General features: G+C 38.9%; 84 protein-coding genes and 5 tRNA genes (1 of these 89 cut by a window edge). 59 read left to right on the plus strand and 30 right to left on the minus strand.

The window, feature by feature from the left end:
- Window positions 1–2: 2 nt before the first annotated feature.
- Window positions 3–75, minus strand: a tRNA-Met gene (locus FNW07_RS10860).
- 119 nt (window positions 76–194) lie between these two features.
- On the opposite strand from FNW07_RS10860, the gene era reads away from it, so the two are divergent.
- The 3 genes from era (at window position 195) to FNW07_RS10875 (ending at window position 5,493) form a co-directional block, all read left to right on the plus strand.
- Window positions 195–1,076 (plus strand): GTPase Era, encoded by an 882-nt coding sequence (era, locus tag FNW07_RS10865; RefSeq protein ID WP_126744405.1) that lies wholly within the window; start codon window positions 195–197, stop codon window positions 1,074–1,076.
- A gap of 202 nt (window positions 1,077–1,278) precedes the next feature.
- Window positions 1,279–2,589, plus strand: a complete 1,311-nt coding sequence (gene der / locus FNW07_RS10870) for a ribosome biogenesis GTPase Der (protein ID WP_126744406.1) — start codon at window positions 1,279–1,281, stop codon at window positions 2,587–2,589.
- A 96-nt stretch (window positions 2,590–2,685) separates the two neighbouring features.
- A complete protein-coding gene (locus FNW07_RS10875) occupies window positions 2,686–5,493 on the plus strand; it encodes an outer membrane beta-barrel protein (RefSeq protein WP_126744407.1) in 2,808 nt (935 codons plus the stop codon).
- A gap of 62 nt (window positions 5,494–5,555) precedes the next feature.
- Here FNW07_RS10875 and FNW07_RS10880 read toward each other — a convergent pair whose 3' ends face one another.
- The 5 genes from FNW07_RS10880 to FNW07_RS10900 are packed head-to-tail and all read right to left on the minus strand — an operon-like array spanning window position 5,556 to window position 8,729.
- Window positions 5,556–6,347 (minus strand): YgcG family protein, encoded by a 792-nt coding sequence (locus tag FNW07_RS10880; RefSeq protein ID WP_126744408.1) that lies wholly within the window; start codon window positions 6,345–6,347, stop codon window positions 5,556–5,558.
- Complete coding sequence (locus tag FNW07_RS10885) at window positions 6,347–6,784, minus strand: TPM domain-containing protein (RefSeq protein ID WP_126744409.1); 438 nt, start codon at window positions 6,782–6,784, stop codon at window positions 6,347–6,349. Before FNW07_RS10885 ends, FNW07_RS10880 begins: the two co-directional genes overlap by 1 nt.
- Window positions 6,785–6,823: 39 nt before the next feature.
- On the minus strand, window positions 6,824–7,411 hold the full coding sequence (locus tag FNW07_RS10890) for a LemA family protein (protein ID WP_126744410.1): 588 nt from the start codon (window positions 7,409–7,411) through the stop codon (window positions 6,824–6,826).
- A gap of 11 nt (window positions 7,412–7,422) precedes the next feature.
- Complete coding sequence (locus tag FNW07_RS10895) at window positions 7,423–7,752, minus strand: MerR family transcriptional regulator (RefSeq protein WP_126744411.1); 330 nt, start codon at window positions 7,750–7,752, stop codon at window positions 7,423–7,425.
- Window positions 7,752–8,729 (minus strand): M23 family metallopeptidase, encoded by a 978-nt coding sequence (locus FNW07_RS10900; protein ID WP_126744412.1) that lies wholly within the window; start codon window positions 8,727–8,729, stop codon window positions 7,752–7,754. Before FNW07_RS10900 ends, FNW07_RS10895 begins: the two co-directional genes overlap by 1 nt.
- Window positions 8,730–9,017: 288 nt before the next feature.
- On the opposite strand from FNW07_RS10900, the gene alaS reads away from it, so the two are divergent.
- The 5 genes from alaS to FNW07_RS10925 all read left to right on the plus strand — a co-directional run bounded on the left by alaS (window position 9,018) and on the right by FNW07_RS10925 (window position 15,235).
- Window positions 9,018–11,645, plus strand: a complete 2,628-nt coding sequence (alaS, locus tag FNW07_RS10905) for an alanine--tRNA ligase (RefSeq protein ID WP_126744413.1) — start codon at window positions 9,018–9,020, stop codon at window positions 11,643–11,645.
- 261 nt (window positions 11,646–11,906) lie between these two features.
- Complete coding sequence (locus FNW07_RS10910; RefSeq protein ID WP_126744414.1) at window positions 11,907–12,713, plus strand: hypothetical protein; 807 nt, start codon at window positions 11,907–11,909, stop codon at window positions 12,711–12,713.
- A 121-nt stretch (window positions 12,714–12,834) separates the two neighbouring features.
- Window positions 12,835–13,560, plus strand: coding sequence for a hypothetical protein (locus FNW07_RS10915; protein WP_126744415.1), 726 nt, complete (start codon window positions 12,835–12,837; stop codon window positions 13,558–13,560).
- Between the two features lie 101 nt (window positions 13,561–13,661).
- Window positions 13,662–14,612, plus strand: a complete 951-nt coding sequence (locus tag FNW07_RS10920) for a GSCFA domain-containing protein (protein ID WP_126744416.1) — start codon at window positions 13,662–13,664, stop codon at window positions 14,610–14,612.
- Window positions 14,613–14,614: 2 nt separating this feature from the next.
- Complete coding sequence (locus FNW07_RS10925; RefSeq protein WP_126744417.1) at window positions 14,615–15,235, plus strand: DUF4230 domain-containing protein; 621 nt, start codon at window positions 14,615–14,617, stop codon at window positions 15,233–15,235.
- Window positions 15,236–15,281: 46 nt separating this feature from the next.
- On the opposite strand, the gene FNW07_RS10930 is transcribed toward FNW07_RS10925, so the two are convergent.
- The 5 genes from FNW07_RS10930 to FNW07_RS10950 form a co-directional block, all read right to left on the minus strand.
- Window positions 15,282–17,039 (minus strand): aromatic amino acid hydroxylase, encoded by a 1,758-nt coding sequence (locus FNW07_RS10930; protein ID WP_126744418.1) that lies wholly within the window; start codon window positions 17,037–17,039, stop codon window positions 15,282–15,284.
- A 209-nt stretch (window positions 17,040–17,248) separates the two neighbouring features.
- Window positions 17,249–17,644, minus strand: a complete 396-nt coding sequence (locus tag FNW07_RS10935) for a group III truncated hemoglobin (RefSeq protein WP_126744419.1) — start codon at window positions 17,642–17,644, stop codon at window positions 17,249–17,251.
- Between the two features lie 59 nt (window positions 17,645–17,703).
- The gene (locus FNW07_RS10940; RefSeq protein ID WP_126744420.1) at window positions 17,704–18,237 is read right to left on the minus strand and encodes a DUF4136 domain-containing protein; all 534 of its coding nucleotides are present in this window, start codon (window positions 18,235–18,237) and stop codon (window positions 17,704–17,706) included.
- Between the two features lie 67 nt (window positions 18,238–18,304).
- A complete protein-coding gene (locus FNW07_RS10945) occupies window positions 18,305–20,287 on the minus strand; it encodes a urocanate hydratase (RefSeq protein WP_126744421.1) in 1,983 nt (660 codons plus the stop codon).
- Between the two features lie 46 nt (window positions 20,288–20,333).
- Window positions 20,334–20,513, minus strand: coding sequence for a DUF5522 domain-containing protein (locus FNW07_RS10950; protein ID WP_126744422.1), 180 nt, complete (start codon window positions 20,511–20,513; stop codon window positions 20,334–20,336).
- 126 nt (window positions 20,514–20,639) lie between these two features.
- On the opposite strand from FNW07_RS10950, the gene FNW07_RS10955 reads away from it, so the two are divergent.
- Window positions 20,640–20,966 carry a hypothetical protein gene (locus tag FNW07_RS10955; protein ID WP_126744423.1) on the plus strand — a complete coding sequence of 109 codons (327 nt, stop codon included), beginning with the start codon at window positions 20,640–20,642 and terminating at the stop codon, window positions 20,964–20,966.
- Between the two features lie 2 nt (window positions 20,967–20,968).
- Here FNW07_RS10955 and FNW07_RS10960 read toward each other — a convergent pair whose 3' ends face one another.
- From FNW07_RS10960 to FNW07_RS10985, 6 genes are all read right to left on the minus strand, one after another.
- Window positions 20,969–22,252 (minus strand): hypothetical protein, encoded by a 1,284-nt coding sequence (locus FNW07_RS10960; RefSeq protein WP_126744424.1) that lies wholly within the window; start codon window positions 22,250–22,252, stop codon window positions 20,969–20,971.
- A gap of 21 nt (window positions 22,253–22,273) precedes the next feature.
- Window positions 22,274–23,545, minus strand: a complete 1,272-nt coding sequence (locus FNW07_RS10965; protein ID WP_126744425.1) for a hypothetical protein — start codon at window positions 23,543–23,545, stop codon at window positions 22,274–22,276.
- Window positions 23,546–23,578: 33 nt separating this feature from the next.
- Window positions 23,579–24,877 (minus strand): hypothetical protein, encoded by a 1,299-nt coding sequence (locus FNW07_RS10970; RefSeq protein ID WP_126744426.1) that lies wholly within the window; start codon window positions 24,875–24,877, stop codon window positions 23,579–23,581.
- A gap of 259 nt (window positions 24,878–25,136) precedes the next feature.
- Window positions 25,137–27,059: a hypothetical protein gene (locus tag FNW07_RS10975; protein WP_126744427.1), complete on the minus strand. Its 1,923-nt coding sequence runs from the start codon at window positions 27,057–27,059 to the stop codon at window positions 25,137–25,139.
- A 163-nt stretch (window positions 27,060–27,222) separates the two neighbouring features.
- On the minus strand, window positions 27,223–33,543 hold the full coding sequence (locus FNW07_RS10980) for a GEVED domain-containing protein (protein WP_126744428.1): 6,321 nt from the start codon (window positions 33,541–33,543) through the stop codon (window positions 27,223–27,225).
- Between the two features lie 307 nt (window positions 33,544–33,850).
- Window positions 33,851–40,687 carry a GEVED domain-containing protein gene (locus FNW07_RS10985; RefSeq protein ID WP_126744429.1) on the minus strand — a complete coding sequence of 2,279 codons (6,837 nt, stop codon included), beginning with the start codon at window positions 40,685–40,687 and terminating at the stop codon, window positions 33,851–33,853.
- Between the two features lie 631 nt (window positions 40,688–41,318).
- Between FNW07_RS10985 and FNW07_RS10990 the strand changes: the two genes are divergently transcribed.
- The 4 genes from FNW07_RS10990 (at window position 41,319) to hemL (ending at window position 46,383) form a co-directional block, all read left to right on the plus strand.
- Window positions 41,319–43,151: a T9SS type A sorting domain-containing protein gene (locus FNW07_RS10990; RefSeq protein ID WP_126744430.1), complete on the plus strand. Its 1,833-nt coding sequence runs from the start codon at window positions 41,319–41,321 to the stop codon at window positions 43,149–43,151.
- A 138-nt stretch (window positions 43,152–43,289) separates the two neighbouring features.
- Window positions 43,290–44,192, plus strand: a complete 903-nt coding sequence (locus FNW07_RS10995; protein ID WP_255512756.1) for a 1-aminocyclopropane-1-carboxylate deaminase/D-cysteine desulfhydrase — start codon at window positions 43,290–43,292, stop codon at window positions 44,190–44,192.
- Entirely contained in the window at window positions 44,189–45,067 is an 879-nt protein-coding gene (locus tag FNW07_RS11000) for a glucosaminidase domain-containing protein (RefSeq protein ID WP_126744432.1), read from the plus strand. Before FNW07_RS10995 ends, FNW07_RS11000 begins: the two co-directional genes overlap by 4 nt.
- A 29-nt stretch (window positions 45,068–45,096) precedes the next feature.
- On the plus strand, window positions 45,097–46,383 hold the full coding sequence (gene hemL, locus FNW07_RS11005) for a glutamate-1-semialdehyde 2,1-aminomutase (RefSeq protein ID WP_126744433.1): 1,287 nt from the start codon (window positions 45,097–45,099) through the stop codon (window positions 46,381–46,383).
- Between the two features lie 58 nt (window positions 46,384–46,441).
- Here the strand turns inward: hemL and FNW07_RS11010 are convergent, their stop codons facing one another.
- The 3 genes from FNW07_RS11010 to lysS form a co-directional block, all read right to left on the minus strand.
- Window positions 46,442–46,819, minus strand: coding sequence for a hypothetical protein (locus FNW07_RS11010; protein ID WP_126744434.1), 378 nt, complete (start codon window positions 46,817–46,819; stop codon window positions 46,442–46,444).
- A gap of 68 nt (window positions 46,820–46,887) precedes the next feature.
- On the minus strand, window positions 46,888–47,340 hold the full coding sequence (locus tag FNW07_RS11015; protein ID WP_126744435.1) for a hypothetical protein: 453 nt from the start codon (window positions 47,338–47,340) through the stop codon (window positions 46,888–46,890).
- A gap of 328 nt (window positions 47,341–47,668) precedes the next feature.
- Window positions 47,669–49,378 (minus strand): lysine--tRNA ligase, encoded by a 1,710-nt coding sequence (lysS, locus tag FNW07_RS11020; protein WP_126744436.1) that lies wholly within the window; start codon window positions 49,376–49,378, stop codon window positions 47,669–47,671.
- A 439-nt stretch (window positions 49,379–49,817) separates the two neighbouring features.
- On the opposite strand from lysS, the gene FNW07_RS11025 reads away from it, so the two are divergent.
- Window positions 49,818–50,987 (plus strand): glutathione-independent formaldehyde dehydrogenase, encoded by a 1,170-nt coding sequence (locus FNW07_RS11025; protein WP_126744437.1) that lies wholly within the window; start codon window positions 49,818–49,820, stop codon window positions 50,985–50,987.
- Between the two features lie 150 nt (window positions 50,988–51,137).
- On the plus strand, window positions 51,138–51,836 hold the full coding sequence (gene lipB, locus FNW07_RS11030) for a lipoyl(octanoyl) transferase LipB (RefSeq protein WP_126744438.1): 699 nt from the start codon (window positions 51,138–51,140) through the stop codon (window positions 51,834–51,836).
- Here lipB and FNW07_RS11035 read toward each other — a convergent pair.
- Window positions 51,833–52,432, minus strand: coding sequence for a ribonuclease HII (locus FNW07_RS11035; protein ID WP_126744439.1), 600 nt, complete (start codon window positions 52,430–52,432; stop codon window positions 51,833–51,835). The two genes, lipB and FNW07_RS11035, sit on opposite strands and share 4 nt — an antisense overlap.
- A gap of 198 nt (window positions 52,433–52,630) precedes the next feature.
- Between FNW07_RS11035 and FNW07_RS11040 the strand changes: the two genes are divergently transcribed.
- The 29 genes from FNW07_RS11040 to FNW07_RS11180 all read left to right on the plus strand — a co-directional run bounded on the left by FNW07_RS11040 (window position 52,631) and on the right by FNW07_RS11180 (window position 87,648).
- On the plus strand, window positions 52,631–55,714 hold the full coding sequence (locus tag FNW07_RS11040; protein ID WP_126744440.1) for a SusC/RagA family TonB-linked outer membrane protein: 3,084 nt from the start codon (window positions 52,631–52,633) through the stop codon (window positions 55,712–55,714).
- A gap of 11 nt (window positions 55,715–55,725) precedes the next feature.
- Window positions 55,726–57,189, plus strand: a complete 1,464-nt coding sequence (locus tag FNW07_RS11045) for a SusD/RagB family nutrient-binding outer membrane lipoprotein (RefSeq protein WP_126744441.1) — start codon at window positions 55,726–55,728, stop codon at window positions 57,187–57,189.
- Window positions 57,190–57,201: 12 nt separating this feature from the next.
- Window positions 57,202–58,131, plus strand: coding sequence for a hypothetical protein (locus FNW07_RS11050; protein ID WP_144265626.1), 930 nt, complete (start codon window positions 57,202–57,204; stop codon window positions 58,129–58,131).
- 79 nt (window positions 58,132–58,210) lie between these two features.
- On the plus strand, window positions 58,211–59,191 hold the full coding sequence (locus FNW07_RS11055; RefSeq protein WP_144265627.1) for a hypothetical protein: 981 nt from the start codon (window positions 58,211–58,213) through the stop codon (window positions 59,189–59,191).
- 135 nt (window positions 59,192–59,326) lie between these two features.
- Window positions 59,327–61,276 carry a putative porin gene (locus FNW07_RS11060; RefSeq protein ID WP_126744444.1) on the plus strand — a complete coding sequence of 650 codons (1,950 nt, stop codon included), beginning with the start codon at window positions 59,327–59,329 and terminating at the stop codon, window positions 61,274–61,276.
- 191 nt (window positions 61,277–61,467) lie between these two features.
- Window positions 61,468–62,829 carry a pyridoxal-phosphate dependent enzyme gene (locus FNW07_RS11065; protein WP_126744445.1) on the plus strand — a complete coding sequence of 454 codons (1,362 nt, stop codon included), beginning with the start codon at window positions 61,468–61,470 and terminating at the stop codon, window positions 62,827–62,829.
- Between the two features lie 79 nt (window positions 62,830–62,908).
- Window positions 62,909–63,391, plus strand: coding sequence for a 3'-5' exonuclease (locus FNW07_RS11070; RefSeq protein WP_126744446.1), 483 nt, complete (start codon window positions 62,909–62,911; stop codon window positions 63,389–63,391).
- 84 nt (window positions 63,392–63,475) lie between these two features.
- Window positions 63,476–64,747, plus strand: a complete 1,272-nt coding sequence (locus FNW07_RS11075; RefSeq protein WP_126744447.1) for a DUF2851 family protein — start codon at window positions 63,476–63,478, stop codon at window positions 64,745–64,747.
- Window positions 64,748–64,789: 42 nt separating this feature from the next.
- On the plus strand, window positions 64,790–65,017 hold the full coding sequence (locus FNW07_RS11080; RefSeq protein WP_126744448.1) for a PspC domain-containing protein: 228 nt from the start codon (window positions 64,790–64,792) through the stop codon (window positions 65,015–65,017).
- A gap of 7 nt (window positions 65,018–65,024) precedes the next feature.
- A complete protein-coding gene (locus FNW07_RS11085) occupies window positions 65,025–65,903 on the plus strand; it encodes a helix-hairpin-helix domain-containing protein (RefSeq protein ID WP_126744449.1) in 879 nt (292 codons plus the stop codon).
- Window positions 65,904–65,925: 22 nt separating this feature from the next.
- A complete protein-coding gene (locus FNW07_RS11090; protein WP_126744450.1) occupies window positions 65,926–67,098 on the plus strand; it encodes an acyl-CoA dehydrogenase family protein in 1,173 nt (390 codons plus the stop codon).
- Window positions 67,099–67,241: 143 nt separating this feature from the next.
- On the plus strand, window positions 67,242–67,436 hold the full coding sequence (gene rpsU, locus FNW07_RS11095) for a 30S ribosomal protein S21 (RefSeq protein WP_126744451.1): 195 nt from the start codon (window positions 67,242–67,244) through the stop codon (window positions 67,434–67,436).
- Window positions 67,437–67,505: 69 nt separating this feature from the next.
- On the plus strand, window positions 67,506–68,402 hold the full coding sequence (locus FNW07_RS11100; RefSeq protein ID WP_126744452.1) for a tyrosine-type recombinase/integrase: 897 nt from the start codon (window positions 67,506–67,508) through the stop codon (window positions 68,400–68,402).
- Window positions 68,403–68,435: 33 nt separating this feature from the next.
- Complete coding sequence (gene hpf, locus FNW07_RS11105) at window positions 68,436–68,738, plus strand: ribosome hibernation-promoting factor, HPF/YfiA family (protein WP_126744453.1); 303 nt, start codon at window positions 68,436–68,438, stop codon at window positions 68,736–68,738.
- Between the two features lie 91 nt (window positions 68,739–68,829).
- Window positions 68,830–68,903, plus strand: a tRNA-Thr gene (locus tag FNW07_RS11110).
- 33 nt (window positions 68,904–68,936) lie between these two features.
- A tRNA-Tyr gene (locus tag FNW07_RS11115) sits at window positions 68,937–69,018 on the plus strand.
- Between the two features lie 75 nt (window positions 69,019–69,093).
- Window positions 69,094–69,165, plus strand: a tRNA-Thr gene (locus FNW07_RS11120).
- Window positions 69,166–69,221: 56 nt separating this feature from the next.
- Window positions 69,222–70,409, plus strand: a complete 1,188-nt coding sequence (tuf, locus tag FNW07_RS11125) for an elongation factor Tu (RefSeq protein WP_144265628.1) — start codon at window positions 69,222–69,224, stop codon at window positions 70,407–70,409.
- A gap of 59 nt (window positions 70,410–70,468) precedes the next feature.
- Window positions 70,469–70,539: transfer RNA gene (locus tag FNW07_RS11130), tRNA-Trp, on the plus strand.
- Window positions 70,540–70,556: 17 nt separating this feature from the next.
- Window positions 70,557–70,754 carry a preprotein translocase subunit SecE gene (secE, locus tag FNW07_RS11135; protein WP_144265629.1) on the plus strand — a complete coding sequence of 66 codons (198 nt, stop codon included), beginning with the start codon at window positions 70,557–70,559 and terminating at the stop codon, window positions 70,752–70,754.
- A gap of 10 nt (window positions 70,755–70,764) precedes the next feature.
- Entirely contained in the window at window positions 70,765–71,316 is a 552-nt protein-coding gene (gene nusG, locus FNW07_RS11140; RefSeq protein ID WP_144265630.1) for a transcription termination/antitermination protein NusG, read from the plus strand.
- A gap of 63 nt (window positions 71,317–71,379) precedes the next feature.
- On the plus strand, window positions 71,380–71,817 hold the full coding sequence (rplK, locus tag FNW07_RS11145) for a 50S ribosomal protein L11 (RefSeq protein WP_144265631.1): 438 nt from the start codon (window positions 71,380–71,382) through the stop codon (window positions 71,815–71,817).
- 11 nt (window positions 71,818–71,828) lie between these two features.
- The gene (gene rplA, locus FNW07_RS11150; RefSeq protein WP_126744796.1) at window positions 71,829–72,518 is read left to right on the plus strand and encodes a 50S ribosomal protein L1; all 690 of its coding nucleotides are present in this window, start codon (window positions 71,829–71,831) and stop codon (window positions 72,516–72,518) included.
- A 22-nt stretch (window positions 72,519–72,540) separates the two neighbouring features.
- The gene (gene rplJ / locus FNW07_RS11155; protein ID WP_126744797.1) at window positions 72,541–73,035 is read left to right on the plus strand and encodes a 50S ribosomal protein L10; all 495 of its coding nucleotides are present in this window, start codon (window positions 72,541–72,543) and stop codon (window positions 73,033–73,035) included.
- A 90-nt stretch (window positions 73,036–73,125) separates the two neighbouring features.
- Entirely contained in the window at window positions 73,126–73,494 is a 369-nt protein-coding gene (gene rplL / locus FNW07_RS11160; protein WP_126744798.1) for a 50S ribosomal protein L7/L12, read from the plus strand.
- Window positions 73,495–73,762: 268 nt separating this feature from the next.
- On the plus strand, window positions 73,763–77,575 hold the full coding sequence (rpoB, locus tag FNW07_RS11165) for a DNA-directed RNA polymerase subunit beta (protein ID WP_126744799.1): 3,813 nt from the start codon (window positions 73,763–73,765) through the stop codon (window positions 77,573–77,575).
- A gap of 307 nt (window positions 77,576–77,882) precedes the next feature.
- A complete protein-coding gene (rpoC, locus tag FNW07_RS11170) occupies window positions 77,883–82,193 on the plus strand; it encodes a DNA-directed RNA polymerase subunit beta' (RefSeq protein ID WP_126744800.1) in 4,311 nt (1,436 codons plus the stop codon).
- A gap of 3 nt (window positions 82,194–82,196) precedes the next feature.
- Window positions 82,197–82,508: a DUF3467 domain-containing protein gene (locus FNW07_RS11175; RefSeq protein WP_126744801.1), complete on the plus strand. Its 312-nt coding sequence runs from the start codon at window positions 82,197–82,199 to the stop codon at window positions 82,506–82,508.
- 184 nt (window positions 82,509–82,692) lie between these two features.
- Window positions 82,693–87,648, plus strand: a complete 4,956-nt coding sequence (locus tag FNW07_RS11180; protein WP_126744802.1) for an S-layer family protein — start codon at window positions 82,693–82,695, stop codon at window positions 87,646–87,648.
- 122 nt (window positions 87,649–87,770) lie between these two features.
- On the opposite strand, the gene FNW07_RS11185 is transcribed toward FNW07_RS11180, so the two are convergent.
- The gene (locus FNW07_RS11185) at window positions 87,771–89,360 is read right to left on the minus strand and encodes a peptide chain release factor 3 (protein WP_126744803.1); all 1,590 of its coding nucleotides are present in this window, start codon (window positions 89,358–89,360) and stop codon (window positions 87,771–87,773) included.
- 220 nt (window positions 89,361–89,580) lie between these two features.
- Here FNW07_RS11185 and FNW07_RS11190 point away from each other — a divergent pair, with 220 nt between their 5' ends.
- From FNW07_RS11190 to FNW07_RS11205, 4 genes are all read left to right on the plus strand, one after another.
- Complete coding sequence (locus tag FNW07_RS11190) at window positions 89,581–91,560, plus strand: peptidylprolyl isomerase (RefSeq protein WP_126744804.1); 1,980 nt, start codon at window positions 89,581–89,583, stop codon at window positions 91,558–91,560.
- Between the two features lie 68 nt (window positions 91,561–91,628).
- A complete protein-coding gene (locus FNW07_RS11195) occupies window positions 91,629–93,035 on the plus strand; it encodes a peptidylprolyl isomerase (RefSeq protein WP_126744805.1) in 1,407 nt (468 codons plus the stop codon).
- A gap of 77 nt (window positions 93,036–93,112) precedes the next feature.
- A complete protein-coding gene (locus FNW07_RS11200; RefSeq protein ID WP_126744806.1) occupies window positions 93,113–94,066 on the plus strand; it encodes a MoxR family ATPase in 954 nt (317 codons plus the stop codon).
- A 6-nt stretch (window positions 94,067–94,072) separates the two neighbouring features.
- The gene (locus FNW07_RS11205) at window positions 94,073–94,591 is read left to right on the plus strand and encodes a GNAT family N-acetyltransferase (protein WP_126744807.1); all 519 of its coding nucleotides are present in this window, start codon (window positions 94,073–94,075) and stop codon (window positions 94,589–94,591) included.
- 20 nt (window positions 94,592–94,611) lie between these two features.
- Here the strand turns inward: FNW07_RS11205 and FNW07_RS11210 are convergent, their stop codons facing one another.
- Window positions 94,612–95,751, minus strand: coding sequence for a hypothetical protein (locus tag FNW07_RS11210; RefSeq protein WP_158626871.1), 1,140 nt, complete (start codon window positions 95,749–95,751; stop codon window positions 94,612–94,614).
- Between the two features lie 31 nt (window positions 95,752–95,782).
- On the opposite strand from FNW07_RS11210, the gene FNW07_RS11215 reads away from it, so the two are divergent.
- The 3 genes from FNW07_RS11215 to FNW07_RS11225 all read left to right on the plus strand — a co-directional run bounded on the left by FNW07_RS11215 (window position 95,783) and on the right by FNW07_RS11225 (window position 100,882).
- Complete coding sequence (locus FNW07_RS11215; protein WP_158626872.1) at window positions 95,783–96,898, plus strand: acyltransferase; 1,116 nt, start codon at window positions 95,783–95,785, stop codon at window positions 96,896–96,898.
- A 250-nt stretch (window positions 96,899–97,148) separates the two neighbouring features.
- Window positions 97,149–99,416 (plus strand): aconitate hydratase, encoded by a 2,268-nt coding sequence (locus FNW07_RS11220; RefSeq protein WP_126744810.1) that lies wholly within the window; start codon window positions 97,149–97,151, stop codon window positions 99,414–99,416.
- 305 nt (window positions 99,417–99,721) lie between these two features.
- Window positions 99,722–100,882, plus strand: a complete 1,161-nt coding sequence (locus FNW07_RS11225) for a C40 family peptidase (protein ID WP_126744834.1) — start codon at window positions 99,722–99,724, stop codon at window positions 100,880–100,882.
- Between the two features lie 64 nt (window positions 100,883–100,946).
- On the opposite strand, the gene FNW07_RS11230 is transcribed toward FNW07_RS11225, so the two are convergent.
- The gene (locus FNW07_RS11230; RefSeq protein ID WP_126744811.1) at window positions 100,947–101,420 is read right to left on the minus strand and encodes a PepSY-like domain-containing protein; all 474 of its coding nucleotides are present in this window, start codon (window positions 101,418–101,420) and stop codon (window positions 100,947–100,949) included.
- A 222-nt stretch (window positions 101,421–101,642) separates the two neighbouring features.
- Here FNW07_RS11230 and FNW07_RS11235 point away from each other — a divergent pair, with 222 nt between their 5' ends.
- Both FNW07_RS11235 and FNW07_RS11240 read left to right on the plus strand, forming a co-directional pair.
- Entirely contained in the window at window positions 101,643–103,052 is a 1,410-nt protein-coding gene (locus FNW07_RS11235) for an APC family permease (RefSeq protein WP_126744812.1), read from the plus strand.
- 67 nt (window positions 103,053–103,119) lie between these two features.
- Window positions 103,120–104,010: an alpha/beta hydrolase gene (locus FNW07_RS11240; protein WP_126744813.1), complete on the plus strand. Its 891-nt coding sequence runs from the start codon at window positions 103,120–103,122 to the stop codon at window positions 104,008–104,010.
- Window positions 104,011–104,309: 299 nt separating this feature from the next.
- Here FNW07_RS11240 and FNW07_RS11245 read toward each other — a convergent pair whose 3' ends face one another.
- Window positions 104,310–105,755, minus strand: coding sequence for a glyceraldehyde-3-phosphate dehydrogenase (locus FNW07_RS11245; RefSeq protein ID WP_126744814.1), 1,446 nt, complete (start codon window positions 105,753–105,755; stop codon window positions 104,310–104,312).
- Window positions 105,756–105,909: 154 nt separating this feature from the next.
- Window positions 105,910–107,307 carry a trypsin-like peptidase domain-containing protein gene (locus FNW07_RS11250; RefSeq protein WP_126744815.1) on the minus strand — a complete coding sequence of 466 codons (1,398 nt, stop codon included), beginning with the start codon at window positions 107,305–107,307 and terminating at the stop codon, window positions 105,910–105,912.
- Between the two features lie 135 nt (window positions 107,308–107,442).
- Here FNW07_RS11250 and dapF point away from each other — a divergent pair, with 135 nt between their 5' ends.
- The 5 genes from dapF to FNW07_RS11275 all read left to right on the plus strand — a co-directional run bounded on the left by dapF (window position 107,443) and on the right by FNW07_RS11275 (window position 111,685).
- The gene (gene dapF / locus FNW07_RS11255) at window positions 107,443–108,231 is read left to right on the plus strand and encodes a diaminopimelate epimerase (RefSeq protein ID WP_126744816.1); all 789 of its coding nucleotides are present in this window, start codon (window positions 107,443–107,445) and stop codon (window positions 108,229–108,231) included.
- 40 nt (window positions 108,232–108,271) lie between these two features.
- A complete protein-coding gene (locus tag FNW07_RS11260) occupies window positions 108,272–108,805 on the plus strand; it encodes a GNAT family N-acetyltransferase (RefSeq protein WP_126744817.1) in 534 nt (177 codons plus the stop codon).
- Window positions 108,806–108,860: 55 nt separating this feature from the next.
- On the plus strand, window positions 108,861–109,916 hold the full coding sequence (gene mltG, locus FNW07_RS11265; RefSeq protein ID WP_126744818.1) for an endolytic transglycosylase MltG: 1,056 nt from the start codon (window positions 108,861–108,863) through the stop codon (window positions 109,914–109,916).
- Between the two features lie 2 nt (window positions 109,917–109,918).
- The gene (locus FNW07_RS11270; RefSeq protein WP_255512757.1) at window positions 109,919–110,839 is read left to right on the plus strand and encodes a DUF2279 domain-containing protein; all 921 of its coding nucleotides are present in this window, start codon (window positions 109,919–109,921) and stop codon (window positions 110,837–110,839) included.
- Between the two features lie 210 nt (window positions 110,840–111,049).
- Window positions 111,050–111,685, plus strand: a complete 636-nt coding sequence (locus tag FNW07_RS11275) for a peptidoglycan-binding protein LysM (protein WP_126744819.1) — start codon at window positions 111,050–111,052, stop codon at window positions 111,683–111,685.
- 51 nt (window positions 111,686–111,736) lie between these two features.
- On the opposite strand, the gene FNW07_RS11280 is transcribed toward FNW07_RS11275, so the two are convergent.
- The 3 genes from FNW07_RS11280 to dnaA all read right to left on the minus strand — a co-directional run bounded on the left by FNW07_RS11280 (window position 111,737) and on the right by dnaA (window position 114,458).
- Complete coding sequence (locus FNW07_RS11280) at window positions 111,737–112,459, minus strand: SAM-dependent methyltransferase (protein WP_126744820.1); 723 nt, start codon at window positions 112,457–112,459, stop codon at window positions 111,737–111,739.
- A 103-nt stretch (window positions 112,460–112,562) separates the two neighbouring features.
- On the minus strand, window positions 112,563–113,030 hold the full coding sequence (locus FNW07_RS11285) for a low molecular weight protein-tyrosine-phosphatase (protein ID WP_126744821.1): 468 nt from the start codon (window positions 113,028–113,030) through the stop codon (window positions 112,563–112,565).
- Complete coding sequence (dnaA, locus tag FNW07_RS11290) at window positions 113,031–114,458, minus strand: chromosomal replication initiator protein DnaA (protein ID WP_126744822.1); 1,428 nt, start codon at window positions 114,456–114,458, stop codon at window positions 113,031–113,033. It abuts the gene before it with no gap.
- 188 nt (window positions 114,459–114,646) lie between these two features.
- On the opposite strand from dnaA, the gene FNW07_RS11295 reads away from it, so the two are divergent.
- Window positions 114,647–115,054, plus strand: a complete 408-nt coding sequence (locus tag FNW07_RS11295; RefSeq protein ID WP_126744823.1) for a thioesterase family protein — start codon at window positions 114,647–114,649, stop codon at window positions 115,052–115,054.
- A gap of 6 nt (window positions 115,055–115,060) precedes the next feature.
- On the opposite strand, the gene FNW07_RS11300 is transcribed toward FNW07_RS11295, so the two are convergent.
- A protein-coding gene (locus FNW07_RS11300) for a YigZ family protein (RefSeq protein ID WP_126744824.1) crosses the window boundary here: on the minus strand, window positions 115,061–115,343 show its 3' end. 329 nt of this gene lie beyond the right edge of the window; only the last 283 of its 612 coding nucleotides appear in the window; its start codon lies off the right edge, out of view; it ends in the stop codon at window positions 115,061–115,063.

Here is a 115,343-nt window from a genome sequence, read left to right on the forward strand (position 1 = left end):
AGTAGCGGGAACAGGACTCGAACCTGTGACCTTCGGGTTATGAGCCCGACGAGCTGCCTACTGCTCTATCCCGCGATGTATCGAGTGCAAAGGTACAACGAAATTCCATTCCGGCAACAAAAACTATTTAAAAAATGTTTTATTTTATCTATTGACTTGATATGACTACCTTTGCAGCATAAATTATATTAAAAATGTCACATAAAGCAGGTTTTGTAAACATCATCGGAAATCCAAACGTTGGGAAATCAACGCTAATGAACGCTTTCGTCGGGGAAAGATTATCCATTATTACCTCTAAAGCACAAACAACACGTCACCGTATTCTGGGGATCGTCAATGGTGAAGATTTTCAGATGATCCTATCCGATACGCCTGGAATTATCAAACCCGCATACGAAATGCAGGAATCGATGATGAATTTCGTTAAATCCGCTTTTGAAGATGCTGACGTTTTAATTTATATGGTCGAAATTGGAGAGCAGGATCTGAAGGATGAGGCTTTTTTCAATAAAATCATCCATGCCAAAATTCCGGTTTTATTATTGTTGAATAAAATCGATACTTCCAATCAGGAAAAATTAGAAGAGCAAGTCGCTTTTTGGGCTGCCAAGGTTCCGAATGCGGAGATTTTTCCTATTTCAGCTCTACAGAACTTTAATGTGCCAGAAGTTTTTGGAAGAATCATCCAATTATTACCTGAATCACCAGCGTATTATCCAAAAGACCAACTGACCGATAAGCCAGAGCGTTTCTTCGTAAACGAAACCATTCGTGAAAAAATCCTGTTGAATTACAGCAAGGAAATTCCATATGCGGTAGAAATCGTTACTGAAGAGTTTTTTGAAGATGAGAACATCATCCGAATCCGTTCGTTGATTATGGTCGAACGCGAAACCCAAAAAGGAATCATCATCGGACATAAAGGAGCCGCTTTAAAGAAAGTAGGAGTGGATGCCCGTGCTGATTTAGAGAAGTTTTTCGGAAAACAAATCCACATCGAACTGGTTGTTAAAGTCAATAAAAACTGGAGAAGCAACGCCAACATGCTGAAGCGTTTTGGTTATAACCAATAAGAAGTAGTTTGTCGATTTGATAGTGTCTAGCCCTGATAGTAGCGGTATCCTTTTGCTGCTTTTTTAAGCAGGAAAAGATATAGTGAATAGCAGGAATAGCTCCTGAAAACTTTAAACCTGATACGTTAAACAAAAAACGTACCTTTGCAGCCCGAAACTGAAAAGCGGTAGGACTGACGAAGTTAATATTTGAAAAAGCATTATGAACAACATTGTTGCCATTGTAGGAAGACCAAACGTAGGTAAATCGACCCTTTTTAATCGATTGATACAAAGAAGAGAAGCGATTGTCGATTCAGTTTCAGGGGTAACCCGTGACCGGAATTATGGGAAAAGCGAATGGAATGGAAAGGAATTTTCGGTAATTGATACCGGAGGATACATAAAAGGTTCTGACGACGTTTTTGAAGGTGAGATCCGCAAACAAGTGGAACTGGCCATCGATGAGGCAGATGTTATCATATTTGTGGTTGATGTCGAAGAAGGTATTACCCCAATGGATGATGTTGTTGCCCGTTTGTTGCGTAAAGTGACCAAGCCGGTTTTGCTTGCTGTTAATAAGGTGGATAATTCCATGCGTGAAAAAGACGCTCTGGAGTTTTATAACCTTGGGTTAGGAGAATATTACACTTTTGCGAGTATTTCAGGAAGCGGAACTGGAGATTTATTGGATGCATTGATTGATGCGTTCCCGGTAAAACCAGAACCGGTTCAGGAAGAAGTTGTTTTACCTCGTTTTGCAGTTGTAGGAAGACCTAATGCCGGAAAATCCAGTTTTATCAATGCTTTGATTGGTAAAGAACGGTTTATGGTGACCGATATCGCCGGAACAACCCGTGATGCGATCGATACGAAATTTGACCGTTTTGGATTCGAATTCAACTTGGTGGATACCGCCGGAATCCGTCGTAAAGCAAAAGTAAAAGAAGATTTAGAATTTTATTCGGTGATGCGTTCCGTGCGTGCCATCGAACATGCAGATATATGTATCCTGATTATTGATGCCACACGTGGATTTGAAGGACAGGATCAAAGTATTTTTTGGCTTGCCGAAAAAAACAGAAAAGGAGTTATCATCCTGGTAAACAAATGGGACTTAGTCGAAAAAGATACTATGTCTACCCGTGATTATGAAGAAAAAATACGCAAGGAGTTAATGCCATTTACCGATGTGCCGATTCTTTTCGTTTCCGCTTTGACCAAACAGCGTTTATTGAAAGCATTGGAGGCGACGGTTCAGGTTTATGAAAACAGACAACAGCGAATCCCGACTTCGAAATTTAACGACTATATGTTGAAAGTAATCGAAGGATATCCGCCACCGGCTTTGAAAGGGAAATATGTGAAAATAAAATATTGCATGCAGTTGCCAACACCAACGCCGCAGTTTGTGTTTTTTGCCAATTTACCGCAGTATGTAAAAGAAGCTTACAAACGTTTCCTTGAAAATAAAATTCGTGAAAATTGGGATTTCTCGGGAGTTCCTATCGATATTTACATTAGAGAAAAATAATTTTGTTAAAATTTCTGTAAGAAATTATTCCTAACGATACTAAATGACTTATTTCGCTGTTTATATACCCAAATATATCAACAGCGAAATTTTTTTATGCCTAAAATCTACACCATCGTTTTCTTCTTATTCGTAAGTTTTTCTTCTTTTGCGCAAAGCAACATTACTCTTAAAGGTAAAATCCACGACAAAAACACACAGGTTCCAATTGAGGCCGCTACCGTTTATTTAACAGCTGTAAAGGATTCCTCTGTTATCGATTATACAATTTCGGATAAAAATGGGATATTCAAAATCGATACCCGAAAAATTACCAAGCCTTTCTTCTTGAAAATATCGTTTCAGGGATATGCAACCTTTAGACAGGAAATCACTACCCTTACAGAAAATAAGGATTTTGGGATATTGCATTTGGAGGAAATAGTAAATACGCTAAATGAGGTGGTGATAAAAAGTGAAGCACCACCGATCAGGATAAAGAAAGACACTCTGGAATTCAATGCATCCTCTTTTAAAGTACGCCCGGATTCAAATGTCGAAACCTTACTCAAGCAATTGCCCGGAGTAGAAGTGGGTACAGATGGGAAAATCACGGTAAATGGCAAGGAAGTCAATCAGATTTTGGTTAACGGAAAACCTTTTTTTGACAAAGACGGAAAAATTGCGTTGCAAAGCCTTCCTTCCGACATTATCAATAAAGTACAGATATCGGATACTAAAACCAAAAAAGAAGAATTGGCGGGACAGGTTTCAAGTTCCAATAATGCCAGTATTAACCTGACCATCGATGAGGATAAAAATAAGGGTTTTTTCGGAAAATTCATGGGCGGCTACGGAACAGATGAGCGGTATGAAAGCAGCGCATTGATTAATTATTTCAAGAATAAAAGAAAGATAAGTGTTCTGGCTTCCTCCAACAATATCAATTCTACCGGATTTTCGATGGACGAAGTCTTTGATAATATGGGAGGTGGACGTAATGTATCGTATTCCAGCTATAGTGACGGGACTTATGGGATTGGTAACATGCGTTTTGGTGGCGGAAAAGGGATAACGCAGTCGGATATGGTGGGACTGAATTATGGTGATGAATGGGGTAAAAAGGTGGAAACCAACGGAAGTTATTTTTTCACGAATTCCAATTCAGAAAATCTAAACAGAACGAAACAAGTTGCTTTTGTGGGTTCAGGAGATCTTACAACGGAATCCAATGCGAAAACATATGAAGAACGCTTAGGCCATAATTTCAGTTTTGAATTGGAATATAAAATTGATTCGACAACAACTTTTGTAGTTGCTCCAAAATTTGCTAAATCAATCAATAGCTATGATAGTAACTCTTTCGAATCCCAAAAAGATGAAAACAATCAGCTATTATATGAGAGTTTGTCGGAAAGTTTTGATACAAGTGAAAACAATGTTTTTTCCAATTCAATTAATTTTAATAAATCCTTTAAAAGAAAAGGGAGGTTCTTAAGCCTGTCCTTTGAGAACGAAAATGGGAAAGAGGAGGTTAACACATTGAATAAATCGAATACAATTGATTATACCGACATTGATCCGGATGAGATACGAGACCAAATCAAAAGAAACAGGAATGTAAAAGATTCGTATTTCACAGAAATAGAATACGCCGAGCCTTTAAAGGATTCTTTGAAAGTTAATTTAGCAGTAGAGTATAAATGGAAAAAAGTGTCTGAAGACAGAATAGCGTACGATTTTGATGAAGTGGCTCAATCATATTCAGTCGAGAATGATAAACTGACCAGTTATTATACATCTACAAGCAGAACAATAACTCCAAAGTCTGGTTTTAGCATTAATAAGAAAAAATTTAATTTCAATTTAGAAGCCGGAACTTCCATTACTAAATTCGACAATCATTCCCTATATCGAAACGATGTTGCAGATGTGAATAAAACCTACATGCTGCCGTATGCGAATGCTTATATAAATTTAAAATTTGGTAAATCAAAATCCGTATGGGCAAATTACTATTACCTGGCCGATTTTCCTACCGCGAGCCAAATTCTGGAGGTACCAAACGAATCCAATCCGCTTAATACTTCTATTGGGAATTCAAATCTAAATCCTAATAAATACCATACAGCTTATCTTAGTTTAAGGGATTTTAACACGGCTACCAAATCGGGCTACAGTATTTACATGGGTGGAAACTTTTATGAAAATCAAGTGGTTTCCTCTACGATTTATCATACCAATGGAAAACGGACGACTTCTTATGTAAATGCTTCCGGTACATATACATCCTGGTTTGGTGGAAATTGGAATAAAACCATAAAAAGAGAAGCGCACACTTTTAAATTTGGGTTGGGAGGCAGCGCGAATTTCGGGATGGCAAAAGGTGTTATTGGGAGAGAGATGACAGGTGCTCCGTTGGTCATGGAAGGATTTGAAGCAAAATCATTACGACTGACACCGCGTGCTAGTTTTACCTATGAATACGGAGAATTATTGACTATAAATCCAACGTATAATTTTACCTACAGCGATACAAAATACACCAATTATTCGGTGAATTCGGCTACCAATATGTTGCATCGATTTAATATCCAGACCACCAATTACTGGCCTAAGAATTGGGTTTTCGGAAATGACTTCGGGTATACGTATAATTCGAATATTGCTGATGGCTTCAAAAAAGATTTCTATTTATGGAACACCAGTTTGTCTTATAATTTTCTGAATAAAAAGATGACGGCTAAAGTAAAGGTTTATGATATGCTGAACCAGAATCAAAGTGCCACAAGGACCATAACTCCATCTGCAATTCGGGATGAAGAAAATATTGTTTTAAAACGTTATGCGATGTTCTCACTGACTTACAAAATTGAAAAATTTGCGGGTAAGGAAAAACCAGCCCGAAATAGGATGATGTTTTAAATCAGGATTAAAAAAATAAAAAAAGCTGCAATCCGCAGCTTTTTTTATATCTAAATCTTTCTTTACCAGCTTCCGCTACTTCCGCCACCGGAAAATCCTCCGCCACCGAAACCACCGCCGAAACCGCCGCCGCCGCCGCCAAATCCACCACCGGATGAACCTCCGCCAAAACTACCGCGTCCTAAACTGCTTAGGATGATAGCGTCGAATAAGCTTGGTCCACGGCCTGAACTTCCGCCGCCGCCTCTTTTGTTTCTCGAGATGATTGACAAAATGATGATGATGATAATGATGATGGGCATTATCGGAAAGTTTTTTTCTTTTTTGACTTTTCGTTCTCCTTTGTATTTTCCTTTCAGGACATCAAAAATCGCATCTGCGCCTTTATCCAGACCATTGTAATAACTACCGGCTTTGAATTCAGGTACAATAACATTTCTAATAATTTCTCCGCAAATTCCTGCAACCAATCGGTCTTCGACTCCGTAACCAGGCCTGATAGATAATTTTCTATCATTTTTAGAGACTAAAATCATAACCCCATTGTCTTTTTTTGCATCTCCAAATCCCCATTTTTGGGCCCAATTGGTTGATAATACATTGATGTCTTCATTTTTAAGATCATCAATGGTTATTACCACAATTTGAGTAGATGTCGAATCCGAATACTTGATCAGTTTTTCTTCTAAACTGGTTTTCTCAGAAGCGCTTAGTAGATTCGCATAATCGTAAACACTGGTCTGGAAATCCGGTTTTTCTGGAATCTTAAACTGAGCCCAGCTCACTTGCGAGCAGCACAGTACAAAAAGAAGCAGGGCCCCGAAAATTGATTTGTTTGTTTTAAGTAAAGCCATTAGCCTTTTGATATTTCATTAGATAATTCATCGGAATCGGCATCATCCCATGGGAAATGCTTCTGTAGTTGTGAGCCTGCTCTGCGGATGCCATCAATCAGTCCCTGCTTAAAATCCCCTTTCTTGAAATGAGCCTGCATAATGTCTTTGGTACAGTCCCAGAAATCGCGACCTACGATATCGTTGATACCTTTGTCACCACAAATGAAAAACGAATGGTCATCTACAGCCAGGTAAATCAGGACTCCGTTTTGCAGTTTGGTATTGTCCATTTTCAATAAATGAAAAACTTCCAGAGCGCGCGCATACGTGTCTCCGGAAGTTGTTTTCTCTATATGAACTCTTATCTCGCCAGAAGTTTCCCTTTCAGCCATACGAATAGCCTCAACAATTTCCTGTTCTTCTTCTGTGGTTAAAAACTTTTCTACTTCTGACATTTTTTTGTTTTTTAATTTCCCTCTTGGAGTTAGGGGGCTTTAGAATTTTACTTCAACAGGTTTTTCAGCACCTTCCACAGCATTGAAATAGGCTTTTTCCTTAAATCCGAACAATCCGGCAAACATCGAGTTCGGGAATGTTTTGATATGGCTGTTATAAGGTTTTACCGCTTCGTTAAAACGCGTTCTGGCTGTCAGGATCTGATTTTCGGTGCTGGCCAATTCATCTTGCAGTTTTAGGAAATTCTGATTGGCTTTCAATTCCGGATATGCTTCAACAGTTACCAATAATCTTGATAACGCAGAAGACACACCGCTTTGCGCTTTGTTAAATTCCGCTAATTGAGCCGGAGTGATATTCGTCGGGTCCACAGTAACGGAAGTTGCTTTAGCACGCGCTTCGATAACAGCAGTCAAGGTTCCTTTTTCGAAATCGGCAGCTCCTTTTACAGTATTGACTAAGTTTCCGATAAGGTCATTTCTTCTTTGGTAGGATGTTTGAACATCTCCCCAAGCCTGTTCAACATTCTGGTTTAAGGTTACGGCTGTATTGTTGATTCCTTTAATCCAGCTGTAAATTAAAAAAAGTACTACTATTCCGATAATCCAAGGCAAAAATCTTCTCATGTGTTTTGTTTTTAAAGTTGGTTTTTAATATTTGTTAATTGTGTTCTGATGGTTTCTAATTTACGAATTATTTCGAATTTATCTAAGGTTTTCTTTTGCCCTTCTTTCAGATGGGTTTTGGCACCTTCTAGCGTAAATCCTCTTTCTTTAACCAGATGGTAAATCAATTGTAAATTCTTGATGTCCTCCGGAGTAAACATGCGGTTCCCTTTCGCATTTTTTTTAGGTTTCAGGATATCAAATTCCTTATCCCAAAAACGGATCAGCGACGCATTCACGTCAAATGCTTTGGCGATTTCCCCAATGCCGTAATATCTTTTCTCAGGTAATTCTATGTGCATTAGTCGAGTGATTGATTTTCTTGATTAGCAATTTTTGATATGGCAATGTATTCGGCGGCGGAAATATTTCCATAATAGAAATTAATCGGATTGACCGGCTCGCCATTTTTATGCACTTCATAATGTAAGTGTGGCGCTTCCGAGCGACCCGTACTGCCTACGTATCCAATGATGTCACCTCTTTTTACGTGCTGCCCCGGGCGTGCTTTGTACTTGCTCAAATGCCCGTAAAGCGTTTCATACCCATACCCGTGTCGGATTACAATGTGGTTTCCGAATCCTGTAGCCGTATTGTCCGCCCTTTGTATTACCCCGTCGCCAGTAGCAAAAATCGGTGTTCCTGTTTTCGCGGTAAAATCCATTCCTTCGTGAAATTTCCGAACTTTCGTAAAAGGGTCGCTTCGGTATCCAAACCCCGAAGCCATATGTTTTAGATTTTCATTCCGAACTGGTTGTATCGCCGGGATGGCCTCCAGTAACTTGGCTTTTGCTTTCGCTAATTTCAAAATCTCGTCCAGCGATTTGGACTGGATCACCAATTGTTTACTCAGTATGTCCACTCTTTTGGTGGTATTCATTACCAGCTGCGAATTATCATATCCTTCCAGTTCTTTGTATCGGTTGGAATCCCGAAATCCGGATTTTCTCTCTTCATCCGGGATAGGCGACGTATTAAAATAAACACGGTACAAATTATTATCGCGCTCCTCAATATTGGCCATTACTTCATCAATCTGGTCGATTTTTTTATTCAGAATCGCATATCGAAGTTTTAGGTTTTCAATCTCACGGGCCTGCAATCGGTCTTTTGGGGTTTCAAAATAAGGAGTATTCAGTAAAATCAGGAAACTTAAGGCGCCAAATAGTCCGGAAGACACTAAGAACAGAACGACATAACCAAATTTCTTGCTCTTTTTAGTTTTGATTTTGCGATATGCCAGATTTTCAGAATCGTAATAATATTTTACCTTCGACATGTTTTAAAATATGCTATTTTTGCACCTTGAAAAGTTAATTGGAAACCAATTGTAAGGATAGACGAACAAATTTAATAAATGTTTCCTTAAAATAGTTTTTTAGAGCAAAACATTTGGCATTTTTATCAATACTGTTCCTGCTGTCCGCTGTATCCACGCAAAAAGTGCGCGGGATGCCGCTTCCATCAGGGCTAGACGAGAGAACTTTTCAACTTTTCAAATGAAGCAAATAAAAAATGAAGCAGTTTTAGGCTCACTGGACTTAAGACTTTTAACCAAAATAAAGCAATGAAATCACAAGACGTCAGAAAACAGTTTCTGGATTTTTTCCAAAGTAAAGGACATGTAATCGTTCCATCAGCACCTATAGTATTAAAGGATGATCCGACCCTGATGTTCAACAACTCCGGAATGGCTCAGTTCAAAGAATATTTTCTGGGCAACGGTACCCCAAAAAGCAAACGAATTGCCGATACCCAAAAATGCCTTCGTGTTTCCGGGAAGCATAACGATTTGGAGGAAGTCGGTATCGATACCTACCACCACACCATGTTTGAGATGTTGGGGAACTGGAGTTTTGGGGATTATTTCAAAAAAGAAGCCATCAACTGGGCCTGGGAATTACTGACCGAAGTATATAAAATAGACAAAGACATTCTTTATGTGACTGTTTTTGAAGGCAGCGAAGAAGAAAACGTGCCATTCGATCAGGAAGCATACGATATCTGGAAGACCTTAATTTCAGAAGACCGCATCCTGCTAGGAAACAAAAAAGACAATTTCTGGGAAATGGGCGATCAGGGACCTTGCGGACCTTGTTCCGAAATTCACGTGGATATTCGTTCGGCCGAAGAAAAAGCACAAGTTTCCGGTAAGGATTTAGTGAATAACGACCATCCTCATGTCGTGGAAATCTGGAACAACGTGTTTATGGAATTCAACCGTAAAGCCGATGGTTCTTTAGAGAAGTTGCCGGCGCAGCACGTAGACACCGGAATGGGATTTGAACGTCTTTGCATGGTTTTGCAAAATGTACAATCCAATTATGATACCGATGTCTTCACACCGCTGATCAATAAAATTGAAAGCATTACCGGAGCAAAATATACAATCAAAGCAAAAGACGAAGACGAGGAAAAAATCAACATCGCCATCCGCGTTATTGCCGATCACGTTCGTGCGGTGGCCTTTGCCATCGCCGATGGACAATTGCCTTCGAATACAGGAGCGGGTTATGTAATCCGTAGGATTCTGCGTCGTGCCATCCGCTACGGATTCACCTTCTTAAATACCAAGGAAGCATTCATTTATAAATTGGTGGAGACGCTGAGCAATCAGATGGGCGATTCTTTCCCGGAAATCGTTTCCCAGAAAAACCTGGTGATGAATGTAATTAAAGAGGAAGAAAGCTCCTTTTTAAGAACACTGGACCAAGGATTACAATTGCTTGAAAATGTCATTAAAGCAACGGAAGGAAAAATTGTTTCCGGCCAGAAAGCATTTGAACTGTATGATACGTTTGGTTTTCCAATCGATTTAACCGCATTGATATTAAGAGAAAGAGGGCTTGATTTGGATGAAGCCGGGTTTGAAAGAGCGATGTTCGAACAAAAAACCCGTTCCCGAGCTGCTTCCGAAGTGTCTACCGAAGACTGGATTGTTTTAATTCCCGGGAATGTGGAAACTTTTGTCGGCTATGACAAAAATGAAAACGACGTAAAAATTACCCGTTACAGAAAAATTGACAGTAAAAAGGAAGGTGTCTTATACCAAATCGTTTTAGATAATACTCCTTTCTATCCGGAAGGTGGCGGACAGGTAGGTGACAAAGGGATATTGATTTCAGCCAATGAAAGTGTTGCTATTATTGATACCAAAAAAGAAAACAACCTGATTCTGCATTTTGCCAAAAACCTACCGGAGAATGTGAGCGGAACCTTTACGGCTAAAGTCGATACAAAATTAAGAACCGATTCTTCCAGAAACCACTCGGCTACGCATTTGATGCATCAGGCGCTACGAACTCTTTTAGGAACCCATGTGGAACAAAAAGGATCCTTGGTGAGTCCTGATTATCTGCGTTTTGACTTTTCACATTTTTCAAAAGTGACGGATGCCGAATTACGTCAGGTGGAAGATTTCGTTAACGCACGCATCCAGGAACAGTTGCCATTGATAGAACGCAGGGATATTCCGTTTGCTCAGGCAGTTGAAGAAGGGGCCATGGCTTTATTCGGCGAAAAATACGGAGACCATGTCCGCGCCATCAAATTTGGAGACAGCATGGAATTGTGCGGAGGAATCCACGTGAAGAACACCGCCGATATCTGGCATTTCAAAATCACCAGTGAAAGTGCTGTTGCAGCAGGAATCCGTCGTATCGAGGCTATCACTAGTGATGCGGTAAAAGAACATTTTGCTTCTCATGAACACTTGCTTCATGAGATTAAAGCCGCTTTAAAGAATCCACAGGATACTTTGAAGGCTGTGGTTTCCTTACAGGAAGAAAATACCAAGCTAACCAAACAGATTGAAGGTCTGATGAAAGACAAGGTTAAAAACATGAAAGCGGCGTTGGTTTCCGAAATACAGGAAGTAAACGGAATCCAATTTTTGGCAAAACAAGTCGACCTGAATCCGGAAGGAGCAAAAGACCTGGCATATGAGTTAGGGAATTTGGGAACGAATGTCTTTCTGGTTTTGGCTACAGCCGAAGAAGGAAAACCAATGCTGACCTGTTATGTATCCAAGGAACTGGTGGCGGAAAGAAGTCTGAACGCCGGGAATGTAGTCCGTGAATTGGGTAAATACATTCAGGGAGGCGGAGGTGGACAACCGTTTTTTGCAACAGCAGGAGGGAAGAATATTGATGGAATTGCCGAAGCTTTGCAAAAAGCAATTGATTTTATACAATAGACTAATAGTCAGTGAGTTATATTTAAGTGGAAAACCTGGTTTTCCGCTTTTTTTTGTGAAAAAAACCAAAAACGATAAAATTTTATAATTACCCTTTGGAACCCCTTGTTTTATTGAGATTATAAGGTAGAATGTATTTATTTTAATCGATAAAGTGCTCATTTTTAACGATGTACGGTATTAAACTAATGTTAAAATTAATTTTCAAAGTAGCTTTATTTACTTTCTTTACAAAAAATTTTAAACAACAAACTACAAATTATGAAAAAATTTAGCTGCATTTTAGGCCTTATTACGGCTGTGCTTATTAGTTCATGTTCAAATGATGAATTTGACACCACCACCCCAGAGAACACGACAGATGCTAAAATAGCAAATACTAACGGTACCTTATTAAAGAAAACTGTTGCTATCATCGATGGCGGTACTACCGTTACGACAGGTGAGTATACGTATAACGGAAATAAATTGTCCAGAGTAACCACTGAAGACAAATATGTAACCTATACTTATACCGGTGATCTTATCGCATCAAGAGAATTCTATTCGAATAACCTTTTAGCCACAAAAGAAATATTTGAATACAACGCCAACAAACAATTGGTTGCCTTTAAAAGAGTAAAACCGAATAATGCTGTTATCTATAACGCAGTATATGTGTACAACGCTGACCAGAGTATTTCAGTTACCGGATACAAAGGTGCTTTAAAAGATGCCGCTTCCGAAATCAGAAGCAGAAAAGTGTTCCTGACTAACGGTCAGATCAGTAAGGTTGAAACCTATAACAAGGTTAATGGCGCGACTGTAACAGAAACAGCAATGTATACTTTTGACGGGAAACATTCTCCATTTGCAAGCATTACCGGCTTTGATAAATTAACGTATTATGATGCGGCTTTAAGCTCTGCCTCAAATAATATTATGTCATCTGTATATACATCGTCCGCTACTGCAAAAACGGATAACGATCAGTATCAGTACACCTATAATTCATTTGATTATCCAACGACTGCTACAGAACTTACATCTGTTGGAAAACCAACAGTTTACCAATACTTCTATCAATAAGATCAGAAGTTAGAATATAACCAAATTCAAAACCCAAATACTCAGTATTTGGGTTTTTTTATTTTAAAAATAAATTGGCACTAGGAATTTTTGTCGTTTTTTTGTAAAAAAAATTAGAGAAATGCAAAAACTTATGTATGCCTTTGGTGCTTTAATGTTAGTACTTACTTCTTGTACTAATGATAGTGCCTCAAATTCAAATGCCATATTATTAAAAAGATCTATTAGCAATTCTGTTACCCTTGAGTATAATTATAATGGAAATAAATTGGTAAGTATATACGCAGGAGGGTCTTTATATCTTAGTTATACCTATGTGGGGGATTTGATTACGGGATACCAACACTTCAATAATAATGCAGAAATGGTTGTTGAGGTGATATATGAATATGACAGTAATCAACGAGTCGCAAGTAAAAAATACTTGAATTACGAGGATTTATCTGCTGGCAAAGTTTTCTATACCTATAATTCAGACGGTACAGTATCTTTTGAAGCATACAGTGGAGATTTTGCCAGCCAAAATAACGCCACAGGTTGGACCGGAATTTATTATTTAAATGCCAATGGAGAAGCCATTAGAATTGATGAATATAACCAAGGTATTCTTGATACTAGAATAGAATTTACATATGACACCAAAAATAGTATTCTGAAAAATATTACTGGATACAATAAATTATTTATGATTTATGGTGAGGGTAAAATAAATAATATACTGACTGGAAAACTATATAATTCTGATAACGTTTTAGAGTCTAGTTATTCACATCAGTATGACTATAACAGCGATAATTGCCCTGTCTTTTCTTACGGCGGGGAAACAATTCATTTCTTCTACGAATAAATTCATAAGATTTTAAAAACGGATTCGTTTAGAAAAACCCAAATACTCATGGATGTATTTGGGTTTCTTTTTTTATTCCTATTTTTGAATAAAAATAAAAAATGCAGTTCAGAACCCAAATACCCATTCCTAAAAGTAATTCTCCAATAGATTATACTTCCAGGATCGTGTCTTTGGGTTCCTGCTTTGCGGTAAATATGGCGGAGCAATTCACTTATTTCAAATTTCAAAATACATCCAACCCGTTTGGAATTTTATTCCATTCGCAGGCTATTGAAAAGTTGATTGATTTTGCTGTGTCCGAAAAGCAATTCACCTCCGAAGATATATTCTTTCATAACGAACGCTGGCATTCCTTTGATGCGCATTCCGATTTGAGCTGTACAGATGCTTCTGAATTATTGCATAACATGAATGCTAAAGTCAAATCGCTGCAACAAGAATTACTCCAGTCAACCCATATCATCGTCACCTTAGGAACGGCGTGGGTGTACCGAAACAAAGAAAGCAATACTATTGTTGCCAATTGCCATAAAGTGCCGCAAAAGCAGTTTGATAAAGAATTGTTGTCTGTTGCCGTCATTACCAAAAGTTTGGAAAATATAATTGCATCAATCGCTTCTGTAAACACAAACACTAAAATCATTTTCACGGTGTCACCAGTGCGCCATATCAAGGATGGTTTTGTCGAAAACCAAATCAGCAAATCCCATTTGATAACCGCAATTCATCAGGTTCTGAAATCGAAATCCGCAAACCTAAGTTATTTTCCGTCCTACGAAATCATGATGGACGAATTGCGTGACTATCGTTTTTATGCCGAAGACATGATTCATCCAAACCAAATCGCAATTGATTATATCTGGGAGCGCTTTGCAGCAACATGGATTTCGGAAGCAGCTTATAAAACGATGGAGGAAGTTAATGTTATCCAAAAAGGAATGGCACATCGCCCTTTTAATCCCCAATCAGAAAGCCATCGCAAATTTGAAGCCCAATTAACCGAAAAAAAGGGTAAATTAGTATCTCAATATCCATTTATGAAATTTTAATCATGGTAAAGCGTATACTAGTAGGAGTCGGAGCAGTTGTAATAATCTTTTTGTTATTCCGGTTTTGCGGATTCAAAAACAACGACGGAACCACCCAGGAATACAATACCAATCTGATTCAGCAGCAAATTGTGAATGTCGGAAAACTGGTCGTAACTGAGGGGCATTTTTCGCAAATCATGACCTACAAAGACCAGGATAAGTATTTCATGGATATGCTTTCTTTTGAAAAAAAGGCGCTCATTATCATCAACGCTGATGTTACGGTGGCTTATGACCTGCGTCAGATGAAATACGATATCGACGAAAAGAACAAGATGATTACGATTTTACGTATTCCCAAAGAAGAAATCAAAATCAGCCCTGATATCCAGTTTTATAATGTGGAGCAGAGTAAACTCAACCCTTTTACCGGTGATGATTACAATAAAATCAACAAAAAGGTTAAAGCGGATCTAGCACTTAAAATCGGAAAATCAAGTTTGAAATCCAATGCGCAAAACCGATTGATAAGTGAGCTCTCCAAAATTTTAATCCTGACTAATTCCATGGGATGGAAATTACAATATGAAGACCAGGTAATCACTACCGAAAATGATTTCAACCAAAAAATAAAAGCATAAAAAATCCCAAGCATAACTTGGGATTTTTTGTTTTTATAAATAAGTTTTACACTTTTTCGTTCTCTAAAATCAATTCCAGTCCGCCGCTAATCAGATGAGCTACTTTCGGACGTTCCTGTTTTACTTTTTCCAAATGCGATAATACTTCCGGCATTAGGTCCTGATTGCTGTTCTTTTGCAGAAGCTCCGCGATTTCAATCGATAACAACCAATCATTAGGATAGTTTTCTTTTAATGTAGCAAACGTCTTTTCCAGAGAGACATCAGTAGGTTTTCCTTCGCGGATGTTTCTCACATTCTGATACAATCCTTCCAATTCCTCACGTTCGGGAGATGTTTTTGCTTTGATGGTTTTGCTGGATGGGACATGTGTAATCATGTCAAAACTTTTCACATCGGCTGGACCGGAAAAAGCAGAAATGACGTTTTTACCCACTACCATGTCGAAGTTCCCCCATTCCGGTTGGAACAAAATGGTGTCATTATGTTTCACGGTGCAGTTTTTAAAGCTGATCGCAATGATTTTCCCCAATAGATTTCTGGAACCCGTAATGATTTCGCCGGTAACGATAATGTCGCCTTCGAATTCCAATGTGATTTTTTTGCCTTCATAAATGTCATATGCAGTCAAATCCCTTGGGCTCATGTCTTCAATGGCCAGGTTGATCCCTTTCAGTCCTCCGATTGGTGACCCAAATCCTTCGGCATGATATTCCGTTCCATGACCGACCAATTCTTTTTCTCTGTAGGACAAAGCGGTTTTTCCTGTGGTCTGGATGTAAACCGGTTTTCCGTCATCTTCAATGACATTGGTAAATACACCCGAAATCTGGATTCCGGTACTGAGTTCGATTGTTCCTAATGCTTTAGAATTAATCAATTTTCGGATTCCGGATAAACCGCCGGTACGCAATGCCATTTTATTGGCAAATTCTTCCAAGACTTGGCTCAAATGAGCAAAATCAGGAGTAACATAGAGTTGGGGTTGTAATTTAGTGATGTCAAAATTTTGGTTGGCAGCCGAAATGTCATATGGGATTTTCTTCACGTTATCGGTCATACACCAAGCACTTTCACCAATGGAAGAAAGCAATCCGGCACCGTATATTTTCGGGTTTTCAACAGTTCCGATCAGACCATATTCGACAGTCCACCAGTGCAGGTTCCTGATTTGGGCCATTTCCGACAATTCGCCCATATTGTTCTGCAGATAATCCACTTGGTTTTCTGCCGCTTCAATGTCAGCCTGAGGTGTGCCTTCAGCTTCTTTCAGGATCGAAAGCAATCGAACCGCTTCATACATTTCATAATCATGGGAAGACGAAATCGCCTTGCAACCGATTTCCCCAAAACGACGCAGGTATTCCGCATATTCCGGATTGGCGATAATAGGGGCATGACCGGCGCCTTCATGGATAATATCCGGTGCGGGTGTATATTCGATATGGTCCAGCTGACGGATATCCGACGCGATCACCAAAACATTATAGGCCTGGAATTCCATAAAGGCATTTGGCGGAATAAAACCATCCACCGCAACAGCAGCCCAGCCGATTTCTTTCAAAATTCGGTTCATGCCATACATATTCGGGATACTTTCAATAGAAATTCCTGTCTGACGCAACCCATCCAAATAAGAGCTGTGCGCTACTTTTCCTAAGTAATCTACGTTTTTTCGCATCACATAACGCCAAACTGCCTGATTGATAGGGGTGTATTCGCTGTAATCTTGTGGTTTGATAAACTGTTTCAGGTGCTTGGGCAGGCGTTCTATTAACGGATTGGTCTCAATTGCTGTGTTCATGGTAGGTTGTTGTGTGTATTTGGTGTAAAATTACGAAATTTTTGAAGCCATTTCCAGCTTTTCATTACAAGTTTTTGCAAACCCGGTTGTTTTTTCATTGATTTTAAAAGAGCTTCCTTCGGTCGCTTTTTAAAATCAAAAAAAACTAAAACGGCTATTAGCAAAAAGCTTTTCACTTCAATCTGGGCTAAGGGTCTGGAAATCTTATTTTAAAGAAGGGGCTTCTTTCCGGTGTTTCTGAAGTATTCAATCTTATAATGAAACATTTCGGCCATTTTTTCGGCTCTCATTTTGGCATCCTCCGCTAACGGGCCTTCAAAAAGCCTATTGACTGTGATTATAAATATTTCCATCCAGCGGCTGAAATGTTCTTTTCCGATAGGCAAATGGGCGTGAGGCGGAAAAGGGCTGCCCGAGTAGGTATGTTCTTCCAGTAATATGGTTTGCCAAAAGCGGTACATTCTTCCTAAATGTTCCGGCCATTGATTTCCGATTTTCTCATTAAAAATAGAGCCAATAAGATTGTCTTTCCGGACTTCGGAATAAAAAGTATCGACCAACAATTTAATGTCGTCAAGATTCGAAATGTCTTTTGGGGTATTCATAGTGGTGTTAAAAAAGCCTACGCAAAGGTAGGCTAATGGATTCAAAAGTATATCGTAAATTATTTGGTTTGCGGTGGATATTGCGCCATAATTTTAGCAACAAACTCATTAATGCGTTCGTCTTTTTTCGCCTGTACCTGAGTCAAATCTCCGCTTCCCATGCCCTGCCATATCAATTCTTTTTTCTTGGCATCAACTAGATCGATATAAAGCGTTCCCTCTGTTGAACTTGAAACATAAGTTCGGCCTCCCCATAAATAAGGATTCCAGCCATATCCCCATCCATAACCCCAACCGGCATTATATTGGGTAACATCAACCTGTTCTCTTTCTTTTGTGAAAAAGGTAACCAGTACATCGGGATTCTCGCTTTTGGTCATTCCTTTTTTGCCAAGTTCCGTCTCGATGGCACGGAGGATTCTTTTTTTATCCAAATCAGAAATCTCTACTTTGTCAATACCATTTTTATGGAAGGCGTACGTTTTATACTGACTAAAATTTACATTCTTGTCAAAATCAGAATTTACTCTAACGGAACTGCAGGAGCCCAATACGAAGAGTATAATGAGGGGGAGGATTTTAAGTGCTTTCATTTCTTTTTGTTTTAGGTTTAAAGTCTCAAGCAAAAAGTTTTCACGGACACTTTAAACCTGAAACAAATTAATTGTTCAATAACGAATCATCTACTAAATTAGGGATGGTAACTTTTAATAAAGGTTGCGTCGCCATGGCTCTTTTTATTGCAAAAATTGCCCCTTCGTTACGGGCCCAGCTTCTTCTGGATATTCCGTTGTTAACATCCCAGAAAAGCATTGATTCTAAGCGCCTTGACGCTTCCTTAGTTCCATCAAGAACCATACCAAATCCACCATTTATAACTTCTCCCCAGCCTACACCACCGCCATTATGAATGGATACCCAAGTAGCGCCGCGGAAGCTGTCACCAATGACATTTTGTATCGCCATATCGGCAGTAAATCGGGATCCGTCATAAATATTGGACGTTTCTCTGTAAGGGGAATCTGTTCCGGAAACATCATGGTGGTCACGACCTAACACAACTGTTTCAATTTCGCCTTTGGCAATTGCCTCATTAAAAGCGCCTGCAATTTTGACACGTCCTTCAGCATCGGCATATAAGATTCGCGCTTGGGAACCCACAACGAGTCTGTTTTCCTGCGCGCCCTTTATCCATTTGATATTGTCGGCCATTTGCTGCTGGATTTCAACAGGGGAATTTTTCATCATTTCTTCCAACACATCGCAGGCAATTTTATCGGTTTTGACTAAATCTTCTGGTTTTCCGGAAGCACATACCCATCGGAAAGGTCCAAATCCATAGTCAAAACACATCGGTCCCATAATATCCTGCACGTAGCTTGGGTACCGGAAATCCAAATGATTTTCGGCCATAATATCAGCACCAGCTCTGGAGGCTTCCAGAAGGAATGCATTTCCATAATCAAAGAAATAAGTTCCTTTTGCGGTATGCTTGTTAATTGCGGCAGTATGTCTTCGCAATGTTTCCTGTACTTTTTCTTTGAAAAGTTCCGGATTGTCTGCCATCATCTGATTGGCTTCTTCAAAAGAAAGGTCGGCAGGATAATACCCGCCGGCCCATGGATTATGAAGCGATGTCTGGTCGGATCCTAAATCAATGTGGATGTTTTCGTCATGGAATTTTTCCCATACGTCCACCACATTTCCGAGATAGCCTATCGAAACGACTTCATTATTGGCTTTTGCCAAAGCGACTCTTTTTACCAGTTCATTAATATCTTCAATAACTTCGTTTATCCATCCTTGACTGTGGCGAATGTGAGTTATTTTTGCATTCACTTCGGCGCATACGGTAATGCATCCGGCGATATTTCCGGCTTTTGGCTGTGCTCCGCTCATTCCGCCTAATCCGGAGGTAACGAATAATCCTCCTTCGGGATTGCGTTTTATTTTGCGAAAACCATTCAGTACCGTTATAGTAGTTCCGTGAACGATGCCTTGCGGACCAATATACATGTAACTCCCCGCGGTCATTTGTCCGTATTGTGATACTCCTAACGCATTCATTTTTTCCCAATCATCCGGCTTTGAATAGTTAGGGATGACCATTCCATTGGTGACTACTACTCTCGGAGCTTCTTTATGTGAAGGAAATAATCCCATTGGATGTCCGGAATACATCGTGAGCGTTTGTTCATCAGTCATTTCAGATAAATACTGCATTGTCAAAAGATACTGGGCCCAATTCTGGAATACGGCCCCGTTTCCTCCATAGGTAATCAATTCATGGGGATGTTGTGCCACTGCATAGTCCAGATTGTTCATAATCATCAGCATGATAGCTTTGGCTTGTTCACTTTTTCCGGGATATTCCGAAATTGGCCGGGCATACATTTTATAATCCGGACGCAAACGGTACATATAGATACGGCCGTAGGTCTCCAGTTCTTCTGCAAATTCTTTTATTAATTCAGCGTGATGTTGCGGTTCGAAATAGCGTAATGCATTACGAAGCGCTAATTTTTTTTCTTCTGCTGATAATATTTCCTTGCGCTTTGGTGCGTGGTTAATATTGGCTTCAAATGGTTTTGGTTGGGGTAATATGTTAGGAATTCCTGCCTGGATTTGTTCTTGAAAGGTCATTGAGTTGCTATTGGGTTATTTGGAAGATGTATATTTGAATTGGAATTTATTTCTTTCTGATATCACTTGTTTTTTTGTCAAATCCATAAGGACAGTGACGACAGCCACTTTTGCAGCAGTAGCCGCGCTTCAGATGGTATTTTTCAGTAAAGCATTTGTAGCCTTCCGGCGTATAATAAAAATCTTCGCCTTCAATTAATTTATTTTCATTACTTTGCTTATTCATAGCTACAAACCGACATAAAAACAGTTATTTCTAATTTTCTTCAAAAATAAATATTTTTATCCAAGGTTACTTCTTTCCTTTGGCTAAATAAAATTTAAAAGAAGAAATTTATAAACTTTAAAACGGATGATTCTAATCGTTTCCAAATTTTTACTTCCAAAAGGTTACAGTGGACTTACTATCTTCCCATTTGTAATCATTAAGAATAAAAAAAAGAAGGATTTGCATGTATTGATTAATCATGAGGCCATTCATATCCGCCAACAAATGGAAATGTTGGTTTTACCTTTTTTTATTTGGTACGGAATAGAATTTTTAATTCGCTGGATTCAATTGAAAGATAAAAAGGAAGCGTACATGAATATCAGTTTTGAAAGGGAAGCTTATTCCCATGAAAAAGACCTCCAATATTTACAACAAAGGCCTTTCTATAAATTTCTAAGTCATCTTTGACCTTATCTGTACCAAATCGTTCCGTCAGACCAAAATTGAATATTTAAACCAGCTCCAGCTGCAGAATGTAAAGCTATTGTAGTGGTTTCAGTTACGGTGCCACTCAGATTTTGAATGTTTACAGAGCCCGTTGGGTCCAAAGTAATTACTCCCGTAGAGCCAGTATCACGCGCAAAACTTAATAATCGTCCTGTGCAAGTAGTCGGGTCGGGTAGGGTGATGGTGATATCTGTTGCGCCATTGGAGACAATTACTTTACATGCACTATCTGATAGTACTGAAGTTGCACTTACAGTAACGGGTTTTACAGCGAAAGAGCCCCTAACCTGTAAAGTTGAGGTGGGCTGAACGGTTGGGTCTGTACTGGTCTGATTTGTTTTTATTCCGACTCTCCCGTCTACGGCAATTACCATTCTTTCGGTAAATAATTCCGAGCCGGTTGCGGTGCTGAACACGATAGGCCTGTTTCCTGCGGCTAATTGATAGGCTCCTTTTCCTCCAAATGAGGATGCTCCGCCAGTATTTACATAGCCAAAGTGACCTCGATAACTGGCTGCCTGATAAAAATATACTCCGGAAAACCCACCTGAAATACCATTGTCAAGTTTTAAAACTCCTTCGCTATCAGCATTATTGGTTATATGCAAACGATGTCCTGGTAACGTGTTGCCGATGGCCACATCTCCGTCCGATTCAATGCGCATTCTTTCCGTTCCTGCGGTGGAAGCTGCTAAAAAATCGGCTGCGGGACTAAAAATACCTGTATCCTGATCTGTCTGAAAAGAATAGATTGGTAATGCGACTGTACCCAAGGAATAGGATTGTAGCTGCCCGGTATTGGTGTTGGAAATATTCCATCTATCGGTACTATTGGTTTTGATTCTGAAATCGATTGCACTTGAGGTTCCCACAAAATCGGTTCCCGCAACAGTTCCTGCATTTCCTATAGTACTCCAATCATTGTTGGTTCCGGTTCTTTCCCTGATCCACTGTACTCCGTCCCAAAAATAATAACCTGGAGTCACTGCTGTTGCGCCTGCTCCCGCTGTCGCAGTATTGTAGACTAAAGTCCCTGTTACTGGCGCGCCGGCTGTTTGTGGATTTACAACCGGGGCAGATACAGCTGTGGACGTGAGCGCTACTTGGGGCAGTACCAGTCCATTTGTTGAAGAGCTTACTTCAAGGGCGCCTCGGGGAGTTTCCGTTCCAAAACCTATCTGGGCGGAGATTTCCGAAAACGTAAAAAAAGTCAGAGTCGTAAATAATATGAATGAAATCTTTTTCATTACTAGTAGGTTATTTGTTTGTTATCTATACCAGTTTACGCCATTGGACCAAAATTGTACATTTACACCTCCACCAGATGCAGAGTGTATAGGAATTGTTGTTGTCTCAGTGATCGTGCCATCTAAATTCTGAATGTTGTTGCTGCCAGCTGGGTTTATTGTTACCGTACCGGTAGAGGAGGCATCTCGGGCAAAACTTATCATTCGTCCCTCGCATGTGGTCGGGTCATGTAAGGTAATTGTTATATTTGTAGCTCCGTTTGTCAGGATCACTTTCGCTTCATCACCGTCTAACGTATACGTTGTGCCAATGCTCCAGATTCCTATTGCAAAAGAACCGTTTACTTGTAAAGTTGAGGTGGGTTGAACTGGTGTAGACAGATTTGTAGGGTTAGTATTGATTCCGACTCTTCCGTCGGTTGCAATAATCATTTTTTCCGAATATAGATCTGTGGCGTCGGTACTAAAAGTGATGGGACGGTTTCCGGCCGATAACTGATAGGCTCCTTTACCTCCATAAGAAGAAGTTCCTCCTGTGAGCATGTAGCCAAAATGACCCCGATAACTGGCTCCCTGATAGAAATCGATGCCTGAGAAACCACCCGCTGTACTGTTGTCCACTCTTAATACTCCCTGACCATCCGCATTATTTACAACATGTAACCGATTAGAAGGGGCGGTTGTAGCAATTCCTACGCTTCCTGTGGAAGTAATTCGCATTCTTTCCGTTCCTGCTGTTGTTGCTGATAATGCATCTGCCGAAGGGCTGAAAACACCTGTGTTAGTATCTGTCTGAAACGAGTATACCGGTAGAAGGGCAGTCCCTAGTGAATAAGCCTGGAGCTGTCCGCTATTGGCATTAGAAATGTTCCAACGATCTGTACTGTTGGTTTTAATTCTCAAATCCGTAGCATCTGTTGTGCCTATAAAACTAGTCCCCGATACAGTGCCAGCATTTCCGGTAATACTCCAATCAGGGCTGGGCTCGGCGGATTTTGGCAGCCAAATGGTGCCGTCCCAATAATAGAAGCCTGGTGTTACAGCAGTTCCACCTGCACCTGCCGTTGCTGTATTATAAATCATTGTGCCGGCTATTGGAGCGCCTGCGGTTTGAGGATTTACAACTGGTGCCGATACATTGTTTGCTGTTAGTGCTACTTGAGGAATGACGACGCCGCTATTGTTGGAAAAAACTTCCATAGCGCCACGGGGAGTAATTGTTCCAATCCCTATTTGTGCAGCCATGTTCGCAAGGCTTAGAAGAGTTAAGATTAAAAATATTCTGGTTTTCATAATAAAAGTTTATTAACATTGCTGTAAATCAAACTACCTGTACCAAATGGTTCCGTTGCTCCAGAACTGAACATTGACACCTGCGCCGCCCGCAGAATGTAATGGAATTGTAGTGGTACTGGTGACGGTACCCGCCAGATTTTGAATATTGTTAGTGCCTGCTGTGTCGATTGTAACGGTACCGGTAGAGGCGGCATTGCGGCTAAAACTCAGCATGCGTCCCGCACATGTGCTGGGTGTTGGTAATACAACGGTAATGTTAGCAGCGCCGTTACTTAAGATAACTTTACAGGTGGTTTCTGTTAAGGTGGTGTTAGCACTCACGGATACAACACCTATGGCAAACGAACCCGCCACTTGTAAATTTGAAGTGGGCTGAACTGTTGGGGCTATATTAGTTGGGTTTGTATTGATTCCGACTCTGCCATCGCCCGCAATTACCATTCTTTCCTGAAAAGATTCGGTGGAAGCATGGGTGCTGAAAACCAAAGGACGATCACCCGATGCAAGTTGGTAAGCACCTTTGCCTCCAAAACCCGAAGTCCCGAGCGTATTTACATAACCCATATGACCACGGTAATTAGCGCCTTCAAATAAATACATTCCTGCGAAACCGCCCGCTGTCGCATTATCAACTCGCATAACACCTTGCCCATCCGCGTCGTTAACTACATGTAGACGATGAGTAGGAGACGAAGTTCCGATACCAACTTTTCCATTGGAATCAATCTGCATCCTTTCGATACCTGCGGTAGTCGCTCCTAACTTATCGGGGCCAGGACTAAAAATGCCTGTGTTTGGATCGGTCTGAAAAGAATAAGCCGGTAATAGTGCTGTTCCTAACGAATACGATTGGAGCTGACCATTATTGGTATTTGAAATATTCCACCGGTCTATATTGTTGGTTCTGATTCTTAATCCTATTGCATCTGTAGTCCCTATAAAATTGGTTCCTGCTACTGTTCCTGAATTTCCTGCTTTACTCCAATCAACTCCCGTTGCTTCGCGTAGCCATTGTGTGCCGCCCCAATAATAGTGTCCAGGTGCAACACTAGTGCCGGCAGTTCCTGCGGTAGCGGTGTTGAAAATTATGGTTCCGTTTATGGGTGTACTGCCCGTTTGGGGATTTATAACAGGTGCTGATGTAATATTGTCGGTGAGGGCAATTTGCGGAAATAGAAAGCCATTTGTAGTCGAATTGACATCGAGGGCACCTCTTGGGGTGATAGTTCCGACGCCTATCTGGGCAGGCATGACAGAGTAGTTCAATAAAGCGGATAGCATTATTGAAAAAAGTAGGATTTTTTTCATCATAAAAATTATTATCGTCATTTGTTTGAATTTGGGGAAATCAACAAATAATTGAAGACAAATATACATTTTTTTTTGAATTTTAAATATTTGAATATCAATTAGTTGTAATTTTTCATTTGCATCTTTAAAAACAAATATTTATTGGTACTATTTCTTACGAAAATTGAGAAAGATTTACATAAATTTTTAAGTTTTGACTAAGGAGCATATGCGAGTCAATAAGACAGAACAATTTAAAGCAGAAATTCTTTTGCAATTTCTTAACTTTCCATTGATTTTATCTGTACCATACGGAGCCGTCCGACCAAAACTGAACATTTACACCTGCACCACCCGCAGAATGCAAAGGAATTGTTGTTGTGTTTGTTACAGTTCCGCTTAAATTTTGAATGTTATTGGTACCTGTTGGGTCTAGTGTAACGGTACCGGTAGAGGAATCATTGCGGCTAAAACTAATCAAACGTCCGGAGCAGGTATTTGGGTTTGGCAACGTAATTGTTATGTTTGATGCGCCGTTTGACAATATAACTTTACTTATATCTTCTGCTAATGTTGAGGTTGAACCTACTGAGGCAGCTTTTATTGCTAATGAACCATTAACTTGCAAAGTTGATGTCGGTTGGACTGTTACAGATGCGTTTGTGGGATTTGTATTTATTCCAACCCTGCCATCTTGGGCGAAAATCACCCTTTCTACATATAGTTCAGAACCCGAACTGGTACTGAAAATTATCGGGCGATCCCCAGCGGCTAATTGGTAGGCTCCTTTTCCTCCAAATCCTGAAGCTCCGCCTGTGTTTACATAGCCAATATGACCCCGATAACTTGCTCCTTGATAGAAATACATTCCTACAAATCCACCAGCGGTACCATTGTCAAGTCTTAATACACCCTGACCATCAGCATCATTAACAATATGCAAACGATTGGAAGGTGAGGTCGTGCCAATGCCTAAGCTTCCTGCGTTGGTTAACCTCATTCTTTCGTTAAAAAAAGGAGTTGCGGCTTTACCGGTTGAAAATATAATAGATTTAGTATTGTTTGCATTGGCAATATACATATCCTGTCCGCTGGCAATATAGCTGACATCATTCGCAACACCTATATTATAGGCCGTTGGAAAGTTAAATGTAGAATTGTTAATACCTAACCATACAAAGCCAGTAGTGGCTGTTCCGTTATCAGCAGTGGCATTATAGCCACTTTGAGCTTGTATTCCGGTGCTTGTGTTTTGAATGTTGAATTGTAAATAATCATTAATGCTTCCAGTCGCATTCACGATATTGGTATTTGTGGTTGCCGCTGCTGCAATATCAAGTTTTGCGGCTGGAGTTGACGTGCCAATGCCAAAGTCACCTGCATTGGTTAACCTCATTCTTTCGTTAAAAAAAGGAGTTGCGGCTTTGCCGGTTGAAAATATTATCGATTTGGTGTTGTTGGCATTGGCAATATACATATCTTGTCCGCTGCCAAGATAGCTGACATCATTTGCAAGACCTATATTATAAGAGGTTGGAAAGTTAAATGTAGAACTGTTAATACCTAACCATACAAAGCCAGTAGTGGCTGTTCCGTTGTCAGCAGTGGCATTATAGCCACTTTGAGCTTGTATTCCGTTGCTTGTGTTTTGAATGTTGAATTGTAAATAATCATTAATGCTTCCAGTCGCATTTACTATATTGGTATTTGTGGTTGCCGCAGCTGCAATATCAAGTTTTGAGGCTGGAGTTGACGTGCCAATGCCAACTTCGCCACTGGATTTAATGCGCATACGTTCAAGATTGTTTGTTCTTGCAACAAAATCTATCGCATCGGTAGTTCCTATGAAATTTGTTGCCGCTACTGTTCCTGCATTTCCTAGTACAGCCCAATCGGAATTAGTTCCCGTAGCTAATCGCAGCCATAGTGAGCCATCCCAATAATAATATCCTGGTGTGACGGCGGTTGCACCGGCTCCTGCTGTTGCGGTATTGTAAACTACGGTTCCGGCTATGGGAGCACCTGCAGTTTGAGGGTTTACAACTGGGGCAGAGGTGTTGGCCGCCGTAAGAGCTACTTGAGGGGTTACAAGTCCATTTGTGGTTGAATTGATTTCAAGAGCGCCTCTGGGAGTGATGGTTCCAATGCCTATTTGCGCATGTGCCAAGGGAATGTTTACACTCAGCAAAAGTAAAAGTATAATATTAACAAGATTTTTCATAATAAAATCAAATTAATTGCCTAATTTAAGAAAAATAGTATGATATGTATAAAGATAATACATTTTATATAAAAATCAAATTTCTATTGTCGTATTTTGAATCTACATAAAAAAAGCCTCCAGTTTTTAATTGGAAGCTTTTCTATATAAAACTGCAATGGTTTTAGTAAATAATTTTTTGCGTAACAGTGATTCCGTTATTGAGTGTTATTTTAAGAATTAATGCATTCGTAGTAGGATCGAGGTTTCTCAGTAGAAACTGATTCTCTGCAACGTTCTTATATTCGTCAATCTTACGACCCAACACATCATACACAAGAATATTTTTGATTTCCTGCTGAGAGGAATAGACGGTAACTTTTTGACCAGTTATGACATTCACTGTATTGTCCAAAGAAAATTGATCGTTCCCTAAAGCACTGTCTTTGTATTTCATGACAAAACGATTGTCAAAAATTCCGCCTTGAGTTGTGAAAACATAAGGTGCTTGTTTCAAATTATGGGTTATACCAATTAGTTTATCTTCAATAAATATTTCCTGATCTTCAAATAATCCATCAAAATGATCTATTTTAATAGAGAATGTTCCGGCATCATGTGAATTATAGCCTAAAGATACCTGGTCTTCCTCGTGAAATGGCAGTGAACGTGCTTGGATGGCCAATGATTCATTAGGAATAATCGAGTAAAAAGTGAGGTTATTTCCACTGAATCTGGTTCCGTCAAAACCTCTGTCCCAACCTTGAGTTGCCCCTTGGACGTATCCAACTAAAATCTGACTGAAGGCTCCGCTGTTATTAGTAAAGTTTAACCAGATTCTATGTCTCTCAATTTGAGTTTCGGAGTTGTCCAGATTGCTAGCAGTGGCATCCGCCTGTCTAAAAAACTGACTGTTAATATAAGTCGAGCTACGCATTCCGTTGTTGAAAACAGCACTACCGGCTACTGCAAGACTTCTTACAAAGAACGATTGTCCGGCTGAAATGAATCCATTAGGGGCAGGGCCGCCCGTAGATGCGATAGTTCCAACTCCACCCGTTTTATTCCAAGAAGCATAATCTGTAGCGGTATAATTAATACTAAAATCACCGTAAAATGGATCCGGAAAAGCGGCCGCTGGTGGGGTATTATGGGTCCAGAAATAAATGGTCCCATCCAATAATGTACTGTTAGTAGCATTGTTTAAAAATGTAACTGCATTTACCGAAGACGGGTATGGATTTCCCAATAAATTCCATTTATCGTCTGTTGCAACTGGGCCCATACTTCCAAAAGTTATAGGGGTAGTAATGTCTCCGTTATTTGGAACTCCTATAAAATTAGCAGTATATGAAGTTTTAATGGCTGGATTATTTGAGTACGTGTCTGGTGCTCTGACGATATAGCCTTTTCCTGCGGTCATTGCCGTGGCAGCACCAGCCAAAATCCAATTGCCGCTTACACCACCCACTGAAGGTATCCAGATATATTTATAACTAGAGGCGGGAGACAATGCACCTAATGTGAAAGTTGATACAGGAGATCCCCAATAGGTATAATCATAAAGATACATAGGCTGCGTATTACGCTTCATTGTAATATTACCGACATTAGTTACATTGTCAATCTGAATCAGGCTGGCGTTGTTTTCAATTATAAATTGAGCCCCTGAATTTACTGTTACTAAATTGGTAATAGTAAGAGTATTGGAAGGATTAAGGGTTAGCATAGCGCCGTTTAATACAGTTAGGGTGCGTCCATAAGCGGCTACTGCACTATTGGAGACAATTGGATTGTTCGCGGTGATTGGAACTACCACGCAATCCAGATTGGTTGGCACTCCAACAGGTGTCCAGTTCGCGCCCACATTCCAATCAGTACTTACAGAACCGTTCCAAATTTTACTTTTACTAACCGTTACTGTAGTTTGTTCGGTTTCTTTTAATGTTGTGCCATTACACAATGTGTAGGTTACCTCTGCGGTGTATGTTGTTGTTGTTGCAGGGCATACATTAATAGAGTCTGTCGTGCCTACTACCGGACCAGTTGTACCTGCGCCTTCATACCATTTTAAAGATGTGATCGAAGCTCCTGCAGGAACGAATCGCCAAGCTTCGTTTGTAACATTCCAATTGGTATCTAAACCATTTCTTCCTGGGGCTACGACGGCTTGAGTTCCGGCGGCGTTTTGTACCCCTACAATAGCATTACCACCATTCCATGGAGAAATATCGTTATTAGCAATGCTCTTATTTTTAATGAATACTTCAATAATGTTGGTGTTTTCATATAAAACCATCATTCCTGTATATAAAACAGAATTATCATTATACATAGGGACATCCTTCCAAGCAGATACCAATGCTCTACAGCCTGTATTTAATGTAATTAATTCCCAGCCGACTTCACCACCTTTGCTTGGGTCAATATCATGATAAACGCCGTAAATCGTGTTGGCAAATAATGCGCCGGTCGTACTTGGTAAGCTGTTGCTGAATGAGTATCCAGTTCCGCCCCCTGCGCTTGCTGTATTAAAAGAAAGTATTCCGTTAGATCCAATTAAACATGAATTATATGTATTTCCATAAAAACAAAAATTAAATGGTAAATTAATCACAGGAGACCATACGTCATCTTTATTCACGCTGACAGGGTTTTGAAGACATCCAAATTGATAAGGAGGACTGTAAGGTATGGATGACACAGTGTAATCTGTAGTCTCTCCAATCTGTAAATAGGTTGCTTCGATGTCTACACAACTTGAGCCGGAAGAGCAGTCAATAGCGGCAGGGTCAGCACCTAATAATCCCAAGCCGCCAGAAATAACCGCTGGGCATGCTAAACTAGTTGTTCCAATACTTGATCCGACGGTACAGTTAGGCATGTAAAATGTTACGGGTCCCACCCAAGCTCCTTGTCCTAATCCCCCGCCACAATTGGAACGTACCCATATATAGTATGTGGTTGCAGATGTTAAGCCTGTTAAATTCAACGTAGTTACCCCAGCAGCAGTGCTTCCCGTTGGTGTAGTGGATGATATTGGAGCTGTAAGTGATGTTGCATAATAATATTGGTAACCATTAGCAGGAACAGGACTTGCAGCGGTCCAGTTTACGGTAGCGGTGGTTTGTGATGTAACATTGACCGTCAGAGCCGTTGGATTACCCGCGCATGGCAATGGTCCTAAGCAGATGATTTTGTAATCTTCTGTTTCCCCGTACGCCTGATCTCCACAAGCAGGAGCAGGGTTGTTGAGATAGGCATTTCGAACTCTCATACGATAATTTCCTGCAGGTGTTCCTGCTGGTATCGTTACTGTTCCTACTGATGCAGGGGAACTTAAATAGTTTGTGGTGATTACACTTTCTCCCACATCATTAAAGTCGTTGTCGTTGTTCCAGTCTGCCCATACGCTATACCCATAAGTACTTGAGGGATGCGTAGCCGTAATGCTGAACCCTAACCCGGCATTTTGGGAAACTGAATAAGTTGCACTGTAATTTATATATCCGCCAGCAGAAAAACCAGTTCCTGTATTGGTAAAATTTGCAGACCCGCCAGTAGTTGTCACTCCGGATATATAATAGGTCGTATTCGTAGAATTATTGGCTACACAATACCCGGTAACAAAAATTACCTGGGTGGTCCATGGGCTGTAATTTCCCGCACCACAATTATTTCTAACATAGATATAGTAAGTTGTATCGGCAGTTAATCCTGTTAAGTTAACTGTAGTTACGCCAGCACCAGTGCTCCCTGTTGCAATTGTTCCTGATGTAGGTACTGTAGCAGAAGTTGTTAAAAAATATTGATAGCCACTAGCAGGAGCTGGAGCCGAAGCTGCCCAACTGACAGTTGCTGTAGTGTTCGTTACCGCAGACATAACAACGGCAGTCGGAATTCCTGAACATGCAGAAGCAAGTACGGTAAAAGTGTAATCTTCTGTTTCTCCACTGGTAATTGACCCACAAGCAGATGGGTCGGTAGCAGAGAAATTTATTCTGACTCTCATTCTGTGATTTCCAACCGCTGCAGTACCAGGGACAGTAACCGTTCCTGTAGCAGCACTCAGGTATGAAGCTGAAGCATATACTTTCTCTCCGGCATCATTAAAATCTAAGTCATCGTTCCAGTCAACCCAAATATTACAACCGAAAGTTCCTCCTGTAAATGCTGATGAGAAGTTTATACTACCATATTGTTGTTGGCTTACTGCGCTTGCTGTAAAGTTTCCGTATCCCGTTGCTGAGAATCCAGATGCATTGTTAGTGATATTAGCAGGTCCTCCTGTAGTAGAAAAATTATTGATATAATACGTTGTTCCTGTAGAAGTAGCAGGACAATATCCAGTTAAAAAAACCACTTGCCCAGTCCATGAACTGTAGTTCCCACCGCCACAATCGTTTCTCACGTAAACATAATACGTTGAATTAGCTGTTAATCCTGTAAGGTTTGCCGTTGTAACTCCTGAACCAGTTGTTCCGGTTGGCGTAGTTCCAGTTGTTGGCAGTGTTGTGGACGTCGTCACATAGTATTGGTATCCAACAGCAGGGAGTGGAGATGATGCGGTCCAACCTACTGTTGCTGTTGTTAAGGTTATTGCTGAAATAGTAACTGCTGTTGGGATTCCGGCACAACTCGCTGCGGTTACATTAAGTGTATAATCCTCAAATGAGGCAAAGCTGCCTGTGTAACAAGAAGAAGATGGGCCCGCATCATTGTCGGTTGCTCCAATGCGAAGACGGTGATTTCCGATAGCTGCTGTACTTGGAATCGAAAAGTTTCCCGAAAGAGTCGTGGGATTAGTACTGGTCGAAAGCCCCGTGTAGGCAGTCTCACCTGCGTCAATAAAGTCCCCATCATCATTCCAATCTACCCAAATAATAGTTCCATAAGTAAAACCTGTAGACAGGGTGATGCTAAAGTTCATGGTTTGTAATTGGGTGCCGGTAGTTGTTTGTGCGGTATAATTCCCATAATTCCCGGCTTCAGAACCGGTGGTGTTGTTAATAGTTCCCATCGTGAAATTGGTAATTCCGGTCCCATCTACACTAGAAGGGGCAGGGGTACAGTAAAAAAATGGAGTGGTCGCATTATTTGTCAGAGGAGATGTAGTATAATACAAAGGACCTCCAGAGCAACTGCCGCTGTTAAATGAGAATACAAAGAAATAATAAGTCGTTGTGCTACTTAAACCTGTCACCGAAAAAGAGGTGGTTCCATCAATGTCTGCAACCGTATTTCCTGCGCCAACGGTTCCCCCTATGGAATAGGATGTTCCATTAGCCGGTGCCGGTACTGTATTTGTTGTATTATAGATAACAAGATAATTCGATGGGACAGGACTTGCTGCTGTAAAAGTACCACTGATGGTGCCATTTACAGGTTGTGTCAAAATCAAGCTGGTCGCCTGTGTCGTAGGTGAGGTACAAGCGGGTACAGTTGTAACACATATATTGAAAGTACCTTGACCCGTACCACTTGAATAGCTGTAAACTCTCACATAATATGTAGTGCCGATAGTTAGGCTATTTAAAGTCATGCTTTCCATGCTGCTACCGCTTCCGCCATCATGGCAAAGAATGCTGCTACCCGCGCATGAGCCACTATAAACCTGAAAAACAATATCGCTTAAGGTTGTTGGTACAACGGTCACAATATGGCTGGTGCTTGTTGCGACAAATTTATACCATACATCATCATCTGCGGTACCTACACATCCTGCGACTGATTGCGTAGCGCTAACAGTTGTGCCATTAGTACTGGTTGTACAAGTCAGTGCTGGGTTTACTGTTAAAGCAATGGCGCTTGCGCAATCATTGTTTGCCGGAGCGGGTTGAGTGTAAGTAATGGTTATCTGCCCCCGGGCACCGTAACCTCCAGCGTAACTAATAGATGACGCGGCATCATATTCGCCTCCGCTACCTCCGCCGCCAATTATAGTACCTGCAAGGCCAGGGCCATTTGCTGCTCCACCTGTTCCTCCTGCGCCACCATTTGCTCCTGCTCCTCCTGCTCCTCCTGCAACACCTCCAACAGTACCAGCTGTACCAGTTGTGTTAGTGGTTCCGCCAGAGGCAGTTCCTCCTGTACCCACAGTCCCTTTGTCTTTTGCACCTCCGGTTCCCCCATTCGCTGCTAAAGTCAATATTGTGGTATTACCACCGTTGCCACCGTTGGCTCCAACGACTGCTATGCCTCCTCCTCCAACAGTAAAAGGGATTACTTGTCCTGCGGTTACTGCAATAATAGCTGTCGTATACCCGCCGCCGCCGCCGCCGGAACCGCCATTTTTATTTACTGTAGATCCTCCTCCGGCGCCACCACCCCCCCATGCTCCCACGGTCAATGAGGTAACACCGGTTGGAACGGTCCACGAGCCGGAAGCGGTGTAGGTGTCCGTTATCTGTGCAGTACTATTCCACTGATTAAATAGTAAAAAAACAAGAAAACATAAAGACGTAGTTAATCTTTGTGTGATTTTTTTTGAGTAGGAGTGTGTCATGAATTTGGGAGTAAAGTTGTAATCTATAAGTTTTAGTAGTTAAAATGTCAGGTTTTCACAAATATAAAGTAATTATTAAATTTTGCAAATCAATGTTAATATATTTTAAATATATGTGTTAGGGGCATTGATTACAGGGTTTTTTTCTATTAAAAGATAGATATTATTGTTGATAACTATTTTTTTTAGCTAAAAGGTCAATTGGTTTTTTATCAAAACAGTCTAAGTTCTTCAACGTGAAATTTTTTATATAAAAAAAGGTCCCAATCAAAAATTGGGACCTGAAATATTTATGTCTGAATTTTATTTAATAACTTATTTTCTGTGTTACAATCACATCATTATCCAGAGTGATTTTTAAGATCAGGACATTCATTGTTTTATATAAATGGTTCAATGTAAATTGAGTACTGTCGATATTTTTATAACTGTCAATTTTTCTGCCCAATAGATCAAATACCACAATATTTTTGATAGGTTGATTCGAGGAATGAACGGTTACTTTTTCAGTAACAGTCACCTTAACAGTGGTGTCGAAATCAACAACATCTGTACCTAAAGTATTGTCCGTGTAACGAAGTACGAAACGATTGTTAAAATTCCCGGCTTCCGTTGAAAAAACATAAGGAGCCGATTTCATATCATGAATCACATTAAGCAATTTGTCTTCCAAATAGATATTTTGAGTATCAAACAGACCGTCGATATGGTCGATCCGAACAGAGTAAGATCCTGAAGCTGCCGCATTGAAACCTAAAGTCACCTGATCCATATCATTAAATGGCAACGGACGTCCTTGGATTCCTAAATTGGCTTCCGTTAGGATAGAGTAGAAGGTAACCGCATTTCCGCCGAAACGGGTTCCGTCAAAGTCTCTGTCCATCCCTGTTGTGGCTCCTTGCGCATACCCAACTAATATCTGACTGAATGCGCCTGAATTATTGGTTAGATTCAACCAGATTCTATGTTTCTCAATATCATTATTTCCTTCGCTGTCAGCGGTCGTTGTTGGATTGGCCGCTCTGAAGAATTGACTATTGTTGTTTGTTACCCGCATGGTATTATTAAAGGTTGCATTTCCGGCAACTCCTAAGCTTTTCACAAAGAAAGCCTCTCCGGCAGCAATATAACCGCTTGGTGTAGGTCCAAAAGTGATAGCTTGTGTTCCAGTTCCACCTAGTTTATTCCATGACGCATAATCTGTAGCGGTATAGTTAATGGCAAAGTCACCGTAGAATGGGTCAGGGTAAGCAGCAGATGGAGCAGAATTATGAGTCCAGAAATAGATGGTTCCATCAATAAGAGGAACATTGCTTGCCAAGCCTAAGAAAGTAGTTGCATTAACCGCGCATGGATATGGATTTGATATCAAATTCCATTTATCATCGGTAGCCCCGGCGCCCATTGTTCCATAAGTAATTGGTGTGGCGACATCCCCATTGTTTGGTGTGCCTATAAAATTAGCAGTAAAGTTAACTTTGGTGGCCGGATTACTTGAATACGTATCAGGTGCCCTAACGATAAAACCTTTACCGGCATTCATGGCTGTTCCTGCAGTGAGGTATGTCCAGTTACCACTTACACCGCCAACTGACGGAATCCACGTGTATCTATACGAAGAGCCGGAGGATAAATTCCCTAATGTATATCCGGAAGCAGTAGTATGAGGTGACCCCCAATATGTATAATCATACATATACATAGGTTGGGAAATGCGTTCCATATTTACTATTCCGTTGTTGGCTACACTATTTATCTGTACCAGACTGGCATTGTTTTTTATATTAAAAGTACCTCCTGCATCTACTGTTACCCAATCCGTAACGGTTAGGTTATTATTCGGTTGTAAGTTTAAAATACCTGTAGGTTTCACTGTCACGTTTTTGGCGTAAGCATCATATCCGCTTCCCGAAATAATAGTATTATTTGGAATAATCACACAATTACTTGATGTTGGTACCCCGGCCGGTTTCCAGTTAGAAGCAGTATTCCAATCTGTCGACGCTGTGGTTTGCCAAACTTTAGAATTATTAGTTACTGTAATAGGCTGAGATGCAGAACATCCATTAGCTAAAGTAGCAATAGCGGTAAAGTTCCATGAACCTGTTTCCAATTGCGCCAAGGTAGGTTTGATGTACACTGTCGGAATGGCGGTTGAATAGGGTATGGTGCAAGCAAAATCTGCGAAAGCGTTAACTGGAGTATCGCTGGTCCATGAGAAAGCGGTGTTCAAAGGAACATAACCATATAATTTCACATCATCAATAGCGATACCATCAACCCAATCCCCGTAATAACGAATACGTACTTTTAAGTTTGGCTGATTGATATAAGCATTGAGGTTGAAAGATAACTCCTGAAAACGGGTACCGATTCCGATATCCGCAGTATAGCGTGCCAATTCAGTCCATGCTCCGCCACCATTAGTCGAAACGTCAACGGTCATGTAATCTAAGGTCAGTGCTGTTTCGTCAATATAATAACGAGAATAAAACGCTTTAAATGACAGTGTTAAATCCAAATAGTTAGTTGAATTTACAGTTGGTGAAATAATCGCGTTATGTGTGATATAAGGACCTACGTCTGAAGTACTCATCACGAATTTATTTGTTCCGAAGCCGGAAGAAATAGCCGGAAACCATACTTGCTGTGCAGGAACAAAAGTACTTGTTCGAGATTGCCAAATGGTTAAAGGGTCAACTGCACCTCCGTTTGATATATAATTAGTATTTGAGAAAACGCCCAAACCACCAGTTTCAAAATTCTCATTGATCAGATACGTTTGTTGTTTGTCTCCTGAGGCATTCAATGTAATTACTGCATTCTCTCCGCAAATGGTCGGGCTAGTTGGAGAGAAATTCAATGTTGGCACCGGGTTTACATTTGCTACAACAGCCGTTCTTACCAATGATTCACAACCATTGATAGCTGTAACATAGTAGGTGGTTGTACTGCTTAGCGATGGAGTTGTCCAGGTACCTGATGCTGTGGTTCCTATAAGGGTACCGCCCGTAAGAGCCGAATACCATTTGTATGAACTCACTCCAGCCGATCCGGTTACAGTTAAATTAACCGTGCCAGGCCCGCAGGTGACACCGTCAGTAACACTTGTTATTAAGGAAGCACAACTTGCCACTACAGTGAATAAATAATCCTCTGTTTCTCCACCATAATTTATATTGCCGCATGGCGTGAAGGTTGAAGTAGAATTGGCATCATATGGCGAAGTTGTATCTTTGCTGTTAGTTCTGATGCGTACACGGTAATCACCCACAGCTGTAGCGCCAGGGATAATAAAACCAAAAGTAGTGGAATAAGTTGCAACAGTTCCGGTGGTATATACTCGCTCTCCCGGATCAGCAAAAGTACCGTCCTTGTTCCAATCTACCCATGCTTTCATGAATGAAGTGTTTTTTGCCTGAACAAAAATATTTACTCCTTCACCTTGTGCTTGTGTCGATTTTGTTGGTAAACCTGTGTAATCCTGATATCCTAATGGAGTAGCAGTGTATGTGGAGTTATTGGATGTATCATTTAACGTACCTACAAAACTTACATTGCTGATGTAACTCCAGCTTTCCCAACCAGCAGTAACACTTGGAGTACAATATAAACTCGGTGCCAGAGTTGCACTGGTTCCGTTTAGTGGAGCTGTTGTATAATATAAAGGCCCGCCTGTACATAATGAATTGTACGAGAATACATAGATATAATAAGTCGTTGAGGAGCTTAAACCGGATGCAAGGAATGTATTGTTCCCATCAATATCTACAACTGTGTTTCCTGCTCCTACCGTTCCGCCAACAGCGTAAGTGGTTCCATTTACCGGAACTGGTACCGCGTTGGTAGTGTTGATAATTACCAGGTAATTGTTGGCTGTCGGACTTGCATAAGTAAATGATCCACCGATTGAGGTCGATGTAGGAGTCAAAACTAAAACGGTCGGTTGTGCAGTTGGTGTAACACACGGCGCTGCATTGGCTAATGTGATAGTATAATCTTCAGTTTCTCCATAAGTGCCTGCAGTAGTACAGCTCATTGTAGAGGAAACGGAGGTGTTATAGGCAAATCGAACACGCATTTTTGTAGCCCCGGCTATAGCTCCAATCGGAATTGGAATGGATATCGTTGTAGTTGAATTTGCAGCAATAGTATTACTCACAAGGAAAAACTCTCCGACATCGGTAAAAACACCGTTTTGGTTAAAATCAATCCATACTCCGGCGCCATGGGTACCGGTACCGGCACCAACGCTTAAGCTAAAATTATAACTTGTTCCTTTGGTTACAGTTGTGGTTTGTGTACCTGTAGCAGCATATATGGTATAGCCGCCTGCACCACAAGTAGAAGAATTGTTCAATGTGTTTAAAGTTACATTACTGATGTAGTCATTCACCGTACAATTTAATGTTCCTGTGGGAGTACAATAAGAGGCGCCTAATGTTGCTGCGCTTCCATTCAAAGGGGTAGTAGTATAGTACAAAGGGCCACCCGTACACAAAGAATTGTATGAAAAAATAAATACATAATAGGTTGTTAATTGTATAAGTCCTGATGCGGTAAATGCAGTATTACCGTCAATGTCCACCACCGTGCTACTTCCTATAGTGTTTCCTACGGCATAAGTTGTTCCATTTACTAACGTAGGAGCAGAATTGACCGTGCTGATTACAACTAAATAATTATTTGGCACCGGACTTGCTGCTGTAAAAGTTCCTGCAATCGAATTACCACTTGGGGTTAAAACTAATGCTGTTGGTTGAGCAGTAGGAGTGGTACATGGTGAAGCAGCGGCTACTGTGATAGTATAACCTTCTGTTTCTCCATAAGCAGCGGTAGTTTGACAAGCGAGACCAGCTGTAGCTGTATCTGCATCTCTGTGGAGGGAGACCCTCATTCGGGTATTTCCTGAAAGCGCGCCTGCTGGAACGGTAATCGTACCGCTCACGGGACAGTTAGCAGAACCAGCCCCACAGCCACTCATTGTATATCTTTCTCCGGCAGGGTATTCGGCGTTGTTAAAGGCTCCATCTTTATTCCAGTCTAACCAAACGTAAACAGTAGCTGCATTTGAGCCTGTGTTTATCGTTCCGTTGAACGTGTAGGAACTACCTGCAACCATATTTCCTATAATGGCAGTATAATCCGCAAACATGGGCAATCCTTCCGCATTTGTGGAGCTGTTATTGATTCCCGCAGTAGTTACGTTTCCAATATAATAGGACGTTCCTGTAGTATAGTTAGAGGTGCAATACGTTGGTGCCAATGTATTAGTACTTCCATTTAATGGAGAAGTGGTATAGTATAATGGGCCGCCCGTGCATGCAGAATTATATGAAAAGACATAAATATAATACATTGTATAACTGGAAAGACCAGTTGCTGTAAAAGTATTATTTCCATCAGCATCCACAACAGTACTGCTTCCTATAACATTCCCCGCAGAATAAGTTGTTCCATTGACAGGTGCAGGAGCTACTCCAGTAGTATTGATTAGAACTAAATAATTATCGGCAGCAGGACTTGCTAATGTAAATGAACCCGCGATAGTCGTACTTGCTGGTGTTAAGACCAAAACTGTAGGTTGTGCTGTCGGAGTGGCGCAAGCTGCAGGAGCTATAACATTTACTTTATAATCCTGGACATCAGTTAAGCTAAAAATATTACAAGGTGCTGCAGCGCCTTCCGTATTGAACGCCAATTCCACTCTTAAGCGGGTCAGGTTAACAACCGCACCTGCAGGTACGCTAAAAGTATTTGTTAAGGTTACGCTCTGTGCTGAAGCAACTGTAGAGGTAGTAGATAATACGGTTTCGGTAGCAATATCGAACACGCCGTTGTTATTCCAGTCAATCCAGGCTGAGATATTTTTTTGAGAAGTAGTGCCGTTATATACGGTTACGCTGATTAAGTAAGAAGTTGTTGCCATGACGTTTGTGGAAACGGTAGGGTAATAATCTCTATATCCGCCCCAAGCAACATTATTTTGATTTATTGTGTTTAGTGTAACGTTAGAAATATAAGTACTTGCCGCACTGGCTCCCCCCGCTGTGCAATAGGTGTAACATCCGGGCCCGGCTGTCGCAGTGATGATTACGTCACTTATAGTTGAACCACAACTTCCATTCGAGATTGTCCATCTTAAAGTAGCTGTTGTACCCGGCACTAATCCCGTTACGCCTGAAGTAGGTGAGGTAGGACTTGTAATAGTTGCGGTCCCTGACTGGACGGTCCATAATCCTGAACCATAAGGGGGTGTGTTTCCTGCTAAAGTAGTTGTCGTAGCGCAGGCAGCTAAAGTTTGGTTTGGTCCGGCAGCTGCAACAGATGATGGACAAGTATAGGTTAAGACAACATACCCGCCGGCACCTGGTGCTCCCGTAAAACTTTTTGTAGAGCCAGCGCCGCCGCCGCCATATATTAATCCTGAAGAGCCTCCTGCAGAATTGGCAGTTGTGCCTGCCCCTCCATTACCAGCTATAGTACCTCCAGTGCCCTTTAATCCGGCTGTAGGCACTGCTCCGTTACCTCCGTTGGAGGTGGTTCCCGCTGCGCCTCCGCCGCCGCCGCTTCCGCTTCCGGCTGTGCCAGTTCCACCAGTTCCACCAGCAAAAGTTCCTCCAGATCCTCCCGCGCCCCCAGTTCTGCCATTGGTGTAACTTAATCCTCCAAATCCGCCATTTGCCGTTACCGTAGTTGCGCCAAAAGTGGCTGTTGTTGCGGTTGCGTTCCCACCGTTTGCTGGATTTCCTCCTGCTCCAGGTGTTCCTAAAGTGATAGTGTACGTGGTGCCCGGAATAACTGTAACTGAGGTATTTTTTGTATAAGCACCGCCTCCGCCTCCGCCTCCGCCGTATCCGTTAGTGCTTCCGCCAGCTCCTCCGCCACCGCCTGGGCCGTAGGCTTCTACTTGTATAGCCGTTACTCCGGCTGGACATACCCATGTGCCAGAGGAAGTGTATGTGCTGGTTTGCGCAGAACTATAATTGCCAAACAAAAATGCCATTAAAAGTGCTGGCAACATCCACATCTTTGATATGTTATTGCTGTTTTTTCTTCCTTTAAAGGTGAGGAAAATAGATTTGTAAGAATTTTTAGTAAAATACTTACAATCAAAGGCGCTCGAAAAGTAATTCTGTTTCATAAGATATGACAATAATAATATTACATTTTCTTAGTAATATTAAGTTCAATAATTTATTAATTCCGGGTCTGTCTTTTTATTGTTTTCTGCGTAGAAAAAACATAAATTTCGGTCACAAAGGAAATTGATCCTGGTAAATTATACTTTTATCGTTAATGTGTTTAAAAAACTCGATAAAAAACACGACTATTCGACAAAATGTACGATTTAATCGACGAAATACATCTTTTGATTAAATTTATTGGGGTTTATTACGGAGAAACAGTAAGTCATGTTAATTTTGAAAAATAGAAAATATGTAATTTTTTAGGCTATAAAGTGCAGTAAATGAAAGTTTTAAAAATTTTGATTTTGAGTTTTTGAAATTTTATAAAAATAACAAAATAGAATCCAATATGTGATTTTTGTAACAAAAGAGCGGTCAGAGGTCAGTCGAAATTGATACGAAGTAGGTAGTTTTTTTGGTGAGTGAAATGGTGATTGTGGGAAATCGATTTGTTGTCTGTTTTGCGTTTTATTACTAGCAAAGGGAATGACTGTCAATAAATTAAATACAAAAAAATGCAGTTTCATTTGTTTAATACCAAAAAACGATTATATTTGTTAAAATTAAACTTTATACCTGTATTCTATGAAGTCAAAACTACTTAAAGGTTCGCTTTTACTTGCTGCTGGATTTCTATTCCAAAATCAGGCAAGTGCTCAATTGTATGTTAGCCCCAACAGTTACGTTTTTGCAAATAACGAAGTAGTTTTTGTAAAACAGGACATGGAACTAAATGCAGCCACCAGTAATTTCTATCTTCGTAATGATGCCCAGTTATTGCAGGGAACTGCAGCGGCAGGGGCCAATAAAGGTCTAGGAAATCTATCTGTGTTTCAGGAAGGGACGGTAAATAATTATCAATACAATTATTGGTGCTCTCCGGTTGGAAACACCGCTTCGGCTACAGCCGTCAACAATCCATTTGGAATTACTCAGCTTAAAGATGTTACAGGTTTAACGACGAGTAATAATCCAACCGTATCAGCTTGGAATAACTATGATGGTACTGCGTCTCCTTTGACAATAGCGCAGTATTGGATATGGAAGTTTGTAACTTCCAATGCCTATTCACAATGGGTACAAGTAGGAGCCGCCACAACTGTTAATGCTGGAGAAGGATTTACCATGAAAGGTTCGTCCGGCACCAACGCCACTACAGTAAATGGGGTTCAGAATAATTCCGGAAGCAAACAACGTTATGATTTCAGGGGTAAACCAAATGATGGTAGCATCAGTGTGGCTGTATCCTTGAATAATTTTACTTTAGTTGGAAATCCATACCCTAGTGCAATTGATATTAACTTATTTTTACTTGACCCTTCCAATGCTGCTGTGATTACCGGAACGGCTTATTTTTGGGAACAAGTTGTTGTAAATTCGCACTATATTAATGCTTATCAGGGAGGATATGGGACTTACACACCAGGTGCTGGTTATACAGTAGCAGCTTTTAATAGCTATAACGGCTCGGGAGGTATAATTGCTCCGACAGGTAGTTCAGGTTCTGCAATCGAAAGAAGATTTTCTCCGATTGGACAAGGATTTATGGTTAAAGGTTCCGCTGCAGGTTCAGTAACAATGAAAAATACATTTAGAACATTTGTTAAAGAGGGCGTGCCTACTTTTTCCCAATTTGCAAGAGTTGCTGGTACAAATGATAACCCAGATTCTGAATATTTCCCAGAAATTCCAAATGTTGCCAACATTGATTATACCCAAATTAAAAAGGGTTACGCGCCACAGCTTAAAATTAATGCTATGTTCGATAACGTTGGCGTAAGACCTACGACTTTAGCGTTTGATAATAGTGCTACTGATGGATTTGACTACGGATGGGATGGAAGGTCTCCTTCTACTGAAAATGCGGAATTTTATTATGTAGTAGATAATGACGAGTATGTAGCCAGCGTGGTAAAATTCGATAAGGACAAAAGAATACCTTTAGGATTCAGATGTTTGCAACCTACTAACTTTAAAGTTAAACTCGTAGATGTATTGTATGGATTTGATGCTAATCAAAATGTGTATATCCACGATAAGGAAACAGATATGTATCATGATATAAAAAATGGTATGTTTGATTTGACGTTGCCTGCAGAAGATAATAGAACCCGTTTCGAATTAACTTTCAAAGATGCTGCAGCTCCTTTAGGAACTGAGGAAGCGGTTAATCAAAGTTTTGTGGTGTATCAAAATAACAATACCAAGAATGTAACGGTAAGCAATCCAATGCAGGTTGAATTGGCATCCTGTGGTTTATATGATGTGGCCGGAAAAATGATCTTTAGTAAAAAAGCTTTGGGGTCCAATACTTCTTATGAATTTTCAACTGCTAATTTGAGTGATGGAATTTATATAGTGAAACTGATTACTAAAGACAATTCAGAAATCAGCAAAAAAATCATTATCAAAAATTAATATTTCCTTTCTTTGTAAAGGATAAAATTTAAAAATCCCGATTGTTTTTACAATCGGGATTTTTTTGTGATGGGTCTTAGGTGCTGATATCGCCTGCGCAATCAATTTGTATCGTATCTTTGTATTATATTCAATGTTTTGGAAAAAATACTTACTCAGAAAATTAAACTTAATACTGATGATGTCTCTTTATATATAAGAAGGGAAGATTTGATTCATCCTTTTGTTTCCGGAAATAAATTCCGAAAATTAAAATATAATCTGATTCAGGCTAAAGAAGAAGGACTGAAAACATTACTGACTTTCGGAGGGGCATTTTCCAATCACATTGCGGCTACGGCCGCGGCTGGTAAGGAGCACGGTTTTAAAACCATGGGTGTCATTCGAGGGGAAGAACTCGCCGATAAGGTCCATGGCAATCCAACACTTCTGTTTGCGAGGCAAAGTGGCATGGAGTTGGTGTTTGTTTCAAGGGAAGAATATAAATTAAAAAGTCAAAACGATTTACTAAATCATTTAGAGCAACGATTCGGGCCGTTTTATCTTTTGCCGGAAGGCGGCTCGAATGCACTGGCTGTTAAAGGCTGTGAGGAAATTTTAACACCGGAAGATAGTGATTTTGATTATATTTGCGTTTCAGTTGGAACCGGCGGCACGATTTCTGGTATAATGAACAGTGCCATGCCGAGTCAGAAAATATTGGGTTTCCCTGCTTTGAAAGGAGATTTTCTGAAGAATGAAATCCGTCAATTTTCCACAAAGGAAAACATGAATTTAATTACGGATTATCATTTTGAAGGGTATGGGAAAATCAATGCAGATTTAATTGAATTTATAAATACATTTTACAAACAAAATAATATTCCGTTGGATCCCGTTTATACAGGGAAAATGATGTACGGAATATTCGATTTAATAGCGAAGGATTATTTTCCGAAAGGGACAAAAATTTTAGCCATTCATACTGGAGGAATTCAGGGAATTGAAGGAATGAATCAAAAATTGAAAAGCAAAAAATTACCATTAATATATTGGCAATGATAAAAAGAATTCTATTTCTCGCCAGCCTTTTGCTTGTCGTGAGTTGCAATACGGCCAAGCCAGTTGTACAAACTACCAAACCAAAGCCCAAAACTAATGAGACGGCTAATAAGCCTAAAGTTATTAGAAAACCTCATATTAGAGTTGAGCCTGAAAACCCTCCGGTAATGGCGCAGAAACAAGAGCCAATTATTGTTAAGCAAGAAGTTTTGGAAGCAACCACCCGTGTTAAAGTGACTAAAGAAATTGTACTGGCTTATATCAATAAATTTAAGGAAGTTGCCAAAAGCAATATGACACAATATGGAATTCCGTCCAGTATTATTCTGGCGCAGGGTATATTAGAATCTGGTGCAGGGACGGGGCCTTTGAGTATTGAAGGGAATAATCACTTTGGTATTAAATGCCACAAGGAATGGAACGGTAAAACCATCAAACATGATGATGATTCCGCCCAGGAATGTTTCCGAAAATATGATCAGCCAATGGAATCCTATAAAGATCATGCGTTGTTCTTAACCAGTAGACCATGGTATGCGGGACTATTCAAATTAAACAAGGATGATTATAAAGGATGGGCCAAGGGACTGCGGAGTGCCGGTTATGCCACCGATCCCAAATATCCCGAAAAGTTAATTGGGATAATCGAGCGCTATCAATTGGGTCAATATGATGCGGAAGTGTTAGGACATAATTATACATCGATGGCAAGTATTAACCTGGTGGCTTCTAATGCTGCCGAATATCAGGTGGCTCAAGGCGATACATTGTATTCCATTTCAAAAAAATTCAATCTGACGATAGAGGAATTAAAGCGTAAAAACAATATGTCTGACAATGCGATTTCGATTGGTCAGAATCTTAGAGTGCAATAATTTTTCACGTCACAAATCCCCTATTATACATGTTGTATCAACGTAGCAGTCAGCTGTTTGCTGAAGCTGAAAAAGTAATTCCCGGTGGAGTAAATTCTCCCGTTCGTGCGTTTAAAGCCGTTGGCGGAACGCCTATATTTGTTAAAAGTGCTCAGGGTGCTTATTTGTATGATGAGGACGGCAACCGTTTAATAGATTATATCAACTCCTGGGGGCCAATGATTTTAGGGCACGCTTATCCGCCTGTTGTGAATGCGGTAATTGAAAAAGCTAAATTAGGGACGTCATTCGGAATGCCAACTGCTCTCGAAACGGAAATAGCAGCATTGGCAGTGAAAATGGTGCCCAATATCGATAAAATACGTTTTGTGAATTCAGGGACTGAAGCCTGTATGAGCGCAATTCGTTTGGCTCGCGGTTATACCAAAAAAGATAAAATCATTAAGTTTGCGGGTTGTTATCACGGTCATTCGGACTCATTTCTGATTCAGGCCGGAAGCGGCGCTGTTACATTCGGAACGCCAAACAGCCCAGGTGTAACTGCAGGAACAGCGAAAGATACTTTATTGGCGCGTTACAATGATCTCAAAAACATCAGTGATCTGATAGAAGGGAATCAGAATGAGATTGCAGCGATAATTATAGAACCCGTCGCGGGAAATATGGGTTGTATTCCTCCAAATAAGGGCTATTTAGAAGGATTAAGAAAACTGTGTACCGACAATGATATACTTCTGATCTTTGATGAAGTTATGACAGGTTTCCGTTTAGCAAAGGGAGGTGTGCAGGAATTGTTTAATATTAAGGCCGATATTGTTACTTTTGGGAAAGTTATTGGTGGAGGTTTGCCTGTTGGGGCTTTCGCCGCCAGAGCAGAAATAATGAATTATTTGGCACCACTTGGGCCAGTTTACCAAGCCGGAACTTTATCTGGAAATCCATTAGCGATGGCGGCAGGTTTGGCTATGTTAAAAGCATTGAATGAGGATGAGTCTATTTTTAAAAGACTCGAAGAAAAAACGGCATATCTGGAAACGGGAATACGAAAAGTTCTTACGGCTAATAATGTGCTATTTACCATTAATAGGGTAGGATCAATGATTTCGGTGCACTTTGATGCCACACCAGTGACTGATTTTCAAAGCGCGGCTAGGGGAGATAATGAAAAATTCAAAAAGTTCTTCCATGGCTTATTGCAGGAAGGAATATATATTGCACCATCTGCGTATGAAACTTGGTTTCTGACCGATGCGCTGACTTATGAGGATCTCGATTTTACTATTGACGCCATTGATAAGGTTTCCAGTACATTATAAAATAAAAAAAGCTTTCGTGTCACGAAAGCTTTTTTTTTATGTTTAAATGAAGATAAGTCTAATTATTCGCGCCTATTAATTGATTGTAAAGAGCAGTATTTGCTTTAAGTTTAGCCAATTGAGTTCCGTCTATTGAAGCTTCTATTTTCAAACCCACATTTCTTGACATTTCTTTTTTGCGTTCTATAGATAAATCCTTATTCTGCATTGTTTCGTGCTTCATTTCAAAAAGTCTTGCGAAATCTTCTCTTTGAGTATCATTTAATCCTAAAAAATCCGATAGAGCATTTGCATCTTTCTGACCTGCAGCTGTTGGAGACAGGATAACTACTTCTTGGGAATTTGACTTTTTTGTTTGAGCATCATTGTTGCTTTGAGCATTTGCAGAAATTGTGAAAGCTAATAAAAGAGTAATTACTGTAACTATTTTTTTCATGGGACTGGTTTTAAAATCATTCCAAATCTAATTCAATTTAGTGAAATTGCAAATTAATTTTTGTTAAACTATTCAGGCTTGGGTGCTTTCATTTTATTACGCATCATTCTTTTGCGCATAGAACCTGCTTTATGCTCTTTCATTTCCTCCCATTTTTTCATCTGCTCCGGAGTCAGGATTTTTCTCACTCTTTCTTTCATCGCTATCTGCTCGTCCAGCATTCTGTTTTTTCGCGCAAAGCGCTCATCGGATGTCATTTTTTTAGAGGCATCTTTAGTTGCTTTTCTTTCTGCCATTGCAGCTTCTCTTTTAGCACTTTGCTCGGCGAGGAGTTTGCTCATCTCTTTCTGTTGGGAGGCATTCAGATCCAAATCTAAAGTCAATTTTTTCAAATGCAGTTGGCTTCGTTGTTCCGGAGTCATTTGCTCAATTCCAGCTTTGTCTGAATGCATTTTTCTTTTCTCTTGTGCAAAACCTGTCATTCCGACAATTAGTAGTGCGGCCACAATTATTTTTTTCATTATCTTAATTTTTAAGGTTATGTTGATAAGACTTTTGAAAATCTAAAAGGTTTAATGTTAACAAAATTTTGGGCAACGTCGTTTTTTGCATTAAATAAGAAAAGGGAACCCAATGAGTTCCCTTACTTATAATATAGTAGTGTATTACCCATTAAAAAGGGCTTTCAAATCCATATTCATTTTCTCATACTAATCAACAAACGGTTTGTTCGTAGTAACCTAAATTTTTAAAGGCGAATAACATATCTGTTTTTTTAATGCGGAGCAAAAACAAAAATCTGCCCTATAGAGAATAGACTTTATATTAAGACTCAGGAAAACAGTACGTTTAGCCTATGTATTCTACTGTTTTATATTCGCCCTCTACTGCAATTTTTACCAACGAATGTTTTGCTAGTCCTTTCATAGCAGCGTCCCATTTTTTTCCGCTCAATTCAGATTTAGTTTTTAACGCGACCAGATCCATTTTGTTGGCATTTATTTTCAAAAGATCCACAATTAATTTTTCCTCATCCAACAATTCAATCTGAGTTTGTTTTTTCTCCGGACGCATTTGCGGGAACAGCAATACTTCCTGGATAGAAGCATTATTGGTCAGGTACATGATTAAACGGTCCATCCCGATACCTAAACCGGAAGTTGGAGGCATGCCATATTCCAATGCTCTTAAGAAATCCTCATCAATAAATTCTGTAGCCTCATCGTCACCTTTTTGAGATAATAATAATTGGTGCTCAAAACGTTCTCTTTGATCGATTGGATCGTTTAGCTCCGAATACGCGTTTGCGACTTCTTTTCCGCAAACCATCAACTCAAAACGCTCCGTCAATTCCGGATTGTCACGGTGTTGTTTGCATAAAGGCGACATTTCTTTTGGATAATCGGTAATGAAGGTTGGCTGGATATAATTCCCTTCGCATTTAGCGCCAAAAATTTCGTCAATCAATTTTCCTTTACCCATTGTGGCATCCACATCAATTCCCATGGATTTCGCTGCTTCAAACAGTTCCGCTTCACTTTTTCCGGAGATATCAAAACCGGTAAAGTGTTTGATTGAATCAGTCATTGTTATCCGGGCATACGGCGCTTTGAAGTTTACCTGGTGTTCCCCAAAAGTCGCTTCAGTAGTTCCGTTTACTGCCAAAGCACAATGCTCTAAAAGACTTTCGGTAAATTTCATCATCCAGTTGTAGTCTTTATAGGCTACATATATTTCCATGGCAGTAAATTCAGGATTGTGCGTTCTGTCCATCCCTTCATTTCTGAAGTTTTTTGAGAATTCGTACACTCCGTCAAAACCGCCTACAATCAGTCTTTTTAAATACAACTCATTGGCAATACGCATATACAAAGGCATATCCAAAGAATTATGGTGCGTGATAAAAGGCCGTGCTGCCGCGCCACCCGGTATCGGTTGTAAAACCGGAGTCTCTACTTCTAAATAACCTTTGTCATTAAAGAAACTACGCATTGCATTGAACAATTTGGTTCTTTTGATGAAGGTTTCTTTGACATGATCGTTAACTGTCAAATCAACATAACGACGGCGGTATCTTTGCTCCGGATCTGAAAAAGCATCGTGGATTTTCCCGTCGGCATCCGTTTTTACAATTGGAAGTGGTTTCAGGGCTTTGGCCAAAACAGTCAATCCATAAATATGGACGGAAATTTCGCCAACCTGCGTTTTGAAAACAGTCCCGCGCACGCCTATAAAATCCCCAATGTCCAATAGTTTTTTGAAAACGACATTGTACATCGTTTTTTCCTCATCATCCGAAATGTCATCTCTGGAAACATACACCTGAATCCGCCCTTCAGCATCTTTCAATTCCGCAAAAGATGCCTTGCCCATCACACGACGGGACATCATTCTTCCGGCAAGAACTACTTCCTTACCATCGAATTTTTCAAAGTCCGCCAGGATTTCACTGGTATAAGCAGTGGTTACAAATTCTTGTGCCGGATATGGTTCGATTCCTAAGTTACGTAATTCCTGAAGTGCTTCTCTACGAAGTATTTCCTGTTCGGATAATGCCATTTTAGTCTGATTTTAAGAGCGCAAAGATACTATATAAGTTTCAAAGTCACAAAGACACAAACTCGAAGTTTTGGCATTAAAAATTTTTGATAAAAATAATTTTTTCAGGAGTCAAAACTTCGGGATTTGTCAAGTGAATTTTTTTCCTTCAATTCCCATTTTTTAAAAGAAATCTGCTAAATAAGACAAAAGATTTACTGCTCTGGTACTCGCGACCATTTGTATATTAATTTTTTTGTGTGAATTTCAGGACCTTATTGCAATATGGCTTGAGTGGGCCAAAACTGTAACAGTTTATTAACTGTCTGAAAATTAATTAATTAAAAAAATAGATATAACTTTAAACTTTTATTAAAATTTATTTGCAATACCAAGGTTTGCTCCAAATTTAACCGAAGAGTATCTAAAACAATAAATTAACTATATAAATAATGGTATTATGAAAGCACTTGTTTATTTCGGCCCTCGGGACGTACGGGTCACAGAAATGCCGGATGCCAAAATTGAGCAATCGACGGATGTATTGGTTAAAATAACAACTACTAATATTTGCGGATCTGACCTTCACATGTATGAAGGGAGAACTGATATGGAGTCAGGTAGGATATTTGGACATGAAAATTTGGGCAGGGTAATTGAAATTGGGAAAGCCGTAACTCAGATTAAAGTAGGGGATATGGTTTGTCTTCCCTTTAACATTGGATGTGGTCACTGTCAAAATTGTGAAAGCGGCTTAACTGGTTTTTGTCTCACTATGAATCCGGGAGTGGCAGGTGCTGCTTATGGTTTTGCTGGTATGGGACCGTACAGTGGGGGACAAGCCGAATACCTGCGGGTGCCTCATGGCGATTTTAATTGCCTTAAATTACCGGAAGACGCCATTGAAAAGGAAAATGATTATGTGATGTTGTCCGATATTTTCCCTACGGGGTATCACGCAACGGAATTGGCAGGTGTAAAGCCGGGTGATTCAGTGGTTATTTACGGTGCAGGTCCAGTTGGACTAATGGCAGCACATTCCGCAAGTATTAAAGGCGCCAGCAAGATTATGGTTGTCGATAATCATCCGGACCGGTTGAAGCTTGCTGAAAAATTGGGAGCCATTGCTATTGATTTCTCAAAAGGATCAGCTGTAGAACAGGTATTGGAACTTACAAAAGGCATGGGTGCCGATAAAGGCTGTGAATGTGTAGGTTACCAATGTTGTGATAAACATGGTACAGAGCATTCTAATATAACAATGAACGAACTCGTACAAGCTGTAAAAGCAACAGGTTCTATAGGGGTTGTCGGGGTTTTTGTTCCCAAAGACCCGAAATCAAAAGAAGCTTTACAGAAAAAAGGACACATGGATTTTGACTTTGGTCAATTTTGGATGAAAGGACAGCGAATAGCAACGGGACAGGCAAATGTAAAAGCTTATAACCGCCAGCTTTCTACATTGATTTCTGTTGGTAAAGCGAGTCCTTCATTGATTATTTCACACGAACTTTCATTGGACGAGGCCCCTGATGCCTACAAGCATTTTGATGCCCGCGACAAAGGATGGACAAAAGTGATACTGAAACCAGAGATGGTTGCGAGTAAAAAATCAAAAATTATTAAATGATTTGTTGTTCTAACACATCATCGGATCTTCTTTAAGACTATTATGACTCTCTATTTAATTTTAAAAATTCCCATATACAAAATCCGTTATTCAATAATTATTTTAAACCTTTGTACCTTTGTGCCTCAAAACCTTTGCTACTTCTAAAAAATGAACAAAAAAGTCCAACTCCAAGATTTAGGATTAAAAGATTATAAAGAAACGTGGGAATACCAGGAAGGGTTATTTAAAGAAATCGTTGATTTGAAAATCAGGAATAGGAGAGAAAACCTCACTTTAGAAACCCCGAATTATTTTTTATTTGTCGAACACCCGCATGTCTATACTTTAGGCAAAAGCGGTGATTTGGAAAATCTCCTTTTATCAGAAAAACAACTGGAAGCAAAAGGAGCCACTTTTTATAAAATTAACCGGGGAGGAGATATTACGTATCATGGACCCGGACAAATTGTAGGGTATCCGATTTTAGATCTCGAGAACTTTTTTACAGATATTCATAAATATCTGCGTTTTCTGGAGGAAGCCATTATTTTGACTTTGGCAGAATATGGATTGAGTTGCTCCAGAAGTGAAGGAGAAACGGGGGTATGGTTGGGAATTGGCACTCCATTTGCAAGAAAAATCTGTGCTTTAGGAGTGCGGGCTTCGCGTTGGGTAACTATGCATGGTTTCGCATTGAACGTAAACGCCGACCTGGGTTATTTCGACAATATTATTCCGTGTGGCATTAAGGGGAAAGCAGTAACTTCCTTAAATGTGGAGTTAGGAGTAGTTTCAGTGGATATTGAAGAAGTCAAACAAAAAATTCAAAAACACTTTTTAGGCCTGTTTGAAGCGGAATTTATTTAAATATCCAATTCTAACTGTTCCGGTAATAACCGAAAACTCATTCGGTGGTATTTTGTGGTGCCATATTTCCGGATGGCTTCGCGATGTTCCTTGGTTGGGTAGCCTTTATTTTGTTTCCAGTTATACATCGGAAATTCTTCATGGATAATATCCATATACGCATCGCGATAAGTTTTTGCTAACACGGAAGCGGCGGCAATGTTCATGAATTTGGTGTCCCCTTTCACAATGCAGCTGTATGGAATGCCATTAGTGGGTTTGAAGCGATTGCCGTCCACTATTATATATATAGGTGTAGGGGTCAGTTTCAACACCGATTCCTGCATGGCTTTTATCGATGCATTGAGGATATTTATCTTATCAATTTCCAAAGGCCCCAAATGAGTAACCGAATAGGAGACCGCCTGCTCTTCGATTATACATTTTAACATATCTCTAACCTTTTGTGATAATTGCTTGCTATCATTTAACGTTTCGTTAATAAAGCCACGAGGCAATATGACAGCGGCGGCGGTTACCGGACCGGCAAGACAGCCGCGGCCGGCTTCATCGGTTCCGGCTTCAATAGCGTGTGTAGAGTATTGATTCTGAAGCATGAAATAAATTTTTGCAAAAATATAAATTTTAACGCAACCTTTTGAATTCTTTTACATCTAAGAGGTAACAAACTGTTATTAATGTTTCTACTGCGCGTTATTTTTAACATAAATAAATAGTATTATTCCGGAGTAATATTTGTTTATTTAAGAAATTATTAAGAAGTTTGCGGAATAACTAACTCAAATAAATTTAATATGAGATCAAAGTTCAAATGGATTTTTACGCTATTATTGGCGTTATCAATGCAGTTTTCGTTTGCGCAAGAGAAAACTGTTACAGGTGTGGTTTCCGATGCTACGGGACCATTACCAGGTGCAAATGTTGTTGTTAAAGGTACAACTAGAGGAGTACAAACTGATGTTGATGGAAAGTATTCTATCAAAGCAAATGCGGGTGATGTTTTAGTTTTCTCTTTTGTAGGGATGACAGAAACTACCGCTAAAGTTGGTGCTTCTAACACCGTGAATGTTAAAATGCAGGATGGTGTAAGTTTGACCGAGGTTGTTGTAACGAGTTTTGGTATTAAAAGAAAAACCAAAGAACTTGCCTACGCAACCAAAAATGTTGAAGCAAAAGAATTAGTTCAGGCAGCTCCGATTAACGCGGTAAGTGCTTTGGCTGGTAAAGTTTCTGGTTTGAACATTATTACCAGAAATAATGGTGTAAATCCTTCAACGGCTATTATCCTTAGAGGTTACAAAAACATGACGGGTTCTAATGCTGCGTTAATTGTTATTGATGGTGTTGTTCAGCCGGCTACGGCTTTGGATAACCTGAATCCAAATGATATCGTTTCTGCTAACGTTTTGAAAGGAGCTTCGTCTACGGCGCTTTATGGTTCAGAAGGAGCTAACGGTGCGATCATTGTTACGACTAAACAAGGAAAAATTGGAACAGGTTTAGAAGTAGGAATGAATACAAGTTATACAGTGGAAAGAATTAAATATTTCCCTGAATTGCAGACTACATTTGGTTCTGGTGTCGACAACCTGTACGATCCATATGAAAACACGAGCTGGGGTCCAAGATTTGATGGTCTTCCAAGAAGATTAGGTCCTATTTTGGCTGATGGTTCTTACCAGACAGTTAATTATTCTGCAATCAAAAACAACAAAAGAGATTTCTTTGTTGATGGTATTACAACTATTAACGGACTTTCTATGAGTGGTGGAGATGAGAAATCAACTTTCTTTTTCTCTGCACAACGTGCTGATATCTCAGGTATTACTCCTAAAGATAAGTATACGAAAGACAACTTCAGATTGAATGCTTCCAGAAAAGGAGAAAAAATGAAGATCTCAACAGTTGTATCTTTTTTCCAGGATAAGAGTAACATCGCTGGAGGTGGAGGTTACCAGGACAGACCTTTGTTCTGGAGTATTTTGAATACACCAGCTCAAGTGCCGTTGACTAGTTATAAAGACTGGCAAAACAATCCTTTTGCTCAGCCAGAAGGATACTACAATGAGTACTATCAGAATCCTTACATGTTAATCGATATTGCTAGAGATACAAAAAGAGTAAGCAGATTGAATACAAATGTTAAGTTTGAGTATGATTTTAACAGCTGGATTTCAGCAACTTACAGTTTGGCTGGAACTTTCTTGAACCAATATGCTAAAGATACAAGAGCCGCTATTACCTATAATCCGGCTTTAGCTCCTACAAGAGTTGATGCGAATACGTCAGCTTCTGTTGATGAAACGATGGTTATGAATAAGAGGTTTAACTCGGATTTGATTTTTAAATTCGACAGAAAACTGACGGACTCTTTTAAAGCAACATTGCTTTTAGGGAATGCGGTTCAGACTGAAAGACAAAATGTTATAACTATCGGTGGAGATAATTTATTTGTACCAAACTTGTACAATCCAAGTGTAAGAACAGGTGAGTTATCAGGTGGTACTTCTGTTGTTGAGAGAAAACAAGTGGGTTATTTTGCTGATTTAACTTTAGGAATTAATGATTTCTTGTTTTTGAATGGTGCATACCGTTGGGATATATCTTCAGCATTACCACTTACTAACAATGGATTTGAATTCTTCACGTATGGTGCGTCTTTAAGTATGACAGATGCTATTGATAGCATGAAAGGTGATGTGCTTAACTTCTGGAAATTCAATGGTAGTTATGCAAGTACTGGGGGTACTCCTGATCCAGGATATATCAACGAATTGTATCCTACACCGGGCGGTTTCCCATTTGGTGATACTGTTGGTTTGGCAGTTCCTACAACAGCTGCAAGTCTTAACTTCAGACCTTCATCTAACAAAAGCTGGGAAGTTGGTACAGAGTTAGGGATGTTTAACAGCCGTTTGAATATTGGAGTGAACTATTTCCACATGATTTCATCTGACAACTTTTTGACTGGAGGAGCTTCTGCGGCTTCTGGTATTAACTTCTTGAAGCAAAATGCTGGAGAAATGGAGAATAAAGGTTTTGAAGTTGATGTTAACGGTTCTGTAGTGAAATCGAAAGATTTCGAATGGAAGTTAGGTGTGAACTTTTCTAAAATTGAGAATGAGGTTCTTTCATTAGGTGGAGAAGACAGACTTCAAGTTGGTTTAGCTACCACTGAAGTTGGTATTTTTGCGGCAGTTGGTTCTGCTTACCCATCTTTATTTGGAACAGCTTATACCAGAGACGATGAAGGAAGAGTGGTTATTGACGCTAATACTGGTAACCCAATCCTTAGTTCTGAATTGAAAAATTTAGGGTCTACAACACCAGATTTAGTTATGGGTTTCAATTCTTCTATCAGATTCAAACAATTGACGTTGACTGCTGTGGCGGATTACAAAACCGGACATGTTTATTACAACGACATGGTGGATGCTTTAGAGTTTACAGGTTCTACTTTACATAGTGCAACTTCTGGAAGACAACCTTTCGTATTCCCTAATTCATCTTATGAAACAGCTCCGGGTTCAGGTATTTATACTGAAAACACGAATATCACTACTTCTGATGGTGGTTATAACTTCTGGAGTGCTACTTACAACGGAATTAAAGAGAACTACGTAGTAGATGCTACAACATTCAAATTGCGTGAAGTTGCTTTGAATTATGAATTCCCTTCTGACTATTTGAAAAATACTTTTATTAAAAGCGTTTCTTTTGGTTTAGTGGCGAGAAACATCTGGATGTTGAGATCAGCTCAAAATAAATATACGGATCCTGAATTTACCAATGAAGGTCAGCAAGTAACAGGTTTTGGAACGCAAGGTCAATTGCCTCCAACTGCTTCTTATGGTTTCAAGATGGATGTTAAATTTTAATTTTATTAGATATGAAAATTTTAAATAGATTATGTATTGCTCTTTTTGCTGTTTTTTCGATGGCATCTTGTAGCGACGACTTCTTCGATGTGAATGCAAGTCAAAATAATGCAACGTCAGCTACACCGCCATTATCTTTACCAGTTGCTCAAAAGTATACTGTTGATATATTGTCAGGTGATTATAACTCATACAATACCTTAGGTAATCTATGGTCTTATGTATGGGCTGCCGGAGGTGATTACTCGTATTTTGTTGACGAAACGCAATATTTGATCAGTAGTGGTTTCAGACCAGGGTCTTTTAATAACGCATATTTGCGTTCTTTGAATAATTATGATGCTATTGAGAAGAATACTGAAGCTAAATATGCTAATTACAGAGCTATCGCTAAAATCATGAAAGCATTCCACTTTCAGTATTTAGTGGATATCTATGGTGATGTACCTTATTTTGAAGCTTTTCAAAGAGCGGCAAATACAACGCCAGCTTATGATGAAGGTCAGGTTATCTATGCTGATTTGATCGTTCAATTAACTGCTGCTCAAGATATGATCGCTGCTTCAGCTGCTGATGCTACCGTTCTTACTCCTGGAGCTGACGATGTGATGTTGCAGGGAAACATGACGTCATGGTCTAAATTTGCAAACACACTTAAATTAAGAATATTATTGCGTCAGTCTGAGATTGGAGTGACTGATTATTCTAGTGTAAACAACGGTATTGGTTTCTTAACAGAAACTGTTTATTGTAACCCGGGGTATACTAATGATACCAACAAGCAAAATCCACTTTATGCTGCTTTCGGAAAAACTGTAGCTGGAGATCCAGCGCCTAACTTTGGTGCAACTAGAGCTACAGATTATGCTGCTCTTAAATTGAACCAATCTAACGATGGAAGAAAACTAAGAATTTTTGCTAAAGTTGGAGCAACAGGTACTACTGTTGTTGGAATTGCTCAAAATGACCAATTCGGACCGTTCTCAAACACGCTATCTGCTGTAGGACCGGGTATCTTAAAAAGTTCTTCACAAAGCGGAATCATTATGCAGAAAGCTGAAAGCTTGTTGTTGCAAGCTGAAGCTGTTGCCAGAGGTTTTATTGCTGGTGATGCTGAAGGATTGTACAATGCTGCTGTTCAGGCTTCATTTGACGAATTGGGTGCTGGTTCAGCTGCCTCCTATTTAGCAAATGATAAAGCATATCCGGCTGGGGGTACTTTACCTCAAAAAATTGAAGCTATTATTTATCAAAAATGGGTTGCGTTAATGGGTACGAATGGTATTGAAAACTGGATCGAATTCAGAAGAACTGGGTATCCGGATATTCCTGTAGCTGCAAATGCTTCAAGTGCTGTTGCGCCGGTACGTTTACTTTACCCTTCTAGTGAATATGCTACTAATCCTGCTAATGTTCCTGCTCAAACTTCAAGTGATGCATTTACGTCTTTAGTTTTCTGGGATACTAATAATTAATAATTTAAAATTATGAAAAATACATTTAAAAAATTGTTTGTTTTTCTTTTGCTTGCCACTGCTGCTGCATCTTGCGATTCAGTAGGGGATGATAAGGAATTGAACTACGGAAACGGAGCGTATGTGGCGCAGTTCCCATTCGCTGAAAGCACAGGATACTTCTTGAAAGATGATGCTGTAATCTACGATTATAATGTACCTGTTCAATTAGTTGGTGGTAATGGTTTGGCTCTTACTAATGACGTAGTAGTTAGTTTTGAGCAGGTGACCTATGTTCCAGGAGTTGGGGATAACAAAGTCTCTGCTGTTGAAGGTGTTGATTTTGAATTCGTAAATACTGCGAACTCTTTCACAATTCCTGCTGGTAGTGCATTTGCTTCACTTCCAATTAGAGTTTTATCTGGTAATCTGAATGACCAAGCTCCTTCAGTTTTAGTTTTGAAGTTAACGGAAGTTGATGGATCAGGTACACCAGTTGTTGCTTCAGGAAATAAAGGTACAATTAGCCTTATATTGCAAGGTACTTGTACTTCTGACTTAGCTGGAAACTATAAAAATGTAACAACTAGACTCTCTACGGGAGCGCAGTATAAATTTGATTTAGATGTTTTCGATGAACTTGACCTGGGTATTTACAACACTTCTTATGTTGGGCCTTACTACGGTTTAGGTCAGACTGCTGGATCTTCTGGTAATACTGTTCTTCTTGGTGGAACCGCTGATGCTGGTTATACGTTCAAAGAAGTTTGTGGTAGAGTAAAAGTTGAAACTCAGAACCTGGGTGGTGCATATTCTAACGAAGTTCGTCAGAGTGCTGCACAATATGCTGCTAGTTCAGTAAATCCTGACACTGGGGTGATTACAATTGAATATTCTATTTGGTTTACTGGTAATACTGTAGAAAGAAAATTCAGAAGTATTTACACAAAATTAATACCGTAAATCAATTAATTAATTTTAATTTAAAAATAAAATGAAAAATAAATTTTCAAAAATTATAGGGTTATTTGCTTTCGCAGCGATGGTATCATCATGTGATCAAGGCGAAGATATTGCCCCAATTGTTGACTTGAATAAGCCGACAATGACGATTACTGCTGATGCAGCAGTTACAGTGGATGAGGGTGCAATCATCCCTGTAACATTCACCTTGAGCGCTCCTGTTGGAGAAGAATTCAGGGTGTATATTATGCTAGAGCAATCGAGTACTGCGAATGGACTTGACAGTGATGTTAAAGAGGCTTACCAAAATAATGCTTTTCAAAAAACCATTAAGATTCCTCCTTTCGTAACTACTTTCACAACTTTTATTGAAATTAAAGAAGATGTTGATGCTGAAGCATTGGAGCATTTGATTGTTACTATTGGAGATACAAGAACTACTGCGGTTATTTTTGAACCTAAAACTATCGATGTTAGTATTAACAATGTTGTAGCAAATGCATTGGTATTGGATTTCCATTTTGATAAAACTTTTGGTGTAAACGGTTATTCTAATACATTATGTAATATCGTTAGTGATCCAAATGTAACCGGTACGGCAGATAAATATGATATCGATTTCATCGTTTATGACGAAAACGGTGTTGCTGTTAATAACCCGGGAGCTACGGGTGCTCAAACTGGTGCTTGTACAGAATCATTGACTTTCAAGTTAGCTGATTATGCAGACGGTAGATATGATATCTATGAGTACTTGTATGGAAATGCTAGTTTGGATTTAGCTGGATTAACTTTTCCTTTATTGGGATTAGCGCAATTCGATATTCCAATTACTGTAGATTATTCAAGATCTGGTTCTATCAATGGTGTTTACACTCAGGAATCTGCTAACTTCTTTAATTCAAATACTCCGGTAGATACTGAAAACTATGTGATGTCGGTGGTTATTGCTACAGATGCTAACGGTGTTCGTACATTTACTATCCAGAATGGTGCAGGAATTGTTTCTGCTACTGGAAAACAGGTAAAAAAATCTGGTCACATCAACAGAAGAAAATAATCTTTTCTTAATTGATAAATCTAAAACGCCTTGCTTATGCAAGGCGTTTTTATTTTTAGTAATATTCAAGTTTTATAGTTTATATAAACCCATTATTAAATCCATTTCTATATTTTTGTACATTACTTTTTAATTATGAAAATATTCTTTTCTTTCTTTATATTTCTGTTGACTTTTTCCGCCATCGCTCAGGAGGAAGAATTGTCCAAAAAAATTAAGGAAAATAACAATCAGGTTGTGCTCGATAAAACAAAGGCCACAATCGATCAATACAGGATTATCTCGCTGGAACGAGATACGACCTATGTTGATACTTCATTAACCATTCAGGATGAATATGAATATAATTATCTTCGAAAGGACAATTTCGGACTGTTGCCATTTGCTAACGAGGGACAGACCTACAATACCCTTCAATACAGTCTGACACAATTCTCCCCATACCCGGAATTCGGCTTCAAAGCCAAACATTTCAATTTTTTGGAAGCCAGTCAGGTTAAATACTATTCGGTAGCGACTCCGTTAACCGAATTGTACTTCAAGACCGTAATGGAACAGGGACAGAACCTGGATGCATTTATTACTTTGAATACTTCGGCCCGTTTTAATTTTTCGATTGCCTATAAAGGACTTCGCTCCTTAGGGAAGTATATCAATCAATTGTCCAGTACGGGAAATTTTAGATTTACCACCAGTTACAACACCTTAAATAAGAGATATTTTGTAAATGCCCATTTCACCGCGCAGGATATACTCAATGGGGAAAATGGCGGAATCACTACAACCGAAGATTTTGAGAGTGGGGATGGCACTTATAAAAACCGCGCTCGATTGAATGTCTATTTCAAAGATGCCAAATCTTTCCTGCGTGGAAACCGGACTTTTATTGATCACAGTTTCCAAATCAATGGTAAGAAAGGCAGTAACAACCTATACCTGACCCACCAGTTCAATTACGAACATAAATTTTTTGAATTCAACCAACCAACCATAGCCACGACCATTATTTCTTCGAGCGTTTCGGAACCAACTATTGTATTTAACAGATTCGGGAAAACCTACGTTGGCAGCAATATCAATGATCAGACCCGCTATGATAAAATGTACAACCGAATTGGTGTGGCTTATGAAAATAGGACTCTCGGCAAATTTCTCTTTTTTGTAGACGACTTCATGTATGACTACTATTACAACTCAACGCTTTATCTATCTGCTGCCCCAACTATTCCGAATCGATTAAATGACAGGATTAACAGCGTTGGTGGCCAGTACGAATACATTAAAAACAAATGGAATGGGAAATTCCTGTATTCTAAATCGATTTCTGATCAGGATTTGTCCAATCTTGACGCCCGGTTGAATTACAAGTTTAACGACAAAAACAGTCTGAGTTTCCAATATCAGAACATCAATAAACTGCCGGATCATATTTATAATTTGCATCAAAGCAGTTATATCAGCTACAACTGGTATCACGATTTTAAAAACGAAAAAGTAAACAACATCAAGGCCGAAGTCCTGACGCAATATGCAAGCGCATCGGTTCAGCTTACGACATTAAACGATCATCTGTATTTCAGTAACGATGGCATTGGGAAAGAGCAGTTGGTCTCGCCAAAGCAATATGACAAGACCATTAATTATCTTTCATTGAAGGTCAGCAAGGAATTCAAATTCCGGAAATTTGCACTTGACAATACCATCCTGTATCAAAAAACCGATCAGCCGGACAACATCCTGAATGTGCCGCAAATCGTTACCCGAAATACGTTGTACTATTCAGATCACGTGTTCAAAAGAGCGATGTATTTACAGACCGGAATTATATTGAATTATTTCACTAAATATTATGCCAACGATTACAATCCGATAATAGGAGAATTTTTTATCCAGCAGCAAAAGAAAATCGGTGCATTCCCAACCGTGGATTTCTTTATCAACGCCCGTGTCCGTCAAACCCGCATTTACCTCAAGGCTGAGCATTTTAATTCTGCCTGGACTGGAAATGATTTTTATTCAGCGCCCAATTATCCTTACCGGGATTTTATGGTCCGTTTCGGCCTGATATGGAATTTCTTTCAATAATCATTTTTAAGATAAAAGCATAGTCATTGCGAAGATGTGAATCTGGGCGTTTTAACGCGCTCTCCGCTATATCTTTACTTGCTTAAAGAAAGCAAGCAAAGGATGCCGCTGCCATCACGAACGCAATCCCGGACATAAGGCTATTTTGAATAAAACAATTATATTTGCATTTTTAAACATAGAAACTCAAAATGAAATACGCAGAAAATATATTAGAAACTATCGGTAACACACCTTTAGTGAAGTTAAATAAAGTCACCAAAGAAGTGGATGCCCTGGTTTTGGCCAAAGTGGAAACTTTTAATCCCGGAAACTCCGTTAAGGACCGTATGGCTGTAAAGATGATTGAAGATGCGGAAGCCAACGGATTATTAAAACCAGGCGGAACAATCATCGAGGGAACTTCCGGAAATACTGGTATGGGCCTGGCCTTAGTAGCGATTGTCAAAGGATACAAGTTAATCTGTGTGATTTCAGATAAACAGTCCAAAGAAAAAACAGATATCCTTCGTGCCGTAGGCGCTAAAGTAATTGTATGCCCTACAGACGTTGAACCAACCGATCCCCGCTCATACTATTCAGTATCCAAAAAATTAGGGGAAGAAACGCCTAATTCATGGTATGTGAACCAATATGACAATCCATCGAATTCCATTGCCCATTACGAGCAGACCGGTCCTGAAATCTGGGAACAGACCGACGGAAAGATTACTCATTTCGTAGTTGGGGTAGGAACCGGAGGAACTATTTCCGGAGTTGGAAAATATCTAAAAGAAAAAAACCCAAACATTAAGATTTGGGGTGTGGATACATATGGATCTGTTTTCAAAAAATACCATGAAACCGGAATCTTTGATGAAAATGAAATCTACTCTTACAGTACCGAAGGAATCGGGGAAGACATTCTTCCTAAAAACGTTGATTTCTCCTTGATTGACGGCTTTACTAAAGTTACAGATAAGGACGCCGCAGTATATACCCGTAAAATTGCTTTGGAAGAAGGGATTTTTGTAGGGAATTCAGCCGGTTCTGCTATCAAAGGATTATTGCAGCTGAAGGAACACTTCAAACCGGAAGATGTCGTAGTGGTGTTATTTCATGATAGCGGAAGCCGTTACGTGGGTAAAATGTTTAACGACGACTGGATGCGTGAAAGAGGCTTCCTGGACGAAGATATTACTAAAGCCGAAGATGTTATTAAAGATCATATCGATAAGCCGTTAGTAATCGTTCGTACTGAAGAATTGGTGTCCCACGCCATTGAACGCATGCGCAAATTTAAAATCTCGCAAATTCCGGTAGTGGATATCAATGGGTTTGTAGGCTCGATAGACGAGACCAATTTGTTTCAGAGTTATGTAACCGACAAAAGTATTGCTGATAAGCCTATTCGGGAAATTATGGGCAAACCATATCCAATTGTAATGGCTACTGCTGCAATCGAAGATGTTTCCAAATTGTTTTCTAAAGACAATCAGGCCGTTTTGGTGGATTTAGGAAATCATAAATTCCATATTATCACTAAATATGATATGATTGGTTCTATAAAGTAGGACTAATAAGCATAACTTCATAATTTGCCGCTACACCGGTCCTCTGGTGAAAGCGGCATTTTTAACTTAAATCAGCACAATGACTTTTACCGCTATAGATTTTGAAACCGCAACAGCCTTTCATCCGTGTTCCGTTGGAATTGTAACAGTGGAGAATGGCGTGATCGTGGATGAATTTGTAAGCCTGATAAAACCGCCCAATAATGTGTATTCCCCATTTACCATTCAGGTTCACGGGATATATCCAAGGGATACGGTCAATGCCAAATCCTTTGCGCAGGTATTTCCCGAAATTCAAAAACGTCTTCAGAACCGGATTGTCGTTGCCCATAATGAAAGCTTCGACCGGAATGTCCTTACCAAGTCCATGGCACTTCATAATTTGGAATATGCTGATTTAAATATTGCTCATCGTTGGGAATGCACGGTAAAAATCTACAAAGCCAAGGGACTCAAACCAACCAAACTCAGTGATTGCTGCAGGGCGATGCAGATTACACTGAACCATCATGAGGCCTTGTCCGATGCACGTGCCTGTGCAAAACTCTACCTGATGAAATAATTTTGTAAGAAAATAGTTACTTTTTAAACTTTTTGTATTACCTTAGTAATTCGTAAACGCCAGAGTAATTATTTTTAAGCCAAAATGAAAGAAGATTTCCTCCACTATCTGTGGAAATATAAGAAGTTTGATACCGCAAATTTGCGCACTGCTCAGGGGGAAGATATTTTACTCATTGATGGTGGTCAATATCTTCAATTGGCAGGACCGGATTTTTTCAATGCCCAACTTATTATTGGGAACCAAAAGTGGGCAGGTAATGTAGAAATCCATATCAAATCATCGGATTGGTATTTGCACCATCACGAAACAGATGCTGCTTACGAAAATGTTATTCTACATGTGGTCTGGGAACATGATGCGGAAATTTTCAGAATTAATAACACTGAAATACCGGTTTTGGAACTTAAGAATCATGTCCCAAAAGATACTTTAAGCAATTATCATTCATTACTTACTCCAAAATCCTGGATTTTCTGCGAAAAACAAATCGCCACTATTGATGCTTTTCATTTCACCAATTGGCAGGAACGATTGTTTTTTGAAAGATTGGAACGAAAATCAAAACCGATACAGGACTTATTGGAAAGCACCAAACAGGATTGGGAAGCGGTGTTGTTTTGTCTTTTGGCGAAAAACTTCGGATTGAATACCAATGGGGAAGCGTTCCTTAACAGCGCGCAGTCAGTTCCCTTTTCAATTATCAGAAAGGAAAGTTTTGAAGTTGAAAATTTAGAAAGCCTTCTTTTGGGCACTACAGGTTTACTTGCAGCCGAGAAAGAGGATGCGTATTATAAAGATCTGCAATTCCGGTATTCGTATCTGCAGCATGTGTACCAGATTGAAAAATGGCATATTACACCAGTGCAGTTTTTCAAGCACCGCCCTGATAATTTCCCGACGATCCGGTTATCCCAATTAGCCAACCTATACCATCAGCAGCGACAATTATTTTCAAAAATGATAGCAGCGCATTCAATAAAAGACATGTATAAGCTGTTCACTGTTTCTGCTTCCCCTTATTGGGAGACGCATTATCAGTTCGACCGGAACAGTCCGAAAAAAATTAAAATACTTTCAAAATCATTTATTGATCTCCTTATTATTAACACCATTATACCGATTCAATTCGCTTATGCACAAAGCCAAGGGAAAGAGATTGCAGAACATCTGATTGAACTATTGCAACAGGTAGCTCCTGAGCAAAATGCAGTCATCGAAAAGTTTGATTCTTTTGGGATTATTTCAAAACACGCTTTTGACTCGCAATCCTTATTACAGCTCAAAAATGAATATTGTAATAAGAGCAGATGCTTGGAATGTGGTATTGGAATGACATTATTGAAATCAATCTGAAACTTTTGTAACTTTGAAATTCATAAATCTGAAACATATAAAATGTCATTTGTAATCCGACTTAAATATTTTTTCGAAACACACGGCTTTAATGCGGCTTCCCGTTTAGCAGACCGATTAGGAATGCGCGCCAGCAGCGTCCGCCTGTTTTTTATTTATATATCCTTTGTGACGGCAGGGTTATGGTTTGGGGTTTATTTGACACTGGCTTTTTTAATCAGACTGAAAGATTTAATTCGGGCAAAGCGCACATCGGTATTTGACTTATAAATCATTTATGACATTAAAATCCTTTTTCCAATTTTCCAATGAGCAGCGAAGTGGTATTTTCATGTTGTTCACCATCAGTATCGCGCTACAGTTGAGTTATTTTTTTATTGATTTTACAACCGCTGAAAAGGATTCCAAAGAAAAATTGCAATGGCTCGCGTTCCAAACGGAAGTGGATTCCTTAAAGCAGGTTCAGTATGACTACGTGCCGAAAATTTATCCGTTCAATCCAAATTTCATCACGGATTTCAAAGGATATAAACTGGGAATGTCAGTTTCGGAAATCGACCGGCTTTTGGCATATAGAAAATTAAACAAATACGTCAATTCTGCTGTCGAATTCCAACAGGTAACAAAAGTTTCCGATTCACTCCTGAACGCTATTTCTCCCTATTTTAAATTTCCGGATTGGGTTACCAATAAAAGCAATACTAATTCCTATGCCCAAAAATCGTTTTCTAAATTTAATAAAAAAGAAAAGATTGTCATATTGGATATCAATCTGGCAACGCAAGAGGATTTGGTCAAAGTCTATGGTATCGGGGCAGGCCTGTCCGAAAGAATCTTAAAGCAAAAGGAAATTCTGGGTGGTTTTGTCAGTATGGAACAAATGAAAGATGTCTGGGGTTTGTCGCCCGAAGTAATAGAAAGCCTGAATAAATCCTTTAAGGTTTCGGTACAGCCAAAATTAAAAAAGGTCAATGTAAATAATGCTTCCGTAAAAGATTTGTCCCAATTCCCATATTTCAGATATGCGCTGGCAAAAACAATTGTGACCTACAGAAGTATGAACGGAGACATAAAAACAAAGGAAGATTTACTAAAAATTAGGAATTTTCCAGTTGATAAAGTTGATATAATTGCCTTATATTTGGACTTTAATTAATTATATCAACTATTTCAACCCTATGGATTCAATATATTTTACTGAAGAGCACCAATTATTTAGAAAGAGTTTGCAAGATTTTTTGCAGAAAGAAGTTGTTCCACATATTGAAAAATGGGAAAAGACAGGTGCTATAGAACGATTTATATGGAAAAAGTTCGGCGACATGGGTTTCTTTGGTTTACGATACCCTGAAGCTTATGGTGGATTGAATTTGGATTTATTTTATACAGTTATCTTCTTAGAAGAGCTTCAGAAAATAAAATCTTCCGGCTTTGCAGCAGCGATGTGGGCACATGCCTATTTAGCAATGACGCATTTAAATGCTGAAGGAAGTGAGCGAATTAAAAAAGATTATTTAGCCCCGAGTATTTCAGGTGATAAAATAGGCGCTTTATGCATCACGGAACCTTTCGGTGGTAGTGACGTGGCAGGAATGCGCACTACGGCTGTAAAAAACGGTGACAAGTATATTATTAATGGTTCAAAAACATTCATTACAAATGGTGTTTATGGCGATTATTATGTAGTTGCTGCCAAAACAAATCCAGACCTTGGCAATAAAGGAATAAGTATGTTTTTGGTTGATAGTAATCTGAAAGGTATATCGGCGACAAAACTGGATAAATTAGGATGGAGGGCTTCTGATACAGCGGAAATTGCATTTGATAATGTGGAGATTCCTGTAGAGAATTTAATGGGTGAAGAAGGAAAAGGATTTCCATATATCATGCAGCATTTTGCTTTTGAGCGTTTAATCATGGCTATCAATGGTCATGCCAGAGCAGAATATGCAATTGATTATACTATAGGATACATGTCAGAGCGCGAGGCATTTGGAACCACGATAAATAAGTTTCAGGCATTAAGACATACGCTTGTTGAGCATGCCACAGATGTCGAGCATTGTAAGGTGTTTAATTATGCAGCTGCAGCGCGATTGGATAAAGGAGAATATGTAGTAAAAGAAGCTACTATGGCGAAACTGAAATCAACAAAAGTAGCCGATGAAACTATTTATAGCTGTTTGCAGATGTTGGGAGGTTACGGTTATATGGAAGAATATCCTTTAGCGCGCCTGTTTAGAGACAGTCGTTTAGGGCCAATAGGAGGAGGAACATCGGAAATATTGAAAGAGATCTTGTCGAAAATGATTATCGATAAGCAAAATTATCAGCCAGCAGTTAAACAATAATAGAAAAAACAGAATACAAATAAAGCCAGGAAGCAAGAAATTGTAACTTGGCTTTTTTTGTATAAAATAATTAATCATATTATACTTCATTATCCAAAATAAAAATATACTTTTGCAACCTAACGAAAGGGGGTGTCAATATTATGTTAATTATACCAATTAAAGACGGAGAAAATATCGATAGAGCATTAAAGCGCTATAAAAGAAAATTTGATAAAACAGGAACTGTTCGTCAGTTAAGAGCACGTACTGCTTTTATTAAACCTTCTGTTACAAACAGAATGAAAATCCAGAAAGCGGCTTACATTCAGAACATGAAAGATGGTTTAGAAAGTTAATAAATAACTTTTCGAAAATATAACCGTTAGTAATTAAAGTTTTTTAACTTTGATGCTAACGGTTTTTTTATGGAAAATAGTAAGACAGCGTTTCGGGAGTATCTGCAGTTGGAGAAAAACTATTCTCCCCATACCGTCCATGCGTATCTGAACGATGTGGGATTCTTTGAAACGTTTGTTATTACAAACTTTTACCAGGAGAGTCTTTTGGAAGTTAATTACAATCTGATTCGGAGCTGGATTGTTTCCTTGGTTGATGCCGATGTTTCGAATGTTTCGGTTAACAGGAAAATCTCATCTTTAAAATCGTATTACAAGTTCCTGCTGAAGACCAAACAAATAGAGGTAAGCCCTTTGTTAAAGCATAAGTCATTAAAAACGGCTAAAAGTCTTCAGATTCCTTTCTCGGAAAAAGAACTCAATCGGGTGCTGACAGAAATAAAGTATCCGGATGGTTTCGAAGGGATTCGCGACAAGCTGATGATCGACTTGTTTTATACCACGGGAATACGAAGAACTGAATTAATTCATCTCAAAATGGAAAATATCGATCTTTCGAATTCGACGTTGAAGGTTTTGGGAAAGAGAAATAAGGAACGGATTCTTCCGTTATTGCCTATAATTAGAGACCAATTTAGTTTGTATTTATCAGAAAGGTCCCGATTAAAAACTGTTAAGGATGAAGTGTTTTTTTTTCTAACGTTAAAGGGCGTTAAACTGAATGATTCTCTTGTGTATCGATTAATAAATGACTACTTTAGTAACGTTTCCGAGAAGGTCAAAAAGAGTCCTCATATTTTGAGGCATACTTTTGCAACGCATTTGCTCAATAATGGGGCAGACCTGAATTCGGTAAAAGAATTGTTAGGACATTCCAGTTTGGCGTCGACACAAGTATACACACATAGCAGTTTGGCGGAATTGAAAAAAGTGTATGGGGCGGCACATCCGAGAAGTCAAAAATAATTCCATTTTGTATAACCTATAAATAATTTGATTATGAATGTAAATGTTCACGCAGTTAATTTTACTGTTGACGGAAAACTATTAGATTTCGTTCAGGAAAGAATGGATAAATTAGAAAAATATTATGATAAGGTAGTGTCGGCTGAAATTTATTTAAAAGTTGAAAAGACAAGTGATAAAGAAAATAAAATTGCAGAGGTGAAAATTCATGTTCCTGGTGATGATTTCATGGTAAAAAAACAATGTAAAACTTTTGAAGAAGCGGTAGAACAATCAGCAGAATCCTTAGCGCGATTATTGCAGAAAAGAAAAGAAAAAGTAAGAACTCATATATAATCCAAAATTTTTCATCAAAAAGTTTTGATTAAAAAACAAAAAGATATACATTTGCAGTCCGTTAGAAATAGCGGGCTTTTTTTATTGATTCGCCAGCGTAGCTCAGTTGGCTAGAGCAGCTGATTTGTAATCAGCAGGTCGTGGGTTCGAGTCCCTCCGCCGGCTCAAAACCGTAAAGGTTTGATAATGAGAAAAGTAGGGGAGATACTCAAGCGGCCAACGAGGGCAGACTGTAAATCTGCTGACTACGTCTTCGCAGGTTCGAATCCTGCTCTCCCCACATATTGAATTGCTGATTTAGGGTTTTGAAATTTATTTTAAATCTTTATATCAAAAGTCCTAATTCAAGGATTCTGCCGGTGTAGCTCAGGGGTAGAGTGCTTCCTTGGTAAGGAAGAGGTCTCGGGTTCAATTCCCGACATTGGCTCAATTGTGTAATAAATAAGAACACTAATATATAACTAAGATTAAAAATTAAGTAAAATGGCAAAAGAAACCTTTAACCGTAACAAGCCCCACTTAAACATAGGAACAATTGGGCACGTGGATCACGGAAAAACTACATTAACTGCAGCAATAACAAAAGTGTTATCTGATGCGGGTTACTGTCAAGCAAAATCATTTGATCAAATTGATAATGCTCCAGAAGAAAAAGAAAGAGGTATTACAATTAATACATCTCACGTTGAGTACGAAACTGCTAACCGTCACTACGCACACGTTGACTGTCCAGGTCACGCGGATTACGTAAAAAACATGGTTACCGGTGCTGCTCAAATGGATGGTGCTATCTTGGTAGTTGCTGCTACAGATGGTCCAATGCCACAAACTCGTGAGCACATCCTTTTAGGACGTCAGGTTGGTATTCCTAGAATGGTAGTATTCATGAACAAAGTGGATATGGTTGATGATGCTGAGCTTTTAGAGCTAGTTGAAATGGAAATCAGAGATTTATTATCTTTCTACGAATATGATGGTGACAACTGTCCGGTTATTCAAGGTTCTGCTTTAGGTGGATTGAATAGCGATCCGGCTTGGGTACCTAAAATTATTGAATTAATGGCTGCTGTTGATGCTTGGATCGAAGAACCAGTGCGTGATATTGCAAAACCATTCTTGATGCCAGTTGAGGATTCATTTACAATTACTGGTCGTGGAACTGTTGCTACAGGTCGTATCGAAACAGGTATTGCTAATACAGGAGATCCAGTTGAAATCATTGGTATGGGAGCTGAAAAATTAACTTCTACTATTACAGGAGTTGAGATGTTCCGTAAAATCCTTGATAGAGGTGAAGCTGGTGACAACGTTGGTTTGTTGTTAAGAGGTATTGATAAAGCTGATATCAAAAGAGGTATGGTTATTATTAAGCCAGGTTCAGTTAAACCACACGCAACTTTCAAAGCTGAGGTGTATATCTTGAAAAAAGAAGAAGGTGGACGTCATACTCCATTCCATAACAACTACCGTCCACAGTTCTACGTACGTACAACTGACGTAACAGGAGTTATTACTTTGCCAGAAGGTGTAGAGATGGTGATGCCAGGAGACAACTTAACTATCAACGTTACTTTGTTAAGTCCTATCGCTATGAGCATTGGTCTACGTTTCGCTATCCGTGAAGGTGGTAGAACAGTAGGTGCTGGTCAGGTTACTGAAATTACAGAATAATTATTCTAAATTATAAAAGGCCAGTGAAATTCTAATTGAATTTTCGCTGGCTTTTAATTACGGGCGTAGTTCAAGGGTAGAATAGCGGTCTCCAAAACCGTTGATGGGGGTTCGAATCCCTCCGCCCGTGCAAAAAACAAAATTATAATGACAAAAGTTGTTAATTACATCAGTGAAGCGTTTGAGGAATTAAAGTCAAACGTAACTTGGCCAGAATGGGCTGAAGTGCAACGTCTAACGATTATAGTGGCTGTTTTCTCAGTACTATTCGCCTTGGCAACTTGGGGAGTAGACGAAGTTTTCGCGAAAGCATTAGCTGGATTTTTTACTTGGATAAAAGCTTAATTTTTTTGTGATGACGGACAATAATGTGAAAAAGTGGTATGTTGTTAGAGCGGTAAGCGGACAAGAGAATAAAGTTAAGGCTTATATCGAAACCGAAATCAACCGATTGGGAATGGGGGATTATATTTCTCAAGTATTAGTGCCTACTGAAAAAGTGGTTACTGTGAAAGAAGGAAAAAAAATCACCAAAGACAAAGTCTACTTTCCCGGATATGTAATGATTGAAGCAAATCTTGCTGGTGAAATACCTCATATTATTAAGTCTATAACTAGTGTTATTGGTTTTTTAGGTGAAGTAAAAGGAGGAGATCCTGTGCCGTTAAGACTTTCTGAAGTAAACAGAATGTTGGGTAAAGTGGATGAATTGTCTGTGAAAACCGACACTCATGCAATACCTTTCAATATAGGTGAAACAATTAAGGTGGTTGATGGTCCTTTCAACGGTTTCAATGGAACGGTTGAGAAAATCAATGAAGAAAAGCGTAAACTGGAGGTAATGGTGAAAATTTTCGGAAGAAAAACACCTTTAGAGCTGAGTTTTATGCAAGTTGAAAAAGTATAATATCGTTACACATAATAAACCACATACATCGCTTCCAATGATGGTGTGTTAAATTTTTTAAAAATGGCTAAAGAAATTAGTAAAGTAGTTAAACTACAAGTTAAGGGAGGTGCTGCGAATCCATCGCCACCGGTTGGACCTGCTTTAGGTGCTGCTGGTGTTAATATCATGGAGTTCTGCAAGCAATTTAATGCAAGAACACAAGATAAAGCCGGCAAAGTTTGCCCAGTGCAAATTACAGTGTACAAAGACAAATCTTTCGAGTTTGTTGTAAAAACACCACCTGCTGCTATCCAGTTAATGGATGCTGCAAAGCTAAAGTCTGGTTCTGGTGAACCTAATCGTAAAAAAGTAGCAAATGTTACTTGGGACACAATTAGAGTAATCGCAGAGGACAAAATGGTTGATTTAAATGCATTCACTATCGAGTCTGCTATGAGCATGATCGCTGGGACAGCTAGATCTATGGGTATAACTGTAACGGGAGACGCTCCTTTTTAATTAAGAAAGACATGGCAAAATTGACAAAAAAGCAAAAAGAGGCTGCTTCAAAAATTGAAAAGAACAAATTATACTCTTTAAAAGATGCTGCGGCATTGTTAAAAGTAGTTGCTTCTGCAAAATTTGATGAGTCTGTTGATATCGCAGTTCGTTTGGGTGTAGATCCAAGAAAAGCGAATCAAATGGTTAGAGGTGTAGTAACATTGCCTCACGGAACTGGTAAAGACGTTAAAGTATTAGCATTGGTTACTCCGGACAAAGAAGCGGAAGCTTTGGCAGCAGGAGCAGACTATGTAGGTCTTGACGATTACTTACAAAAAATCAAAGACGGTTGGACAGATGTGGATGTAATCATCACTATGCCGGCAGTTATGGGTAAATTAGGTCCATTAGGTCGTATTTTAGGACCACGTGGTTTAATGCCAAACCCTAAGACTGGTACGGTAACTATGGATGTTGCAAAAGCAGTTCAGGAAGTTAAAGCTGGTAAAATCGATTTCAAAGTTGATAAAACCGGTATCGTTCATGCAGGAATCGGAAAAGTTTCTTTTGGAGCTGATCAGATCTATGACAATGCACACGAAATTATTCAAACATTAATCAAACTTAAACCAACTGCTGCTAAAGGTACCTACATTAAAGGTATTCACCTTACAAGCACTATGAGTCCTGCAATTGCATTGGACCCTAAAGCAGTATAATTGGTAGTTAAAAATTTTTAGTATGACTAGAGAAGAAAAATCAATCGCGATTGAAGATTTAACTGCACAGTTAGCTGGTTCAAATATTGTTTATCTAGCAGATATTTCCGGTCTAAATGCAGAGACAACTTCAAACTTAAGAAGAGCTTGCTATAAAGCAGGTATTAAATTAGAGGTTGTTAAGAATACTTTGCTTGCAAAAGCAATGGAAGCTTCTGAAAACAATTATGGTGAATTGCCTGCTACATTAACAGGTAATACATGTATCTTTCTTGCAGATGTAGCAAATGCTCCTGCAAAAATCATGAAAGATTTCCGTAAGAAATCAGATAAGCCTGTATTAAAAGGAGCTTTCATCAATTCTGAAATTTACCTTGGAGACAATCTCTTAGATTCATTAGCATCGCTAAAATCGAAAGAGGAAGTTATTGGAGAAATCATTGGATTACTTCAGTCTCCTGCACAAAGAGTTATATCAGCTCTTATGAACCAATTCAAAGACGAAGAGGTAGCTTAATTAAAACTAGCAATAGTTGGAATTAAGCGCATTGAAAACGCGCACATTAATAAATTATATTTTACAAATCATTTTAAAACGATAGAAAAAATGGCAGATTTGAAACAATTCGCAGAACAATTAGTTAACCTAACTGTAAAAGAAGTTAACGATTTAGCAACAATATTAAAAGACGAGTACGGAATCGAACCAGCTGCTGCAGCTGTAGTAGTTTCAGGTGGTGGAGACGCTGCTGTTGAAGAAGCTCAAACTGAATTTACAGTTATGTTAAAAGAAGCTGGTGCTTCTAAATTAGCAGTTGTAAAATTAGTAAAAGAACTTACAGGTTTAGGTCTTAAAGAAGCTAAAGATGTAGTTGATAGTGCTCCTAGCGCTGTTAAAGAAGGAGTTTCTAAAGAAGAGGCTGAAGGTCTTAAGAAAGCTTTAGAAGAAGCTGGAGCTGTTGTTGAGTTAAAATAACAACACACCGGTTTTAGAACTAGGTTTAGGCCTTGGACAAACGTCCAAGGGCCTAAACCATTTTTCGTATAATAAAATTACAACACGTTTTATTATAATAAAAGTTTAAAATACGAAAAAATTTTTAATCAATACGAGGAAAGAAAATTATCAAAAGAGTACTGTTGAATAATTTTTAAAGATGTATCGGTTATAAAAAGAAAGTATAAATTAAACAGTGTTTTTACACAAAAAAATTACTTTTTTTTAATCAAAATTTTGTCCATTGATGATAACAAATCAGACTGAAAGATTGAATTTTGCCTCTACTAAAAATATTCCTGACTATCCGGATTTTCTAGATGTTCAGGTTAAGTCATTTAAAGATTTCTTCCAATTGGAAACGAAGTCCGACGAGAGAGGCGACGAAGGGTTATACAACACCTTCATGGAAAATTTCCCAATTACAGATACAAGAAATAACTTTGTATTGGAGTTCCTCGATTACTTTGTAGATCCACCACGTTATACAATTCAAGAATGTATTGAAAGAGGTCTAACCTATAGTGTGCCGTTAAAAGCAAGATTAAAACTATATTGTACAGATCCAGAGCACGAAGATTTTGAAACTATTGTGCAAGACGTATATCTTGGAACAATTCCTTACATGACGCCAAGTGGTACTTTTGTTATCAACGGTGCTGAACGTGTGGTTGTTTCGCAATTACACAGATCACCAGGGGTTTTCTTTGGACAATCATTCCATGCAAATGGAACCAAATTATATTCTGCCCGTGTTATTCCTTTTAAAGGATCATGGATTGAATTCGCTACCGATATCAACAGCGTAATGTACGCGTATATCGATAGAAAGAAAAAATTACCTGTAACGACTTTATTCCGTGCAATAGGTTTCGAAAGAGACAAGGATATCCTGGAGATTTTCGACCTAGCTGAAGAAATTAAAGTTTCTAAAACAGGACTTAAAAAATATATCGGTAGAAAATTAGCAGCCCGTGTATTGAATACATGGCATGAAGATTTCGTAGATGAAGATACTGGTGAAGTAGTTTCTATCGAACGTAACGAAATTATCTTAGACAGGGATACTATCCTTGACAAAGATAATGTGGAAGAAGTAGTGGAATCTAACGTGAAGTCTATCTTGTTACACAAGGAAGACAACAATCAGGTTGATTATTCTATTATCCACAACACGTTACAAAAAGATCCAACCAATTCTGAAAAAGAAGCCGTTGAGCATATCTACAGGCAATTGCGTAACGCAGAACCGCCTGATGAGGAAACTGCTCGTGGTATTATCGATAAATTGTTCTTCTCTGACCAACGTTACAACTTAGGTGAAGTAGGTCGTTACAGAATGAACAAAAAACTTGGTTTGGATATCCCAATGGAAAAGCAGGTCTTGACCAAAGAAGATATCATTACCATTGTAAAATACCTGATCGAATTGATCAACTCTAAAGCAGAGATTGATGATATTGATCACTTATCAAACCGTCGTGTTAGAACAGTTGGTGAACAATTGTCTCAACAATTCGGTGTGGGTTTAGCGCGTATGGCGAGAACTATTCGTGAGAGAATGAACGTTAGGGATAACGAGGTGTTTACACCTATTGATTTGATTAATGCCAAAACATTATCATCAGTAATCAACTCTTTCTTTGGTACCAACCAGTTGTCTCAATTTATGGATCAAACGAATCCACTTGCTGAGATTACGCACAAAAGAAGATTATCTGCCCTTGGACCAGGTGGACTTTCAAGAGAAAGAGCCGGATTTGAGGTGCGTGACGTTCACTATACTCACTACGGTCGTTTGTGTCCGATTGAAACACCAGAGGGACCAAACATTGGTTTGATTTCGTCTCTTGGGGTTTACGCCAAAGTTAACGGAATGGGTTTCATCGAAACACCATACCGTAAAGTAACTAATGGTAAAGTAGATTTAAATGCTACTCCAGTATACTTAAGCGCTGAAGAAGAAGAAGGAATGATGATTGCTCAGGCAAACATTCAAATGGATGCAACAGGAAAAATTACTGCCGACAACGTAATTGCGCGTCAGGAAGGTGATTTCCCGGTAATCGACCCGTCAAAAGTGGATTATACCGATGTAGCTCCTAACCAGATTGCTTCGATTTCTGCTTCGTTGATTCCTTTCTTGGAACACGATGATGCGAATAGAGCGTTGATGGGATCAAACATGATGCGTCAAGCCGTTCCATTATTACGTCCGGAAGCACCAATTGTAGGTACAGGTTTGGAACGCCAAGTGGCTTCTGATTCCAGAGTATTGATCAATGCAGAAGGACATGGTACTGTAGAATATGTGGATGCTAATATCATCACTATTAAATACGACCGTTCTGAAGAAGAAAGAATGGTAAGTTTTGATGCAGATGAGAAAACATACAACTTAATTAAATTCAGAAAAACGAACCAAAGTTCAAGCATTAACCTGAAACCTATCGTAAGAAAAGGGGACAGAGTAATTCCTGGACAAGTTCTTTCAGAAGGATATGCTACGCAAAACGGAGAGCTGGCTTTAGGTAGAAACCTAAAAGTGGCGTTTATGCCTTGGAAAGGGTACAACTTCGAGGATGCTATCGTAATTTCTGAGAAAGTGGTTCGTGATGACATTTTCACCTCCATCCACATCGATGATTATTCATTGGAAGTTAGAGATACTAAATTAGGTAACGAAGAATTAACGAATGATATTCCAAACGTTAGTGAAGAAGCTACCAAAGATTTAGATGAGAATGGTATGATCAGAATTGGAGCAGAGGTTAAACCTGGCGACATCCTGATCGGAAAAATTACACCAAAAGGAGAATCAGATCCTACTCCGGAAGAGAAATTGCTTCGTGCAATCTTCGGGGATAAAGCAGGAGATGTAAAAGATGCTTCGTTAAAAGCGTCTCCATCTTTGCACGGTGTGGTTTTAGATAAAAAACTATTCGCAAGAGCAGTAAAAGATAAACGTAAACGTACTCAGGACAAGGATGCTTTAGGGGCACTTGAAATGGAATTTGAAGTAAAATTTGTTGAATTAAAAGACAAACTGGTTGAAAAACTTTTCAATATCGTAAACGGAAAAACCTCTCAGGGTGTAATGAATGATTTGGGTGAAGAAGTTTTGCCAAAAGGTAAAAAATACACTCAAAAAATGTTGAACGCAGTTGAAGATTTTGCTCACTTAAGCAAAGGGCAATGGGTTGCTGATGATGAAACCAATAAAATGGTGAATGATCTGATCCATAACTACAAAATTAAGCTGAACGATTTACAAGGTGCGTTAAGAAGAGAGAAATTCACGATCACTGTTGGAGATGAACTGCCAGCAGGAATCCTGAAATTGGCAAAAGTGTATATCGCTAAAAAACGTAAGTTGAAAGTTGGGGATAAGATGGCGGGTCGTCACGGTAACAAAGGTATTGTTGCACGTATCGTTCGTCACGAAGATATGCCTTTCCTTGAAGACGGAACACCAGTTGATATCGTGTTGAACCCACTTGGGGTACCTTCACGTATGAACATCGGTCAGATTTACGAAACGGTTTTAGGTTGGGCTGGACAAAAATTAGGTAGAAAATATGCTACTCCAATTTTCGATGGTGCTACTTTAGACCAAATCAATGAATTGACTGACGAAGCTGGAATTCCACGTTTTGGTCATACCTATCTTTATGATGGTGGGACTGGAGAGCGTTTCCACCAGCCGGCAACCGTAGGTGTGATCTATATGTTAAAATTAGGGCACATGGTTGACGACAAGATGCACGCACGTTCTATCGGACCATACTCGTTGATTACTCAACAACCATTGGGTGGTAAAGCTCAATTTGGAGGGCAGCGTTTTGGAGAAATGGAGGTTTGGGCACTTGAAGCTTATGGAGCATCAAGCACACTGAGAGAAATCTTGACAGTGAAATCGGATGACGTTATCGGTAGAGCTAAAACTTACGAAGCAATCGTTAAGGGTGAAAGTATGCCGGAACCAGGATTACCTGAATCGTTCAATGTATTGATGCATGAACTGAAAGGTCTTGGACTTGACATCAGATTAGAAGAATAAATTAATTTTAGTTTTCAGTTTTCGGATAGCAATATCCGGAAACTGATTACTCTTTTATACAAGTTTTTAGGATTTATACCCGTAAACCGTTCCGATTTTTTATTTGGCCGTAAAGATTTTATAAATAGCACTTCAAAAATTAGTTGAAGTTTAGAGAAGTAATTCGCGGTAGTGTTTTAAGTCGAAAGTTTGAAAGTCCAAAGTCCAAAGTCCAAAGTCTCCGAGACTTTAAAAACTTTATGACATTTGACTTTAGACTAAAACAAGAATCAATTTTTTAATTGCAAATAAATCAATAGTAAAAACTATGATGAATAATAGAAATAATAATAAAGATAAGAACCCTGTAAAAAGGTTCGACAAAATTTCGATAGGATTAGCATCACCAGAATCTATCTTGGCTGAGTCAAGAGGTGAGGTGTTGAAGCCTGAAACTATCAACTACAGAACGCACAAGCCTGAGCGTGATGGTCTTTTCTGCGAACGAATCTTCGGACCTGTAAAAGATTTCGAATGTGCTTGTGGAAAATATAAAAGAATCCGTTACAAAGGTATCGTTTGCGACCGTTGTGGTGTGGAAGTTACTGAAAAGAAAGTACGTAGAGACAGAGTAGGTCACATCAATTTGGTGGTGCCAATTGCTCATATCTGGTACTTCCGTTCACTTCCAAACAAAATCGGTTACATCCTTGGTCTTCCGTCTAAGAAATTAGATATGATCATTTACTACGAAAGATACGTAGTAATCCAGGCTGGTAATGCAACCAATGCTGATGGGGAATCTTTGAAAAGATTAGACTTTTTAACTGAAGAGGAATATTTGAATATTTTAGATACCCTTCCTCAGGAAAATCAATATTTAGATGATCATGATCCAAATAAATTCGTTGCCAAAATGGGAGCGGAGTGTATCATGGACTTATTGGCACGTATCGATTTAGACCAATTGTCTTACGAATTACGTCACAGTGCTAATAACGAAACGTCTAAACAACGTAAAACAGAAGCATTAAAAAGATTGCAGGTAGTGGAATCATTCCGTGAGTCTAACCTGAACCGTGAAAACCGTCCGGAATGGATGATTATGAAAGTGGTTCCTGTTATCCCACCAGAATTACGTCCTCTTGTGCCGCTTGATGGTGGTCGTTTTGCAACTTCAGATTTGAATGATTTGTACCGTCGTGTAATCATCCGTAACAACCGTTTGAAAAGATTAATGGAGATCAAAGCTCCTGAAGTTATCTTAAGAAACGAAAAACGTATGTTGCAGGAATCAGTAGATTCATTATTTGACAACACGCGTAAAGCTTCTGCTGTTAAAACAGAATCTAACAGACCATTGAAATCACTTTCTGATTCATTGAAAGGTAAACAAGGTCGTTTCCGTCAAAACTTACTTGGAAAACGTGTGGATTATTCTGCCCGTTCGGTAATTGTTGTTGGACCTGAATTAAAATTGTTCGAATGTGGTATCCCAAAGGATATGGCGGCCGAATTATACAAACCTTTCGTTATCCGTAAATTGATAGAAAGAGGAATTGTAAAAACTGTAAAATCAGCTAAGAAAATAATAGATAAGAAAGAGCCTGTAGTTTGGGACATCCTTGAAAATGTAATTAAAGGACACCCAATCTTACTGAATCGTGCTCCTACTTTGCACCGACTTGGTATCCAGGCATTCCAGCCAAAATTAATTGAAGGAAAAGCAATCCAGTTGCACCCTTTAGTTTGTACGGCATTTAATGCGGATTTTGATGGGGATCAGATGGCAGTTCACTTGCCACTTGGACCAGAGGCTATTTTGGAAGCACAATTGTTAATGTTGGCTTCTCACAATATACTTAACCCTGCTAATGGTGCGCCAATTACTGTACCTTCGCAGGACATGGTACTTGGTCTTTACTATATGACCAAAGAACGTTTGTCCACTCCGGAGCATAAAATTTTAGGTGAAGGCCTTACTTTTTATTCTGCAGAAGAAGTAAACATTGCATTGAATGAAGGTTGTTTGGAATTGAACGCAAGAGTGAGAATTCGTGCAAAAGATTTCAACGAAGAAGGAGAATTGGTTTACAAAATTATCCAGACAACTGCCGGACGTGTATTGTTTAATGAAGTAGTACCCGAAGCAGCAGGTTATATAAATGATGTATTGACCAAGAAAAACCTTAGGGACATTATCGGGCATATCTTGAGCACAACCAATGTACCAACAACGGCTGCGTTCTTGGATAACATGAAAGATATGGGTTATAAATTTGCCTTTAAAGGAGGATTATCCTTCTCATTGGGTGATATTAGAATCCCAGAACAAAAAACAAAATTAATCGCGGATGCCAGAGAACAAGTTGAAGGTATTTCGGTAAATTATAACATGGGTCTGATTACCAATAACGAACGTTACAACCAAGTTATTGACGTATGGACCTCTGCCAATGCACAGCTTACGGAATTAGCAATGAAAAACATTAGAGAAGACCAACAAGGTTTCAACTCAGTGTATATGATGCTTGATTCTGGAGCAAGGGGTTCCAAAGAACAGATTCGTCAGTTAACGGGTATGCGTGGTTTGATGGCTAAGCCTAAAAAATCGACTGCCGGTGGTGGTGAAATTATTGAAAACCCGATTCTTTCTAACTTTAAGGAAGGTCTTTCGATCCTTGAGTATTTTATCTCTACTCACGGTGCGCGTAAAGGTCTTGCGGATACCGCTTTGAAAACGGCGGATGCCGGATACTTAACAAGAAGACTACATGACGTTTCGCAAGATGTTATTGTTAACATCGAAGATTGTGGTACGTTAAGAGGAGTAGAAGTTTCTGCATTGAAAAAGAATGAGGAAATCGTTGAAACTTTAGGAGAAAGAATTTTAGGACGTGTTGCTTTGCAGGATGTTGTGAATCCTTTGACTAATGAAGTTTTGGTTCGTTCAGGACAGCAAATCACCGAAGCGATCATGAAAGTGATTGAAGTTTCTCCAATTGAAGGAGTCGAAGTTCGTTCACCATTGACTTGTGAAGCTACAAAAGGTATCTGTGCTAAATGTTACGGTAGAAATTTAGCAACCGGAAGAATGACTCAAAGAGGTGAAGCTGTTGGTGTAATTGCCGCACAGTCTATTGGAGAGCCAGGAACCCAGTTGACATTACGTACTTTCCACGTTGGAGGGGTTGCGGGTGGTATTTCTGAGGAATCCAGTATCGTTGCTAAATTTGGCGGTCGTTTGGAAATCGAAGATTTGAAAACAGTTAAAGGTGAAGATGGTGAAGGTAACGCTGTTGATATTGTGATTTCTCGTTCTACGGAATTGAAATTAATCGATGTCAAAACAGAAATCCTTTTAGCAACAAATAATATTCCTTACGGTTCAAGTATTTTTGTAAAAGACGGTCAAGTCGTAACAAAAGGAGATGTAATCTGTAAATGGGATCCATATAATGGAGTTATTATTTCTGAGTTTACCGGTAAAATTGCTTACGAAGATTTAGAACAAGGACAATCGTTCCAAGTTGAAATCGATGAGCAGACAGGTTTCCAGGAAAAAGTAATTTCTGAGGGAAGAAACAAAAAATTAATCCCGACTTTATTGATTTACGGTAAAGACAATGAATTGATCCGTTCTTATAACTTACCGGTTGGAGCCCACTTGATGGTTGAAAACGGCGAAAAAATTAAGGCTGGTAAGATTTTAGTGAAAATCCCACGTCGTTCTTCAAAAGCTGGTGATATTACCGGAGGTTTACCAAGAATTACTGAGTTATTAGAAGCTCGTAATCCTTCAAACCCTGCAGTAGTTTCAGAAATTGATGGTGTTGTTTCTTTTGGAAAAATCAAAAGAGGTAACCGTGAGATCGTTATCGAATCGAAATTCGGTGAGGTTAAGAAATATCTAGTGAAACTTTCAAGCCAGATTCTTGTTCAGGAAAATGACTTCGTAAGAGCTGGTGTACCATTGTCTGACGGAGCAATCACTCCGGATGATATATTGAGAATCAAAGGACCAGCTGCTGTTCAACAGTACTTGGTTAATGAAATTCAGGAGGTATACCGTTTACAAGGGGTAAAAATCAATGACAAACACTTTGAGGTAGTCATCCGTCAAATGATGCGTAAAGTACGTGTTCAGGATCCGGGAGATACTTTATTCTTAGAAGATCAATTGATTCATACGAAAGACTTTATCGTTGAAAATGATAAGTTGTACGGAATGAAAGTAGTTGAAGATGCCGGTGATTCTGAAAATATTAAACCAGGTCAGATTGTTTCTCCTCGTGAATTGCGTGATGAAAATTCTTTATTGAAACGTGGTGATAAAAATTTGGTAGTGGCCCGTGATGTAATCACTGCAACAGCTACTCCGGTTTTACAAGGTATCACAAGAGCTTCGCTTCAAACGAAATCTTTTATCTCTGCAGCATCGTTCCAGGAAACTACAAAAGTTCTGAACGAAGCAGCTGTAGCAGGAAAAATAGATTACTTAGAAGGATTGAAAGAAAATGTAATTGTAGGTCACAGAATCCCAGCCGGTACCGGTATGAGAGAATATGACAATACAATTGTAGGTTCTAAAGAAGACTTTCATGAAATGATGGCTAGTAAAGAAGAGTATAATTATTAAGATATGAGCGATTCAAAACCACAACAAGGACAAATTAACATTGAGTTGGACGAGGCAACTGCTGAAGGAATCTATTCCAATTTGGCAATTATCAATCATTCTGCATCAGAATTTGTTTTGGATTTTGTCTGTATCATGCCTGGTACTCCAAAAGCTAAGGTAAAATCAAGAATAGTTTTGACACCGCAGCATGCCAAAAGATTAGTGAAGGCTTTGGCCGAGAATGTTCACCGTTTTGAAACTACCCATGGGGAAATCAAAGATACCGAGCAACCTCCAATTCCTTTGAATTTTGGTCCTGCCGGGCAAGCATAATTTAGAAAGCGGTTACAGAGATGTAACCGCTTTTTTTTGTTAAATTATTTAAATTTTGGGTTAATCTTTCTGTTTTATTTAACTAAATGAAAGTATTTAGTTATAAAAATGTGTTTTTATCCATTGCTTTTGTAAATTTAAATGGATATGTTTGGGAATTATTATATTAACAACTTTTATATTTATGGGAAATCTTTACAATTTACTCCGGAGCTCGATACAAATAGGCTCCTTTTCCGAAATTGCAGGTAAAAGCATCCAAAGCAAAAAAAGCAATACTTTTTTTGGATTCCTTGCTATTTCACTGATGGTACTTTTTTTTCAAAACTCTTTTTCTCAAAGTGCCGGTAACTACGCTTTTTCTACAGGTAGTAGTGGCTCACTTGCATTAGACATGATTGGGAATAACGTGGATATGAGTTCTGGAACCACTCAATTGGTAGGTCCTGGATTGGATGCCACTGCTTCAGCCGTGACCAACATCGGGTTTAATTTTTATTTGATGGGTTCAAAATATACTCAGTTTTCTGTTCAGGAAGATGGGATTATTCAACTTGGTTCAGCAGTTGTAAGTACAAATACTTATACTATAAGCGGTGGAACAGCGACAGCACCAAGATTATCTGCTTTTAATGCAGATTTTAGAACGGGTACCACGACGGGAAAAATTCATTACAAGATGGTCGGGACTACTCCAAATCGTGTTTTGGTGGTTGAATTTGTTGACATGCAACTCTTTTATACAACAGCAGCTGCAGGTACATCGACATGGCAGATGAGACTTTATGAAAATGGAACTCTTGAAGCGGTTTATGGAACGATGTCAGTTACTAATGTATCGGCATCAAGTAGAGCTCCATCGATTGGTTTTTATACCGGGGCGGCGACAGGTAATTTTGTTTCCGTAAATCATACTGCCCATACTTCTTCGATAGTTGCTCCATATACAGCCAATCCTAATATTGCAGCCGTCGGACCAATTGCTTCTATTGATACTCCTGCAAACGGAAGCAGAAGAACTTATAGTTTAACACCTTTATCGGCCACTCCCTCTGATGCTATAACTATGACGTTTACAGCTGTTACTTCGGGAAATACGACAGTAAATTGGATTGATAATTCAACAAATGAAACTCTTTTTGTCGTAACACGTGCTTTAGATGCGGGCTTTACTGCGGGTGTGGTTAATACAACAGTATCTTCCACGTCAATGCTTACGACTGGAACAGGATATTCTTCTGTCCAAACAGGTCTTACTCCTTCAACGTTATATTATTATAAAGTTGCAGCTGCAACAGAAGGTGGAATTCCTTCAAGCGGTCTGTTGGGATCAACGAGTACGACTGCTCCAGGTACTTTTACTTCTATTGTTACCGGAAACTGGAGTTCGCCAAGTACTTGGGATATCGGTATTGTTCCAAGTCCTTTCGACTCTGCTGTTATTTCTACTGGAAATATCGTGACACTTGATTTAGCCGGTTTGGCAATAAATAATTTAGATGTTAGCGGAACTCTTAATTATGGTGCAACACCAACAACATTTGCTGTCAATGGAAATTTAACAGTTAACGTTGGAGGTGCTGTAAATGTTTTTAATGCTACAACAGGGAAAACTTTGACTGTAACTGGGAATATCACAAACAATGGTACAATGGATATTTCTGTTGGAATCACAACTGGCGGTAATTTAACTTTGAATGGTACTGCCGTTCAAACTGTAAATGGTTCTGGAACATTTGTAACAAGTGTAATTAGAAACCTTACTTTCAGTAATACTAATGCCAGTATTCCAAACATTATTTGGTCGTTTAATGATATTAAAATTGCTAATAATTTAAATCTTACCGGAGCCCGAATTAATATGGGGACCAATAAAATGACATTTGGTAATAATGCTGTAGGAGGAACACTTACTGCTCCGGTTGGAACTGGTTTCCTGACCGGTGCTAAATTTTCACGATGGTGGACAACAGCAGCGACCGGAACTGCAATTACTGCCGGAACTGATCCGACAAATACTACTAGCAGATATCCGTTTATAAATGCTTCAGGTGCAAACAGGGCGATGTATATTACCCGTTCTAGTGGTACCGTTACTGGAAATACAGCAGGTGAACTGGCGGTTGTTTATACCGATGGTACCGGAATGACTACAGGATTGTCTATTGCAGACGGTGCTTACACTATCAATGACAGATATAATGGAAAATGGGCTGTCACTGCGGAAGCAGGATATGTCTATGTTTCAGGAACACATACTGCTGTTTTAATAGCTCAAAATGCGTATACGGCCGCGAATGGTAATTCTCGAATAATGACTGATTTAGCCGCAATCGCAGGAACGCACCAAAACGGTACGACAACACCAAGCGCACAAAGAACAGGCTTAACAACCGCTGATTTGACCACTGCTACGGGATTGTATATGGGAATTAATTCGGCTGACGTGCCTTTTACTTCTATTGCAACAGGTAGTTGGGATTCAGCAGCTATATGGAATAAAGGAACTATTCCTACATGTACAGATGCCGTAGTAATCGCAAATGCTACTGTAGTTACTGTAGCTTCTGCAGGAAATGTTGCAAAAAATGTAACAGTTGCTGTGGGTGGTACGATGGTGCAGTCTTCAGGAGATTTAACAGTTGGTTGTACACTTAAAAATAATACTTTTACGAATAATGGAACTTTTAATGTTTCTGGTGGAACATTAAATGTGAACGGAAATGTATTGATTGCTTTGGGTTCAACATTCAATCAAAGTGGTGGCGCCATCATTGAAGATGGAAACGATAATGGTATCGTTGCAAATAGTGTTGCTACCGGAACCACTTTGTTCAGAATTAACACAAGTACTGTATCATTAACAGGTGGTCAAATTACAATTGTTGATCCACACGTTGGAACAAGTACATCAGATTATTCTTTTGGTTACGGAGTTACTTCCCATGCAAATGCAACTACAGCACACACAGTTAATATTGGAAATGGAGTTTCTATGGATGTAACAACCAATACTGGTGGTTATATTGTAGATCCGTATATATCAACTGCACGTTTGAATTTAGGAAATCTTGTCTTAAATTCAGCTGTTGCTAACAGAATAGTTACCTTACCGGAAGGTTTAGGGATTCACGGGAATTTAACCATCAATGCAGGTAATGAATTAAGAGCAACAGGTTCGTTTTTATTTGTAATAGGTGGGAATGTTTTAAATAACGGAACACTTACGGCTTCAATAACTAATTTTGCATTAGGCTCACCTAGCCCTACTTCTGTAGCGGCGGTTTCAAATGTTAACCCTCAATCGGTATCAGGAAGTGGAGTTTTTAGAAATTCAGCATCGGCAGTTACAGCCAATCTTGCTAATTTAATTGTAGACAATACGAATGCAACCGGTGTTACATTCAACGTGCCAATTTCAGTAAGTGGAACCTTGACATTAATCAATGCGAAACTAAATACAACAGCAGCAAATTTGCTTACTTTAGGTACAGCAACCGCCGCCGGGACTCTAGTTGGTGGTTCAGCTACTGCTTATGTTAATGGACCATTTGCGAGAACTTTTGGTGTAAGAGCTTCGGCTGCAACGTATGATCAGACTACTTTATTCCCTGTAGGTAAAGGGACAGTTTACCTTCCAATAAATATGGCACCTACAACTACACTGGCAGGAGTAAAATTGATGGCAGAGACTTTTACTTCCAATTCAGGAACATATCCAAGTATATATTCAAGTTTGGGAGCTAATCGTTGGGAAGCTTCTGTAATTGCTGGAGGTGCTAACCTTACCGATGTTTTTGTAAGAGAGAATGACGCTGCAATAGCAATTAATGATGAAATTCTTCAGTCCGCTTCAGCTGCAGGACTTTACAATGCAATCATACCTGCCTCCGTAAATGTACCTGGAGCATCTTTAGCTACAGCTACAGCAATTGCAGCTGCTAATTTTACAGGCTTCTTTTCATATGGAAAAAAATGTACCACTGCTGCTCCAACCGGAACGGCTGCGCAAACATTCTGTAACGCGGCAACTGTAGCTGATTTAACGGCTACCGGAACAGGAATTCAATGGTATGCCGCTGCTACAGGAGGAACAGTCTTAGCTTCGACAACCGCTTTGGTGAATGGTGTACATTATTTTGCATCACAAACTTCCACTTGTGAATCACCGACAAGATTTGATGTAACGGCTACTGTAAATGTAACTGCTGTCCCAACAGGAACTGCAGCTCAGACATTTTGTAACGCTGGAACGGTAGCTAATTTAGTTGCCACAGGTAGCGGAATTCAATGGTATGCAGCACCAACAGGAGGAGCACCTTTAGCTTCTACAGTGACATTGGTTGATGCCGTACACTATTTTGCTTCTCAAACGGTTTCGGGTTGTGAATCAGCCACAAGATTTGATGTTACGGTTACTGTAAACAGTACGTCTCAGCCAACTGGTTCTGCGTCACAAACATTCTGTAACGCCGGAACGGTTGCGAATTTAGTAGCAGCAGGGACAGGAGTGCAATGGTATGCAGCAGCAATAGGCGGGTCGCCTTTAGCTTCTACAACTGTATTAGTTGACGGAGCACATTATTTTGCCTCTCAAACGGTTTCTGGTTGTGAATCAGCAACAAGATTGGATGTAACGGTTACAGTAAGTAACACACCAGCACCAACAGGAGCTGCGAGTCAGACTTTCGTTACAGGACAAATGCTTAGCGATATTGTAGTTTCCGGAAGTAATATTGTATGGTATGCTTCATCAGCAGATGCATCAGTTGCGGCTAATCCATTGCCGAACTCAACTTTATTAGTGGATACCACTACATATTATGCTACTCAGACTATTGCAGGTTGTGCTGGTACATCTAGCTTAGCTGTAACAATTACGGTTAATTTAGGGGTTAATGAGTTCGATTCTAGCTCATTTGCGTTCTATCCAAATCCAGTTAAAAATGTCTTGAACTTCTCATATTCAAAAGATATGACAGATGTGGCAATATTTAATATCATGGGTCAGCAGGTTTTTGCAAGCAGAATTAATGCAACTACGGCTCAGATTGATATGTCAGGTTTATCAAATGGTACTTACTTTGTAAAAGTATCTTCAGATAATGCGACAAAAACAATCAAAGTGATTAAAAAATAAAAGAAATTATTCTTTGTTATAAAAGCCATCCTTCGGGATGGCTTTTTTGTAGATATAGCCCAAAAATAAAAACCTTCCAAATTGCTCTTCGGAAGGTTTTTTTATTATGAAACGATAGGTTTTTAATCGAATTCAGAAGTAAAGAACAATTTTACATTCGGAAATTTATTCTGCGTCATTTGAATCGTAAAATCAGAATCGGCTAGAAATACCAATTGGTTGTATTTATCCTTGGCTAAAAATTTCTGCTTGATGCGTTTGAATTCTTTAAATTCCTCGCTTTTCGGATCCTCAGGTTTTACCCAGCAAGCTTTATGAACAGGGAAATTCTCATAAGAACATTTCGCTCCGTATTCATGTTCCAATCGGTATTGGATAACTTCATATTGTAAGGCACCCACAGTACCAATGACTTTTCGGTTGTTTAATTCCAATGTAAATAACTGGGCAACTCCTTCATCCATTAACTGATCTACTCCTTTGTCCAATTGCTTCGCTTTCATCGGGTCGGCATTATTGATATAACGGAAATGTTCCGGAGAGAAACTCGGAATTCCTTTGAAACTCATCACTTCCCCTTCCGTCAGCGTATCGCCGATTTTAAAATTCCCTGTATCATGCAGGCCTACAATATCTCCGGGGTAGGAGATGTCTACAATTTCTTTTTTCTCAGCAAAAAACGCATTTGGGCTTGAAAATTTTAAATTTTTATTTTGACGAACATGCAGATACGGTTTATTGCGTTCGAAGGTTCCGGATACAATTTTGATGAATGCCAGACGGTCCCGGTGTTTTGGGTCCATATTGGCGTGGATTTTAAAAACAAATCCGCTCATTTTTGTTTCTTTCGGGTCAACTAATCTTGTTTCTGAATCTTTTGGTCTTGGTGACGGCGCAATTTCTACAAAACAATCCAAAAGTTCCCGAACTCCAAAATTATTCAAAGCCGAACCAAAAAACACGGGCTGTAATTTTCCGTCCAGATATTGCTGACGGTCAAACTTTGGATAGACTTCGTCAATTAATTCTAATTCCTCACGTAGGCTGTCGGCCGGTTTCTGTCCTATTATTTTCTCCAGTTCCGGACTTTGTACATCCGAAAGGGCAATTGTTTCTTCAATATTTTTACGACTATCCCCGCTGAACAGATTGATGTTTTGTTCCCAAAGGTTATAAATGCCCTGAAAATCATACCCCATTCCAATCGGAAAACTCAATGGGGTAACGGTAAGTCCTAATTTTTGTTCCACTTCATCCATTAAATCAAAAGCATCTTTTCCTTCACGGTCCAGTTTGTTGATAAATACGATAATTGGAATATTCCGCATTCTGCAAACGGAAACCAGTTTTTCGGTTTGTTCCTCGACACCTTTCGCAACGTCGATTACTACGATTACACTATCGACAGCGGTTAAGGTTCGGAAAGTATCCTCGGCGAAATCCTTGTGCCCGGGTGTATCCAGAATGTTGATTTTTTTGTCCTTATAATTGAAAGCCAAAACGGAAGTCGAAACCGAAATTCCTCTTTGACGCTCAATTTCCATGAAATCACTCGTTGCGCCTTTTTTGATTTTATTGTTCTTTACCGCTCCGGCCTCCTGAATGGCACCTCCAAACAACAATAATTTCTCAGTTAAGGTTGTTTTTCCTGCATCAGGGTGGGAGATGATTCCGAAAGTTCTCCTGCGTTCTATTTCTTTTAAAAAGCTCATATTTTCTGTAAATGGACTGCAAAAATACTATTTATTAAACAAATAATTCACAAACGTTAAAAAGAGAATAATGCGAGTAAGAAAATTCAACTTTTTCTGTTAATAAATTTTTGTTAATAGTAAAGCCTATACTTGTTTAATGTAATTGAATTGTTATTTTTGTTGGTTGCAAATTGTGACCTGGGTATAAAACTTTATTTACTTAACTAAAAATTATATAATGAAAATTAAACAATTGTTTTTTGGATTGTTGCTTTCCTTGAATTTGATCGCATATTCTCAAACCAGCCCGAAAGAAGTTTTGTTTACAATTGACAATAAACCGTATTATACCGATGAGTTCATCAGGGTTTACAATAAAAATCTTGATTTAGTTAAGGACGAATCCCAAAAAGATTTAAATCAGTATCTGGATTTATTTATTGGCTATAAGCTAAAAATAAATAAAGCATACAAATTAGGTCTCCAAAATGGTTCCTCTTACCAAAATGAACTGAAATCGTATAGAACCCAGCTTTCTAAAAATTACACTTCAGATTCTAAAGTTACCAAAGAGCTTGTTGAGGAGGGATACAATCGTTCCCTGAAAGAAATTAAAGCAGCTCATATTTTAATTTTAGTGGATGAATTTGCTGCTCCGGAAGATACTTTGAAAGCGTACAGACAAGCTTTAGATTTAAGACAAAGAGCTCTAAAAGGCGAAGATTTTGGGAAACTGGCGGTAGAATTTTCACAGGATCCTTCCGCAAAAGAAAACAAAGGAGATTTAGGTTATTTTTCTTCTTTCCGAATGGTATACCCTTTTGAAACGGCAGCCTATAAAACCCCAAAAGGAAGTATTTCCAATCCTGTTAGAACTCGTTTTGGGTATCACTTGATAAAAGTGGAAGATGTCAGGGATAATAGAGGTGAAGTGTCTGTAGCGCACATTATGATTTTAACTCCAACCACGACAACCGACGGTAAAACTGACCTTGACAAGCCTAAAAATACGATTCAGGAAATCTATAAAAAACTGAAGCAAGGCGAAAAGTTTGAAGATTTAGCCAAGCAATTCTCTGAAGACAAATCATCTTCTACAAAAGGAGGGGTATTAAATCGTTTTGGTTCAGGCCAATTAAGCTCAGAAGAGTTTGAAGCCGTAGCTTTTGCATTGACTCCGGAACATCCGATATCGGAACCTTTCCAAAGTCAGTTTGGATGGCATATCGTAAAACTGATTGAAAAATACCCGGTCAAAACTTTGGAAGAAATGACGGCCGACCTCGAAACTAAAGTCAGTAAAGATGATCGTTCCCGATTAATCATAGCTTCCATGACTGAAAAACTGCGTAAAAAATACACCGTAAAACGGGATGATAAATTTTATGCAGCAGTATCCAAATTAGTGACCAATGACTTCTATGAAGGAAAATGGGATGTTCCAACCAATATGAAGGACTACAATAAAAAACTGTTCACTATTAACGAAAAGGAAATTATGGCTCCTGCATTCTTGTCTTTTGTAAGAGCTCAGCAAAAAATAAACAATACTTTAAAACCGATAAACAAACTTGTTGATAATTTGTACCAAAAGTATGTTGATGAGCAATTGAATGTGTATTACAATGATAATCTTGAAAATGAATTTCCTGAATTTTCAGCAGTAATTGATGAATACCGGGATGGATTATTGCTTTTTGATTTAATGGAAAAAGAAATCTGGGAAAAATCTAAAAGAGATTCAATTGGTTTAAAAAACTTCTATGATTCCCGTATTAAAAATTACAATTGGAAAAACCGTCTGGATGTAGTTATCGCTTCCTCAACCAGTATGGATGTTATTAAAAAAGCCCAGAAACTATTGAAGCAAAACAAAACTCCGGAATTCATCAAAGAAAAATTGAATATAAAAGGCGGCACTGTTAACGTAATGACGAAGGTTGGGGTTTTTGAAGAAGAAAGTGAAGTCCTTCCGAAAAAACTAAAAATGCAAACAGGTGTTTCTGAAATCATAAAGGAAGGAGAATATTATTTTGTGACGAAGGTTAATAAGATTTTGCCGGCGGGTTCTAAAACATTGGAGGAAAGCCGTGGAAAAGTAATTAATGATTATCAGCAATATTTAGAAGAAAACTGGGTTAAGGATTTGAAAACCGAATTCAAGGTGGAAGTCAATCAGGCGGCCTTTGAGAAAGTTAAAAAGCAATTGAAATCATAACGCATTATAATAATTAATAAAAAAAGTTGAACAACAAAGTACAGATGACGCCAATAAAAAAAATAAACATGAAGTTCTTAAAGAATAAAATAGCACTTACAATATGCCTGTTGGTATTTTCTGGGGTAATGACTGCACAGGAAGTAATTAAAGACAGTACGGTTGTACCTGCAAAGAGAGTCCAGTCCAACATGAGACAAAAAGTGGATGGTGTTATTGCTACTGTTGGAGACTTCATTATTTTGGACTCGGATATCGATAAAGCGTATTTGGAAATTTCAAGCCAGGGAAATTCTGTAAAAGACATCACAAGATGTCAGATGTTGGGTAAATTACTCGAAGACAAACTATATGCGCACCAAGCCATCCAGGATAGTATTGTTGTTACAGATGACGAGATAAAAAAAACAATGGACGACCGAATCAATTATATGGTAGAACAAATTGGTTCTCTTGATAAAGTGGTTAAGTATTATAAGAAAAATTCAGAAGAAGAGTTCCGTACCTATTTCTTTGATATCCTAAAAGAAAACAGGCTGACTGAAGAAATGCAGAAAAAAATCGTCGATGCCGTAGAGGTAACGCCGGAGGAAGTACGTACGTTCTTTAAAAAAATACCAGCTTCTGAGTTGCCTTTGTTTGGTTCAGAAATGGAAGTGGCGCAAATTGTAGTAACACCAAAAGTATCTGCGGAAGAAAAGCAGAAAGTCATTGATAAGCTGAAGGAATTTAAAAAAGAAATCCAGGAGGGAGCAAGTTTTTTCAGTAAGGCGGTTTTATATTCACAGGATCCAGGTTCAAGATCAAATGGAGGATTTTATAAAATGACCCGTAAAACGCCCTTTGTTAAAGAATTTAAAGATATTGCTTTCGCACTGGCAGAGGGAGAGATCTCAGAACCATTCGAAACCGATTTTGGTTTTCATATTATTTATGTAGAGAAAATCCGCGGACAGGAAATCGATTTGAGACACATCCTTCTAATTCCTAAAGTAACTGAGGAATCATTACGTGAAGCTAAGGAAAGAATCACTTTGATCAAAAAAAGAATCGAAGACAAGGAAATTACTTTTGCTGATGCAGCAAGAACTTTATCGGACGAGAAGGAAACCAGAGCAAACGGAGGAACACTTATTAATCCAAAAACGCAGGACACCCGTTTCGAATTAACCAAAATGGATCCAAGTTTATACGGTCAGGTTTCCGGGTTAAAAGAAGGAGAAGTTTCTAATCCACTGTTGGAAGAAGATCAAAAAGGAGCTAAAAAATATAAGCTGATTACTGTAACCAACCGTATTGATGAGCATACCGCCAATTACACACAAGATTACATCAAGATCAAAAACATAGCCTTGAAGGAAAAGCAGATTAAAGAAATCGGCAGATGGTCTGAAGAAAAAATTAAGGAAACGTACGTTAAAATTAACGGTGAATACAGAAACTGCGTATTCACAAACAATTGGTTAAAAAAATAATTTTTATACAACAGATAAAAAGAGTTAGTTTTATGAATTCATATGCTAACTCTTTTTAATTTAAAATAAACTGGAAAATGTCTGATGTAGCAGCAATACAAGATTTAGTTCAAAAGAGAAAAGAACTGAAACAGGAAATCTCCAAAATCATTGTGGGCCAGGAAGAAGTGGTCGACCAAATTTTATTAAGTATTTTTTCTGGCGGTCACGCACTGCTTGTGGGTGTTCCCGGGTTGGCAAAAACACTGATGGTAAATACTATTGCACAGGCTTTGGGGCTGGATTTTAAAAGAATTCAGTTTACTCCCGATTTAATGCCTTCAGATATTTTGGGAAGCGAAATTCTGGATGAAAGCCGTCAGTTCAAATTTATCAAAGGGCCTATATTTGCAAATATCATCCTCGCCGATGAGATAAACCGAACACCACCAAAAACGCAGGCCGCCTTATTGGAAGCGATGCAGGAGCGCGCTGTTACCATTGCGGGCCATAACTATAAGTTATCATTACCCTATTTTGTATTGGCCACACAAAACCCAATTGAGCAGGAAGGGACTTATCCTTTGCCGGAAGCCCAATTGGACCGTTTTATGTTTTCTATAAAATTGGATTATCCCTCTTTTGCGGAAGAAGTACAAGTTGTAAAAAGCACCACTTCGGATATTTTTCAAAACGTCAATCCATTATTTTCTGCACAGGAAATTATCGATTTCCAACATTTGATACGAAGAGTGCCGGTGGCGGATAATGTGATTGAATATGCGGTAACTCTGGTTAGTAAAACACGTCCTGAAAATGCATTGTCAAATGATTTCATTAAGAATTATATCGATTGGGGAGCGGGACCAAGGGCCTCACAAAACCTGATTTTGGCTGCGAAGGCCAATGCGGCTTTCAATGGTAAATTCTCTCCTGATATCGAAGATGTCAAGGCGGTAGCAACAGGGATATTACGTCATCGTGTCGTTAAAAACTACAAAGCCGATGCGGAAGGAATTACGATTGAAAAAATTATTGCTTCTTTATTTTAATTCCCGATGAGCTATTTTACGCAGGAATCCGAGAGACTGTCGTTTAGGAAATTAACCATTGACGATATTCCCGTATGGACTGCGTTTTTCATAAATAACAACAGGATTAAGTTTTTGGGAATCGATATTACCAAGGCACCTGTAGTATTGGCCACTGAATGGATACAAAGGCAATTGGAACGCTATGAAACCCAAGGATTAGGGCATTTGGCTGTCATTGAAAAACAAACCGGAATTTTTATCGGTATGGGCGGTATATTGCCCCGGGAAATTGAAGGGAAACAGGAAATGGAAATTGCCTATTCTTTACAGCCTGAATTCTGGGGAAAAGGATATGCCACTGAAATCGCAAATCAGCTCCGGGAATTTGGCTTTGCCAATGGGCTGTCAAAACGATTTATCTCCATTATAGATAAGGAAAATGGTCCGTCACTACATGTGGCTTCGAAAAACAACATGAATATTTTCTATGAAACCCACTATTTGGGAATGGAGGTGTTTGTAATGGGTTGCGAAGTTGCTTAAGTCTAGTTTATTTTACAATTTTACAATCCTTTCTGAATCTTCTGATCCAATTCCTGGTCATAAAAGAACAAGAACATACTGCCCATCATATCCTGACTCCCTTTACTTGTGTTATTGACATCTAAAACCAACTCATATTGATGGTTTTGGTACAGCCATATTCCTGTTTCCGAATTAAAAACTTCGATACTGGCAAGTCCAATTTTTCCTTTATGATTGATTATGTGGCTGGTGAAAATTGCTGTTTTTGTAGTATTGTCAAATAAGGTAATGGCCGTTGCAAAAGGATGCACGTGGATGGCTGCCGCATGCAAACGAAGGCTGTCCTTGATTTGTATTTGATTGTCGATAGAACTCCGGTACGTATTTTTTCCAACCGGAATGACCCAATGTCCGGACAAAACATTGCCCTTTCCATCTTCATAACTATGGTTTTTGGTTTCTACAGGAATGCAAAAATCTTTTCCCGGATCCAGCGGACTTTTATACGGATCCACTTTATCGTAAGGCAATTGGACAAATACTGTTTTACTCATCAACGGCTTGATAGCGCTGCTTTCATTCGAATATTCGATGGTCACTTCATGCTTTATCAAATAATTGGCATCAGGTAAATTATGATTCAGTGATTGTGTTGTAACATAAAGTAAATCATTTCCTTTCATCGGAATACCGAAACCTTTTGGGAATTTAAAATTTTCCAATCCGTGTGATAACGACGTCATTCTTGGATACTGTTTACCAATCCGGTTTTCAAGATGAAAATTACTGTAATATTTCACATCGTTAAAATCGACATTGGTGTGGCAGATAAAATCATTGGAGATTCTTTTTCCTGTTTTCGAATTCAGCGCTTTGACTTTAAAACCGGTTATCCAAAGCACAGCGGAGTCCTGCGAAAGCTGCACGTAATTGGATGATTTCGGGCCCTCCATCGATTTATAAATACCGTCAATATAGAAATCCGGGGAAATCATCCGGTAGGTTTTGGTGTCATTGTTCACTAACCATTTGCTGTCAACCAAACGGGTAGCGTATAAAAATTGAGTTTTAACGATGGCCTTATGCCGGTTTGGGAGTTGGGCATACCAAATTCCGCTCCCAATGCACGCCAGTAAAGTAGCAACTCCTATATATTTGTATATCTTTGATTTTCTCATTCTAAATCTAAAAAAGCAAAAGTACATAAAGATGATTGATAATCAAAGTAATAGCTCCAATAGGGTTTTTGGGTTAGATCTGATGCGCGCCACAGCAATACTAATGGTTTTGTGTTCTCATATTTTGTGGATCTATCCGCATCCGAATACTTTGATTTCACAGGTATTTACATTGTTTGGTTTTTGGGGTGTTGAGATTTTCTTTGTGCTGAGCGGTTTTCTGATTGGCCGGATTTTATACAACCTATACATGCAGGAAGATTTTACCATAAAAACTGTTTTGCATTTCTTAAAAAGACGCTGGTTCAGGACGTTACCGAATTATTTTCTCGTGCTTTTGCTGGCTATCTTCTTGGAGTGGAGTATTGGTTATCCATTGAAGGATTTAGGCTTTTATTTTTTATTTCTGCAGAATTTTGCAAGTCCAATGAAACCGTTTTTCCCGGAATCCTGGAGTTTGTCGGTTGAAGAATTTGCCTATCTAATAACGCCATTCACGTTGTTGTCGGCCACTTTTTTTAAACCAAAAAACAAATCCAAACGCTTTATACTTGTTGTCATTTTACTGATAATGGTGTTTTTTATCAATAAGATAACTTATAATTTTTCAACTTCCAATACTACTTTAACACAATGGAACCTGTCTTTGAAAGCAGTAGTTATATATCGCATTGATGCTATTCTTATTGGAATCGCTGCCAGTTGGATCAGTCTGAATTTCACTGGGTTATGGGAAAAACAAAAAATAAACCTGGCTTTTTTAGGATGCACTCTCGTTGTATTTAAATTTGTTGGTGTCGGCTATTTTCATATATTGATTGATTCCCATCCTTTTTTCTGGAATGTTTTGTATCTCCCTTTCACATCAATAATATTTGCGTTGTTTCTTCCTCTTTTATCAAATTGGAAATTTGAAACAAACCCGTTGACCAAACCAATTACTTTTGTGAGCCTGATTTCCTATTCCATATATTTGATGCATTACAGTATTATTCTGCAAATGATGAAATATTTTGTTGACACTACTTTCTTCACGACCATTCAATTACATTTATTTGCTTTTTCTTATTTAATTGTAACTTTTTTCGTGAGTTTTTTACTGTATAAATACTTTGAGAAACCAATTATGAATCTTCGTGGTAATTAAGAAAAACTGTTGATTTGACAATTTACCGCACTAATATTTTAAGAATTATTAGTATAACTTTTAAAATTTACAGATTCTTAAATTAATCGACAAACGATACTATTCATTGAAAAATATTCATTGAAATAGAATTTTTATAAATAATAATTCTTTGAAAATACCCAAACGCTAAAAATTTTCAATTCTCGTTAAGAATGATTAGCTTTGTGCCAATTCAATAAAAAACAAACTATTAATATAACTTATTACCATGGCTTTTGATATAGAAATGATTGAAAAGGTATATGCTAACTTGGCGGAACGTGTGGATAAGGCACGTGAGTTGGTTGGTCGTCCACTTACATTATCCGAAAAGATTTTATATTCTCACTTATGGGAAGGAACTCCAACCAAAGCATTTTCAAGAGGAAAAGATTATGTTGATTTTGCACCGGATAGAGTAGCTTGCCAGGATGCTACCGCACAAATGGCTTTATTGCAGTTTATGCATGCAGGGAAAAACAAAGCAGCAGTTCCGACAACGGTACACTGTGATCACTTAATCCAGGCTAAAGTGGATGCAAAAACCGATTTAGCACGTGCCAAATCACAAAGCAGCGAAGTTTTTGATTTCCTTTCTTCTGTTTCAAATAAATACGGAATCGGATTCTGGAAACCGGGAGCGGGAATTATTCACCAGGTAGTTTTAGAAAATTATGCTTTCCCCGGAGGAATGATGATTGGAACGGATTCACATACTGTTAATGCCGGTGGATTAGGAATGCTGGCTATCGGTGTTGGTGGTGCTGATGCTGTGGATGTAATGTCCGGAATGGCTTGGGAGTTGAAATTCCCTAAATTAATCGGAGTAAAATTAACCGGTAAATTATCTGGTTGGACTGCTCCAAAAGACGTAATCCTGAAAGTTGCCGGTATTCTTACTGTAAAAGGTGGAACTGGTGCAGTTGTTGAATATTTCGGTGAAGGTGCTACGGCAATGTCTTGTACCGGTAAAGGAACAATCTGTAACATGGGTGCCGAAATTGGCGCCACAACTTCTACTTTTGGTTACGATGACTCGATGAGCCGCTATTTGCGTTCTACCAACAGAGCTGATGTAGCAGATGCTGCCGATAAAGTGGCGAAATACCTAACAGGTGATGATGAGGTTTATGCAAGCCCGGAAATGTATTTCGACCAGGTTATTGAAATTAACTTATCAGAATTGGAGCCGCATTTGAACGGTCCTTTTACACCGGATTTAGCTACTCCAATCTCAAAATTAAAAGAAGAGGCTATCAAACACGATTGGCCATTAAAGATTCAATACGGTCTGATTGGCTCTTGTACCAACTCTTCTTATGAAGATATTGCCCGTGCCGCGTCATTGGCAAAGCAGGTTACCGATAAAAACTTAAAAATAAAATCTAAATTCACGATTACCCCTGGTTCAGAGGTAGTGCGTTATACGATTGAGCGCGACGGGTTCATCGATACTTTCGATAAAATAGGTGCGACTGTTTTTGCAAATGCATGCGGACCATGTATTGGTATGTGGGACAGAGAGGGAGCGGAGAAAGAAGAAAGAAACACAATTGTTCACTCCTTCAACCGTAATTTCTCAAAACGTGCTGATGGAAATCCAAATACTTTAGCATTCGTTGGTTCCCCGGAATTGGTAACTGCTTTGGCAATTGCCGGAGATTTAGGTTTCAATCCATTAACGGATAAATTAATCAACGAAGATGGGGAAGAAGTAATGTTGGATGCTCCATTTGGTAATGAATTGCCTCCAAAAGGTTTTGATGCGGAAGATCCTGGATATCAGGCTCCAGCCGCAGACGGTTCATCTGTTGTAGTATCTGTATCGCCGACGTCTGAGCGTTTGCAATTGTTAGCGCCCTTCCTGCCTTGGAACGGACAAAATATTACCGGAGCAAAATTGCTTATAAAAGCTTTCGGAAAATGTACCACTGATCACATATCTATGGCCGGACCATGGTTGCGTTTCCGTGGCCACCTGGATAACATTTCCAATAATATGTTGATTGGTGCTGTAAATGCATTCAACCAACGTACTAATTATGTTAAAAATCAACTGAATGATGAGTACGCTGAGGTTCCAACTGTAGCGCGTGCTTACAAAGCGGCTAATGTACCTTCTATTGTTGTGGGTGACCATAATTATGGTGAAGGTTCTTCTCGTGAACATGCGGCGATGGAACCACGTTTCCTTGGAGTAAAAGCGGTTTTGGTAAAATCTTTTGCTCGTATCCACGAAACCAACCTTAAAAAACAAGGGATGTTAGCATTGACTTTTGCTAATGAGGCAGATTACGATAAGATTCATGAAAACGATGCGATCAACTTTATCGATTTAGTGGACTTTGCACCTGGAAAACCATTGACTCTTGAATTCGTTCACTCGGATGGATCCAAAGATTTCATTTTGGCTAATCATACCTATAATGAAGGCCAAATTGGATGGTTCGTAGCAGGTTCGGCATTGAACCTAATTGCTGCGGCTGGAAAAGCATAGTCTACAAATTCTATATAGAAAGCGCTCTGAGAAATCAGGGCGTTTTTTGTTTAGAACCAATGACTATAGTGATACTTTTTATTGTTCAGAAATTCATTTTTTGTACATAAATTATTAGGTGAAGGTCTGATTATGAATGTTAAAAATTTCCAAAAATCGATTTTCGGTATCTTTTAACCGATGAAAAGGCTATATTTGTGAACCTCAACAAAAATATATCGACACAAAGAATTGATAAGTTTTAATAATTGTATCACGAAGTATCATGCATTTATGATAGTGAAAATACAGAATCCGGAAGAAATATGAAGCAGGTGAAATTGATTTTATTGGGAATGTTTTTAAGCGGCATCAGCGCTTTCGCTCAACAGAAATATGTAAAGCATACTGTTTCAAAAGGGGAAACAATTTCAGAAATTGCCGAAAAATACAATGTCAGTCCCAGTGATATTTATAAAGTAAACCCCGATTCAAAAAAGCTTTTAAAATTAAAACAAGTGTTGCGTATTCCCGCTCCGGAAACCAAAAAAGAGAAAAAATCCCATAAGGCTGTTGTCTATTCTTCTGTAAAAACACATCAGGTACTTCCAAAAGAAACCATGTACGGTATTGCGAGACAATATGGTATTTCTGTTTCAGATTTAGAAATAGCTAATCCTATTTTAAAAAATACAACCTTACAGGTTGGACAGGAAATTTCCATTCCCGTAGAAGGAGAGAGTAAAGTAATTGTTGAGAAAGAAATCCTGAAAACCAAATCTGGAGGTATGGTTCCTGAAAAACCATTGACACTTACGGATGTTGTCATACCAGAACCTAAGATTTTTACCAATAATACGAGTGAAGCCATTGTTCATGAGGTGCTTCCTAAAGAAACAAAATACGGAATCGCGAAACGTTATGGAATTACAATTGCGGCCCTTGAAAAACTAAATCCGGAAATTGTTAATAGCCTTCCGGTTGGTGTCAAACTGAATATAAATAAATCGGCGGACATCAATAAATCAATTATCGTAAAAAATGAGGCAGCCACTGCCATCATTAAAGATACGACCAGCATTGCAAAATCATATATTCCTGCCGATTTGGCGGAACGATTGATTCAGACCGCATCAGAAAATATTGGGACGCGTTATCACTCGGGAGGGACTTCAAAAGATGGTTTTGATTGTTCCGGTCTGATGTGCAATACATTTAGTGCTTTTGATATTAAACTGCCTAGATCTTCCCATGAACAGGCAGGATACGGAACTAAAATCAATGTAAATGAGGTGAAAAAAGGAGATTTGATTTTCTTTAAAACCAATGGCAGAAATCAGATTAACCATGTGGGTATGGTGGTTGAGGTACTGGATGGCGGCGAAATAAAATTCATTCATGCGTCCGTGCAAAGCGGTGTTATTATTTCTTCTACCAAGGAGCCGTACTATGAAAGAAATTTTGTTCAGGTAAACCGGGTTTTATAGAGACTATAAAATATAAAAGAAAAACGCTCCGGTTATGGAGCGTTTTTCTTTTATATGGGATTCTTTAGTCTTCTTCGTCATGGGTATCTTCTGTGTCTTTTGTTTGGCGTAAAATCTTGCCATCAGCCGTAAACAGCACATCAAAACTCTCGTTACCTTTTTTAACTTCGGATTCGAAACAATTGCCCTTTTTACCACTCTGAATGCTGCTAGCATCAGTTATTTTGAAATTTGCAAAATGGTTCTTTATGGATGCCTGAACGGCTTCCGGCAATGCGGAAACGAGTATTTCTGTTTCTGTTTGCAGCCATTTTCCATTCGGATCAAAACCTGCTGAAACTTTCCTGCCATTAAATTTAAAGTCGGCTTCAAATTCCATTTTATTTTCCTTTTCCCACTTTACTTTTGTTGCTGCTGGAAATTTGGCTTTGAAAGCCGCTTGCACAGTTGCAGGGATTTTGTCAGCCGTTAATTTTTGGGACCAGCCCGTATTGCTGATTACAGTTACTGCAAACAGCATAAAAATTATCTTTTTCATTTTTGAATTGTTTTTAAAGTGAATTACTGATTGAATGCTGTTTGTAATAAGCAACTAATTTAGTGAAATAAATCGCTGTTATCGAGTTAAGTACGTGTTATTTTGTAAAAATAAATCAGTATTTTATAGAAAATGAAATCCGTGAAACCCTATAATCTTGGTTCGTCCTATTCCAGGAATTTCCAAAAAAAGTATATCTTTAGCCAACCAAAACCCAATAACATGCAAGAAAATACCCCAGAAGATTTTAAAAGAGAACTCGGACTACTCGACGGTACCATGCTTGTGGTTGGTTCGATGATAGGATCGGGAATATTTATAGTAAGTTCCGATATGGTACGTCAAGTGGGTTCCGCAGGTTGGCTGACACTTATTTGGGTTATTTCAGGATTAATCACCATGATAGCTGCGGTGAGTTATGGCGAATTAAGCGCGATGTTCCCCAAAGCCGGCGGACAATACGTGTATCTGAAAGAAGCATATAACAAACTGATTGCTTTTCTTTACGGTTGGAGTTTCTTCGCAGTAATACAAACCGGAACCATTGCTGCTGTAGGAGTTGGATTCTCAAAATTTGCCGCCTATTTATATCCGCCATTGAGTGATGAGAATATTCTGTACGAAATTGGTGCTTTCAAGCTCAATGCAGCACAAATCGTTTCTATAATTACGATTGTTTTCCTTTCGTATCTCAATAGTCGGGGTGTAAGAAACAGCAAGATATTGCAAACGGTTTTAACGATAATCAAAATTCTTTCTCTTTTAGGATTGTTAGTATTCGGATTTTTACTGGCTGCCAAAGCCGAAGTCTGGAATGCCAATTGGGCTGATGCCTGGGCTACAAGAACCTATGTAAAAGATTCCGCGTCCTGGCTTCCGATTTCCGGAATGGCATTAATTTCCGGAGTTGCCGCCGCGATGGTGGGTTCTTTGTTTTCCAGCGATGCTTGGAATGGGGTGACTTTTATAGCCGGCGAAATTAAAAACCCAAAACGGAATGTGGGTTTGAGTTTATTCCTGGGAACCCTAATTGTAAGCGTTATTTACGTTTTAGTCAATTTAATGTATTTGGCCGTAATTCCATTGGATGAAATTGCCACCGCAAAATCCGATAGGGTTGCAGTGGTGGCTTCACAATATATCTTTGGGAATATTGGAACGTTGATTATCGCCCTGATGATTATGATTTCGACATTCGCTTGTAACAACGGATTGATTATGGCGGGAGCCAGAGTGTACTATACGATGGCAAAAGACGGACTGTTTTTCAAAAAAGCGGCAACTCTGAATGATGCGAGTGTTCCGGCTTGGGCTTTGTGGGCACAATGTATCTGGGCTTCGGCTTTATGTCTGACCGGAAAATATGGTGATTTACTGGATTTCGTAATCATTATCGTATTGATATTTTATATTTTGACCATTTATGGAATTTTTATTCTTCGCAAGAAAATGCCGGATGCGGACAGGCCTTATAAAGCTTTTGGATATCCGTTTTTGCCAATGCTATACATAATTATTGCCAGTGCAGTTTCTATTTCTTTATTGATTACCAAAACCAGTACGTGTGGTTGGGGTGTTTTGATTATGCTGATTGGAATCCCAATTTATTACATGACGAAACCGAAAGAGTAAATGAGTTATAATTTATGAGTTAGGAGCAACCAAATTTGAACCGAACTTATATAGAATCAAAATATAAATGAAACTATCTACATCTTTAAAAGCATTTCGATTTATCATTTTATTATTAATTACCAATTTATCTAAAGCGCAAGATATTAACTCGAATGTTGAATTGTCAATGAGAGGACATATTTTGCAATCAACAGTTAATAACAAAACATACCAATTATACATCTCACTTCCTGCTGGTTATAATTCAGCAGATACAACTCGTTATCCAGTATTATATGTGTTGGATGCCAACTATTCTTACCCTTTAATTTCCTCACTTCACAATTTACTAGATTCTGGACAAGAAATAGAAAAAATAATAATAGTAGCTATAGGAGATAAAGACCAATCAAATACAACTTGGATAACTAGTAGAATGGCTGATTGTACTCCTTCAAATGATCCAAATGTGGATGCTGAAATAGCAAATGGACTTAACATTCCTGTATCCCAAGTAAAAACAGGAGGTGCTAAAGATTTTTTAGCAACTATTCGCACCGACATTATTCCATTTATTGATAGGTGTTACAAAACCACGAATGACCGTGGGATTTCAGGGCATTCTGTTGGGGGTTTATTTGCCGGATATTGTTTACTTAATGCAACTGATTTATTTAAAAGATATGGCATAAACAGTCCGTCTTTTTTGTGGAACAATCAAGAGATTCTCTCTTCTGAGGAAACTTTTATCACAGAAAACTCCGAGATTAATGCAAAAATTTTTATTTCTTTCGGTAGTCTTGAGCCAGAAATTATGTTGCCATCTATTAATTCTTTTATAAGTGCTTTGAAAGAATATGACTGCAAAGGCTTATCATTAACTACTCAAATTTTTGAAAATGAAACACACATTTCGGTAGTAGCTGCATCAACAAGTCGTACTTTGAAAGTCTTATATGGTGTTAAAAGACAATAATAAATATCGAAAAACACAATAACAATTAAAATTGACAGCCGGTAACATCGGTTTGTAGCGATTACTTTCATTATGTGTATGCTAAAAAATACACAGCTAATTCATTTGTTTGTTTTTGTGCTTAGATTTCATGTGAAATTACAAGTGTCCTAGCCCTGATAGCAGTGGAAATCCTTTTTTGACTCGCCTTTTTCGGCAAGGCAAAAAAGATTGTAACGAATAGCAGGATTAGCTCCAAATAAAAAAATCCGTTTCAAATGAATGAAACGGATTTTTTATTTAAAGAATTTTGCTGTCTGCTAGTAGTACGTAAAACGTCTTACTTTAGAAATATATTTCGCTAAACGAATTACCTGGTGGCTGTATCCATATTCGTTATCGTACCAGATGTACAATACGATATTTTGACCATCAGCAGAAACAATCGTTGCGTTACTGTCATAGATTGACGGAGCCGAAGTCCCAACAATATCCGAAGAAACCAACTCATTGTTCAGTGAATATTTGATTTGCTCTACCAATTCGCCTTCCAAAGCGTATTTTTTCATGATAGCATTGATCTCAGCAATAGAGGTTTTTTTGGTTACTTCCAAATTCAATACGACCAAAGAACCGTTAGGAACGGGAACCCGAATCGCATTTGAAGTTAATTTTCCGGCCAAACTTGGCAATGCTTTCGCAACCGCACTTCCGGCACCGGTTTCAGTAATTACCATATTCAAGGCTGCAGCTCTACCACGACGGTATTTCTTGTGCATGTTATCCACTAAATTCTGGTCATTGGTATAGGCATGGATTGTTTCCAAATGTCCTTTTACAACTCCTAATGTATCTTCCACCGCTTTTAGGATTGGTGTGATGGCATTGGTCGTGCAAGATGCAGCTGAGAAAATATGTACTGTGTCCGGATTGTACTCCGTGTGGTTTACCCCGTGAACAATATTAGGAACTCCTTTTCCCGGAGCGGTCAATAATACTTTGTCCGCCCCTTTTGAAGTCAGGTGTCTGCTCAATGCTTCCTCTGTAGTAAACGCACCGGTATTGTCAATTACAAGCGCATCATGGATTCCGTACGCGGTATAATCAATATCTTCCGGCTGATTCGCTGTAATGATGTGAACGGTAGTACCGTTGATGATTAACGAATTGTTTTCCACATCGGCCGTAACCGAACCCTGGAAATCGCCGTGTATAGAATCATAACGCAATAAAGACGCTCTTTTTTCTAAAGTCGTCGCGTCATTTTTGTCACGGGTAACGATAGCTCTCAAACGCAATTGATCCCCTTTTCCTGTTTTTGACATTAATTCACGCGCCAACAAACGTCCGATACGACCAAATCCGTAAAGCACAACATCTTTAGGTTTGATGTGCTCGTTCTCTTTTGCGTTTTTTAATTTGTCAATTACAAAAGCAGTAGCGCTGTTGTATTTGTCATCTTCCAGATGGTATTCGTAAGTCAGTTTACCGATATCCAATTTCGATGGCGGTAAATCCAATGAAAGAATGGCTCTTGCAATCTCAACAGAATCAAAGATGTTAATTGGTTTTTCAACAAAAGCCCCGGCATACTCATGCAGGTTGATGATGTCACTTACATTCTTGTCAATCAACTGGTTTCTGAAAAGTACAATTTCGATAGATTTATCATACCATAAATCGCTGATGATCTTGATAAATTCTACACCGGCTCTTCTTCTATCTGCCTGAAATGAAAGCTCCTTCTCGTATAATATGTTATCCATTCGTATTAAATTATAAATAGTTAGTGTTGTTATTTTTAATTCCCTGCAAAAGTATAGATTTCAAAAGTTTTCGTAAAGTGTTTTCCCATATAATTTTACAAAATAAAAAAGTCACCTCACATGGAGATGACTTTTTTAAAAAATTACGTGTTAATTACAGTATCAGTCGGATAACCTGACCTTTAACCGTTATCATTTCGATCTGGGCGCTTTCATTACTTTGCTTTGTCGATAGGATTCTGGAAACCGTTTCGATGTCGGTCGCCTGGTTATTATCGACGCTCAAAATAATACCGCCGGTTAAATCCCTTGCATAACCATTCAGCTTTTCATTATCAATATCATTGATTTTAACACCAAAGTCAATATGGAATTTCTTTTTATCCGAAGCATCAATATTCTGAAGCTGTAATCCATTGTATTCAAAGGAAACAAATTCGTTTTTTGTAAGCGTTACCGGAATTACCATCGATCTATCCTTACGGATCAAAGTCACCTGGACTTTATCGTTCGGCCTTTTGGTATTGATGTATCCGTTGATATCGGCATACGACGAAATATTCTGGTTGTCCAATTTAATCACAATGTCACCTTTTGTAATTCCTGCTTTATCCGCACCAGAGTTTTTGGTTACTTTGGCCACATAAAAACCTTCTGTTTGGTTAATGCCTAATTCCTTAGAAGCATTGTTGTTCAGTTCTCCGCCTTCAATTCCCAAAATACCTCGTTGCACATTTCCAAATTCCATCAGATCCTGAACGATCTTGCGTGTAATATTTGAAGGTACTGCAAAGGAATAGCCAACATAAGACCCGGTCATCGAAGAAATCATCGTGTTGATTCCAATTAATTCGCCTCGGGTGTTTACCAATGCACCACCACTGTTTCCGGGATTTACGGCCGCATCGGTTTGGATAAACGACTGGATTCCTTTAGTATCTAAGTTTCGGGCTTTCGCCGAAATAATCCCCGCCGTCACAGTTGAGGTAAGGTTATACGGATTTCCGACTGCCAAAACCCATTCGCCTACCTTTATATTATCAGAATCCGCAAAAGTGGTGTAGGACAATTTTTCGTCTGCATCAATTTTCAGCAAGGCAATATCCATTTTGGAATCGGTTCCCACCAAAGTAGCTTTGTACACCTTTTTATCGTTTAATGTAATTTCAATTTCGGATGCGTCTTTCACAACATGATTGTTGGTGACAATATATCCGTCTTCGGAAATAATGACACCAGATCCTGTTCCAACCTGTTCCTGCTGCTGTTGTCCTTTATAACCGTAGAAAAATTCCATGATCGGATTGGAAACGGTTCGGTACGAAACATTTTTGACGTGAACGACGGTGTGGACTGCCTTGTCGGCGGCTTCGGTAAAATCCAAAGGTTCGGCAGACATTCCTACGGTTCTTTGATAATTTGTTGGAGCGAGAGTAACAACAGACTTATTATCTGAAAAATATCCGTTTTCGTCAAATAATAATTTGTACGCTCCAAGAGTCATCGCTCCACTTAGCATTGAAACTAAAAATAAGCTTGAAAATCTTTTCATTGTATTTAATATTATTTTGGTTACTATTCTCGTAAAATTAAAAAAGTCTTGCGGTAAAAAAATCAGTTTAACGCCGGTTTAACAATGATTAACTTTTCATTAATATTTGTACTTTTGTTATAGATAATTGCAACAATGGAAATCACATTTTATAAATACGAAGGCACCGGAAATGATTTCGTGATAATTGATAATCGTCACGGGACTTTTCCCAAAGGAAACATCAAATTGATTGCCCATCTGTGTGACAGACGATTTGGTATTGGCGGGGACGGATTAATTTTATTGGAAGATGATAAAACCACCGATTTTAAGATGGTTTATTATAATTCCGATGGAAATACCAGTTCCATGTGTGGGAATGGTGGTCGATGTCTGGTGGCTTTCGCCAAAAAGTTACAGATTATCCAGAAAGAGGCCACGTTTATTGCAGCTGACGGATTGCATTATGCTACCATAAATGATGAAGGTGTCGTTTCGTTGCAAATGAAAGATGTCGATACGGTGAAAACGATGAAAGATTATGTTTTTTTAGATACAGGCTCCCCGCATCATGTGCAATTTTCGGAAAACTTGAAATCGATGGATGTAAAATCAATCGGAGCCGCAATTCGATATAGCGATTTGTATGGAAAAGCAGGAAGTAATGTGAATTTTGTTCAGCAAAAGGGCACAGATTCTTTTAGTATCAGAACGTACGAAAGAGGTGTCGAGGATGAAACATTATCATGCGGAACCGGAGCTACAGCAGTGGCCATTGCGATGAAATTCCTGGAGAAAACAAAATCAAATACCATTAAGATTAATGTGGAAGGCGGTAAGCTCGAAGTGTCATTTACCTTTATGGACGGACGGTTTACCAATGTTTTTCTGAAAGGCCCGGCTACTTTTGTTTTTGAAGGTACTATCCGTGCGCTGGTATAAACAGGTATCAAATTTATAACCGATAATCCAATAATCTATTTTGATTACATTAAAAGGGAAGACCATACATTTAAGAGCACTCGAGCCCAATGATTTGGAGTTTGTGTATGCTTTGGAAAACGACGAATGCATTTGGGAAGTAAGTAATACCAATACGCCGTACAGTCGTTTCTTGGTCCGCCAATATCTGGAAAACGCCCATCAGGATATTTTTGAAGCCAAACAATTGCGATTGGCTATTTGCAAAAACAATGATAAAAACGCCATTGGACTTATTGATTTATTTGAGTTTGATCCTAAAAATAATCGGGCCGGTATTGGTATCCTTGTCGGTAATGATCAGAATAGGGGGCATGGAATAGGAACCGAAGCCCTCGATTTGTTAATTCAATATGCGTTCCGTCAATTAAACCTTCATCAATTATTTGCGAATATTGATACTAACAATGAACCCAGTCTGAGCCTTTTTACTAAATTTGGCTTTGAAAAAATAGGGATTAAAAAACAGTGGAATTTAGTGGATGGCAGATACCAAGATGAAGCTTTATTTCAGTTAATCAACCCAAAATTTTAAATAAAACGATTTAAAAAAACGTATAAGCCAACAGTTAACAAACAGCACCTCACAAATGAAAAATAAAAAAATACTATCGATTGTTTCTATTCTTGTAATTTTAGCCTTAATGGTTTATGGTTATAAACTGTACCGGGATATTTTTTCTGATAATACGAAATTTGCAGAAGATGAATTTTTTGTACATGTTCCAACTGACGCCACTTATGCAGATGTCAAAAAAATAATCAACCCTTTTATCAAAGATATGGACCGTTTTGAAATGGTCGCCAATAAAAGATCATATCCGGAGAATGTAAAATCCGGTCGCTTTTTGTTCAAAAAAGGAATGAACAGTTTTGAATTGGTAAATGCGATGCGTCAGAATGTCCCGGTGAAATTAGCTTTCAATAATCAGGAACGGTTGGAGAATGTGGCCGGAAGAGTGGGGTCGCAAATCGAAGCCGACAGTACTTCGTTAATGAAAACGTTTACCGATTCAACTTTCTTAAAAGAAAACGGCCTGACCAAAGACAATGTGTTGAGCATCTGCATTCCAAATACCTATGAGTTTTACTGGAACACATCTGCCATAAAATTCCGCGATAAAATGATTAAGGAATACCGCAAATTCTGGAATGAAGAACGTACAGCTAAAGCAGCTAAATTAGGATTTACCCCAATTCAGGCTACTACCTTAGCATCTATAGTACACAAAGAAACAGTAAAAAAAGACGAAAGACCAAGGGTAGCAAGAGTTTACATCAATCGTTTGAAATTGGAGATGCCACTTCAGGCAGATCCAACGGTTATTTTTGCCAAGAAAAAGCAATTGGGTGATTTTGATACCATTATCAAAAGAGTGTATTTCAATGATTTGAAAATCAGTTCTCCTTTTAATACCTATATGAATATCGGTTTGCCTCCCGGCCCGATTGCAATGCCGGATATTACTGCCATTGACGCCGTACTGGATCCTGAAAACAATGATTATCTTTATTTCTGCGCCAGCGTCACCAAATTTGGCTATCATGAATTTGCTTCCACCTTATCGCAGCATGCGGTTAATCGTAAGAAATATGTGGAATGGTTGAATAAACAGGCATTGGAAAGAGAAGTTTTAAGAAAGTAATTTTGAGTTGGAATAAATATTTTTTTTTCGCGCTGTTTTCTGTAGTAATCTTTCATCAGGGTTTTGCACAGAATACAGTAGATAATTTTTTAAAACCTTCCGATTCGTTAAATATATCCAGAAGAAATACGGTGGTTATTTCCGAAACTGCTTTGGCTGCAACTGCATTAGTCGGGCTGAACCAACTTTGGTATAAGGATTATCCAAGATCAGATTTTCATTTTATAAATGATAATTCCGATTGGTTGCAAATGGATAAAGCCGGCCACGTTTTTTCTTCCTATCAACTTGGAAACATAGGTAAGAACACCTTGCAATGGAGTGGTGTCGGCCGCAAAAAACAACTGCTATATGGAGCAACTGCAGGATTTGTTTTCCTGTCGGCTGTTGAGATATTTGATGGCTATTCGGCGGAATGGGGTGCCTCGTCTGGAGATGTATTGGCAAATGCAACCGGAACAGCACTGTTTGTTTCTCAGGAATTGATCTGGAAAGAGCAACGCATCATTCCTAAATTTTCTTTTCATAGCACAAGATACGCTTCTGTAAGACCGGAAGTTCTTGGCAATTCTGTTGACGAACAAATTCTGAAGGATTATAACGGACAAACCTATTGGTTGTCTGCCAACATGCATGCCTTTTTTAAAACCAGCAAAATACCAACCTGGCTCAATTTGGCAATAGGTTATGGAGCTGAAGGAATGATCAATGGACACAATGAACCGTTGAGTAATTCTTCGCTTCCAAATTATGACCGGTACCGACAGTATTATTTGTCTTTTGATGTCGATCTGACTAAAATCAAGACGAAATCCCATGTTTTGAAAACACTTTTTTCACTCTTCAACACCATAAAAGTGCCTGCTCCTACAGTTGTATACACGCAGAATAACCAGTTAAAATGGCACTTCGTCTATTTTTAGATAATTTTAACATATTGATTTTCAACCCCGTTTTATTTAGGTTATCTTTGCAGGGTAGAAATTTCTTAATTCTGAAATCACTTTTAGTCCCAAAGTCGTTACCGGCTTTTTGAATTTTATGTTGGTTTTGATGTTTCAAAAATGCCCCAGTTTGATGACTTATTTGTCTCACTGACAAAATAAAAACATCGTTAAGAAGAAAAACAACTTATGTTAAGAAAATGGTTCTTTTACGCTGGAATAATCAGCGTCGTAGCTTTTTTAAGCTCAGGTTTTAAACCTTTAAAATCGGAAACTTTCGATTGGTTTCATGTAGATGTGAATGAGGATATCTCTTATCAATTTCCATCACAGAAACAAAATGATTACAAAAGTCTAAACATTCCTTTCACCGGCAGGTTTTTTGTGGGTTACAAAGAAGCCATTGGTTTCAAAGAATCAGAAGGAAAGTACAGAAAGATTAACTCTCTGGGTTATATGGGCAAATACCAATTTGGTGTGGGAACCCTGAAAACCATCGGAATTCATGACAGCTTAGCGTTCTTAAACAGTCCAAAAATGCAGGAAAAGGCATTTGTGGCGCTCTTGGCTAAGAATAAATGGGAACTGAAAGATGAAATTGAAAAGTACGAAGGTAAGATTGTAGGCGGAGTTCGGATAACCGAATCAGGTATTTTGGCGGCAGCCCATTTGGGAGGAGCCGGTTCTGTAAAAAGATTTCTGCACAGTAATGGCAGAAAAAAATGCAAAGACAACTACGGTACCTCTATCAAGCATTATATGAGAGATTTTGCAGGATATGAAACTTCAGGAATTGTGGCCGATAACAATGCAAGAGTGAAATAAACATTTGCGTTCATAAAAAAAAACCTGTCTTCGCACAGGTTTTTTTATGCGCTACATTTTATGGATGATAAATATAGTAGGGCGATTGTGTAAATCGATTTTGGCATTTTTCCATTCCGAGGCCCTCATCGTTTTAATATATTCGGTAGGCAGTGTAATGTCCGATGCGATGCAAAGATAGGTCGATGGTTGAATAGCCTGGAGGATATCTTCCAGCATCTTGTTATTCCGATAAGGAGTTTCAATAAAAATCTGGGATTGGTTTTTATCTTGGGATAATTTTTCTAAATTTTTCAAAGCTGCTTTTTTATCTGCCTTATCAATTGGGATATATCCATTGAATGCAAAGCTTTGACCGTTCATTCCGGAAGCCATTATGGCTAACAAAATAGAGGAAGGGCCAACCAAAGGAACTACCTGTATTCCTTTTTCATGTGCCAATTTCACAATTACCGAACCAGGATCTGCTACTCCCGGACAGCCTGCTTCGGACATAAGTCCAATGTTTTTACCTTCTAATAGAGGCTTAATCATTTCATTATGCTCTGACTTTTCGGTGTGTTTGTTCAGGGAGCTAAGACGCAAAGCGGCTTGTACTTTTTCTGGCTGAATGCTTTTGATGAACTTTCTGGCGGTTTTTTCGTTCTCGACAATATAATCGTCAATGAAATCTATGGCTCTTTTTACGGTTTGCGGCAATACATCCATAGGATCGCTTTCGCCTAAAGTAGTTGGAATAAGATATAATTTACCTAATAATGCAGTGGGTTTCATTCATTAATGGATTTAAATGCGAAGGTAGTGATTAATTGAAATAATGCGGGTTACGGAAAACAGCTTTTTAATTGAAGTAATAAAGTGAAGACGTAGCTAATTGTTATACGTGTTTTTGAACTAGCTTGTCAGCAATGATAGTACAGGCCTCATCCAACATTTCATATACCATATCGAATCCATTCTGCAAACCAAAATAAGGATCGGGTACATCCACATTTTCATCTGGAAACAATACGTTCAGAATCATATGGACTTTCTTTTTATGTTCTTCGGTCTGGGCTAAAAACATCACATCATCATAATTGATATTGTCCATTACGTAGATGTAATCAAAATTGTCGAAGTCTTTTGCTGAAAACTGTCTGCCTTTTTGATAAGAAATATCCAAGCCGTTTTTCAATGCAATAGCGATGGAACGCTCATCAGGCTGTCTTCCGACATGCCAGGGTCCGGTACCGGCTGAATCCACGGAGAATTTATCTTTAGGAAGTTTAGAAGCCAAAAGTCCTTGTGCCAACGGCGAACGACAAATATTTCCCAAACATACCATTAAGATTTTAACAGGCATTTATAGCGATAATTTTTTGTGGATATCATCCACGTATTTTTTGAATTGTTTATCGGTAGAAACCAAATTATCAACGGTTTTACAAGCATGTAAAACAGTAGCGTGGTCACGGTCACCAATTTGAGATCCGATGTTGGCTAAAGATGCTTTCGTGAATTTCTTAGCAAAAAACATAGCTAATTGTCTCGCCTGAACCACATGTCTTTTTCTGGTTTTAGATTGTAATGTTTCAATATCCAATTGGAAATAATCAGAAACGGTCTTTTGGATATAGTCAATGGAAACTTCACGTTTTACATTCTTAACGAATTTTTCAACCACCTGTTTTGCCAAATCAATAGTAACTTCCTTTTTATTGAAAGACGATTGGGCAATCAATGAGATGATAGCGCCTTCTAACTCTCTAACGTTCGATTTAATGTTTTTGGCAACATATTCGATTATTTCTTCCGGAATTTCCACGCCGTCACGGTATAGAATATTCTTTAAGATAGAAATTCTTGTTTCATAATCAGGCTGGTGCAGTTCTGCAGAAAGTCCCCATTTGAAACGGGACAACAAACGTTGTTCGATATCCTGCATGTCAACAGGTGCCTTATCAGAAGTCAGGATTACCTGTTTTCCGTTTTGGTGCAGGTAGTTGAAGATATGGAAAAACACATCTTGCGTTCCTGATTTTCCGGAAAGGAATTGAACATCATCAATAATCAAAACATCAATTAACTGATAGAAATGGATGAAATCGTTCCGGTTATTTTTCTTAACTGAATCAATATATTGTTGAGTGAAAATTTCAGCTGAAATATACAGCACGGTTTTTTCAGGATATTTATCTTTTATTTCAACACCAATAGCATGGGCCAAATGCGTTTTACCAAGACCAACTCCTCCAAAGATTAATAAGGGATTAAAGGAAGTCCCGCCTGGTTTGTTGGCGACTGCCATACCGGCAGAACGAGCCAATCGGTTTGAATCTCCTTCAAGAAAATTATCAAAGCTGTAGTTTGCATTTAATTGCGACTCGATTTTTAAATTTCGAATCCCTGGAATCACAAATGGATTTTTTAATTCCGGGCTTAGATTTTTAAATGGGGCATCTACTTCTTGTGGTTTCAATGGTCCTCTGTGGGCACTGGGCAATTGTTCCGTAAACGGTTGTTTATTGCCATAAGTGTTTTCCATTTTAATTTTATAGAGTAACTTTGCGTTTTTTCCAAGTTCTTTGGTCAGGGCCACTTTTAATAATTTTACATAGTGTTCTTCCAACCATTCGTAGAAAAATTTACTAGGTACTTGAATATATAATGCGTTATCGGTTAGCTCAACTGATTTGATAGGTTCGAACCAAGTTTTGTAGGCTTGGTCCTGAATATTGTCCTTTATGAAAGACAGACAGTTTTCCCATACTGATTGCGCAGTTTTGCTCATATATTCGGTTAAATTAGTATTGTTATATTAAATGTTTTCATACAATTGAAAGTGACTTCTTTTGTATTTTTTTGGGAAGACAAATATGTGAACAAAAATCGTTAAAAAAAAATAAAATCAAGATTGATTTTCTAAAAATATTGTTGTAAGGACCTTTCAAAAAGCGTCAAATTTAATTAAAATATCATATGAAAGAACATCAGATCCAGGTGCGTGTCCGCTACTCAGAAACCGACCAGATGGGCGTGGTTTATCACGGAAATTATGTGCCGTATTTCGAAATGGGAAGAGTGGAATGGCTAAGAGACAAAGGGGTTTCTTATAAAAGTATGGAAGAAAGGGGAGTGGCACTTCCGATTGTTTCGATGAATATTAATTATAAGAAATCAGCACGTTATGATGAGGTGCTGACTGTAAAAACGAAGTTTAAAAGTCAGACTACAGTCAAGATTGAATTTGATTGTGAGATTCGTAACGAGGAAAATGAGTTATTAACAACTGCTCACTTTGTTTTGGTGTTTGTCGACATAAAAACGGGTCGGCCAGTGACTCCTCCGAGTTATATAAAAGAGCTTTTGAGCACCATCGAAATTTGAAACAAATTAATCTAATTTTGTTATATTAATTTCAAACATGGAATTAAAAATGTCGGATACCTTTTCGGCATTTTTTTTTCGCGTGGAAACTTCAATCTCACAACTCAGTTCCATTTTTTGGTTGACGATTTCCAGGTTTTTTTCTTTGATGACCCGCATGACTTTATTCATGTTTTTGTAATCAAATGTAATAAGGAAATGAACGTCAATGGTTTTCTCTATAATCTCCGAAATTTCCAGTGCCATCTGCGCAGTGGTTTTGTAAGCAGAAATCAATCCGCCAACTCCC

The organism is Flavobacterium sp. GT3R68 (assembly GCF_007109225.1).
Lineage (GTDB): Bacteria > Bacteroidota > Bacteroidia > Flavobacteriales > Flavobacteriaceae > Flavobacterium.

What these genes read in the sequence shown, in the direction of transcription:
- era (WP_126744405.1), top strand. Translation starts at nt 195, where the DNA reads ATGTCACATAAAGCAGGTTTTGTAAACATCATCGGAAATCCAAACGTT.
- der (WP_126744406.1), top strand. Translation starts at nt 1,279, where the DNA reads ATGAACAACATTGTTGCCATTGTAGGAAGACCAAACGTAGGTAAATCG.
- FNW07_RS10875 (WP_126744407.1), top strand. Translation starts at nt 2,686, where the DNA reads ATGCCTAAAATCTACACCATCGTTTTCTTCTTATTCGTAAGTTTTTCT.
- FNW07_RS10880 (WP_126744408.1), bottom strand. Translation starts at nt 6,347, where the DNA reads ATGGCTTTACTTAAAACAAACAAATCAATTTTCGGGGCCCTGCTTCTT.
- FNW07_RS10885 (WP_126744409.1), bottom strand. Translation starts at nt 6,784, where the DNA reads ATGTCAGAAGTAGAAAAGTTTTTAACCACAGAAGAAGAACAGGAAATT.
- FNW07_RS10890 (WP_126744410.1), bottom strand. Translation starts at nt 7,411, where the DNA reads ATGAGAAGATTTTTGCCTTGGATTATCGGAATAGTAGTACTTTTTTTA.
- FNW07_RS10895 (WP_126744411.1), bottom strand. Translation starts at nt 7,752, where the DNA reads ATGCACATAGAATTACCTGAGAAAAGATATTACGGCATTGGGGAAATC.
- FNW07_RS10900 (WP_126744412.1), bottom strand. Translation starts at nt 8,729, where the DNA reads ATGTCGAAGGTAAAATATTATTACGATTCTGAAAATCTGGCATATCGC.
- alaS (WP_126744413.1), top strand. Translation starts at nt 9,018, where the DNA reads ATGAAATCACAAGACGTCAGAAAACAGTTTCTGGATTTTTTCCAAAGT.
- FNW07_RS10910 (WP_126744414.1), top strand. Translation starts at nt 11,907, where the DNA reads ATGAAAAAATTTAGCTGCATTTTAGGCCTTATTACGGCTGTGCTTATT.
- FNW07_RS10915 (WP_126744415.1), top strand. Translation starts at nt 12,835, where the DNA reads ATGCAAAAACTTATGTATGCCTTTGGTGCTTTAATGTTAGTACTTACT.
- FNW07_RS10920 (WP_126744416.1), top strand. Translation starts at nt 13,662, where the DNA reads ATGCAGTTCAGAACCCAAATACCCATTCCTAAAAGTAATTCTCCAATA.
- FNW07_RS10925 (WP_126744417.1), top strand. Translation starts at nt 14,615, where the DNA reads ATGGTAAAGCGTATACTAGTAGGAGTCGGAGCAGTTGTAATAATCTTT.
- FNW07_RS10930 (WP_126744418.1), bottom strand. Translation starts at nt 17,039, where the DNA reads ATGAACACAGCAATTGAGACCAATCCGTTAATAGAACGCCTGCCCAAG.
- FNW07_RS10935 (WP_126744419.1), bottom strand. Translation starts at nt 17,644, where the DNA reads ATGAATACCCCAAAAGACATTTCGAATCTTGACGACATTAAATTGTTG.
- FNW07_RS10940 (WP_126744420.1), bottom strand. Translation starts at nt 18,237, where the DNA reads ATGAAAGCACTTAAAATCCTCCCCCTCATTATACTCTTCGTATTGGGC.
- FNW07_RS10945 (WP_126744421.1), bottom strand. Translation starts at nt 20,287, where the DNA reads ATGACCTTTCAAGAACAAATCCAGGCAGGAATTCCTAACATATTACCC.
- FNW07_RS10950 (WP_126744422.1), bottom strand. Translation starts at nt 20,513, where the DNA reads ATGAATAAGCAAAGTAATGAAAATAAATTAATTGAAGGCGAAGATTTT.
- FNW07_RS10955 (WP_126744423.1), top strand. Translation starts at nt 20,640, where the DNA reads ATGATTCTAATCGTTTCCAAATTTTTACTTCCAAAAGGTTACAGTGGA.
- FNW07_RS10960 (WP_126744424.1), bottom strand. Translation starts at nt 22,252, where the DNA reads ATGAAAAAGATTTCATTCATATTATTTACGACTCTGACTTTTTTTACG.
- FNW07_RS10965 (WP_126744425.1), bottom strand. Translation starts at nt 23,545, where the DNA reads ATGAAAACCAGAATATTTTTAATCTTAACTCTTCTAAGCCTTGCGAAC.
- FNW07_RS10970 (WP_126744426.1), bottom strand. Translation starts at nt 24,877, where the DNA reads ATGACGATAATAATTTTTATGATGAAAAAAATCCTACTTTTTTCAATA.
- FNW07_RS10975 (WP_126744427.1), bottom strand. Translation starts at nt 27,059, where the DNA reads ATGAAAAATCTTGTTAATATTATACTTTTACTTTTGCTGAGTGTAAAC.
- FNW07_RS10980 (WP_126744428.1), bottom strand. Translation starts at nt 33,543, where the DNA reads ATGACACACTCCTACTCAAAAAAAATCACACAAAGATTAACTACGTCT.
- FNW07_RS10985 (WP_126744429.1), bottom strand. Translation starts at nt 40,687, where the DNA reads ATGAAACAGAATTACTTTTCGAGCGCCTTTGATTGTAAGTATTTTACT.
- FNW07_RS10990 (WP_126744430.1), top strand. Translation starts at nt 41,319, where the DNA reads ATGAAGTCAAAACTACTTAAAGGTTCGCTTTTACTTGCTGCTGGATTT.
- FNW07_RS11000 (WP_126744432.1), top strand. Translation starts at nt 44,189, where the DNA reads ATGATAAAAAGAATTCTATTTCTCGCCAGCCTTTTGCTTGTCGTGAGT.
- hemL (WP_126744433.1), top strand. Translation starts at nt 45,097, where the DNA reads ATGTTGTATCAACGTAGCAGTCAGCTGTTTGCTGAAGCTGAAAAAGTA.
- FNW07_RS11010 (WP_126744434.1), bottom strand. Translation starts at nt 46,819, where the DNA reads ATGAAAAAAATAGTTACAGTAATTACTCTTTTATTAGCTTTCACAATT.
- FNW07_RS11015 (WP_126744435.1), bottom strand. Translation starts at nt 47,340, where the DNA reads ATGAAAAAAATAATTGTGGCCGCACTACTAATTGTCGGAATGACAGGT.
- lysS (WP_126744436.1), bottom strand. Translation starts at nt 49,378, where the DNA reads ATGGCATTATCCGAACAGGAAATACTTCGTAGAGAAGCACTTCAGGAA.
- FNW07_RS11025 (WP_126744437.1), top strand. Translation starts at nt 49,818, where the DNA reads ATGAAAGCACTTGTTTATTTCGGCCCTCGGGACGTACGGGTCACAGAA.
- lipB (WP_126744438.1), top strand. Translation starts at nt 51,138, where the DNA reads ATGAACAAAAAAGTCCAACTCCAAGATTTAGGATTAAAAGATTATAAA.
- FNW07_RS11035 (WP_126744439.1), bottom strand. Translation starts at nt 52,432, where the DNA reads ATGCTTCAGAATCAATACTCTACACACGCTATTGAAGCCGGAACCGAT.
- FNW07_RS11040 (WP_126744440.1), top strand. Translation starts at nt 52,631, where the DNA reads ATGAGATCAAAGTTCAAATGGATTTTTACGCTATTATTGGCGTTATCA.
- FNW07_RS11045 (WP_126744441.1), top strand. Translation starts at nt 55,726, where the DNA reads ATGAAAATTTTAAATAGATTATGTATTGCTCTTTTTGCTGTTTTTTCG.
- FNW07_RS11050 (WP_144265626.1), top strand. Translation starts at nt 57,202, where the DNA reads ATGAAAAATACATTTAAAAAATTGTTTGTTTTTCTTTTGCTTGCCACT.
- FNW07_RS11055 (WP_144265627.1), top strand. Translation starts at nt 58,211, where the DNA reads ATGGTATCATCATGTGATCAAGGCGAAGATATTGCCCCAATTGTTGAC.
- FNW07_RS11060 (WP_126744444.1), top strand. Translation starts at nt 59,327, where the DNA reads ATGAAAATATTCTTTTCTTTCTTTATATTTCTGTTGACTTTTTCCGCC.
- FNW07_RS11065 (WP_126744445.1), top strand. Translation starts at nt 61,468, where the DNA reads ATGAAATACGCAGAAAATATATTAGAAACTATCGGTAACACACCTTTA.
- FNW07_RS11070 (WP_126744446.1), top strand. Translation starts at nt 62,909, where the DNA reads ATGACTTTTACCGCTATAGATTTTGAAACCGCAACAGCCTTTCATCCG.
- FNW07_RS11075 (WP_126744447.1), top strand. Translation starts at nt 63,476, where the DNA reads ATGAAAGAAGATTTCCTCCACTATCTGTGGAAATATAAGAAGTTTGAT.
- FNW07_RS11080 (WP_126744448.1), top strand. Translation starts at nt 64,790, where the DNA reads ATGTCATTTGTAATCCGACTTAAATATTTTTTCGAAACACACGGCTTT.
- FNW07_RS11085 (WP_126744449.1), top strand. Translation starts at nt 65,025, where the DNA reads ATGACATTAAAATCCTTTTTCCAATTTTCCAATGAGCAGCGAAGTGGT.
- FNW07_RS11090 (WP_126744450.1), top strand. Translation starts at nt 65,926, where the DNA reads ATGGATTCAATATATTTTACTGAAGAGCACCAATTATTTAGAAAGAGT.
- rpsU (WP_126744451.1), top strand. Translation starts at nt 67,242, where the DNA reads ATGTTAATTATACCAATTAAAGACGGAGAAAATATCGATAGAGCATTA.
- FNW07_RS11100 (WP_126744452.1), top strand. Translation starts at nt 67,506, where the DNA reads ATGGAAAATAGTAAGACAGCGTTTCGGGAGTATCTGCAGTTGGAGAAA.
- hpf (WP_126744453.1), top strand. Translation starts at nt 68,436, where the DNA reads ATGAATGTAAATGTTCACGCAGTTAATTTTACTGTTGACGGAAAACTA.
- tuf (WP_144265628.1), top strand. Translation starts at nt 69,222, where the DNA reads ATGGCAAAAGAAACCTTTAACCGTAACAAGCCCCACTTAAACATAGGA.
- secE (WP_144265629.1), top strand. Translation starts at nt 70,557, where the DNA reads ATGACAAAAGTTGTTAATTACATCAGTGAAGCGTTTGAGGAATTAAAG.
- nusG (WP_144265630.1), top strand. Translation starts at nt 70,765, where the DNA reads ATGACGGACAATAATGTGAAAAAGTGGTATGTTGTTAGAGCGGTAAGC.
- rplK (WP_144265631.1), top strand. Translation starts at nt 71,380, where the DNA reads ATGGCTAAAGAAATTAGTAAAGTAGTTAAACTACAAGTTAAGGGAGGT.
- rplA (WP_126744796.1), top strand. Translation starts at nt 71,829, where the DNA reads ATGGCAAAATTGACAAAAAAGCAAAAAGAGGCTGCTTCAAAAATTGAA.
- rplJ (WP_126744797.1), top strand. Translation starts at nt 72,541, where the DNA reads ATGACTAGAGAAGAAAAATCAATCGCGATTGAAGATTTAACTGCACAG.
- rplL (WP_126744798.1), top strand. Translation starts at nt 73,126, where the DNA reads ATGGCAGATTTGAAACAATTCGCAGAACAATTAGTTAACCTAACTGTA.
- rpoB (WP_126744799.1), top strand. Translation starts at nt 73,763, where the DNA reads ATGATAACAAATCAGACTGAAAGATTGAATTTTGCCTCTACTAAAAAT.
- rpoC (WP_126744800.1), top strand. Translation starts at nt 77,883, where the DNA reads ATGATGAATAATAGAAATAATAATAAAGATAAGAACCCTGTAAAAAGG.
- FNW07_RS11175 (WP_126744801.1), top strand. Translation starts at nt 82,197, where the DNA reads ATGAGCGATTCAAAACCACAACAAGGACAAATTAACATTGAGTTGGAC.
- FNW07_RS11180 (WP_126744802.1), top strand. Translation starts at nt 82,693, where the DNA reads ATGGGAAATCTTTACAATTTACTCCGGAGCTCGATACAAATAGGCTCC.
- FNW07_RS11185 (WP_126744803.1), bottom strand. Translation starts at nt 89,360, where the DNA reads ATGAGCTTTTTAAAAGAAATAGAACGCAGGAGAACTTTCGGAATCATC.
- FNW07_RS11190 (WP_126744804.1), top strand. Translation starts at nt 89,581, where the DNA reads ATGAAAATTAAACAATTGTTTTTTGGATTGTTGCTTTCCTTGAATTTG.
- FNW07_RS11195 (WP_126744805.1), top strand. Translation starts at nt 91,629, where the DNA reads ATGAAGTTCTTAAAGAATAAAATAGCACTTACAATATGCCTGTTGGTA.
- FNW07_RS11200 (WP_126744806.1), top strand. Translation starts at nt 93,113, where the DNA reads ATGTCTGATGTAGCAGCAATACAAGATTTAGTTCAAAAGAGAAAAGAA.
- FNW07_RS11205 (WP_126744807.1), top strand. Translation starts at nt 94,073, where the DNA reads ATGAGCTATTTTACGCAGGAATCCGAGAGACTGTCGTTTAGGAAATTA.
- FNW07_RS11210 (WP_158626871.1), bottom strand. Translation starts at nt 95,751, where the DNA reads ATGAGAAAATCAAAGATATACAAATATATAGGAGTTGCTACTTTACTG.
- FNW07_RS11215 (WP_158626872.1), top strand. Translation starts at nt 95,783, where the DNA reads ATGATTGATAATCAAAGTAATAGCTCCAATAGGGTTTTTGGGTTAGAT.
- FNW07_RS11220 (WP_126744810.1), top strand. Translation starts at nt 97,149, where the DNA reads ATGGCTTTTGATATAGAAATGATTGAAAAGGTATATGCTAACTTGGCG.
- FNW07_RS11225 (WP_126744834.1), top strand. Translation starts at nt 99,722, where the DNA reads ATGAAGCAGGTGAAATTGATTTTATTGGGAATGTTTTTAAGCGGCATC.
- FNW07_RS11230 (WP_126744811.1), bottom strand. Translation starts at nt 101,420, where the DNA reads ATGAAAAAGATAATTTTTATGCTGTTTGCAGTAACTGTAATCAGCAAT.
- FNW07_RS11235 (WP_126744812.1), top strand. Translation starts at nt 101,643, where the DNA reads ATGCAAGAAAATACCCCAGAAGATTTTAAAAGAGAACTCGGACTACTC.
- FNW07_RS11240 (WP_126744813.1), top strand. Translation starts at nt 103,120, where the DNA reads ATGAAACTATCTACATCTTTAAAAGCATTTCGATTTATCATTTTATTA.
- FNW07_RS11245 (WP_126744814.1), bottom strand. Translation starts at nt 105,755, where the DNA reads ATGGATAACATATTATACGAGAAGGAGCTTTCATTTCAGGCAGATAGA.
- FNW07_RS11250 (WP_126744815.1), bottom strand. Translation starts at nt 107,307, where the DNA reads ATGAAAAGATTTTCAAGCTTATTTTTAGTTTCAATGCTAAGTGGAGCG.
- dapF (WP_126744816.1), top strand. Translation starts at nt 107,443, where the DNA reads ATGGAAATCACATTTTATAAATACGAAGGCACCGGAAATGATTTCGTG.
- mltG (WP_126744818.1), top strand. Translation starts at nt 108,861, where the DNA reads ATGAAAAATAAAAAAATACTATCGATTGTTTCTATTCTTGTAATTTTA.
- FNW07_RS11275 (WP_126744819.1), top strand. Translation starts at nt 111,050, where the DNA reads ATGTTAAGAAAATGGTTCTTTTACGCTGGAATAATCAGCGTCGTAGCT.
- FNW07_RS11280 (WP_126744820.1), bottom strand. Translation starts at nt 112,459, where the DNA reads ATGAAACCCACTGCATTATTAGGTAAATTATATCTTATTCCAACTACT.
- FNW07_RS11285 (WP_126744821.1), bottom strand. Translation starts at nt 113,030, where the DNA reads ATGCCTGTTAAAATCTTAATGGTATGTTTGGGAAATATTTGTCGTTCG.
- dnaA (WP_126744822.1), bottom strand. Translation starts at nt 114,458, where the DNA reads ATGAGCAAAACTGCGCAATCAGTATGGGAAAACTGTCTGTCTTTCATA.
- FNW07_RS11295 (WP_126744823.1), top strand. Translation starts at nt 114,647, where the DNA reads ATGAAAGAACATCAGATCCAGGTGCGTGTCCGCTACTCAGAAACCGAC.